The organism is Pseudomonas sp. OTU750018 (genome assembly GCF_011636575.1).
In the GTDB taxonomy this organism is placed as follows: Bacteria; Pseudomonadota; Gammaproteobacteria; order Pseudomonadales; family Pseudomonadaceae; genus Aquipseudomonas; species Aquipseudomonas peli.
This window is the reverse complement of the sequence record NZ_JAAPAU010000001.1, coordinates 449695-563256: the sequence shown is the minus strand read 5'-3', so window position 1 is coordinate 563256 and position 113562 is coordinate 449695. Positions and strand designations below refer to the sequence as shown.

General features: G+C 59.3%; 109 protein-coding genes (2 of these 109 cut by a window edge). 80 read left to right on the top strand and 29 right to left on the bottom strand.

The features are described from left to right. The 19 genes from uppS to ispD form a co-directional block, all read left to right on the top strand. Window positions 1-371 carry the 3' end of a polyprenyl diphosphate synthase gene (gene uppS / locus HCI85_RS02795; RefSeq protein WP_090248390.1) on the top strand. Its footprint begins 385 nt before the window's first position, so only the last 371 of its 756 coding nucleotides appear in the window; its start codon lies beyond the left edge, outside the window; its stop codon occupies window positions 369-371. Continuing rightward, entirely contained in the window at window positions 371-1186 is an 816-nt protein-coding gene (locus tag HCI85_RS02790; RefSeq protein WP_167141705.1) for a phosphatidate cytidylyltransferase, read from the top strand. Before uppS ends, HCI85_RS02790 begins: the two co-directional genes overlap by 1 nt. Further along, a complete protein-coding gene (gene ispC, locus HCI85_RS02785) occupies window positions 1183-2367 on the top strand; it encodes a 1-deoxy-D-xylulose-5-phosphate reductoisomerase (protein WP_167141703.1) in 1185 nt (394 codons plus the stop codon). The genes HCI85_RS02790 and ispC overlap by 4 nt, the downstream gene beginning before the upstream one ends. A 21-nt stretch (window positions 2368-2388) precedes the next feature. Further along, a complete protein-coding gene (rseP, locus tag HCI85_RS02780; RefSeq protein ID WP_167141701.1) occupies window positions 2389-3741 on the top strand; it encodes a sigma E protease regulator RseP in 1353 nt (450 codons plus the stop codon). Window positions 3742-3830: 89 nt separating this feature from the next. Further along, window positions 3831-6179: an outer membrane protein assembly factor BamA gene (bamA, locus tag HCI85_RS02775; RefSeq protein ID WP_167141699.1), complete on the top strand. Its 2349-nt coding sequence runs from the start codon at window positions 3831-3833 to the stop codon at window positions 6177-6179. Window positions 6180-6222: 43 nt separating this feature from the next. Continuing rightward, window positions 6223-6726: an OmpH family outer membrane protein gene (locus HCI85_RS02770; protein WP_090248384.1), complete on the top strand. Its 504-nt coding sequence runs from the start codon at window positions 6223-6225 to the stop codon at window positions 6724-6726. Beyond that, entirely contained in the window at window positions 6726-7787 is a 1062-nt protein-coding gene (lpxD, locus tag HCI85_RS02765; protein ID WP_167144221.1) for a UDP-3-O-(3-hydroxymyristoyl)glucosamine N-acyltransferase, read from the top strand. Before HCI85_RS02770 ends, lpxD begins: the two co-directional genes overlap by 1 nt. A gap of 48 nt (window positions 7788-7835) precedes the next feature. Beyond that, window positions 7836-8276 (top strand): 3-hydroxyacyl-ACP dehydratase FabZ, encoded by a 441-nt coding sequence (fabZ, locus tag HCI85_RS02760; RefSeq protein ID WP_160015687.1) that lies wholly within the window; start codon window positions 7836-7838, stop codon window positions 8274-8276. After that, complete coding sequence (gene lpxA, locus HCI85_RS02755; RefSeq protein WP_167141698.1) at window positions 8273-9049, top strand: acyl-ACP--UDP-N-acetylglucosamine O-acyltransferase; 777 nt, start codon at window positions 8273-8275, stop codon at window positions 9047-9049. The genes fabZ and lpxA overlap by 4 nt, the downstream gene beginning before the upstream one ends. A gap of 3 nt (window positions 9050-9052) precedes the next feature. Continuing rightward, complete coding sequence (lpxB, locus tag HCI85_RS02750; protein ID WP_167141696.1) at window positions 9053-10186, top strand: lipid-A-disaccharide synthase; 1134 nt, start codon at window positions 9053-9055, stop codon at window positions 10184-10186. Further along, on the top strand, window positions 10186-10782 hold the full coding sequence (gene rnhB / locus HCI85_RS02745) for a ribonuclease HII (RefSeq protein WP_167141694.1): 597 nt from the start codon (window positions 10186-10188) through the stop codon (window positions 10780-10782). Before lpxB ends, rnhB begins: the two co-directional genes overlap by 1 nt. A 111-nt stretch (window positions 10783-10893) precedes the next feature. After that, window positions 10894-14415 carry a DNA polymerase III subunit alpha gene (gene dnaE / locus HCI85_RS02740; protein ID WP_167141691.1) on the top strand — a complete coding sequence of 1174 codons (3522 nt, stop codon included), beginning with the start codon at window positions 10894-10896 and terminating at the stop codon, window positions 14413-14415. A gap of 168 nt (window positions 14416-14583) precedes the next feature. Beyond that, complete coding sequence (locus tag HCI85_RS02735) at window positions 14584-15534, top strand: acetyl-CoA carboxylase carboxyltransferase subunit alpha (protein ID WP_090248373.1); 951 nt, start codon at window positions 14584-14586, stop codon at window positions 15532-15534. Window positions 15535-15594: 60 nt separating this feature from the next. After that, window positions 15595-16911 carry a tRNA lysidine(34) synthetase TilS gene (gene tilS, locus HCI85_RS02730; RefSeq protein ID WP_167141689.1) on the top strand — a complete coding sequence of 439 codons (1317 nt, stop codon included), beginning with the start codon at window positions 15595-15597 and terminating at the stop codon, window positions 16909-16911. Window positions 16912-17079: 168 nt separating this feature from the next. Further along, window positions 17080-18711: a CTP synthase gene (locus tag HCI85_RS02725; RefSeq protein ID WP_160085125.1), complete on the top strand. Its 1632-nt coding sequence runs from the start codon at window positions 17080-17082 to the stop codon at window positions 18709-18711. Window positions 18712-18715: 4 nt separating this feature from the next. Further along, a complete protein-coding gene (gene kdsA, locus HCI85_RS02720) occupies window positions 18716-19561 on the top strand; it encodes a 3-deoxy-8-phosphooctulonate synthase (protein WP_167141687.1) in 846 nt (281 codons plus the stop codon). Between the two features lie 146 nt (window positions 19562-19707). After that, window positions 19708-20997, top strand: coding sequence for a phosphopyruvate hydratase (gene eno / locus HCI85_RS02715; protein ID WP_167141685.1), 1290 nt, complete (start codon window positions 19708-19710; stop codon window positions 20995-20997). A 65-nt stretch (window positions 20998-21062) separates the two neighbouring features. After that, window positions 21063-21344, top strand: coding sequence for a cell division protein FtsB (gene ftsB, locus HCI85_RS02710; protein ID WP_090248365.1), 282 nt, complete (start codon window positions 21063-21065; stop codon window positions 21342-21344). Beyond that, entirely contained in the window at window positions 21341-22051 is a 711-nt protein-coding gene (ispD, locus tag HCI85_RS02705) for a 2-C-methyl-D-erythritol 4-phosphate cytidylyltransferase (protein WP_167141683.1), read from the top strand. Before ftsB ends, ispD begins: the two co-directional genes overlap by 4 nt. On the opposite strand, the gene HCI85_RS02700 is transcribed toward ispD, so the two are convergent. Further along, window positions 22048-22935 (bottom strand): LysR family transcriptional regulator, encoded by an 888-nt coding sequence (locus tag HCI85_RS02700; protein ID WP_167141681.1) that lies wholly within the window; start codon window positions 22933-22935, stop codon window positions 22048-22050. The genes ispD and HCI85_RS02700 overlap by 4 nt on opposite strands. Window positions 22936-23060: 125 nt before the next feature. On the opposite strand from HCI85_RS02700, the gene HCI85_RS02695 reads away from it, so the two are divergent. The 9 genes from HCI85_RS02695 to rpoS all read left to right on the top strand — a co-directional run bounded on the left by HCI85_RS02695 (window position 23061) and on the right by rpoS (window position 31090). After that, the gene (locus HCI85_RS02695; protein WP_167141679.1) at window positions 23061-24173 is read left to right on the top strand and encodes an S-(hydroxymethyl)glutathione dehydrogenase/class III alcohol dehydrogenase; all 1113 of its coding nucleotides are present in this window, start codon (window positions 23061-23063) and stop codon (window positions 24171-24173) included. Window positions 24174-24213: 40 nt separating this feature from the next. Next, window positions 24214-25059, top strand: coding sequence for an S-formylglutathione hydrolase (fghA, locus tag HCI85_RS02690; protein WP_167141676.1), 846 nt, complete (start codon window positions 24214-24216; stop codon window positions 25057-25059). A 100-nt stretch (window positions 25060-25159) separates the two neighbouring features. Continuing rightward, a complete protein-coding gene (gene ispF / locus HCI85_RS02685; RefSeq protein ID WP_167141674.1) occupies window positions 25160-25633 on the top strand; it encodes a 2-C-methyl-D-erythritol 2,4-cyclodiphosphate synthase in 474 nt (157 codons plus the stop codon). Continuing rightward, on the top strand, window positions 25630-26688 hold the full coding sequence (gene truD, locus HCI85_RS02680; protein WP_167141672.1) for a tRNA pseudouridine(13) synthase TruD: 1059 nt from the start codon (window positions 25630-25632) through the stop codon (window positions 26686-26688). Before ispF ends, truD begins: the two co-directional genes overlap by 4 nt. Then, the gene (gene surE / locus HCI85_RS02675; RefSeq protein WP_167141670.1) at window positions 26676-27425 is read left to right on the top strand and encodes a 5'/3'-nucleotidase SurE; all 750 of its coding nucleotides are present in this window, start codon (window positions 26676-26678) and stop codon (window positions 27423-27425) included. Before truD ends, surE begins: the two co-directional genes overlap by 13 nt. A gap of 41 nt (window positions 27426-27466) precedes the next feature. Beyond that, window positions 27467-28102 (top strand): protein-L-isoaspartate(D-aspartate) O-methyltransferase, encoded by a 636-nt coding sequence (locus HCI85_RS02670; protein ID WP_167144219.1) that lies wholly within the window; start codon window positions 27467-27469, stop codon window positions 28100-28102. A gap of 22 nt (window positions 28103-28124) precedes the next feature. After that, window positions 28125-29063: a DUF368 domain-containing protein gene (locus HCI85_RS02665; RefSeq protein WP_167141668.1), complete on the top strand. Its 939-nt coding sequence runs from the start codon at window positions 28125-28127 to the stop codon at window positions 29061-29063. A gap of 56 nt (window positions 29064-29119) precedes the next feature. Beyond that, a complete protein-coding gene (locus tag HCI85_RS02660) occupies window positions 29120-29974 on the top strand; it encodes a peptidoglycan DD-metalloendopeptidase family protein (RefSeq protein WP_241693715.1) in 855 nt (284 codons plus the stop codon). A 105-nt stretch (window positions 29975-30079) separates the two neighbouring features. Then, on the top strand, window positions 30080-31090 hold the full coding sequence (gene rpoS / locus HCI85_RS02655; protein ID WP_167141665.1) for an RNA polymerase sigma factor RpoS: 1011 nt from the start codon (window positions 30080-30082) through the stop codon (window positions 31088-31090). A 571-nt stretch (window positions 31091-31661) separates the two neighbouring features. On the opposite strand, the gene fdxA is transcribed toward rpoS, so the two are convergent. Next, the gene (gene fdxA / locus HCI85_RS02650) at window positions 31662-31985 is read right to left on the bottom strand and encodes a ferredoxin FdxA (RefSeq protein WP_090248347.1); all 324 of its coding nucleotides are present in this window, start codon (window positions 31983-31985) and stop codon (window positions 31662-31664) included. Window positions 31986-32123: 138 nt separating this feature from the next. After that, window positions 32124-34697 carry a DNA mismatch repair protein MutS gene (gene mutS / locus HCI85_RS02645; RefSeq protein ID WP_167141663.1) on the bottom strand — a complete coding sequence of 858 codons (2574 nt, stop codon included), beginning with the start codon at window positions 34695-34697 and terminating at the stop codon, window positions 32124-32126. A gap of 78 nt (window positions 34698-34775) precedes the next feature. Between mutS and HCI85_RS02640 the strand changes: the two genes are divergently transcribed. The 3 genes from HCI85_RS02640 (at window position 34776) to recX (ending at window position 36898) form a co-directional block, all read left to right on the top strand. Then, window positions 34776-35288: a CinA family protein gene (locus HCI85_RS02640; protein WP_167141661.1), complete on the top strand. Its 513-nt coding sequence runs from the start codon at window positions 34776-34778 to the stop codon at window positions 35286-35288. Between the two features lie 90 nt (window positions 35289-35378). Further along, complete coding sequence (gene recA / locus HCI85_RS02635; protein WP_160085113.1) at window positions 35379-36422, top strand: recombinase RecA; 1044 nt, start codon at window positions 35379-35381, stop codon at window positions 36420-36422. An 11-nt stretch (window positions 36423-36433) separates the two neighbouring features. Beyond that, window positions 36434-36898 carry a recombination regulator RecX gene (recX, locus tag HCI85_RS02630; protein ID WP_167141659.1) on the top strand — a complete coding sequence of 155 codons (465 nt, stop codon included), beginning with the start codon at window positions 36434-36436 and terminating at the stop codon, window positions 36896-36898. Window positions 36899-37095: 197 nt separating this feature from the next. On the opposite strand, the gene HCI85_RS02625 is transcribed toward recX, so the two are convergent. Both HCI85_RS02625 and HCI85_RS02620 read right to left on the bottom strand, forming a co-directional pair. Further along, entirely contained in the window at window positions 37096-38175 is a 1080-nt protein-coding gene (locus HCI85_RS02625) for an LOG family protein (RefSeq protein WP_167141656.1), read from the bottom strand. A 132-nt stretch (window positions 38176-38307) separates the two neighbouring features. After that, the gene (locus tag HCI85_RS02620) at window positions 38308-39711 is read right to left on the bottom strand and encodes an MBL fold metallo-hydrolase RNA specificity domain-containing protein (protein WP_167141654.1); all 1404 of its coding nucleotides are present in this window, start codon (window positions 39709-39711) and stop codon (window positions 38308-38310) included. Between the two features lie 129 nt (window positions 39712-39840). On the opposite strand from HCI85_RS02620, the gene HCI85_RS02615 reads away from it, so the two are divergent. Together HCI85_RS02615 and HCI85_RS02610 are read left to right on the top strand one after the other, a co-directional pair. Next, complete coding sequence (locus HCI85_RS02615) at window positions 39841-42243, top strand: xylulose 5-phosphate 3-epimerase (RefSeq protein WP_167141652.1); 2403 nt, start codon at window positions 39841-39843, stop codon at window positions 42241-42243. Between the two features lie 36 nt (window positions 42244-42279). After that, window positions 42280-42480 carry a hypothetical protein gene (locus HCI85_RS02610; protein WP_167141650.1) on the top strand — a complete coding sequence of 67 codons (201 nt, stop codon included), beginning with the start codon at window positions 42280-42282 and terminating at the stop codon, window positions 42478-42480. A gap of 3 nt (window positions 42481-42483) precedes the next feature. On the opposite strand, the gene HCI85_RS02605 is transcribed toward HCI85_RS02610, so the two are convergent. Next, the gene (locus tag HCI85_RS02605) at window positions 42484-42882 is read right to left on the bottom strand and encodes a quorum-sensing-regulated virulence factor family protein (RefSeq protein WP_167141649.1); all 399 of its coding nucleotides are present in this window, start codon (window positions 42880-42882) and stop codon (window positions 42484-42486) included. Between the two features lie 218 nt (window positions 42883-43100). On the opposite strand from HCI85_RS02605, the gene HCI85_RS02600 reads away from it, so the two are divergent. Beyond that, window positions 43101-43811, top strand: coding sequence for a tRNA-uridine aminocarboxypropyltransferase (locus HCI85_RS02600; protein WP_090248332.1), 711 nt, complete (start codon window positions 43101-43103; stop codon window positions 43809-43811). 3 nt (window positions 43812-43814) lie between these two features. Here the strand turns inward: HCI85_RS02600 and HCI85_RS02595 are convergent, their stop codons facing one another. After that, window positions 43815-44702 carry a DMT family transporter gene (locus HCI85_RS02595; protein ID WP_167141646.1) on the bottom strand — a complete coding sequence of 296 codons (888 nt, stop codon included), beginning with the start codon at window positions 44700-44702 and terminating at the stop codon, window positions 43815-43817. Window positions 44703-44900: 198 nt separating this feature from the next. Between HCI85_RS02595 and erdR the strand changes: the two genes are divergently transcribed. Beyond that, complete coding sequence (gene erdR / locus HCI85_RS02590; protein ID WP_167141644.1) at window positions 44901-45560, top strand: response regulator transcription factor ErdR; 660 nt, start codon at window positions 44901-44903, stop codon at window positions 45558-45560. 67 nt (window positions 45561-45627) lie between these two features. Next, window positions 45628-45993 carry a diacylglycerol kinase gene (locus HCI85_RS02585; protein ID WP_090387581.1) on the top strand — a complete coding sequence of 122 codons (366 nt, stop codon included), beginning with the start codon at window positions 45628-45630 and terminating at the stop codon, window positions 45991-45993. Between the two features lie 9 nt (window positions 45994-46002). Here HCI85_RS02585 and HCI85_RS02580 read toward each other — a convergent pair whose 3' ends face one another. Then, window positions 46003-46929, bottom strand: a complete 927-nt coding sequence (locus HCI85_RS02580; protein ID WP_090248326.1) for a LysR family transcriptional regulator — start codon at window positions 46927-46929, stop codon at window positions 46003-46005. Between the two features lie 121 nt (window positions 46930-47050). On the opposite strand from HCI85_RS02580, the gene fpr reads away from it, so the two are divergent. Beyond that, window positions 47051-47830 carry a ferredoxin-NADP reductase gene (fpr, locus tag HCI85_RS02575; protein WP_090248324.1) on the top strand — a complete coding sequence of 260 codons (780 nt, stop codon included), beginning with the start codon at window positions 47051-47053 and terminating at the stop codon, window positions 47828-47830. Window positions 47831-47877: 47 nt separating this feature from the next. Here the strand turns inward: fpr and HCI85_RS02570 are convergent, their stop codons facing one another. The 11 genes from HCI85_RS02570 to HCI85_RS02520 form a co-directional block, all read right to left on the bottom strand. Beyond that, window positions 47878-49212 carry a GGDEF domain-containing protein gene (locus HCI85_RS02570; RefSeq protein WP_167141641.1) on the bottom strand — a complete coding sequence of 445 codons (1335 nt, stop codon included), beginning with the start codon at window positions 49210-49212 and terminating at the stop codon, window positions 47878-47880. Window positions 49213-49407: 195 nt separating this feature from the next. Then, entirely contained in the window at window positions 49408-49821 is a 414-nt protein-coding gene (locus tag HCI85_RS02565; RefSeq protein ID WP_167141639.1) for a VOC family protein, read from the bottom strand. 93 nt (window positions 49822-49914) lie between these two features. Further along, the gene (gene tsaA / locus HCI85_RS02560; protein WP_167141637.1) at window positions 49915-50610 is read right to left on the bottom strand and encodes a tRNA (N6-threonylcarbamoyladenosine(37)-N6)-methyltransferase TrmO; all 696 of its coding nucleotides are present in this window, start codon (window positions 50608-50610) and stop codon (window positions 49915-49917) included. A gap of 39 nt (window positions 50611-50649) precedes the next feature. Further along, entirely contained in the window at window positions 50650-51420 is a 771-nt protein-coding gene (locus HCI85_RS02555) for an SDR family oxidoreductase (RefSeq protein WP_167141635.1), read from the bottom strand. 314 nt (window positions 51421-51734) lie between these two features. After that, entirely contained in the window at window positions 51735-52196 is a 462-nt protein-coding gene (locus tag HCI85_RS02550; protein ID WP_167141633.1) for a DUF1456 family protein, read from the bottom strand. A gap of 47 nt (window positions 52197-52243) precedes the next feature. After that, window positions 52244-52954: an rRNA pseudouridine synthase gene (locus HCI85_RS02545; RefSeq protein ID WP_090251120.1), complete on the bottom strand. Its 711-nt coding sequence runs from the start codon at window positions 52952-52954 to the stop codon at window positions 52244-52246. 187 nt (window positions 52955-53141) lie between these two features. Continuing rightward, window positions 53142-53843: an ABC transporter ATP-binding protein gene (locus HCI85_RS02540; RefSeq protein ID WP_090248318.1), complete on the bottom strand. Its 702-nt coding sequence runs from the start codon at window positions 53841-53843 to the stop codon at window positions 53142-53144. Next, window positions 53843-54610 carry a high-affinity branched-chain amino acid ABC transporter ATP-binding protein LivG gene (livG, locus tag HCI85_RS02535; RefSeq protein WP_090248317.1) on the bottom strand — a complete coding sequence of 256 codons (768 nt, stop codon included), beginning with the start codon at window positions 54608-54610 and terminating at the stop codon, window positions 53843-53845. The genes HCI85_RS02540 and livG overlap by 1 nt, the downstream gene beginning before the upstream one ends. After that, on the bottom strand, window positions 54607-55875 hold the full coding sequence (locus HCI85_RS02530; protein WP_178093306.1) for a high-affinity branched-chain amino acid ABC transporter permease LivM: 1269 nt from the start codon (window positions 55873-55875) through the stop codon (window positions 54607-54609). The genes livG and HCI85_RS02530 overlap by 4 nt, the downstream gene beginning before the upstream one ends. Beyond that, window positions 55872-56795: a high-affinity branched-chain amino acid ABC transporter permease LivH gene (livH, locus tag HCI85_RS02525; protein ID WP_090248315.1), complete on the bottom strand. Its 924-nt coding sequence runs from the start codon at window positions 56793-56795 to the stop codon at window positions 55872-55874. The genes HCI85_RS02530 and livH overlap by 4 nt, the downstream gene beginning before the upstream one ends. 117 nt (window positions 56796-56912) lie before the next feature. Next, the gene (locus HCI85_RS02520) at window positions 56913-58034 is read right to left on the bottom strand and encodes a branched-chain amino acid ABC transporter substrate-binding protein (protein WP_167141631.1); all 1122 of its coding nucleotides are present in this window, start codon (window positions 58032-58034) and stop codon (window positions 56913-56915) included. Window positions 58035-58343: 309 nt separating this feature from the next. Here HCI85_RS02520 and HCI85_RS02515 point away from each other — a divergent pair, with 309 nt between their 5' ends. The 4 genes from HCI85_RS02515 (at window position 58344) to HCI85_RS02500 (ending at window position 60865) form a co-directional block, all read left to right on the top strand. Beyond that, entirely contained in the window at window positions 58344-58661 is a 318-nt protein-coding gene (locus tag HCI85_RS02515) for a DUF2288 domain-containing protein (protein WP_167141629.1), read from the top strand. 75 nt (window positions 58662-58736) lie between these two features. Then, the gene (locus HCI85_RS02510) at window positions 58737-59105 is read left to right on the top strand and encodes a DUF5064 family protein (protein WP_167141627.1); all 369 of its coding nucleotides are present in this window, start codon (window positions 58737-58739) and stop codon (window positions 59103-59105) included. 84 nt (window positions 59106-59189) lie between these two features. Then, window positions 59190-60080, top strand: coding sequence for an NAD(P)-dependent oxidoreductase (locus HCI85_RS02505; protein WP_167141625.1), 891 nt, complete (start codon window positions 59190-59192; stop codon window positions 60078-60080). Next, a complete protein-coding gene (locus HCI85_RS02500) occupies window positions 60077-60865 on the top strand; it encodes a hydroxypyruvate isomerase family protein (RefSeq protein WP_167141623.1) in 789 nt (262 codons plus the stop codon). The genes HCI85_RS02505 and HCI85_RS02500 overlap by 4 nt, the downstream gene beginning before the upstream one ends. Window positions 60866-60917: 52 nt before the next feature. On the opposite strand, the gene HCI85_RS02495 is transcribed toward HCI85_RS02500, so the two are convergent. Next, a complete protein-coding gene (locus HCI85_RS02495; RefSeq protein ID WP_167141620.1) occupies window positions 60918-63122 on the bottom strand; it encodes a hypothetical protein in 2205 nt (734 codons plus the stop codon). A gap of 309 nt (window positions 63123-63431) precedes the next feature. Here HCI85_RS02495 and HCI85_RS02490 point away from each other — a divergent pair, with 309 nt between their 5' ends. Then, window positions 63432-64763: a spinster family MFS transporter gene (locus HCI85_RS02490; RefSeq protein ID WP_167141618.1), complete on the top strand. Its 1332-nt coding sequence runs from the start codon at window positions 63432-63434 to the stop codon at window positions 64761-64763. Between the two features lie 51 nt (window positions 64764-64814). Here HCI85_RS02490 and rapA read toward each other — a convergent pair whose 3' ends face one another. Beyond that, window positions 64815-67658 carry an RNA polymerase-associated protein RapA gene (gene rapA, locus HCI85_RS02485; protein WP_167141616.1) on the bottom strand — a complete coding sequence of 948 codons (2844 nt, stop codon included), beginning with the start codon at window positions 67656-67658 and terminating at the stop codon, window positions 64815-64817. 174 nt (window positions 67659-67832) lie between these two features. Here rapA and HCI85_RS02480 point away from each other — a divergent pair, with 174 nt between their 5' ends. The 4 genes from HCI85_RS02480 (at window position 67833) to ccoM (ending at window position 69207) form a co-directional block, all read left to right on the top strand. Beyond that, complete coding sequence (locus HCI85_RS02480; protein WP_090248302.1) at window positions 67833-68132, top strand: aspartate-semialdehyde dehydrogenase; 300 nt, start codon at window positions 67833-67835, stop codon at window positions 68130-68132. Window positions 68133-68173: 41 nt separating this feature from the next. Next, on the top strand, window positions 68174-68776 hold the full coding sequence (locus HCI85_RS02475; RefSeq protein ID WP_167141614.1) for an alpha-ketoglutarate-dependent dioxygenase AlkB family protein: 603 nt from the start codon (window positions 68174-68176) through the stop codon (window positions 68774-68776). Next, window positions 68773-68934: a hypothetical protein gene (locus HCI85_RS02470; protein ID WP_090248299.1), complete on the top strand. Its 162-nt coding sequence runs from the start codon at window positions 68773-68775 to the stop codon at window positions 68932-68934. The genes HCI85_RS02475 and HCI85_RS02470 overlap by 4 nt, the downstream gene beginning before the upstream one ends. 156 nt (window positions 68935-69090) lie before the next feature. Next, the gene (gene ccoM, locus HCI85_RS21150) at window positions 69091-69207 is read left to right on the top strand and encodes a cytochrome c oxidase subunit CcoM (protein WP_275941110.1); all 117 of its coding nucleotides are present in this window, start codon (window positions 69091-69093) and stop codon (window positions 69205-69207) included. A 92-nt stretch (window positions 69208-69299) separates the two neighbouring features. On the opposite strand, the gene HCI85_RS02465 is transcribed toward ccoM, so the two are convergent. Both HCI85_RS02465 and HCI85_RS02460 read right to left on the bottom strand, forming a co-directional pair. Then, on the bottom strand, window positions 69300-71231 hold the full coding sequence (locus HCI85_RS02465) for a sensor histidine kinase (RefSeq protein WP_167141611.1): 1932 nt from the start codon (window positions 71229-71231) through the stop codon (window positions 69300-69302). After that, window positions 71224-71910: a response regulator gene (locus tag HCI85_RS02460; protein ID WP_167141609.1), complete on the bottom strand. Its 687-nt coding sequence runs from the start codon at window positions 71908-71910 to the stop codon at window positions 71224-71226. The genes HCI85_RS02465 and HCI85_RS02460 overlap by 8 nt, the downstream gene beginning before the upstream one ends. Before the next feature lie 255 nt (window positions 71911-72165). On the opposite strand from HCI85_RS02460, the gene HCI85_RS02455 reads away from it, so the two are divergent. From HCI85_RS02455 to HCI85_RS02395, 13 genes are all read left to right on the top strand, one after another. Beyond that, the gene (locus tag HCI85_RS02455; RefSeq protein ID WP_167141607.1) at window positions 72166-72423 is read left to right on the top strand and encodes a Flp family type IVb pilin; all 258 of its coding nucleotides are present in this window, start codon (window positions 72166-72168) and stop codon (window positions 72421-72423) included. A 51-nt stretch (window positions 72424-72474) separates the two neighbouring features. Beyond that, entirely contained in the window at window positions 72475-74418 is a 1944-nt protein-coding gene (locus HCI85_RS02450) for a hypothetical protein (RefSeq protein ID WP_167141605.1), read from the top strand. A 2-nt stretch (window positions 74419-74420) separates the two neighbouring features. Continuing rightward, window positions 74421-75332 (top strand): hypothetical protein, encoded by a 912-nt coding sequence (locus HCI85_RS02445; RefSeq protein WP_167141603.1) that lies wholly within the window; start codon window positions 74421-74423, stop codon window positions 75330-75332. A 4-nt stretch (window positions 75333-75336) separates the two neighbouring features. Next, window positions 75337-76002: a hypothetical protein gene (locus HCI85_RS02440; RefSeq protein ID WP_167141601.1), complete on the top strand. Its 666-nt coding sequence runs from the start codon at window positions 75337-75339 to the stop codon at window positions 76000-76002. Beyond that, a complete protein-coding gene (locus HCI85_RS02435; RefSeq protein WP_167141599.1) occupies window positions 76002-77027 on the top strand; it encodes a hypothetical protein in 1026 nt (341 codons plus the stop codon). The genes HCI85_RS02440 and HCI85_RS02435 overlap by 1 nt, the downstream gene beginning before the upstream one ends. Window positions 77028-77140: 113 nt before the next feature. After that, window positions 77141-79192: a Flp pilus assembly protein CpaB gene (gene cpaB / locus HCI85_RS02430; protein ID WP_167141597.1), complete on the top strand. Its 2052-nt coding sequence runs from the start codon at window positions 77141-77143 to the stop codon at window positions 79190-79192. Between the two features lie 106 nt (window positions 79193-79298). Further along, on the top strand, window positions 79299-80750 hold the full coding sequence (locus tag HCI85_RS02425) for a type II and III secretion system protein family protein (RefSeq protein ID WP_167141595.1): 1452 nt from the start codon (window positions 79299-79301) through the stop codon (window positions 80748-80750). Between the two features lie 9 nt (window positions 80751-80759). After that, window positions 80760-82397 carry an ATPase, T2SS/T4P/T4SS family gene (locus HCI85_RS21075; RefSeq protein WP_167141593.1) on the top strand — a complete coding sequence of 546 codons (1638 nt, stop codon included), beginning with the start codon at window positions 80760-80762 and terminating at the stop codon, window positions 82395-82397. Next, the gene (locus HCI85_RS02415) at window positions 82398-83255 is read left to right on the top strand and encodes a type II secretion system F family protein (RefSeq protein WP_160085080.1); all 858 of its coding nucleotides are present in this window, start codon (window positions 82398-82400) and stop codon (window positions 83253-83255) included. Between the two features lie 2 nt (window positions 83256-83257). Further along, window positions 83258-84136 (top strand): type II secretion system F family protein, encoded by an 879-nt coding sequence (locus HCI85_RS02410; protein WP_167141591.1) that lies wholly within the window; start codon window positions 83258-83260, stop codon window positions 84134-84136. Further along, complete coding sequence (locus HCI85_RS02405; protein WP_167141589.1) at window positions 84136-84489, top strand: DUF192 domain-containing protein; 354 nt, start codon at window positions 84136-84138, stop codon at window positions 84487-84489. The genes HCI85_RS02410 and HCI85_RS02405 overlap by 1 nt, the downstream gene beginning before the upstream one ends. After that, the gene (locus HCI85_RS02400) at window positions 84477-84929 is read left to right on the top strand and encodes a tetratricopeptide repeat protein (protein ID WP_167141586.1); all 453 of its coding nucleotides are present in this window, start codon (window positions 84477-84479) and stop codon (window positions 84927-84929) included. The genes HCI85_RS02405 and HCI85_RS02400 overlap by 13 nt, the downstream gene beginning before the upstream one ends. Continuing rightward, complete coding sequence (locus HCI85_RS02395; RefSeq protein ID WP_167141585.1) at window positions 84901-85626, top strand: TadE/TadG family type IV pilus assembly protein; 726 nt, start codon at window positions 84901-84903, stop codon at window positions 85624-85626. The genes HCI85_RS02400 and HCI85_RS02395 overlap by 29 nt, the downstream gene beginning before the upstream one ends. Before the next feature lie 9 nt (window positions 85627-85635). Here HCI85_RS02395 and glpD read toward each other — a convergent pair whose 3' ends face one another. Together glpD and HCI85_RS02385 are read right to left on the bottom strand one after the other, a co-directional pair. Continuing rightward, window positions 85636-87177, bottom strand: a complete 1542-nt coding sequence (glpD, locus tag HCI85_RS02390; RefSeq protein ID WP_167141583.1) for a glycerol-3-phosphate dehydrogenase — start codon at window positions 87175-87177, stop codon at window positions 85636-85638. Window positions 87178-87343: 166 nt separating this feature from the next. Continuing rightward, complete coding sequence (locus HCI85_RS02385; protein WP_090248296.1) at window positions 87344-88102, bottom strand: DeoR family transcriptional regulator; 759 nt, start codon at window positions 88100-88102, stop codon at window positions 87344-87346. A 168-nt stretch (window positions 88103-88270) separates the two neighbouring features. Between HCI85_RS02385 and ybaK the strand changes: the two genes are divergently transcribed. From ybaK to HCI85_RS02365, 4 genes are all read left to right on the top strand, one after another. Then, complete coding sequence (gene ybaK / locus HCI85_RS02380) at window positions 88271-88741, top strand: Cys-tRNA(Pro) deacylase (protein ID WP_167141581.1); 471 nt, start codon at window positions 88271-88273, stop codon at window positions 88739-88741. Between the two features lie 37 nt (window positions 88742-88778). Further along, the gene (gene glpK / locus HCI85_RS02375) at window positions 88779-90266 is read left to right on the top strand and encodes a glycerol kinase GlpK (RefSeq protein ID WP_167141578.1); all 1488 of its coding nucleotides are present in this window, start codon (window positions 88779-88781) and stop codon (window positions 90264-90266) included. A gap of 45 nt (window positions 90267-90311) precedes the next feature. Further along, window positions 90312-91088 carry a substrate-binding periplasmic protein gene (locus tag HCI85_RS02370; RefSeq protein ID WP_167141576.1) on the top strand — a complete coding sequence of 259 codons (777 nt, stop codon included), beginning with the start codon at window positions 90312-90314 and terminating at the stop codon, window positions 91086-91088. Between the two features lie 132 nt (window positions 91089-91220). After that, window positions 91221-92021, top strand: a complete 801-nt coding sequence (locus tag HCI85_RS02365; protein WP_167141574.1) for a PhzF family phenazine biosynthesis protein — start codon at window positions 91221-91223, stop codon at window positions 92019-92021. A gap of 1 nt (window position 92022) precedes the next feature. Here HCI85_RS02365 and HCI85_RS02360 read toward each other — a convergent pair whose 3' ends face one another. Both HCI85_RS02360 and argF read right to left on the bottom strand, forming a co-directional pair. Further along, window positions 92023-93129 carry an ABC transporter ATP-binding protein gene (locus tag HCI85_RS02360; protein WP_090248289.1) on the bottom strand — a complete coding sequence of 369 codons (1107 nt, stop codon included), beginning with the start codon at window positions 93127-93129 and terminating at the stop codon, window positions 92023-92025. Next, the gene (gene argF, locus HCI85_RS02355; RefSeq protein ID WP_167141572.1) at window positions 93126-94046 is read right to left on the bottom strand and encodes an ornithine carbamoyltransferase; all 921 of its coding nucleotides are present in this window, start codon (window positions 94044-94046) and stop codon (window positions 93126-93128) included. The genes HCI85_RS02360 and argF overlap by 4 nt, the downstream gene beginning before the upstream one ends. 308 nt (window positions 94047-94354) lie before the next feature. Here argF and HCI85_RS02350 point away from each other — a divergent pair, with 308 nt between their 5' ends. Next, a complete protein-coding gene (locus tag HCI85_RS02350; RefSeq protein WP_167141570.1) occupies window positions 94355-96463 on the top strand; it encodes a molybdopterin oxidoreductase family protein in 2109 nt (702 codons plus the stop codon). 120 nt (window positions 96464-96583) lie between these two features. Beyond that, the gene (gene grxD / locus HCI85_RS02345) at window positions 96584-96910 is read left to right on the top strand and encodes a Grx4 family monothiol glutaredoxin (protein WP_090248284.1); all 327 of its coding nucleotides are present in this window, start codon (window positions 96584-96586) and stop codon (window positions 96908-96910) included. A 70-nt stretch (window positions 96911-96980) separates the two neighbouring features. On the opposite strand, the gene bfr is transcribed toward grxD, so the two are convergent. Next, window positions 96981-97451: a bacterioferritin gene (bfr, locus tag HCI85_RS02340; protein ID WP_090248283.1), complete on the bottom strand. Its 471-nt coding sequence runs from the start codon at window positions 97449-97451 to the stop codon at window positions 96981-96983. Window positions 97452-97647: 196 nt separating this feature from the next. Further along, window positions 97648-97866, bottom strand: a complete 219-nt coding sequence (locus HCI85_RS02335) for a bacterioferritin-associated ferredoxin (protein ID WP_160085067.1) — start codon at window positions 97864-97866, stop codon at window positions 97648-97650. Window positions 97867-98244: 378 nt separating this feature from the next. On the opposite strand from HCI85_RS02335, the gene flgB reads away from it, so the two are divergent. From flgB to HCI85_RS02260, 15 genes are all read left to right on the top strand, one after another. Continuing rightward, window positions 98245-98652, top strand: coding sequence for a flagellar basal body rod protein FlgB (flgB, locus tag HCI85_RS02330; protein ID WP_167141568.1), 408 nt, complete (start codon window positions 98245-98247; stop codon window positions 98650-98652). A 15-nt stretch (window positions 98653-98667) separates the two neighbouring features. Then, window positions 98668-99111, top strand: coding sequence for a flagellar basal body rod protein FlgC (gene flgC, locus HCI85_RS02325; RefSeq protein ID WP_090248278.1), 444 nt, complete (start codon window positions 98668-98670; stop codon window positions 99109-99111). A 25-nt stretch (window positions 99112-99136) separates the two neighbouring features. Beyond that, a complete protein-coding gene (flgD, locus tag HCI85_RS02320) occupies window positions 99137-99805 on the top strand; it encodes a flagellar hook assembly protein FlgD (RefSeq protein ID WP_160085065.1) in 669 nt (222 codons plus the stop codon). A 54-nt stretch (window positions 99806-99859) separates the two neighbouring features. Next, window positions 99860-101176 (top strand): flagellar hook protein FlgE, encoded by a 1317-nt coding sequence (flgE, locus tag HCI85_RS02315; protein WP_167141566.1) that lies wholly within the window; start codon window positions 99860-99862, stop codon window positions 101174-101176. A gap of 206 nt (window positions 101177-101382) precedes the next feature. Further along, window positions 101383-102123, top strand: coding sequence for a flagellar basal body rod protein FlgF (locus tag HCI85_RS02310; protein ID WP_160085063.1), 741 nt, complete (start codon window positions 101383-101385; stop codon window positions 102121-102123). 46 nt (window positions 102124-102169) lie between these two features. Beyond that, window positions 102170-102955 carry a flagellar basal-body rod protein FlgG gene (gene flgG / locus HCI85_RS02305; protein ID WP_090248273.1) on the top strand — a complete coding sequence of 262 codons (786 nt, stop codon included), beginning with the start codon at window positions 102170-102172 and terminating at the stop codon, window positions 102953-102955. A 120-nt stretch (window positions 102956-103075) separates the two neighbouring features. Further along, window positions 103076-103816 carry a flagellar basal body L-ring protein FlgH gene (gene flgH / locus HCI85_RS02300; RefSeq protein ID WP_160085062.1) on the top strand — a complete coding sequence of 247 codons (741 nt, stop codon included), beginning with the start codon at window positions 103076-103078 and terminating at the stop codon, window positions 103814-103816. Between the two features lie 11 nt (window positions 103817-103827). After that, window positions 103828-104931 (top strand): flagellar basal body P-ring protein FlgI, encoded by a 1104-nt coding sequence (locus tag HCI85_RS02295; protein ID WP_090251112.1) that lies wholly within the window; start codon window positions 103828-103830, stop codon window positions 104929-104931. A gap of 13 nt (window positions 104932-104944) precedes the next feature. After that, window positions 104945-106117 (top strand): flagellar assembly peptidoglycan hydrolase FlgJ, encoded by a 1173-nt coding sequence (gene flgJ, locus HCI85_RS02290; RefSeq protein ID WP_167141564.1) that lies wholly within the window; start codon window positions 104945-104947, stop codon window positions 106115-106117. A 6-nt stretch (window positions 106118-106123) separates the two neighbouring features. Next, window positions 106124-108163: a flagellar hook-associated protein FlgK gene (flgK, locus tag HCI85_RS02285; RefSeq protein WP_167141562.1), complete on the top strand. Its 2040-nt coding sequence runs from the start codon at window positions 106124-106126 to the stop codon at window positions 108161-108163. 30 nt (window positions 108164-108193) lie between these two features. Beyond that, window positions 108194-109873 (top strand): flagellar hook-associated protein 3, encoded by a 1680-nt coding sequence (locus HCI85_RS02280; RefSeq protein ID WP_160085059.1) that lies wholly within the window; start codon window positions 108194-108196, stop codon window positions 109871-109873. A gap of 339 nt (window positions 109874-110212) precedes the next feature. Further along, window positions 110213-110983, top strand: coding sequence for a glucose-1-phosphate cytidylyltransferase (gene rfbF, locus HCI85_RS02275; protein WP_167141560.1), 771 nt, complete (start codon window positions 110213-110215; stop codon window positions 110981-110983). Then, complete coding sequence (gene rfbG / locus HCI85_RS02270) at window positions 110974-112038, top strand: CDP-glucose 4,6-dehydratase (protein WP_167141558.1); 1065 nt, start codon at window positions 110974-110976, stop codon at window positions 112036-112038. The genes rfbF and rfbG overlap by 10 nt, the downstream gene beginning before the upstream one ends. Next, window positions 112035-113360, top strand: coding sequence for a lipopolysaccharide biosynthesis protein RfbH (rfbH, locus tag HCI85_RS02265; protein WP_167141556.1), 1326 nt, complete (start codon window positions 112035-112037; stop codon window positions 113358-113360). The genes rfbG and rfbH overlap by 4 nt, the downstream gene beginning before the upstream one ends. Further along, a protein-coding gene (locus tag HCI85_RS02260) for a sugar phosphate nucleotidyltransferase (protein ID WP_167141554.1) crosses the window boundary here: on the top strand, window positions 113360-113562 show its beginning. The gene runs 490 nt beyond the window's last position; only the first 203 of its 693 coding nucleotides appear in the window; its start codon is at window positions 113360-113362; its stop codon lies beyond the right edge, outside the window. The genes rfbH and HCI85_RS02260 overlap by 1 nt, the downstream gene beginning before the upstream one ends.

Genomic DNA, 113562 nt, shown 5'->3' with positions numbered 1-113562 from the left:
ACAAACGCTTTGTCCTGCAGGTGGCGGCCAACTATGGCGGTCAGTGGGATATCGCTCAGGCGGCGCAGCGTTTAGCCCGTGAAGTTCAAGGCGGTCATTTGCGTGCCGAGGACATCACTCCCGAATTGCTGCAGAGCTGCCTGGTAACCGGCGATTTGCCGCTGCCGGATCTGTGCATTCGCACCGGTGGCGAACACCGCATCAGTAATTTCCTGCTCTGGCAGCTGGCTTACACCGAGCTGTATTTCTCCGACCTGTTTTGGCCGGATTTCAAACACGACGCCATGCGCAAAGCCTTGGCCGATTTTGCTAGCCGCCAGCGTCGCTTTGGGAAAACCAGCGATCAGGTGGCTGCTGAGGCCCGTAGCTGATGCTCAAACAACGAATTATCACGGCGCTGGTGCTGTTGCCATTCGCCCTGGGTGGCTTCTTTCTGCTCAATGGCGCGCTGTTTGCGCTGTTTATCGGCGCAGTGGTCAGCCTGGGTGCCTGGGAATGGGCGCGTCTGGCAGGTTTTACTGCGCAGGTGCAGCGAGTGGCCTACGCCGCGCTGGTGGCCGCGCTGTTGTTCGGTTTGTATTTGCTGCCCGCCTTGGCGCCTTGGGTGTTGTTGCTTGGGGTTGTCTGGTGGGGCGTGGCGACCTTTCTGGTGTTGGGTTATCCAGCCAGCAGCCGTTACTGGACGCAGGCTCCGGTGAGATTACTGATCGGCTTGCTGATTCTGCTGCCAGCCTGGCAGGGCCTGGTGCTGTTCAAGCAGTGGCCTGAAGCGAATTGGCTGATTCTGGCGGTGATGGTGCTGGTATGGGGCGCGGATATCGGTGCCTATTTCGCCGGTCGGCGCTTCGGCAAGCGTAAGCTGGCCCCGCAGGTCAGCCCCGGTAAAAGCTGGGAAGGGGTGTTTGGCGGTCTGTTGGCTACTTTGCTGATCTGTGTGGGTGTGGCAATTTACCGTGACTGGTCGTTTGCCAGTCTGTTGCTGGGCTTGATCGGTACCGCCGTGGTGGTGTTGATCTCGGTTGTCGGCGACCTGACCGAAAGCATGTTCAAGCGCCAATCCGGGGTTAAGGACAGCAGTAATCTGCTGCCTGGCCACGGCGGCGTGCTAGATCGTATCGACAGCCTGACGGCGGCAATCCCGGTGTTCGCTGCGTTGTTGTGGCTGGCGGGTTGGGGCGCGCTGTGAGTCATCCGCAGCAGATTACCGTGCTGGGGGCGACCGGCTCGATCGGTCTGAGCACCCTTGATGTCATCGCTCGCCATCCAGAGCGTTATCAAGTATTCGCGTTGTCCGGTTTCAGTCGTCTGACTGAGCTGGAGGCGTTGTGCATGATCTACCGTCCACGCTTTGCTGTGGTGCCGCAGGCTCTGGATGCCCGCCACCTGCAAGACGGTCTGCGTGCAGCTGGTCTAGCTACTCACGTGCTGCATGGCCCGGAGGGGTTGTGTGAAGTGGCAGCGCATCCTGAAGTGGATGCGGTGATGGCTGCTATCGTCGGTGCGGCAGGCTTGCCGCCGACCCTGGCCGCCGTTGAGGCTGGCAAGAAGGTGCTGCTGGCAAATAAAGAAGCCCTGGTGATGTCGGGCGCGCTGTTTATGCAGGCTGTGCGCAAAAGCGGCGCTGTGCTGTTGCCCATCGATAGTGAGCACAATGCGATTTTTCAGTGCCTGCCGGGTGACTACTCCCGCGGCCTTCAGCAGGTTGGCGTGCGGCGTATTCTGCTGACCGCCTCGGGCGGGCCCTTTCGCGAAATGCCGCTGGAACAGTTGCATGCGGTCACCCCCGAGCAGGCGTGCGCTCACCCCAACTGGTCGATGGGGCGCAAAATCTCGGTCGACTCGGCGAGCATGATGAACAAAGGCCTGGAGCTGATCGAGGCCTGCTGGTTGTTTGATGCTACCCCGGCGCAGATTGAAGTGGTGGTGCATCCGCAGAGCGTGATCCATTCGCTGGTCGATTATGTCGACGGTTCGGTGCTGGCCCAATTGGGCAATCCGGATATGCGTACGCCGATCAGTCATGCTCTGGCCTGGCCAGAGCGAATCGACTCGGGTGTTGCGCCGCTGGATCTGTTCGCCATTGCTCGGTTGGACTTCCAGGCGCCTGACGAACAGCGCTTTCCTTGTCTGCGCCTGGCGCGTGATGCTGCGCAAGCCGGCGGTACCGCGCCAGCCATGCTCAATGCGGCCAATGAAGTGGCGGTTGCGGCCTTTCTTGAGCGACGCATCCGCTTTCCCGAGATCGCGAGTATCATCGAAGACGTTTTGCTCGCTGAGCCCGCCCTGGCGGTTGAGAGCCTGGATACGGTGCTGGCTGCAGATGGTCGGGCCCGCTATCTGGCCGAACAATGGCTGAGTCGGCGCTGATCACCGACGCGGAGAAGTTTGATGAGTGCGCTTTATATGTTGGTCGGTACCCTGGTTGCACTGGGTGTGCTAGTAACCATCCACGAATATGGGCACTTCTGGGTCGCCCGCCGATGTGGCGTCAAGGTACTGCGGTTTTCCGTCGGTTTTGGCAGCCCGCTGCTGCGTTGGCATGACCGCCAGGGCACTGAGTTTGTCGTGGCCGCCATCCCGCTGGGCGGTTATGTGAAGATGCTCGATGAACGCGAAGGCGATGTGCCGCCGGAGCTGCTTGATCAGTCGTTCAATCGCAAGTCAGTCCAGCAGCGTATTGCCATCGTGGCGGCTGGTCCGGTGGCGAACTTCCTCCTAGCGCTACTGTTCTTCTGGGTTGTGGCGATGCTGGGCAGCCAGCAGGTGCGCCCGGTTATTGGCGCGGTCGAAGCGGGCAGTCTGGCAGATATCGCTGGTTTGCAGGTCGGGCAGGAGATTGTTGCGGTTGACGGCGAGCCCACCACCGGCTGGGCTGCGGTAAATCTGCAGCTGGTTAGTCGGCTGGGTGAGAGTGGTCGGCTGGATCTCGCGGTACGCGAGCCGGGTTCCTCGGTCGACAGTCCTCGGCAGATCGTCCTTGATAACTGGCTGCGCGGTGCCGATGAGCCAGATCCCATCTCCTCATTGGGTATTCGTCCTTGGCGTCCGGCTCTGCCGCCGGTCCTGGCGCAGCTTGATCCTGAAGGTCCGGCATTTGCTGCGGGCTTGCAGGTTGGCGATCGCCTGCTTGCGCTCGACGGTCAGTCTTTGGCCGATTGGCAGCAGCTGGTGGATCAAGTACGTGGCTTACCGGGTAAAAAGATTAGTTTACGGGTAGAGCGCCAAGGTCAGCAGCTGGATGTGCCGTTGACTCTGGCTGCTCGCGGTGAAGGTGAGGCGCTCAGTGGTTACCTGGGTGCTGGTGTTGCGGGTGGCGAATGGCCGCCTGAGATGTTGCGCGAAGTCAGCTATGGCCCATTAGAAGCCATCGCCGAAGGTGCCAAAAATACCTGGACAATGAGCGTTCTGACCCTTAATTCACTGAAGAAAATGCTGTTTGGCGAGCTCTCGGTAAAAAACTTGAGCGGGCCGATAACCATTGCTAAAGTGGCGGGCGCTTCTGCTGAGTCAGGTTTGAGTGATTTTCTTAAATTTCTCGCCTACTTAAGCATTAGTCTGGGGGTTCTTAATTTGTTGCCTATCCCCGTGCTGGATGGGGGGCATCTGCTTTTTTATCTGGTCGAGTGGGTGCGTGGTCGCCCGCTGTCGGAACGGATACAGGGTTGGGGGATGCAGATCGGCATCAGTTTGGTCATCGGGGTGATGCTACTGGCCCTGGTAAACGACTTGGGTCGCCTGTAACCACTGCTGAATTACGCTCTCGGTACGAACAATACGTGTCGCACTAAGCGGCAGATTTTTTATTGTCAGTTGGAATAAGAAAGGACTTCATGAAACGTCTGCTGCTACCTGCGGTGCTTGCCGCACTGATGATCACCGAAGTTCACGCCGAGTCCTTCACCATCTCCGATATCCGGGTCACCGGTCTGCAGCGCGTTTCCGCGGGTAGCGTATTCGGTGCCCTGCCACTTAATGTGGGCGCGCAAGCCGATGACCGTTCGCTGGTTGAGGCGACCCGCGAACTGTTCAAAACCGGCTTTTTCCAAGACATTCAGCTCGGTCGCGATGGCGACGTACTGGTTGTGACCGTGGTTGAGCGTCCGTCGATTTCCAGTATCGAAATCGAAGGCAACAAGGCCATCACCAGCGAAGACTTGCTCAAAGGTCTCAATCAGTCCGGTCTGTCGGAAGGTGAGATTTTCCAGCGCGCAACCCTTGAAGGTGTGCGTAATGAGCTGCAGCGTCAATACGTTGCGCAGGGCCGCTATTCCGCCGAAATCGAAGCCGAAGTGATTCCGCAGCCGCGCAACCGCGTAGCGCTAAAGATCAATATCAATGAAGGCTCCGTTGCTGCAATTCAGCATATCAATGTGGTGGGTAACTCAGTCTTTGCTGATGAGGACCTGATTGACCTGTTTGAGCTGAAGACCACCAACTGGCTGTCCTTCTTTAAAAACGATGACAAGTACGCCCGTGAAAAACTTTCCGGCGACTTGGAGCGCCTGCGTTCCTATTACTTGGATCGCGGCTATATCAATATGGATATCAGCTCGACTCAGGTATCCATTACCCCGGACAAAAAACACGTCTATGTCACCGTCAATGTCGACGAAGGCGAGAAGTACACCGTACGTGAGGTCAAACTAAGCGGTGAACTGAAGGTTCCGGAAGAAGACGTGCGGGCCCTGCTGCTGGTTCAGGAAGGTCAGGTTTTCTCGCGGAAAGTGATGACCACCACATCCGAACTGATCACCCGCCGTCTGGGTAATGAAGGTTATACCTTTGCCAACGTTAACGGCGTACCAGAAGCCCATGATGACGGCACTGTGTCGATTACCTTTGTGGTTGACCCGGGCAAACGAGCTTACGTTAATCGCATCAACTTCCGCGGTAACACCAAGTCGGAAGACGAAGTGCTGCGCCGTGAAATGCGTCAGATGGAAGGTGGTTGGGCTTCGACGTACCTGATCGATCAGTCCAAGACCCGTCTTGAGCGTCTGGGCTACTTCAAGGAAGTTAACGTCGAAACTCCACAGGTGCCAGGCACCGATGACCAGGTTGACGTTAACTACAGCGTGGAAGAGCAGGCTTCTGGCTCCATCACCGCCAGCGTTGGTTTTGCCCAGAACGCCGGTCTGATTCTCGGTGGCTCGATTACCCAGAACAACTTCCTGGGTACGGGTAACAAGGTCAGCGTCGGCTTGACTCGCAGCGAGTATCAGAGCAACTACAACTTTGGTTTTGTTGACCCCTACTGGACGCCAGATGGCGTTAGCTTGGGCTACAACGCCTTCTTCCGTGAAACCGATTACGACGAACTGAACACCGATGTATCTAGCTACTCGGTGGATAGCTACGGCGTCGGCGCCAGTATCGGCTATCCAATCAGTGATACTTCGCGCCTGACCTATGGTCTGACCGTGCAGAACGACAGCATCGGTACTGGTGTTTATACAGTTGATGAGATTTTCAACTTTATCGAGGAAGAGGGTGACAGCTACCTGAACCTCAAGGCGTCGATTGGCTGGTCTGAATCCACTCTGAACCGTGGCGTGCTGGCTAATCGCGGTCACTCGCAAAGTCTGGTATTCGAAACCACGGTGCCGGGCAGTGACCTGTCGTTCTTTAAGGTGGATTACCGCGGTCAGGTCTTCAAGCCACTGAGCGACACCTATACCCTGCGTCTGCATAGCCAGCTGGGTTATGGCGAGAGCTATGGCTCTACTTCCGATCTGCCGTTCTACGAGCACTACTACGCGGGTGGTTTCAACTCGGTACGTGGTTTCAAAGACAGCAGCCTTGGGCCGCGTAGTACGCCGAGCCGTGGTACTAACCCTGGTACAGCCTTCGACCCTGATCAAGACCCACTGCCCTTTGGTGGCAACGTACTGATTCAAGGTGGTGCTGAGCTGCTGTTCCCCATGCCGTTCGTCAAGGACCAGCGTTCCCTGCGTACTGCACTGTTTTGGGATGTGGGTAACGTCTTCGACACCAATTGCGGCAAGTCGCAGGAAGAGTGCGGCAGCATCGATCCAGGCAACTTGGCCAGCTCTGTGGGGGTTGGTTTGACGTGGATCACAGCCCTGGGCCCGTTGAGCTTCAGCTTGGCCATGCCAATCATCAAACCGGATGATGCTGATACGCAGATTTTCCAGTTCTCTCTCGGTCAGACGTTCTAAGCGTCGGATTTTTGAATACCAACAGTTTTGTAGGAGTTGCACCGTGCGTAAGTTGACTCAACTGGTTTTGTTAAGCGTTGCCCTGCTGGCAACCCCGGCTTTTGCCGAGATGAAAGTAGCGGTACTGAACTACCAAATGGCCTTGCTTGAATCTGACGCAGCCAAGCGTTACGCCGTGGATGCCGAGAAGAAATTTGGCCCGCAGCTGAACAAGCTGAAAACTCTGGAAAGCGACGCCAAGCGCATTCAGGACCGTCTAGTTAAAGACGGTGAAAAAATGCAGACCGCTGAGCGTGAGCGCCTGGAGCTTGAATTCAAGCAAAAAGCTCGTGACTTCCAGTTCCAGTCCAAAGAACTGAATGAGTCTAAGGCCGTGGCTGATCGTGAAATGCTGAAAAAGCTCAAGCCGAACCTGGACAAGGCCGTGGAAGAAGTGATCAAGACCGGTAACTTCGACCTGGTGCTGGAGCGCGGTGCGGTGATTGATGTCAAACCTCAGTTCGACATCACCCGCCAGGTTATTGAGCGCATGAATCAGCTGCGCTGATCATGAGTGCAACGGTTTATACCCTTGGCCAGTTGGCCGATCGTCTGGGCGCCACCTTGCGTGGCGCCTCGGACAAGCCGATCAGCGGCTTGGCTACCTTGCAGGAAGCCGGCGCTGATCAGCTGAGTTTTCTCGCCAATGCGCAATACCGTAAGTTTCTCTCGGGCTGCCAGGCTGGCGCGGTGCTGTTGGCCGCCGCAGATGCTGAAGGCTATGCCGGCAATGCCTTGGTCGTTGCTAATCCTTACCTGGCGTATGCCGAGCTTTCCCATCTATTTGACCGTAAGCCCCAGGCTATGCCTGGCGTGCACCCCACTGCAGTGGTGGCTGCGGATGCTCACGTTGATGCGAGTGCCAGTATCGGCGCCTATACGGTGATCGAAAGTGGCGCGCAAATCGCTGCCGGTGTAACCGTCTGCGCGCAGTGCGTTATCGGTGCGCGCTCGGTGATTGGCGAGGGTGGTTGGTTGGCTCCGCGAGTGACGCTGTATCACGACGTGAGCATTGGCAAACGGGTGGTTATTCAATCTGGCGCGGTGATCGGCGGTGAGGGCTTCGGCTTTGCCAACGAGAAGGGCGTGTGGCAAAAGATCGCGCAGATCGGTGGGGTGACTATCGGTGATGACGTCGAGATAGGTGCCAATACCACCGTTGACCGTGGCGCACTCTCAGATACGCTGATTGGTAATGGAGTGAAGCTGGATAACCAGATCATGATCGCGCACAACGTGCAGATCGGCGACAACACGGCTATGGCCGGTTGCGCGGGTATTTCCGGCAGCACCAAGATCGGCAAGAACTGCATGATCGCAGGCGGAGTGGGCATGGTTGGACATATCGAGGTGTGCGACAACGTGTTCGTCACCGGTATGACCATGGTCACTCGCTCGATAACCGAGCCGGGCTCCTATTCGTCGGGCACTGCCATGCAGCCAGCGGCTGAATGGCGCAAGAGCGCGGCACGGATTCGTCAGTTGGATGACATGGCGCGACGCCTGCAACAGTTGGAAAAGCAGCTGGCCGCCGTGACCCCAGCTGCCGACACTTCATCTGATGCCTGAGCCGGTGTTTGCCGGCTTCTCTTTTTTCTCTTACAGGCTTCTCTGCACATGATGGACATCAACCAGATTCGCGAATACTTGCCGCACCGCTATCCGTTCCTTTTGGTGGACCGGGTGGCTGAGCTGGATATTGAAGGCAAGCGAATTCGCGCCTACAAGAATGTCAGCATCAATGAGCCGTTCTTTAACGGGCATTTTCCTGAGCACCCGATCATGCCGGGTGTTTTGATCATCGAAGCCATGGCTCAGGCCGCCGGCATTCTTGGCTTCAAGATGATGGATCTGAAGCCCTCCGATGGCACACTGTATTACTTTGTCGGCTCCGACAAGCTACGCTTTCGCCAGCCAGTGGTGCCGGGTGATCAACTGATCCTCGAAGCCCGCTACCTGAGCAGCAAGCGCAGCATCTGGAAGTTCGAGTGCAAAGCTAGCGTCGACGGCAAGGAAGTCTGCTCGGCAGAAATCATCTGTGCGGAACGCAAGCTATGAGTTTGATTGACCCTCGCGCCATCATCGATCCCAGCGCCAAGTTGGCTGACGACGTCGTCGTCGGCCCTTGGTCGATAGTTGGGGGCGATGTAGAAATTGGCGAGGGTACAGTGATCGGCCCCCATGTGATCCTCAAGGGGCCGACGCGGATCGGTAAGCACAACCGCATCTATCAGTTCTCCTCGGTGGGTGAAGACACCCCCGATCTCAAGTACCAGGGTGAGGCGACTCGACTGGTAATTGGCGACCACAACGTGATCCGCGAGGGTGTCACCATCCACCGCGGCACCGTGCAGGATCGCAGTGAAACCACCCTTGGCGACCACAACCTGATCATGGCTTATGCCCACATCGGCCATGACAGCGTGATCGGTAACCATTGCATCTTGGTCAACAACACTGCGTTGGCCGGGCATGTGTGGGTCGATGACTGGGCGATTCTCTCCGGCTACACCCTGGTCCATCAGTTCTGCCGTATCGGTGCGCACAGCTTTTCCGGCATGGGCACGGCGATTGGCAAGGATGTACCGGCGTTTGTCACTGTGTTTGGCAATCCTGCCGAAGCGCGCAGCATGAACTTCGAAGGTATGCGCCGTCGTGGTTTCAGCGCTGAGGCGATTGCCGCCTTGCGCCGTGCCTACAAGATCGTCTATCGCCAGGGCCTTACGGTTGAGCAGGCGATGGCCGAGCTGGCCGAGTCGTCCGCAGAGTTCCCCGAAGTCGCGATCTTCCGCGACTCCATTCAGGCTTCAAGCCGCGGCATTACCCGATAATTTATGACTGACCTGATGCGTGTCGCGCTGGTCGCCGGCGAGGCGTCTGGCGATATTCTCGGTGCGGGCCTGATGCAGGCCCTCAAAGCCCAATACCCACAGATCGAATTTATCGGTGTCGGTGGCCCGCTGATGCAGGTCCAGGGGCTGAATTCCTATTTTCCGATGGAGCGCTTGTCGGTGATGGGCTTGGTCGAGGTACTTGGCCGCCTTCCCGAACTGCTGTCACGGCGCAAGCGGCTGATCAACACCTTGATCGAGGCCAAGCCGGACGTGTTTATCGGCATCGATGCGCCGGATTTCAACCTGACCCTGGAGCTCAAGCTGCGTCAGGCTGGCATCAAGACTGTGCATTACGTCAGCCCGTCTGTGTGGGCCTGGCGGCAGAAACGCGTTTTGAAGATTCGCGAGGCCTGCGACCTGATGCTGACCTTGTTTCCGTTCGAGGCGCAGTTCTATCAGGACCATCAGGTGCCGGTGCGTTTTGTCGGCCACCCGCTGGCCGATACCATTCCGCAGCAGGCGGATCGCGCTGCGGCCCGTGATGCGCTGAATCTATCTCATGATCAGCCGGTGGTTGCCCTGATGCCGGGCAGCCGTGGCGGCGAAGTGTCGCGCCTGGGCAGCCTGTTTCTCGATGCCGCCGTGCGGTTGCGCACTTTGCGCCCCGGTATCCAGTTTGTCCTGCCCTGTTCCAGCCCGGAGCGCCGTGCGCAGCTTGAGCAGATGCTGGTTGGCCTTGATCTGCCGCTGACCTTGCTCAATGGCCGTTCCCATGAGGCGCTGGCGGCCTGTGATGCGGTGTTGATCGCCTCCGGTACGGCGACCCTTGAGGCCTTGTTGTACAAGCGGCCGATGGTGGTGGCATACAAGGTTGCGCCACTGACCTATCGCATCCTCAGGCGCCTGGTCACCAGTGCCTATATCTCCCTGCCGAATCTGCTGGCTGAGCGTTTGCTGGTACCTGAGATGATTCAGGACGCTGCCACGCCTGAAGCATTGGCTCACTTGCTGGCGCCATTGCTGGATGGCGGCGAGGTCCAGACCGAAGGCTTTGATGTGATTCACCGGGCGCTGCGACGTGACGCCTCGGTGCAAGCGGCCCAGGCTGTGCTGCAGCTGACAGGGCGCGGCTGATGCAACTCGGGCTGGATTTCACTCTGGTGCAGGAACTGGTGGCCGGCGTCGATGAAGTCGGCCGTGGCCCGCTCTGCGGCGCTGTGGTGACGGCAGCGGTGATTCTCGATCCGGCGCGGCCTATTCTCGGCCTGAACGATTCGAAAAAGCTGACCGAGGCGCGTCGGGAAAAACTCTTCGACGAGATTCGTGAAAAAGCCCTGGCCTGGTGCATCGCTCGTGCCGAGGTGGAAGAGATCGACCAGCTGAATATCCTGCAGGCCACCATGCTGGCCATGCAGCGCGCGGTCGAGGGCTTGAGCGTCACGCCCAAGCTGGCGCTGATCGATGGCAATCGCTGCCCGAAACTGCAGGTGCCCAGCGCTGCGGTGATCAAGGGCGATAGCCAGGTGCCGGCGATTGCTGCGGCGTCGATCCTGGCCAAGGTCAGTCGTGATCGCGAGATGCAGCTGCTTGATCAGCAATACCCCGGTTACGGTATCGCCGGGCACAAAGGCTATCCCACCCCGGTACACCTGGAAGCGCTACGGCGCCTGGGGCCGACCCCTATTCACCGGCGCTCTTTTGGCCCGGTACGTGCGTTGTTGGACGACTGACACAACGCTGGCGAAATTCCCTCGTTATCCTGTGCCCGGTAGCGCTTGTCGCGCGCTGCTGCGGTTGTACAATCCCTGCCTTGTCGTTTTTGCGTTTTGTATAGGACTGCCATGACCGCTTCGTTTGTCCACCTGCGTTTGCACACCGAGTTTTCCCTGGTCGATGGGCTGGTGCGGGTCAAGCCACTGATCAAATCGGTGGCGGCAGCCGGAATGCCGGCGGTAGCGGTTACCGATATGAGCAATATGTGCTCGTTGGTGAAGTTCTATAAGGCGGCCATGGGCGGCGGGATCAAGCCGATCTGCGGCGCCGACATCTGGCTGGCCAGTGCCGATGAAGATGGCCCGCTCAGCCGCATGACCCTGCTGGCGATGAATGCCAAGGGTTATCGCAATCTCACCGAACTGGTCTCGCGCGGCTGGAGCGAAGGGCAGAGCAATGACCTGGTGATCATCCAGCGTGATTGGGTCAAGGAAGCGGCCGAAGGCTTGATTGCCTTGTCCGGCGCGAAGGAAGGCGAAGTCGGCCATGCCTTGCTTGATGGCGAGCCGGCGGCGGCTGAAGCCGTACTGCGTGAGTGGATGGAGGTGTTTCCCGAGCGCTTCTACCTGGAGGTGCAGCGCACCAACCGGGTCAATGATGAAGAGCATCTGCATGCCGCCGTCGCCTTGGCCGACAGGGTCGGCGCGCCACTGGTAGCGACCAACGATGTGCGCTTTATCAAGCAGGACGATTTCGCCGCCCACGAAACCCGCGTGTGCATCGGCGAAGGCCGCAGCCTGGATGACCCGCGCCGTCTGCGCACCTATTCCGATCAGCAGTACCTGAAAAGCCCGGAGGAAATGGCCGAGCTGTTCAGTGATCTGCCGGAAGCGCTGGAAAACACCATCGAGATCGCCAAGCGCTGCAATATCGAAGTGCAGCTGGGCAAGTACTTCCTGCCGGATTTCCCGGTGCCCGCCGGCCTGACCATGGACGAATACTTTCGCCAGGTCTCGTTCGAGGGCCTGGAAGAGCGCCTGGCTGTGCTCTGGCCAAAGGAAACCACGCCCAATTACGAAGAGAAACGTCAGGTCTATATCGATCGGCTGAATTTCGAGCTGGATATCATCATCCAGATGGGCTTCCCCGGTTACTTCCTGATCGTAATGGACTTTATCAAGTGGGCGAAGAACAACGGCGTCCCGGTGGGCCCTGGCCGTGGGTCGGGTGCCGGTTCGCTGGTGGCCTACGTACAGAAGATCACCGACCTCGACCCGCTGGCCTATGACCTGCTGTTTGAACGTTTCCTCAACCCGGAACGGGTTTCCATGCCCGACTTCGACGTCGACTTCTGCATGGACGGCCGCGACCGGGTAATCGATTACGTGGCCGAGAAATACGGCCGCAACGCCGTGAGCCAGATCATCACCTTCGGCACCATGGCGGCCAAGGCTGTGGTGCGCGACGTGGCGCGGGCCCAGGGCAAGTCCTACGGCTTGGCCGACCGCCTGTCGAAGATGATTCCTTTCGAAGTCGGCATGACCCTGGAAAAAGCCTACGAGATGGAAGAGCCGCTGCGCGACTTCCTCAAGGTCGACGAAGACGCCCGGGAAATCTGGGAAATGTCGCTCAAGCTCGAAGGCATCTGTCGTGGCACCGGCAAGCACGCTGGTGGTGTGGTGATCGCGCCAACCAAGCTCACCGACTTCTCGCCGATTGCCTGCGATGACGAAGGCGGCGGACTGGTCACCCAGTTCGATAAGGATGATGTGGAATCCGCCGGCCTGGTGAAGTTCGACTTCCTCGGCCTGCGTACCCTGACGATCATCAAGTGGGCGATGGAAACCATCAACCGCGAGCAGGCCAAGAAGGGCTTGCCGGATCTGAACATCGACTTTATCCCGCTGGACGACAAACCGACGTTCAGCATGCTGCAGAAAGCCGAGACCACCGCGGTGTTCCAGCTTGAATCACGCGGCATGAAGGAGCTGATCAAAAAGCTCAAGCCGGACTGTCTGGAAGACATGATCGCTCTGGTGGCCCTGTTCCGTCCGGGGCCGTTGCAGTCGGGCATGGTGGACGACTTTATCAACCGTAAACACGGTCGTGAGCCGATTTCCTACCCGCATCAGGACTACCAGTACGCGGGTCTGGAGCCGGTGCTGAAACCGACCTACGGCATCATCCTGTACCAGGAACAGGTGATGCAGATCGCCCAGGTCATGGCCGGCTACACCCTCGGTGGTGCGGATATGCTGCGCCGCGCCATGGGTAAGAAAAAACCCGAAGAGATGGCCAAGCAGCGCGGTGGCTTTATCGAAGGCTGCGCCAGCAACGGGATCGATGCGAACCTGGCGGGTAACATCTTCGATCTGGTGGAAAAGTTCGCTGGTTACGGCTTCAACAAATCCCACTCCGCTGCCTATGGCTTGCTTTCGTATCAGACGGCCTGGCTCAAGGCGCACCACTCGGCTGCCTTTATGGCGGCAGTGTTGTCGGCGGATATGCACAACACCGACAAGGTGGTCACCCTGATCGAGGAATGCCGCAGCATGAAGCTGCGCCTCGATGCGCCGGACGTGAACATCTCCGAGTTCAAATTCACTGTTAACAACGAAGGCTGGATTGTCTACGGCCTGGGCGCGATCAAGGGCGTCGGCGAGGGGCCGGTGGAGGCCATCGTCGAGGCGCGTCAGGACGGACCGTTCAAGGATCTGTTCGACTTCTGTTCGCGGGTCGACCTCAAACGCATCAACAAACGCACCCTCGAAGCGCTGATTCGCAGCGGTGCACTGGACCGTCTCGGTCCGCACTTCCATGAAGAGCTGAAAGCCTATAAGGCCAATATCGACCGTAATCGTGCGGTGTTGCTCGGTGCAATGGAGGAGGCCGTGCAGGCCGCCGAACAGACCGCGCGCAGCGCCGAGAGCGGGCATATGGACCTGTTCGGCGGAGTGTTTGCCGATGCCGAGGCGGATGTTTACCTCAACCATCTGCGCGCCCGTGAACTGACGCTGAAAGAGCGCCTCAAAGGTGAGAAAGACACCCTGGGCCTGTACCTGACCGGTCACCCGATTGATGAGTACGAAGGTGAGGTGCGGCGGTTTGCGCGCCAGCGCATCGTCGACCTGAAAGCCGCGCGCGGCGATCAGACGATTGCCGGCCTGGTGGTCAACCTGCGGGTGATGAAGAACAAGAAGGGCGACAAGATGGGCTTTATCACCCTCGATGACCGTTCCGGACGGATCGAGGCTTCCCTGTTTGCCGAAGCCTTCAATAGCGCACAAGCCTTACTGCAGACCGATGCTCTGGTAGTGGTCGAGGGTGAGGTGAGTAATGACGATTTCTCCGGTGGCCTGCGTCTGCGCGCCAAACGGGTGATGAGTCTGGAAGAAGCGCGAACCGGTCTGGCCGATAGCTTGCGTCTGAAGGTCGCCAGCAGCGCCTTGCAGGGTGATCGTCTGCGTTGGTTAGCCGACTTGTGTGGCCGTCATCGCGGTGCGTGCCCGATCACCGTCGACTACAGCGGCAGTGACGCCAAGGCGCAATTGCAGTTTGGCGAAGGCTGGCGCATTGAGCCGGCTGACAGTCTGATTCAGGCATTGCGTGACCAGTTCGGCCGCGACAACGTCTTTTTGCACTACCGCTGATTTGCGAGGCTCAGGCTTCGCCGGTCGGTCGTGATACCCAGTGGGTTCTGTATTGAAGGCTTTCGTACAGAACCGGGTGTCGACCTGAATGCGCCTGCTGCTATAAGGTAGGGCGCGATAACGGATACAGCTCCCGGCCACTTGGCCGTCGACGCAAGACGGATGACTATGAACCCGAATTTTCTCGATTTCGAACAGCCGATCGCCGACCTGCAAGCCAAGATCGAAGAGCTTCGCCTGGTCGGTAACGACAACTCGTTGAACATCAACGATGAAATCGCCCGCCTGCAGGACAAGAGCAGCTCGCTGACCGAAAGCATTTTCGGCAACCTGAGCAGCTGGCAGATCGCCCAGCTGGCGCGCCACCCACGCCGTCCCTACACCCTGGATTACCTGCAGCACATCTTTACCGAGTTCGATGAGCTGCATGGCGACCGCCACTTCTCCGACGACGCGGCACTGGTGGGCGGCGTTGCCCGTCTGGATGGTGAGCCGGTGATGGTTATCGGTCACCAAAAAGGCCGTGAGATTCGCGAGAAGGTGCGCCGCAACTTCGGCATGCCGCGTCCGGAGGGCTACCGCAAGGCGTGCCGCCTGATGGAAATGGCCGAACGTTTCAAGATGCCGATCCTGACCTTTATCGACACCCCGGGTGCCTACCCAGGCATCGACGCCGAAGAGCGCAACCAGAGCGAAGCCATCGCCTGGAACCTGCGTGTTATGGCGCGCCTGAAAACCCCGATCATCGCCACTGTAATCGGTGAGGGTGGTTCTGGTGGTGCCTTGGCGATTGGTGTGTGCGATCAGCTGAACATGCTGCAGTACTCCACCTACTCGGTGATCTCGCCGGAAGGTTGCGCCTCGATTCTGTGGAAAACCGCAGAAAAAGCCCCTGATGCCGCCGAGGCCATGGGCATTACGGCCGAGCGCCTGAAAGGCCTGGGCATTGTTGACCAGGTAATCGGTGAACCACTCGGTGGCGCCCACAGCGATCCGGCTGCTGCGGCCGAATCTGTGCGTCAGGCTTTACTGACGCAGCTGGCAATGCTCAAGACCTTCGATACCGACGCGCTGCTCAAGCGTCGTTATGAGCGTCTGATGAGCTACGGAATTGCCTGATTGCTCGGCAGCTGCGCATACAACGGGCCTTCGGGCCCGTTGTTGTTTTAAGCTTGGCAGATGACTCCTGTGCATATTCGTTTGCGTGATGCCCTGCAGCCCTGGCGTAGTGCCTCGGGCTGGTGTGTAGCCTTGTCCGGCGGGCTGGATTCCACGGTGCTGCTGCACCTGCTGGCCAGCCTCGCGCAACGCGAGGCATTGCCGCCTCTTTCCGCTATCCATATTCATCACGGTCTGCAGGCTGCGGCCGATGCCTGGCCGGCCCATTGCCGCGAGCTGTGCGCGGCTTTGTCCGTACCGCTACAGGTTGAATATGTTCAGGTCCTGCCTGGGGCGAGTCTGGAGCGTGCGGCGCGCGAGGCTCGTTACGCTGCTTTTGCGGCGCGCCTGGGGGCTGGTGAGGTACTGCTTACCGCTCAGCATCGCGATGATCAGGCGGAGACTCTGTTATTTCGCCTGTTACGCGGTGCCGGCGTGCAGGGTTTGTCGGCCATGCCGGTGAGTCGTGCATTGGGAGTGGGGCAGCTGGTTCGGCCGCTACTCAACTGCTCGCGCGATGAGCTGTTGGCTTATGCCTGTGAGCACAAGCTGGCCTGGATCGAAGATCCGTCAAATGCGGATGAGCGCTTCTCGCGCAATTACCTGCGCCGTCAGGTGTTGCCTGTGTTGCTCAGTCGCTGGCCGCAAGCCGCTACCAATATGGCTCGTAGCGCCGCGCACTTGAGTGAGGCCGCGCAGTTGCTCGATGAATTGGCGCAGCAGGATATAGCCGCCGCGCGGGTGTCAGCCGAGTTTGCCTGGCTGCGGTTACCAAATCTGGCACTGCCTACGCTGCGCAGTCTGAGTGAGCCGCGTCAGCGCAATGCCCTGCGTTACTGGCTCCGCCCGCTGACGGCGATGCCGGATAGCGAACATTGGGCCGGCTGGCAGGCGCTGCGCGATGCAGCGCCGGATGCTGCGCCAGTCTGGAAGTTGGCAGCTGGGGAGCTGCGCCGCAGTGATGAGCGGCTGTGGTGGTTGGCCGGCGACTGGCTGCGCTCTCCAGTACCGGTCAATGTGACGGTTCAAGACAATCAGCAGTTGGTATTGCCCGCCAATGGCAGTGTGCGAATTGATGGTCAGCTGCCTGCAGGCAACTGGCAGTTGGGCTATCGCCAGCCCGGTGACCAGATATTGTTACCTGGGCGCGGAAACCGCGACCTCAAGCGTTTATTCAATGAGTTGCGCGTACCGGCTTTTGTCCGTGATCGCCTGCCGTTGCTGCGTCTGGATAACCAGCTGGTGGCAATCGCCAATCTGCCAGGTATGCAGGGCGCCGCTGATGGCAGCTGGCAATTGCATTGGCAGCCACCGACGAATGATCAAGGTTTGAGCTGATAAGCCCTTTCCGGTAGACTACGCTCCCGTCTTACTACAGCTTTTGTTGACTCCCTTTGGGAATCGGCAGGGCTAGCTAATTGCGGTGTATTGCAATTGGCCGCTTCGGTATTCCTTCGCTTTCCCCGGCGGCATTGACCGCTTAAACGCAGACTTCTAGGGTTTTTCATGACGCGCTACATATTCGTCACGGGTGGTGTTGTTTCTTCATTGGGGAAAGGCATCGCCTCGGCTTCATTGGCGGCTATCCTGGAGGCGCGGGGCCTGAAGGTCACCATGCTCAAGCTGGATCCCTATATCAACGTCGATCCGGGCACCATGAGCCCGTTCCAGCACGGTGAGGTGTTCGTCACCCACGACGGCGCTGAGACCGACCTTGACCTGGGCCACTATGAGCGGTTTATCCGCACCACCATGACCCAGAACAACAACTTCACCACAGGCCGCGTCTACGAAGACGTGCTGCGCCGCGAGCGCCGTGGTGATTACCTGGGCGCGACCATTCAGGTCATCCCGCACATCACTGACGAGATCAAGCGCCGCATCATCAAGGGTGCTGGCGACGCTGACGTGGCCATGGTTGAAATCGGCGGCACGGTCGGCGACATCGAGTCGCAGCCGTTCCTTGAGGCGATTCGCCAGCTACGTGTGGAAGTAGGTGCCAAGCGCGCCATGCTGATGCACCTGACTCTGGTGCCGTATATCGCCACCGCTGGCGAAACCAAGACCAAGCCGACTCAGCATTCGGTGAAAGAGCTGCGCTCCATCGGCCTGCAGCCAGACGTGCTGATCTGCCGCTCCGACCACCCGATCGATATTTCCTCGCGCCGCAAGATCGCGCTGTTCACCAACGTTGAAGAGCGTGCGGTGATTTCCCTGGAAGACGTCGACACCATCTACAAGATCCCTGGTGTTCTGCATGCCCAGGGCCTGGATGATTTCGTCGTCGAGCGCTTTGGCCTGGAATGCAACGGTGCCGACCTGTCCGAGTGGGACCGCGTGGTCGATGCCAAGCTGAATCCGGAGCACGAAGTCACTATCGCCATGGTCGGCAAGTACATGGAACTGTTGGATGCTTATAAATCGCTGATCGAAGCGATGAGCCATGCCGGCATCCAGAACCGCACCAAGGTTAACCTGCGCTATATCGATTCCGAAGACATCGAGAACAAAGGCACTGCGCTGCTTGAAGGCGTGGATGCCATTCTGGTGCCGGGTGGTTTCGGCCTGCGCGGCGTGGAAGGCAAGATCAAGACCGTGCAGTACGCCCGCGAGAACAAGATTCCCTACCTTGGCATCTGCCTCGGCATGCAGGTGGCGGTGATCGAGTTCGCCCGCAACGTTCTGGGCTGGACTGATGCCAATTCCACCGAATTCGACACCGTAAGCACGCATCCAGTGGTCGGTCTGATCACCGAATGGCAGGATGCGACCGGCGTGACCGAGCAGCGTACCGATGCTTCCGATCTTGGCGGCACCATGCGCCTGGGCGCACAGGACTGCCAGCTGCTGTCCGGCTCGCAAGTGCATGCTTGCTACGGTAAGGATGTAATTGTCGAGCGTCACCGTCATCGCTATGAAGTGAACAACAACCTGCTGCCGCAGTTGATTGAAGCCGGCCTTAAGGTCACCGGCCGCTCGGGCGACGGCGCTTTGGTTGAAGTGGTAGAAGCGCCGGATCATCCATGGTTCGTTGCTTGCCAGTTCCACCCAGAGTTCACTTCGACTCCTCGTGATGGCCATCCGCTGTTCAGTGGCTTTGTCACTGCAGCGCTGACGCAAAAAGCCAAGAAGGCCTAGGGATATGGCGCAGAAAATCATCAAGGTTGGCGACATTGAAATCGCCAACGACAAGCCGTTTGTGTTGTTTGGTGGGATCAACGTCATTGAATCCCGCGATTTGGCCATGCGCGCCTGCGAGGAGTACGTGCGGGTCACCGAGAAGCTCGACATCCCTTACGTGTTCAAAGCCAGCTTCGACAAGGCCAATCGCTCATCTGTGACTTCATTCCGTGGCCCAGGCCTGGAAGAGGGCATGAAGGTCTTCGAGGAAATCAAAAAGACCTTCGGCGTGCCGGTGATCACCGACGTGCATGAGCCGCATCAGGCGCAGCCTGTGGCCGATGTCTGCGACATTATCCAGTTGCCGGCGTTTCTTTCGCGGCAGACCGATCTGGTAGTGGCCATGGCCAAGACCGGCGCGGTGATCAATATCAAGAAAGCCCAGTTCCTTGCGCCCCAGGAGATGAAGCACATTCTGGCTAAGTGCGAAGAGGCCGGTAATGACCAATTGATTCTCTGCGAGCGTGGTTCCAGCTTCGGGTACAACAACCTGGTGGTGGATATGCTCGGCTTCGGCATCATGAAGCAGATGAACTATCCGGTGTTTTTCGACGTGACCCACGCCCTGCAGATGCCAGGTGGTCGCGCTGATTCAGCCGGTGGTCGCCGTGCTCAGGTCACTGATCTGGCCAAGGCGGGCATGAGTCAGGGCCTGGCCGGTCTGTTCCTCGAAGCCCATCCGGACCCGGACAATGCCAAATGCGACGGCCCTTGCGCCCTGCGTCTGGACAAGCTGGAGCCGTTCCTCACCCAGCTCAAGCAGCTGGATGATTTGATCAAGAGTTTTGCGCCGATTGAGACTGCCTGAAACGGCAAATCTCCGGTAAAGTGCTGCATTGTATACAATCTGGCTAAATAGTCGGTGCATGTTGTGCGCTGGGTTAACCTTCAACGTGCAATGAGTGTGCAACTCGGTACTACCCTTTTCGTCAATTTTTTGGAGTGCTACACGCAATGGCAAAGATCGTCGACATCAAAGGCCGTGAGGTTCTCGATTCCCGTGGTAACCCTACTGTGGAAGCCGATGTAATTCTCGAAGGCGGTATCATGGGCAGCGCCTGCGCGCCGTCCGGTGCCTCCACCGGTTCGCGTGAAGCGCTGGAATTGCGTGATGGCGACAAGAGCCGTTACCTGGGCAAGGGCGTGCTGAAGGCCGTGGCCAACATCAATGGCCCGATCCGCGACCTGCTGCTGGGTAAAGATGCAACTGACCAGAAAGCCCTCGACCTGGCGATGATTGCCCTCGACGGTACCGAGAACAAAGCCACCCTGGGCGCTAACGCCATCCTCGCCGTATCCCTGGCCGCTGCCAAGGCTGCCGCTCAGGCCAAGGGCGTGCCGCTGTACGCACACATCGCCGACCTGAATGGCACTCCGGGCGTGTACTCGATGCCCGTGCCGATGATGAATATCATCAATGGCGGCGAGCATGCCGATAACAACGTCGATATCCAGGAATTCATGGTTCAGCCGGTTGGCGCGAAAACCTTCGCCGACGCACTGCGCATGGGCACCGAAATTTTCCACCACCTCAAAGCCGTGCTGAAGGCCCGTGGTCTGAGCACTTCGGTTGGTGACGAAGGCGGTTTTGCGCCGAACCTGGCGTCCAACGAAGACGCACTGGCTGCTATCGCCGAAGCCGTTGCCAATGCCGGTTATACATTGGGCGACGATGTCACCCTGGCGCTGGACTGCGCTTCAAGCGAGTTCTTCAAGGACGGCAAGTACGACCTCGCTGGCGAAGGTAAAGTCTTCAATGCCGAAGGTTTCGCCGACTACCTGGCCGGTCTGTCCGAACGTTACCCGATCATCTCCATCGAAGACGGCATGGACGAGTCCGACTGGGCTGGCTGGAAAGTGCTGACTGACAAGATCGGCAGCAAAGTACAGCTGGTGGGCGACGACCTGTTTGTAACCAACACCAAGATACTCAAGCGCGGTATCGACGAGTCGATCGGTAACTCGATCCTGATCAAGTTCAACCAGATCGGTACCCTGACCGAGACGCTGGAAGCCATCCAGATGGCCAAGGCTGCCGGTTACACCGCCGTGATCTCGCACCGTTCGGGTGAAACCGAAGACAGCACCATCGCTGACCTGGCAGTCGGTACTGCTGCTGGCCAGATCAAGACCGGCTCGCTGTGCCGCTCGGACCGCGTGTCCAAGTACAACCAACTGCTGCGTATCGAAGAGCAGCTGGCTGGCAAAGCACCTTACAAAGGCCGCGCCGAGTTCCGTGGTTGAACCCAGGCATGGTAAAAGAGGGGCGGCGCGAGTCGCCCCTTTTTCGTTCGGAAGCTTTTTACGCTATGCGCAATAACTTTTACTGGGTATTTATCGTGCTGATTGCCGTGTTGGCAGGTCTGCAGTATCGCCTGTGGGTCGGCGATGGCAGCCTGGCGCAGGTGGCCCAGTTGCAGCAGCAGATCGCCGATCAACAGGGCGAAAACCAGCAGTTGCAAGAGCGCAACCGGATTCTCGAAGCAGAAGTGCTGGAGCTGAAAAGCGGTATGGAAACCGTCGAAGAGCGTGCGCGGCACGAGCTGGGCATGCTCAAAGAGGGCGAAACCCTCTATCAGTTGGCTGAATGAATACCTCTGATTTACCTCCTTTCTGGGCGTTGATCCCCGCTGCTGGCATTGGCAGCCGGATGCGCGCCGACCGGCCCAAGCAGTACCTGCAGCTGGCCGGCAAAAGCATTATCGAACACACCCTGGCGTGCTTTCTCGATCATCCGCAGCTGCGTGCAGTGGTTGTCAGCCTGGCGGCGGACGATCCCTACTGGCCGGCCCTGAGCTGCGCGCATGATCCACGCATCCATCGCGCCGATGGCGGTGCCGAACGCGCTGATTCGGTGCTCAATGGCTTGCTGCGTTTGAGTGAACTTGGCGCTCAGGAGCAGGATTGGGTGCTGGTGCACGATGCAGCGCGGCCTAACCTGGCACGTAGCGATCTCGATCTGCTGCTCAGCGAACTGGCCGATGATCCGGTAGGCGGCCTGTTGGCCGTGCCGGCGCGCGATACGCTCAAGCGTGCAGGCGCCGATGGTCGGGTGCAGGCTACGGTGGATCGTTCGACCATCTGGCAGGCCTTTACCCCGCAGATGTTCCGTCTCGGCGAATTGCAACATGCGCTGGCCGATGCGCTGATTGCCGGAGTGGCCATTACCGACGAGGCCTCGGCCATCGAATGGGCTGGACAGGCACCGCGCCTGATCGAAGGCCGTTCGGACAACCTCAAGGTCACTCGTCCTGAAGATCTGCGCAGCTTGGCCAGCCTTTGGCACCTGAAAAGCTAGCGATACTCGCTGCGTTGCGCTAACCCCTGTTTAAGAAACTCCACCAGCTGACGCACCTTGGGTGACAGGTGGCGTTGCTGTGGATAGAGCGCCCACACTGCAGTGTCCGGCGGTTGCTGGTTATCAAGCAACGAGACCAGCGCGCCGCTGCGCAAATGTTCCAGCACGTAGTAGTCCGGTAGCTGACACAGGCCAAGGCCGCGCAATGCGGCTTCCAGCACCGCCTGGCCACTGTTGCAGCGCCAGTTGCCCTGCACCCGCAGGCTGGAGTCGCGGCCATTGGCCTGAAAGCTCCAGAGATCCGAACTGCCGATCAGGCAGTTGTGCCGTGCCAGCTCTGACAACGAGTGCGGCCTGCCATAGCGCTGCAGGTACTCGGGGGCGGCGCACAGATACATCTGCCTTGGTGCCAGGCGGGTGGCCACCAGGCGTGAGTCCTGCAGGCGGCCCAGGCGGATGGCCAGATCGAGGCCGTCATGCAGCAGGTCAAGGGTACGGTTGCTTAGCTCGATTTCCACCCGCAATTGCGAATGCTGCAGCATAAAGTCGGTGACCAGCGGCACGATAAAACGCTCGCCGTAGGCCACCGCGCAGGTCATACGCAGCAGGCCTTTGGGCTCGCTGCCTAGATCGCCTACGGCGCGCAGGGCTTCTTCGCGGGCATCCTGCAGGCGCTGGCAGTGCTGTAAAAACGTCTGCCCGGCCTCGGTCAGCGCCACACGGCGGGTGCTGCGGTAGAACAGGCGGGTTTGCAGGCGCTCTTCCAGGCGGGCGATTTGTCGGCTGACCTGGGATGACGACAGGCTCAGGCGTTCGGCGGCGGCGGTGAACTGGCCGCACTCGGCTACGGCGACAAATTCATCGAGGCCTTCCCAGCGATTCATGGTGGATATCCTTGGTACGGTTTGATTGTCCCTGTATAGCAAGAATGTTTTGTTTTTTGGCGGATTATCTATCCGCATCACTGATCTACACTCTGCGCCACCGTTGAATCCGCTGGAGAGCGATCATGATCAAGTCCCGTGCTGCCGTAGCCTTTGCCCCCAATCAGCCGCTGCAAATCGTCGAAGTCGACGTGGCGCCGCCCAAGGCCGGTGAAGTGCTGGTGCGTATTGTCGCCACTGGCGTGTGCCACACCGATGCTTACACCCTGTCGGGCGAAGATTCCGAAGGGGTGTTCCCGGCGATTCTTGGTCACGAAGGCGGCGGCATCGTTGAGGCGATCGGTGAGGGCGTGACCTCGGTCAAGGTGGGTGATCACGTGATTCCGCTGTACACCGCCGAATGCCGCGCCTGCAAATTCTGCAAATCCGGCAAAACCAATCTGTGTAGCTCGGTACGCGCCACTCAGGGCAAGGGTCTGATGCCGGACGGCACCAGCCGCTTCAGCTACAACGGCGAGCCGATCTACCACTACATGGGCTGTTCGACCTTCTCCGAATACACCGTGTTGCCGGAAGTCTCCCTGGCGGTGATTCCCAAGGAAGCGCCGCTGGAGAAGGTCTGCCTGCTCGGTTGTGGCGTGACCACCGGTATCGGTGCCGTGCTCAACACCGCCAAGGTGGAGGAGGGCGCCACCGTGGCGATCTTCGGCCTTGGTGGTATCGGTCTCGCGGCAATCATCGGCGCGAAGATGGCCAAGGCTTCGCGCATCATCGCCATCGACATCAACCCGGCCAAGTTCGAGGTAGCCCTTGAGCTGGGCGCGACTGATTTCGTTAACCCGAAAGATTTCGCCAAGCCAATTCAGGAGGTCATCGTCGAGATGACCGACGGCGGCGTGGACTATTCCTTCGAATGCGTCGGCAATGTGCAACTGATGCGCGCGGCGCTGGAATGCGCGCACAAGGGTTGGGGCGAGTCGGTGATCATAGGTGTGGCCGGTGCCGGCCAGGAAATCAGTACCCGTCCGTTCCAGCTGGTGACCGGCCGCGTCTGGCGCGGTTCGGCCTTCGGCGGCGTCAAGGGCCGTACCGAGCTGCCGAGCTATGTGGAAAAGGCGCAGAAAGGCGAAATCCCGCTGGACACCTTTATCACCCACAACATGCCGCTGGAAGACATCAACAAGGCCTTTGACTTGATGCATGAAGGCAAGAGCATCCGCACCGTTATCCACTTCTGATTGCGTCGGGCGGCTTTCACGGCCGCCCAATGGAGGCCCTATGACCTTGGAAAATATTTCCTGCCAGAAGAGTGCCGGCGGCTGGCATAAGCGTTACCGGCATCGTTCAGCGGTGCTGGGCTGCGACATGGTGTTTGCCGTGTACCTGCCGCCGCAGGCAGAGCAGGGCGGCAAGCTGCCGGTGCTGTATTGGCTGAGCGGGCTGACCTGTACCGATGAGAACTTTATGCAGAAGGCCGGCGCGCACAAGTTGGCGGCCGAGCTGGGGATGATCATCGTCGCGCCGGATACCAGCCCGCGCGGCGCCGATGTGCCGGATGATCCGGACAAAGCCTGGGACTTCGGCCTCGGCGCCGGTTTCTACCTGAACGCCACCCAGGAACCCTGGGCGCGGCATTACCGCATGTACGACTATGTGGTGCAGGAGCTGCCGGCGCTGATCGAGGCGAATTTCCCGGTATCCGACAAGCGCGGCATCAGCGGCCACTCCATGGGCGGGCATGGTGCGTTGGTCTGTGCGCTGCGTAATCCGGGGCGCTATCAGTCGCTGTCGGCCTTTGCGCCGATCAGCAACCCGAGCAACTGTCCCTGGGGTGAGAAGGCGTTCTCGCGCTATCTCGGCGATGAACGTTCGCGCTGGCGCGAATGGGATGCCTGCGCCTTGCTCGCGGATGCACCGGAAAAACTGCCGATTCTGGTGGATCAAGGCGATCGTGATGATTTCCTGGAAAACCAGCTTAAGCCGGATGCTCTCAAAGCTGCGGCGCAGGCCGCTGGCCATCCGCTGACCCTGCGTCTGCAGCCGGGCTACGACCACAGCTACTACTTTATCGCCAGCTTTATCGATGACCATCTGCGTCATCACGCCAAGGCGCTGCTGAGCTGAACCGGCGCTGGCGGACGACGTTCGGTTCGCCAGCTAGCCGGCTCCTATAGGCAGCTTTCAGTTAGAATCACGCCCTGACTTTTTCAGGGCGTTGTTTCTTATGCGTATTGGCCACGGCTACGATGTGCACCGCTTTACCGAGGGCTCCTTTATTACCCTGGGCGGCGTGCAGATTTCCCATAAGTTCGGCCTGCTGGCCCATTCCGATGGCGACGTGCTGCTGCATGCCTTGAGCGATGCCTTGCTCGGCGCGGCCGCGCTGGGCGATATTGGTAAACACTTCCCGGATACCGATCCGACCTTCAAGGATGCGGACAGTCGCGTGCTGCTGCGCCATGTGCTCGGCCTTGTTCATGCCAAGGGCTGGCAGGTCGGCAATGTCGACGCCACCATCGTTGCCCAGGCGCCAAAGATGGCGCCGCATATCGAGACCATGCGTGCGCGGATTGCCGAAGACCTGCAGGTGAGTCTGGATCAGGTCAACGTCAAGGCCACCACCACCGAGAAACTCGGCTTTACCGGGCGTGAAGAAGGTATCGCCGTGCATGCCGTCGCGCTGTTGGTCGCCCGATGAACGAACTCGAACTGCTGGGCCCGCGCGCTCATGGCGCGCCATGCGGTACGGCGGTGCTCAAGGCCGTGGCGGAAGATTTTCAGGTCGATGAAGTGCTGGATATTCCCCTGGCCGGTGAAGGTGAACACCTCTGGCTGTGGGTGGAAAAGCGCGAGCTGAATACCGAGGAGGCGGCCAAGCGCATCGCCCGCGCCGCTGGCGTGCCGCTGAAACTGATCAGCTATGCCGGCCTCAAGGATCGCCAGGCCCTGACCCGTCAGTGGTTCAGCCTGCACCTGCCGGGCAAAGTCGATCCCGATTTGAGCGCAGCCGAAGATGCCAGTCTGAGCATCCTCAAGCAGGTGCGGCATAGCCGTAAGCTGCAGCGCGGTGCTCATGCGGCCAACGGTTTTACCCTACGTCTGACTCAGTTGGTTGCCGATCACGAGGCGCTGGACAAGCGCCTGACGCAAATCGCCGCCCAGGGCATTCCCAACTATTACGGCTTGCAGCGCTTCGGTCATGAAGGCGGTAATGTCGCCCATGCCCGGCATTTTGCGGCGAACAAGAGCCTGCCGGAGAAACGCAATGTGCGTTCGCGAGTGCTCTCGGCGGCGCGCAGCTATCTGTTCAATCAGGTGCTGGCCGAGCGGGTCGCCGCCGGCACTTGGAATCAGGCGCTGCTCGGTGACCTGCTGGCCTTTACCGACAGCCGCAGCTTCTTTGCTGCCGGCGAGGCGGAGTGCAGCGATCCGCGCCTGGCGATTCTCGATCTGCATCCGACGGGCCCGTTGTGGGGCGCAGGCGTCTCTAGCGCCGGCGGTTTGGCGCAGGCGCTGGAGCAGGATCTGGCTGGACGCGAAAACGTTCTGGTCGACTGGTTGGCAGAAGCGGACATGACGCACGAACGGCGTATCCTGCGCCTCCCCATTGGCGGCCTGTCGTGGCATTATCCTGAGCCTGACATTCTGCAACTGGAATTCGTCCTGCCGGCTGGATGCTTCGCCACCGTCTTGGTGCGTGAGCTCGTCGATCTGTTGCCTGCAGGGCAGACGGACAACCCATGCGTATTCTGATTTCCAATGATGACGGCGTTGCTGCGCCAGGCCTTGCTGCGCTGCATGCGGCGCTGGCCGACTATGCCGAGTGCACGGTGATTGCCCCTGATCAGGACAAGAGCGGTGCGAGCAGCTCGCTGACTCTCGACCGCCCCCTGCACCCGACCACCTTGCCCAATGGCTATATCAGCCTGAACGGCACACCGACCGATTGTGTGCACCTGGGTCTTAACGGCCTGTTGCCGCATGTGGCGGACCTGGTGGTGTCAGGCATCAACCTGGGCGCCAATCTCGGCGATGACGTGCTGTATTCCGGCACCGTCGCTGCGGCCCTAGAAGGGCGCTTTCTGGCCCGCCCGGCGTTTGCTTTCTCCCTGCTTTCGCGCATGCCGGACAACCTGGCCACCGCAGCCTATTTCGCCCGCAAGCTGGTCGAGGCGCATGAGCAGCTCGATCTGCCGCCACGCACCGTACTCAATGTGAATATCCCCAACCTGCCGCTGGAGCATATCCGCGGTATTCAGCTGACCCGCCTGGGTCATCGCGCCCGCGCTGCGGCGCCGGTGAAGGTGGTCAACCCGCGTGGTAAAGAGGGTTACTGGATCTCGGTGGCCGGTGATGCCGAAGATGGCGGCCCCGGCACGGATTTCCATGCGGTGATGCAAGGGTATGTCTCGGTCACCCCACTGCAGCTGGACCGTACTTTTGCTGATGGCTTCAACAGCCTGCAGCCCTGGTTGGAGGGGCTGCTGTGATCCGCCGGGAACAGGACGAGCTGCAGCATCGCGGCATCGGCATGACCTCACAGCGTACCCGCGAGCGGCTGATTCAGCGGCTGTACGAGGAAGGGCTGTCCAACGCCCATGTGCTGGAAACCATTCGCCGGACGCCGCGTCATCTGTTTGTCGATGAGGCTCTGGCCCATCGCGCCTATGAAGACACCGCCCTGCCAATCGGCAACAACCAGACCATCTCGCAGCCCTATATGGTCGCGCGCATGAGCGAGCTGCTGCTGGCGGCCGGTCCGCTGGACAAGGTGCTGGAGATCGGCACCGGCTCAGGCTATCAGACCGCGATTCTGGCGCAGCTGGTGGAGCGGGTGTTTAGCGTCGAGCGCATTCAGAGCCTGCAGGAAAAAGCCAAGGAGCGTCTGGCTCAGCTCAATTTACGCAATGTGGTATTTCGCTGGGGCGACGGCTGGGAAGGTTGGAACGCACTGGGCCCGTACAACGGCATCATCGTCACCGCAGCGGCGGCCAATGTGCCGCAGGCATTGCTCGATCAGCTGGCTCCGGGCGGGCGTCTGGTGATTCCCGTCGGTGCAGGCGATGTGCAGGAATTGTTGCTGATTGTCCGTGAAGAAGACGGCTTCTCCCGGCATGTGCTGGATGCGGTGCGCTTTGTGCCCCTGCTCAATGGGCCCCTGGCCTGATTCATTGTTTACGGATGAACTCATGAAGAAGTATTTCCTGCTCTACGCCAAAGGCATTGCCATGGGCGCTGCCGACGTAGTGCCCGGCGTATCCGGCGGTACTGTGGCTTTTATTACCGGTATCTATGACGAGCTGCTGCGCTCGATTGCCAGCGTGCCGGTAGCGTTAGGGCTATTTCTGCGCGGGCGTATCGTCGAGGCCTGGAAGGCTGCCAATGCGACATTTTTGCTGGTGCTGCTGCTGGGCATCATGACCAGTGTCCTGAGCCTCGCGCGCTTGATCACCTACCTGCTGGATGAGCAGCCGATCCCGGTCTGGTCGTTCTTCTTCGGTTTGATTCTGGTCTCCACGCACCTAGTGGTACGCGAAGTCCAGCGTTGGAACTGGACGCGCGTTGTCAGTCTGGTACTAGGAGCGGCATTCGCCTACTGGATTACCGTAGCGTCGCCGCTGCAGTGGGGGCATGACCCACTGAGCCTTTTCTTCGCGGGCGCTATTGCCATCTGCGCGATGATTCTGCCGGGCATCTCCGGCAGCTTTATTCTGGTGTTGCTGGGGCTGTACAGCTTCGTGCTGACCGCGGTGAAAGGGCTGGATATTACCGTGCTGCTGATTTTTGCCAGCGGTTGCCTGGTGGGAATTGTCAGCTTTGCCGGGATTCTGCGTTGGCTGCTGGCGCGCTGGCGTGACCTGACGCTGGCGTTTCTCACCGGGCTGATGATCGGTTCGCTGAACAAAATCTGGCCCTGGAAGGAAACCTTGACCTGGCGTACCGATAGCCATGGTGAACAGGTGCCGTTACTGCAAGCCAATCTCTGGCCTGCGCAGTTTGCCGAGATCAGCGGCCAGGACCCGCAGTTGCTCTTGGCGATTGCCCTGGCCATTGCCGGCATCCTGCTGGTGCTGGGCTTGGAGTGGTTGGCTGGGCGCAGTCCGCAAAGCGCTGGTGATAACCCATAATTGCGGCACAATGCATACCAGCAAGATGTAAGCAGTTTTACCCGAGGGAGATGCAGGTGAGTTTCACAGCCATTCAATTGCCGATTCGCGCCAGCAGTGCTCGTACCCTGTTGAGTGGCCTTGTCCTCAGTGCGCTGCTCAGTGCCTGTGCGAGCCCGCCACCGGGTGGCGTCAAGGTGGTTGACCGTGCCCATGGCGGCGCCAGTCAGGCACCGCAGCGTCAGCCGGTCAGCAGTGGCCAGTATCAGGTGCAACGTGGCGATACGCTGTACTCGATTGCTTTCCGCTTCGGCTGGGATTGGAAGGCGCTGGCTGCACGCAATGGCATTGCGCCGCCTTACCTGATCCGGGTTGGCCAGATCATTCGCTTTGATGGCCAGCCTGCCAGTCGCCCGCCCTTGGTAGCTACGGCTCCCGTGGTTAGCACTCCGTCCGGTCGCCCGAGCACACCCATTCAGGCCCGGCCCGTGCAGACCCAGCCGCCAACTCCAGTGAAAACCACCCCGGCCGTCACTGCGTTACCACCTACGCAGCGCTCTGCATCGGGCTGGCTGTGGCCTTCCAATGGGGCAGTTATCGGACGGTTTTCCTCAAACGGCAGTTTGAATAAAGGCATTGATATCGCCGGAGAATTGGGCCAGCCTGTTTTAGCTGCGTCTGATGGTTCAGTGGTCTACGCCGGGAGTGGTTTACGGGGCTACGGCGAATTAGTGATCATCAAACATAGCGATACCTACGTAAGCGCCTACGGCCACAACCGCAGGCTGTTGGTGCAGGAGGGGCAAAAGGTCAAAGCCGGGCAGAAAATTGCCGAAATGGGTTCCACAGGAACCGACCGGGTGAAACTTCACTTTGAAGTACGCCGCCAAGGTAAACCTGTCGACCCGCTGCAATACCTGCCGCGACGTTGATCTAGCGCTAGCCTGTCTCCACCACGTGGGAGGGACAGGCTTTGGTGTAACCAGGGATTTGGTCGCGCTAGGGCTTGCTGTCGAACTCAGCAAGGAATAACAAAAATGGCTCTCAATAAAAAAGAAGCGCCGGAGTTTGACGTCGATGATGAAGTGCTCCTGATGGAGCCCGCTATTGTCCTTGACGATGATTCAGACGAAGAAGCGCTACCGCCACTTTCCCGCAGCAAAGCAAAAGCATCCACAGCTAGCAGCAAGCAGCATAAATACATCGATTACACCCGCGCGCTCGACGCCACCCAGCTGTACCTCAACGAAATCGGCTTTTCCCCTCTCCTGACCCCTGAAGAAGAAGTGTTCTTTGCGCGCCTGGCGCAGAAGGGCGACCCTGCTGGCCGCAAGCGCATGATCGAAAGCAACCTGCGCCTGGTCGTGAAAATCGCTCGTCGTTACGTCAATCGGGGCTTGTCCCTACTGGATCTGATTGAAGAGGGCAACCTCGGTCTGATCCGCGCGGTGGAGAAATTCGACCCCGAGCGTGGTTTCCGTTTCTCGACTTATGCCACCTGGTGGATCCGTCAGACCATCGAGCGGGCGATCATGAATCAGACCCGCACCATTCGTTTACCTATTCATGTGGTCAAAGAGCTCAACGTCTACCTACGTGCTGCTCGCGAATTGACCCAGAAGCTCGACCACGAGCCTTCGGCAGAAGAAATTGCCAACCTGCTGGAAAAACCGGTGGGTGAAGTTAAACGCATGCTCGGCCTGAATGAGCGTGTGTCCTCGGTGGACGTTTCACTGGGCCAGGATTCGGATAAAACCCTGCTCGATACCCTGACCGATGATCGTCCGACCGATCCCTGCGAGTTGCTGCAGGATGATGATCTGTCACAGAGCATCGATCAGTGGCTGTCCGAACTGACTGACAAGCAGCGTGAGGTGGTGATTCGCCGCTTCGGCCTACGCGGCCATGAAAGCTGCACCCTGGAAGAGGTTGGCCAGGAAATCGGCCTGACCCGCGAGCGCGTTCGGCAGATTCAGGTCGAAGCACTCAAGCGTCTGCGGGAAATTCTGGAGAAGAACGGTCTGTCGAGCGATTCACTGTTCCAGTGAAGTGAGCTTGATGTGTTAACACTCAACCCGGCCCTGGCCGGGTTTTTTGTACCTGTGTTCCATGCTAGCCACTCTCTAGTGAGTGTCATGGATGACGCCAGAAGCTATTCCTGGCGAGTTTTGTGAGTACTTGTGTAAGCCATTGCTTACAGGGTTCGTAAGCCATTGGTGCGCAAGGCAGCCGGTGAAGTGCTCTTTTTTGTTTTAAGTTATTGTTTTTAAACAATATTTAATTTTATTGGCGAAGGCTAAAGACCATTTGGATGGAGTTTTAAGCGCTTGTTAGGAAGGCAGAAATCGCTAGTATTACACCTGTGCTCAGGGACAAGCACAGGTTGTCAGTAAGATAATCAGGACATCGCAAGACGCGATTCATCAGGATGATGAGCTGGGAAATACAGGGACTAGGGACAAAAGAGTGGGCGACGCGAGTCGCCCCTTTTTTTGCCCGCGTTTTCTGTGCCCATCATTTGCAGATCACTCTGCGGGCCTTGCTTCAGGTTATTTCTGGCCTGCAGAGAAGTAAAAACCCGCGAAAGGCGGGTTTTTGTGTAGCCAGCGCAGCTAAGTACTAGCGTTCCAGATACTGCAGCTTGTCCTTCACGCCATCCCACTCTTCAGCGTCCGGCAGGGACTCTTTCTTCTCGGTGATATTTGGCCAGACTTCGGCCAGATCAGCGTTCAGTTCGATGTATTCCTGCTGATCTTCCGGCACCTCATCTTCGGAGAAGATGGCTTGTGCAGGACACTCAGGCTCGCAGAGTGCGCAATCGATGCACTCGTCCGGGTGGATCACCAGGAAGTTCGGGCCTTCGTAGAAGCAGTCCACCGGGCAGACTTCTACGCAGTCGGTGTATTTGCATTTGACGCAGTTGTCGGTAACGACGAAGGTCATTTCTGATTCTCTCCTCGGGCGCCAGCCTGCCCCGTTCTATGCGGGTTTCAGCAGGCTAGGGGTAATGGCCACGGCTCAGGCTTTAAGTCGGGCAGTCATAAAAATGCGCGCGATTCTAACAGTTCGCACGCAATAACGTTAGAAGCGTGTCTTCCATGTATATAACAGTTCCAGCGCTTTACGCGGAGTCAGATCATCCGGGTTGATCTTGCGTAATTCCTCCTGCAGCGGATGCGGCAGGCTGGCGAACATATCGCTTTGCATCGGTGCGGCCGCCTGGCCAGGCTGCGTAGGCGGTAGTTCGTGGGGCAGGCTGGTGGTTTCCAGGCGCGCCAGGTGCTCGCGGGCGCGCAGGATTACCTCATTCGGCACGCCCGCCAGTTGCGCCACGGCCAGGCCATAGCTTTGGCTGGCGGGGCCAGGCAATACGTGGTGGAGGAACACGATGCGCTCATTGTGCTCGGTGGCATTCAAATGCACGTTGGCCACGATTGGCTGGCTTTCCGGCAGCACGGTCAGCTCGAAATAGTGGGTGGCAAACAGTGTATAAGCGCGCAGCTTGGCCAGTTGTTCGGCAGCCGCCCAGGCCAGCGACAGACCGTCGAAGGTGCTGGTGCCGCGGCCGACTTCGTCCATCAACACCAGGCTGCGTTCACTGGCGTTATGCAGTATGTTGGCGGTTTCACTCATCTCCACCATAAAGGTTGAGCGGCCACCGGCCAGGTCATCACTCGAACCGATGCGAGTAAAGATGCGGTCAACCAAGGACAGCTCGCAGCTTTTCGCCGGCACGAAGCTGCCGATATGCGCGAGCAGCACGATCAGCGCGGTCTGGCGCATATAGGTGGATTTACCACCCATGTTCGGCCCGGTGATGATCAGCATGCGCGTGTCATCGTCCAGGCTCAGGTCGTTGGCCACAAAGGGTGTGGTCAGTACCTGCTCGACCACCGGGTGACGACCCTGGTCGATGCGCATGCACTGCTCGTCAACAAAGCGTGGGCGATTGAGATCCAGATTCAGCGCGCGCTCAGCCAGGTTGCTCAATACGTCCAGCTCGGCCAGGGCCGCTGCGCTGTCTTGCAGCGGGCCAAGGTGGCTGATCAGGCGTTCGAGCAGCTCGTCATAGAGCATTTTCTCGCGGGCCAGGGCGCGGCTCTTGGCCGACAGCGCCTTGTCTTCGAACTCCTTGAGCTCGGGAGTGATAAAGCGCTCGGCGCCTTTCAGGGTCTGCCGGCGGATATAGTCGGCCGGAGCCGATTCGGCCTGCTTGCTGGGCAGCTCGATAAAGTAGCCGTGCACGCGGTTGTAACCGACCTTGAGGTTGGCCAGGCCGGTGCGGGCCTTCTCGCGGGTTTCCAGATCCATCAGATACTGGCCGGCGTTTTCGCTGAGCGATTGCAGCTCGTCCAGTTCGGCGTCGTAGCCGGTCTTGAGCACGCCGCCGTCGCGAATTACCGCCGGTGGATTGTCATTGATGGCGCGGACCAGCAGTTCGGCCAGTTCCGGGTAGGTGCTGACTACGCCTGCCAGCTCGGCGAGGTGCGGCGCTTCCAGATTGGTCATGGCCATCTGCAGCGTGGGCAGGGCGGCGAGGGCGTCGCGCAGGCGCGCCAGGTCACGGGGGCGCGCATTGCGCAGCCCGATTCGCGCCAGAATGCGCTCCAGATCGCCGATTTCCTTCAGCTGCGGCTGCAGGGTCTCAAATCGGTAGCGTTCCAGCAGGCAGGCAATCGATTCTTGGCGCGCTTCCAGAATGGACTGGTCACGCAGAGGGCGGTTCAACCAGCGGCTAAGCAGGCGACTGCCCATAGCGGTCTGGCAACGGTCGACCACCGATTGCAGGGTATTCTCGCGCCCGCCAGCGAGGTTGATATCCAGCTCCAGATTGCGTCGGCTGGCGCCGTCGAGAATCACCGTGTCGTCGAGGCGCTCGTGACGCAGGCTGCGTAGGTGTGGTAGGGCAGTGCGCTGGGTTTCCTTGGCGTAAGCCAGCAGACAACCAGCAGCGCCGATGGCCAGGGTCAGACTCTCGCAGCCGAAGCCTTTCAGATCCTGGGTGGCGAACTGTTGGCACAGGCTCTTATGAGCTGTGTCGCGTTCAAAGTCCCAAGGCGCGCGACGGCGTACGCCGCGACGTTTTTCCGCCGGCAAGCCTTGCGGCCAGTCATCGGGAATCAGCAGTTCAACTGGATTCAGGCGTTCCAGCTCGGCCAGCAGGTTTTCCCAGCCGTTGATCTCCAGCACGCTGAAGCGGCCGCTGGTGATATCCAGTACGGCCAAGCCAAACAGGCGCTCATCACCTAGCACCGCTGCCAACAGGTTGTCGCGGCGCTCGTCGAGCAGCGCCTCGTCGCTGACGGTGCCGGGGGTGATGATCCGCACCACCTGGCGTTCCACCGGGCCTTTGCTGGTAGCCGGGTCGCCGATCTGCTCGCAGATCACCACCGACTCGCCCAGCTTGACCAGCTTGGCCAGGTAGCCCTCCAGCGAGTGGTAGGGAATCCCGCACATGGGAATCGCCTGCCCGGCGGATTGGCCGCGAGCAGTCAGGGTGATATCCAGCAGCTTGGCAGCCTTTTTCGCGTCCTCGTAGAAGATCTCGTAGAAGTCGCCCATGCGGTAAAACATCAGCTGTTCCGGGTGCTGATTTTTCAGCTTCCAGTACTGCTGCATCATCGGCGTGTGAGAACTGAGGTCGCTTTGGCTCATCGTTTTAACTGTCCGGCTGAATCGCAAAAGCGCCTAGTGTACGGTATCGACCTGGCTGGCTTTAACCCCGGAGTGCAGATGACTGCTAATGAAAATGCCCTGACCCAACTGGCTGCCGAGCTGGGCGGGCAGCTGATTGCCGCCAAAGCTCAGGTGACGACAGCCGAATCCTGCACCGGCGGCGGTATTGCCGAGGCGATTACCCGGATTCCCGGTAGCTCGGCTTGGTTTGAAGCCGGTTATGTCACTTACTCCAACGCGCAGAAAACCAAGCAGCTGAGTGTGCCCGAGATGCTGTTCGCTACGGTTGGCGCGGTGAGTCAGGAAGTGGTCGAGACCATGGTGCGGGGGGCACAAGCCAATAGTGGAGCGCGCTTTGCGGTGGCGGTCAGCGGTGTCGCGGGGCCGGATGGCGGTTCGCCAGAGAAACCGGTGGGCACGGTCTGGCTGGCCTGGGGCGATGGTGAGCAGCTATTCAGTGCGCGCCGGCAGTTTGCCGGGGATCGCAGCGAAGTTCGCCGACAAACGGTCGAGGCCGCGCTGGCTGGGCTGTTGCGCCTGCTTGCGCAAGAAAATCCAAACGCGGGGTAGGCGGGCGACTTGCCCTGTGGAATAATACTGTCTACTTATACAGTTGTTGGTGGCCGCTAGCTGGCCCTTCTTGATTACGTGAGGACTTAAATGGACGAGAATAAGAAGCGCGCCTTGGCGGCAGCCCTGGGCCAGATTGAAAAGCAATTCGGCAAAGGTGCAGTGATGCGCATGGGCGATCACGATCGCCAGGCGATTCCGGCCATCTCCACCGGTTCGCTGGGTCTGGATATCGCGCTGGGCATTGGCGGCCTGCCGAAAGGCCGAATCGTTGAAATCTACGGCCCAGAGTCCTCGGGTAAAACCACCCTGACCCTGTCGGTGATCGCCGAAGCGCAAAAGCTCGGCGCCACCTGCGCCTTCGTCGATGCTGAGCATGCACTCGACCCGGACTATGCCGGCAAACTCGGCGTCAATGTCGATGACCTGCTGGTGTCGCAGCCGGATACCGGCGAACAGGCCCTGGAAATCACCGATATGCTGGTACGCTCCAACGCTGTTGACGTGATCATCGTCGACTCCGTGGCGGCCCTGGTGCCGAAGGCGGAAATCGAAGGTGAAATGGGCGATATGCACGTCGGCCTGCAGGCCCGCCTGATGAGCCAGGCGCTGCGCAAGATCACGGGCAATATCAAGAACGCCAACTGCCTGGTGATCTTCATTAACCAGATCCGTATGAAGATCGGCGTGATGTTCGGCAGTCCGGAAACCACCACCGGTGGTAACGCCCTGAAGTTCTATGCTTCGGTTCGCCTGGACATCCGCCGTACTGGCGCGGTGAAGGAAGGCGATGAAGTGGTCGGTAGCGAAACCCGCGTCAAAGTGGTGAAGAACAAGGTCGCGCCGCCGTTCCGTCAGGCCGAGTTCCAGATTCTTTACGGCAAGGGCATCTACCGCAACGGCGAGATCATCGATCTCGGCGTGCAGCTCGGTCTGCTGGAAAAATCCGGCGCTTGGTACAGCTACCAGGGCAACAAGATCGGTCAGGGCAAGGCCAACTCGGCCAAGTACCTGGAAGACAACCCGGAAGTGGCACGCACCATCGAAGGCTTGATTCGCGAGAAGTTGCTGGTGGTCAGCCCTACGGTCAAGGCCAACTCCACGGCCGATGACCTGGCTGACGCCGACGCCTGATTTGTCTGCCTATGTCCGTTGCTCTGGATAACCCCGTCGCGGTGCGGCGGGCGGCTATGGATCTGCTGGCGCGCCGCGAACATGGTCGAGTCGAGTTGACCCGCAAGTTGCGCAGTCGTGGAGCGGCGGATGAGTTGATCGAAGCCGCTCTCGATCGCCTGGCTGAAGAAGGCTTGCTGTCTGAGGCGCGTTACCTGGAAGCCTTTGTCAGCTACCGCGCGCGCGCCGGCTACGGGCCGTTGCGCATTCGTGAAGAGCTGACCCAGCGTGGCCTGGCCCGTAGTGATGTCGAGCAGGCCTTGCGCGACAGTGGTATCGATTGGCGTGAACATCTGCAGGAAACCTGGCAACGCAAGTTTGCCGGTGAGCTGCCCTGTGATGCCCGCGAGCGTGCCCAGCAGGGACGCTTTCTTAGCTATCGGGGTTATCCGCCTGAGCTGATTGGGCGGCTGCTACGCGGTGTACTGGACGACTAAGCCGCAGCTGGCTGTTGTTCGGGCTGCCTGTATCAGTACTTCTGTTTACCCATTACTTACTTTCACACGCCGATGATGCTGCAGTACTGGAAGCCAATGCTTCCCGTACTGAAATGCGTGTGGCTGATCTTTTCTTGTTAGCCAGCTGAGCCACGACTACCGATAGCCCGCAAGCAGGCTATCGGTTGGGCGATACATCAGTGGTTTTCCGCCCAGTTGTGCGACTGATTGACCAGGTCCAGCAGTTCGCGCAAGCGGCCGTGGTTGCGTCCGTTAAAGGCGAAAGCCAGGCGCGTCATGTGGCACAGCTCCGGTTCGTCCTGCTCGGAGTCGCAGCGCGCTTGCTGCTGGAAGTCGCCGTGCATGCACAGGTCGCGGAACTCATCGTTCAGCTGCTGCATGGCCGCTTCGCTCAGCGCATGGTTGAGGCGAATAACGTAGCGTTCCTTGATCCAGCGGCTGGAGTGATAGTTGCGGTAGAACTGGGCTATTTCCTCGGCGGCCTCTTCGGCGCTGTGCACCAGGCGCATCAGGCGCATATCGCTGGGCAGGATATAGCCGTTGTCCTGCAGTTGTTCCTGCAAAAACGTCAGGGCGCTGGTCCAGAAAGTACCGCCAGGCTGGTCGAGTAACACCACCGGTACCAGTGGGCTTTTCCCGGTCTGGATCAGGGTCAGCACTTCCAGTGCTTCGTCCAGGGTGCCGAAACCACCTGGGCAAAGCACTAGGCCGTCGGCCTCCTTGACGAAGAACAGTTTGCGCAGAAAGAAGAAGTGGAACGACAGCAGGTTATTGCTGCCTTGCACGGTGGCATTGGCGCCTTGCTCGAAGGGTAGGGTGATATTGAAGCCCAGGCTGTTTTCCAGCCCGGCACCTTCATGGGCGGCCGCCATAATGCCGCCACCGGCGCCGGTAATGACCATCAGGTTGTGCTTGGCCAGGGTAGCGCCCAGGTCGCGGGCCAGGCTGTAAACCGGGTGGTTGGGCGGGGTGCGTGCCGAGCCGAAGACGGTCACCTTGCGCCGCCGTTTGAACTGTTCCAGTGTGCTGAAGGCATGCTCCATTTCGCGTAGGGTCTGCAGCATGATCTTGGCATCCCAGCGGTTGCGGTCGGCCTGGGCCATGCGCACAACCGTGCCGAGCATGGCCTGGTAGAGCTTGGTATTGGGGCTGTCGGGCGGTGCTGCGAGGATGCCCAGTTCTTCCACTCGGGTGGTCAGGTCGACGCCACTGGTCTGAAAATGCCGGGACAGAAAATCGTCCGATTCATCGGGCATACAACTTCTCCTTCTGGTTGCCGGCCGAGCAGCTTATTGCTGTGTCGGCCTTGTCCTGAGTATGGCTGTTGGCTGCCGGTTTGTGTGACGCATGCCCATGCGTGACAACCGACAGCCCATGCCAGGACTGCATCAGAGGGCGATTTGCTCGCCTGGTTCAGGGATGTTGGCGATCCAGTTCAGACGCTCGCGCAAGGCCAGTTGCAGGGCCTGCATCTTCTCCAGTTCGCCATGCACCAGGTACAGCTCGGGGTGGTGCTCGAAGTGGCTGACCCAGTCGAGCAGCTGTGATTGCCCGGCATGCGCGGAGAAGCCGCCGAGGGTGTGCACCTTGGCTTTTACCGCGATGCGCTGATGGAGGATTTTCACGTTCTCGGCGCCGTCGACGATATTGCGTCCCAGCGTGCCCTTGGCCTGGAAACCGGGAAAGATCAGGTGGCAATTCTCGCGCCAGAGGTTGTGCTTGAAGTGATGGACAATGCGCCCGCCGGTGCACATACCGCTGCCGGCGATGATGATTGCGCCGCTCTGTATCCGGTTTATCGCCATCGATTCTTCCGGGCTCGGCGTGCAGCGCAGGATTGGTAGCCAGTCTTCGATGCGTTTGCTGCCGCGGGCCTGAAAGGCAGCGCGGTCTTCGGCGGCAAACTGGTCCTGAAAACGCGAGTAGATGGCGTTGGCGCGGATTGCCATGGGGCTGTCTAGAAACACTGCCTGCTGCGGCAGTCGCCCTTCGTGATAGAAGCGCCCGAGGTAGTAGATCAGGTCCTGGGTGCGACCGACGGCGAAGGACGGGATCAGCACGTTGCCGCCATCGCGATGGGCCTGCTGCAGAATCTCCGCCAGCTCCTCCAGAGTGTCCTCGCTGCAGCGGTGATCGCGATCGCCGTAGGTCGATTCCAGCAGCACCACATCGGCTTTTCTCAGCGTGCTGGGATCTTGCATCAAGGGCGAGCAGGTGTTGCCCAGGTCGCCGGAGAACACCAGGCGGCGGGTCAGGTGATGGTCCTGTACTTCGAGTTCGACAATCGCCGAACCGAGGATATGTCCGGCATCGTGAAAGGTCACTTGCACGCCCTTGGCCACTTCGCGGCTTTCGCCATACATAATTGGCCGGCGTTGGCTCAGCGCCTGTTCGGCGTCGGCGGTTGTGTAGAGCGGGCTGATTGGCGCCTTGCCCATCCGCGCGCGCCATTTGTTTTCCCACTCCGCGTCTTTCTCCTGCAGAAAAGCCGCATCGAGCAGCATCAATTCCATCAGCTCACAGGTCGCATCAGTGGCGAAGATCGGCCCGCGATAGCCGGCGGCTGTGAGTTTCGGCAGCAGGCCGGTGTGGTCGATGTGCGCATGAGAAATCACCACGGCGTCCAGGCTGTGAGGGTCAAAGGCAAACGGCGCGCGGTTGCCGTCTTCCTCTTCGCGACGGCCCTGACGCATGCCGCAGTCGAGTAATACCCGTGCCCCGTCGCGGCTTTCGATCAGGTAGCAGGAACCGGTGACTTGTTGAATTGCGCCGAGGAAGTTGAGCAGGGCCATGGCTAATCCTTGAACAAGTTGAATGGGTGGCGCTTAAGGCTGTCCCATCAGGTAACCGGGGGTTTTGATACAGGTCAGCATCTGCCCGTATCCCGCGCTCTAAGCTGACTAAAACTATCGGAGCCGCATATGACCCAGCTATTTCCCAGCGCCAGCGAGTTGGCCGAGCATGCCCGCCTTGAGCCAACCTTCGCCGCCTGGCAGCGCGGTTATGGTCCTTTGCAGCACAGTCCGCAGACCTGCGCTGCGGTCTACCGCATGGCCCACCAGCTTGTGCAGGCCGGCGTGCAGGCGGATCTGCCGAGCGTCTACCGTCACTTTCACGCGCTGGATCGGCTGACAGCGGCAGGGTTGTGGCTGGTGGTGCATATGACCTATGCCCAGCGCGTACGCCTCGATGGCGTGGCGTTGGCTGCAGAGGACTTCAAGGTGTCGTCCGAAGGGCATACCGGAGGTGCGCTGAATATGGTGCCGGCCTATGCCGGCTACCTGGCGTTGAATAACCTGACCGGGGAAACCCGTGGCTGGCTGATGGGCCAGGGCCACTGTGTGGCAGCCATCGAGGCGCTCAACCTGCTAACGGCCAATCAGCACCCGGAACAGACCGAGCGTTACTCCTGTGACGAGGCCGGGATGAGCCAGCTAGTGGCGGACTTCTACAGCTATGCACAGAACGCCGCCGGCCAGGTCAGCGCGCCGCTGGGCAGCCACGTCAATCCGCATACGGCGGGCGGCATTGCCGAGGGTGGTTATCTGGGCTTTGCCGAGCTGCAATATGCTCATCTGCCGTTACCCGGCGAGAAGCTGGTGGCCTTCCTCTCCGATGGTGCGGCCGAAGAGCAACGCGGCAGTGACTGGATGCCACGCTGGTGGCGCGCCGAGGACTGCGGCGTGGCGTTGCCGCTGATGATTGCCAATGGTCGGCGCATCGAGCAACGCACCGAGCTGGCGACGCCCGCCGGGCTGGATAGCTTTCGTGAGCATCTGCGTCATTGCGGTTTTGATCCTGTGAGTTTTGATGGCCGCGACCCGGCGGCTTTTGTCTGCGCGTTGTGGAACATGGAGCAGCGTATGAGTCGCCGCGTGCAGGAGCTGCGCGATGGCGTGCTGAACTATCCGCTGCCCATGCCTTACGGCATTGCCGAAACGCTCAAGGGTTTCGGTTTCTACGGCGCTGGCAGCAATGCGGCGCACAACCTGCCGTTGCCGGCCAACCCGCATACCGATAGCGGCGCCCGTGAACTGTTCAATCAGCATGCGGCGCAGCTTTGGGTCGCGCCGGAAGAGCTGAGCGCCGCCTGCGCATTGTTTGCGGATCGAGGCTCCCGCCCCCTGGAGCGCGATAACCCGCTGGCGCTGCGTCATCCAGCGCTGCCAAAACTGCCCGAGCTGCAGTATCAGGACGGCGCCTGTTCGCCGATGCTGGCCCTGGATCGTTTCTTTGTCGGTCTAGTGCAAGCCAACCCGCAGTTGCGTCCGCGTGTTGGTAACCCCGATGAACTGGCCAGCAATCGCCTGGGCGGCGTCCTCAAGGCGCTCAAGCACCGGGTGACCGCGCCGGAGAGCGAACAGGAAGCGCTGGATGGCGCCATCATCACTGCGCTCAATGAAGAAGCCGTGGTGTCTGCCTGCCTGGCCAACCAGGGTGGCCTGAATCTGGTGGCCAGCTATGAGGCCTTCTGCGTGAAGATGCTCGGCGCGGTGCGCCAGCGGATCATTTTTGCTCGGCAGCAAAAAGAGGCGGGGCGCGCTGCAGGTTGGCTCGGCTGGCCGCTAGTGGCCACCTCGCACACCTGGGAGAACGGCAAGAATCAGCAATCGCACCAGGACACCACCTTCTGTGAGGCCTTGCTCGGTGAGATGAGCGATATGGTGCGGGTGGTATTTCCAGCCGACCACAATTCGGTATTGGCGCTGCTGCCAGGCATCTACCAGGCGCGTGGTCAGATCGCTTGCATGGTGATTGCCAAACGTGAGCGGCCTTGTGCATTCACTCGCGAACAGGCCGAGCAGCTGGCGCAGGATGGCGCTGTTGTGCTGGCTGAGAAGCAAGGCGAGCAGCCTTTGCTGCTGATCGCCACCGGCAGTTATCAGTTGGCAGAAATGCAGCGCGCGGCCGTTCGTCTGAGCGCGGTCGGATGCGCCTGGCGTCTGGTTTACTTGCAAGAGCCGGGGCGTTTTCGTGCGGCTCGCGATACCTGGGAACAGGCGGTGATTGTTGATGCCGAGCGGGTTGAGCGGTTATTCCCGGCTGCCAGCATAAAGCGTGTGCTGCTCACCCATATGCGCCCGGAAGTTGCCCGTGGGCATCTGTGGCCGCTGCTGGGTGAGGCTCGACACAGCCGTGTGCTGGGCTACCGTAATCGAGGTGGCACCCTGGATGAAGCCGGTATGTTGTTCGCCAACCAGGCGAGCTGGGCGCATGTGCTGGAGGCCGCTGCCGCGTTGCTGGAAAAACCGCTTGGCGATTTGCTCAGTGCCGAGGAGCAAGCAGCCGTGCAAGGGCGGGGAGAACCACACTGTCTGCGTTAGTGCAGGCCAGTGGGTGCGGGAAAAGGAGGGGCAGGTATGCCTAAATTGACTTTGGATCTTGATGCGGATTTGTACCGCTTGTTAGAGCAGGCAGCACAGCAGAACCAGATAAGCCTGGAAGAAGAGTGTTTGCATCGTCTTGAGGACGGCGTTAGGCGTTCGCGCTATATGCATGCCTTGTTAGCCGATCTGCGCGCCGATGATGAGCAGCGGCGCGCGGAGCAAGCGGATAGCTGAGGCTTACAGGCCGCAGTCGGCTTTGCTGAAACGCTCGGTGGTCACTGGGCGGTTGCTTTTGTATTCGCTGAATTCATAACGAAGCGCCGCGCCGCGGGCCAATAACTGGCGATACCCGGTGTTGCGGCACACGCTGTTAGCCAGTTGTGCGCGAACCACATCCGGGTTGCCACGCATTTGTGCCGCATGCTCGCTGCGTACGCTGAGGTGGTTGACCAGCTCACTGCCATCAACGGTATAACCTTGATCAAGAATGTCTTCATTGATTGCCCGTGGCGTGCCTACGCTGCTCTCGCGCGCGACTTTTTCCAGGGTTTTGCTCAGCTCAAAGTCTTTCAGGGTAGCGGCATGGACAAACAGGGGCAGACTCACTGCCAGGGTCAGGCTGATCAAGCGCAGCATGGGGTTCTCCAAAGTCGATTCGCACCTTCTGACCGGCGTTGCCGGGCAGAGGTTCAGTGGCGCCTATCTTACTCGTCTGTCGACACTTACGCAGTTACCACGGTAGGCCACGTAAGACGCACGGTTGAATACGCCTGAGCAGGCTTTGATAGACTGCCGCGCTTGCTGACCCCAGGATGACTCATGCCGTTTCTTCTTATCTGTCAGGTCTACGCCTGATGAGCCACGCTGTCTCGCGTTTACGCGCTGCGCGGATTGCCCGCAGTGCTAAACCTTTTTTGGCCCGTGGTAGCCGCTCAGTGCGTTGTGACGAGTGCCGTTTGGTGATGACCCATTGCCTGTGTGCCTGGCGTCCGCGCATTGCCGCTACGTCAGCGGTATGTCTGTTGATGCACGATGTCGAGGCGCTCAAACCGAGCAATACCGGCTGGCTGATTGCCGATGTGCTGGCTGATACGTCGGCATTCGGCTGGTCACGTGTCGAGGTTGATGCCGAGTTGCCGGCGTTGCTGAACGATCCGCAGTGGCAGCCTTATCTGGTGTTTCCGGGTGAATACGTGGCCGCCGAACGGGTGGTCAGCGAAGTTCAACCCGCGCCCGGTAAGCGGCCTTTGTTTGTGCTGCTGGATGCCACTTGGAGCGAGGCGCGCAAGATGTTTCGCAAAAGCCCCTACCTCGACAGCTTACCTGTACTCAGCCTGCAGGCTGAGCAGCTGTCACGCTACAAGCTGCGACGCTCCAAGCGCGATGACCATTTCTGCACGGCCGAGGTCGCGGCACTGTGCCTAGAGTTGGCAGGCGACCAGCGCGCGGCGGATGGTTTGAATGCTTACCTGGATGTTTTTAGTCAGCACTACCTGGCTGCCAAGGCACCGCGTGCGGTGCCATTGGATGATCCGTTGCACGAACGCCTGCGCGCGTTTCTCTAGCGGCTAGTGGGCCAGCTTCTTGGGCCATAACTGCGCCAACAGCATGCCGGCAAACATCAGTGCGCAGCCGAAGTAGCCACGCAGTTCCAGTGATTCACCGAGTAGCCAGGCCCCTGCAATGGCGGCGAATACCGCCTCCAGTGAGAGGATGATGGCCGCATGCGAGGCGATGGCGTCTTTCTGCGCCACCACCTGCAAGGTAAAACCAATGGCCACGCCGAAGATGCCGCCATAGAGAATCGCCGGTCCCGCGGCGATGATCGCGTCCAGCTGAATTTCCTCGAAGATTACTGCTAACATCAGGCTGATTACCGCGCAGGTGATGAACTGCACCAGCGCCAGGCGCAGCGGGTCATGGCGCCCGGCAAAGAAGCCTACCAGCAGTACATGCACGCCCCACACGAACGCTCCGGCCAGTTGCAACCAATCGCCGGAGGCCACGGTAAAGCCCTCGCCGACGCTGAGCAGGAACATACCGACCACTGCCAGGCAGGCGCCCAGCCAGATGCCCAGGCCGGTCTTATGGCCGATAAACAGCCCCAGCAACGGCACGATGATCACGTATAGCCCGGTGATAAAGCCGGAGTTGGTTACGCTGGTAAACAGCAGGCCAACCTGCTGCAGGTTGATCCCCAGAGCCAGGGCCAAGCCCATCAGCACCCCGCCACGCAGCAGCTGGCGGTTCAGTGGTGCGACTGTCGCGCTGTTGCTGCGACCTTCCAGCAGGCGTAGTACTGGCAGCAGAATCAGTGCTGCCAAGCCAAAACGCAGGCCGCTGTAGAGAAACGGGCCTACGGAGTCCATGCCCAGGCGCTGAGCAACAAACGCCGAGCCCCAGATCATGGCTGTCAGCAGCATTAACAGGTCGGCGCGCAGGGCGTGGCTTCGCATTTCAGGCTCTCGTCGGCAAAGCTGCGAACTGTGCCGCAAAGCGTCGTGCTTGACCACCCCGTCAGTGCTGGGCATGCTTGGTCGCTTTTCTGCGTTTTCAGGCTTGGTTGCGCCGCAACCCTGCGGCCTGTGCGCATTATTGACCGTGCCCTGGACAGTACCCTGGCGGGTACCCACATAACAAAAACAGGATTCACCATGGCCGCTTTTGAAATCCTCATTGCCGACGATCACCCCCTGTTTCGCAGTGCCTTGCAACAAGCGTTAACCCTGGGGTTGGGGCCCGATGTACGGCTGGTCGAAGCCGCCAGCATTGCCGAGTTGGAAGCCTGCCTGGCACAGAAGACCGACTGGGATCTGGTTCTGCTTGATCTCAATATGCCCGGCGCTTATGGCTTCTCCGGCTTGGTGTTGCTCCGTGGGCAGTACCCGCATATTCCGGTGGTGATGATCTCCGCTCAGGAAGAGCCGTCCATCGTTGCGCGCTCGCGGGAGTTCGGCGCCAGTGGCTTTATCCCCAAATCCAGTCCGTTGGAGACGATCCAGCAGGCAGTTCGCCTGGTGCTGGATGGCGAGGTCTGGTGGCCACAGCAGACTCAGGAAGCGATTGCCTTGTCGGCTGAAGCCAAAGCCGCCAGTGCAGGCCTGGCCAGCCTAACGCCGCAGCAATTCCGCGTGCTGACCATGGTCTGTGATGGCTTGCTGAATAAGCAGATCGCCTATGAGCTCAGCGTATCTGAGGCCACGGTGAAGGCCCATGTGACGGCGATCTTCCGTAAACTGGGCGTGCGTACTCGGACTCAAGCGGCCTTGCTGCTGCAACAGCTGGAGTCGATTCCTTCACAAACGGACGGTTAAGCGTCCGTTAATCTTTGCCTGGCAGGCTTGCCGCGCTGTTTTCTTCCTCTCGTTGTGATGACCCTCAATGTCTCCATTCAAAGGCCAGACCGGCCTTAAACGTGTACTCAATGCTACTGGTTACTCGCTGGCCGGCCTGCGCGCCGCTTTTACCGGTGAAGCTGCGTTTCGCCAACTGCTGCTGATCAACCTGATACTTGTGCCTTTGGCGTTCTACCTGGATGTCAGCCGCGTTGAACGCGCCTTGATGGTCGCGGTGTGTCTGCTGGCGCTGATCGTCGAACTGCTCAACTCGGCAGTGGAGGCAGCCATCGACCGTATTTCCCTGGAGCTGCACCCACTGTCGAAAAATGCCAAGGACATGGGCAGTGCCGCGCAGTTCACCGCCCTCAGCCTGATTGCCCTGGTGTGGGCGATTATCCTGCTCGGTTAATCCGCCGTTTCAGGCAATCGTTGGCAGGACGATCTGGTCGCTGCGCGTCACGCCGGCGGTCAGGGCGCGGCATAGCTCGATGAACTCACGCATGGCGGCGGTCTGGTACTTCTGTTTGTGCCAGATAAAGTAGAACTGCCGGCGCAGATCCAGCTCGGGGGTTTCCACCGCCACCAGGCTGCCGCGGCGAAAGGCATCGCGCAGTGCCAGGCGGGAAATGCAGCCAATCCCTAGGCCTGATTCCACCGCACGTTTGATCGCCTCGGTGTGTTCCAGCTCAAGGCGAATATTCAGGCTGCTGGGGTGATGGCGCATGGCTTGGTCAAAGGTCAGGCGCGTACCGGAGCCTTGTTCACGCAGAATCCACGCCTCGCGCGTTAGCTCGTCGAGGCTCGCTTCACCGCGCTGCGCCAGCGCATGTTGCGGCGCGCAGAACACCACCAGCTCATCTTCAACCCAGGGCTGCACCTCGATATCCGGGTGCTGGCAGTCACCTTCGATCATGCCCATATCCAGTTCGTAGTGGGCAATCTGTTGCACCACATAGGCGGTGTTGTGTACCTGCAGCTTGACCCGGCACTCCGGGTGGCGCTGCATAAAACTGCCGATCAGCAGGGTGGCCAGGTAGTTGCCGACGGTGAGCGTGGCGCCAACATTCAGCGAGCCGTAGCCGCTCTTACCGCCCAGCAGGCGTTCGATTTCTTTGGCCTGATCGAGGAATGCGACTGCTTGTGGCAGCAGTTGTAGGCCTAGTGCGTTGAGGCCCAGGCGTTTACCGGCGCGGTCGAACAGCTGGCAGTCGGACTGACGCTCCAGTTCGCTGAGCGAAGTACTGGTGGCTGATTGCGACAGGGCCAGGGAATCGGCCGCGCGCGACACGCTTTCATGCTGAGCCACGGCGACGAAGACTTGCAATTGTCTGAGGGTAAATCGCATATCTATATAACCGATAACCTATATCTTGATAATCAAGTTAACAGATATTCTGCCGCTCATTACAATGCCGTGCAATTGCGCACAGGCGCGCAGGCGACATTACCTTTGCGGAGCTCCGAACATGAGCAATCTTAACGCCGAGCGCATTCTTAGCGTTCACCATTGGAACGACACGCTGTTCAGCTTCAAGTGCACCCGTGATCCGGGTCTGCGTTTCGAGAATGGTCAGTTCGTGATGATCGGCTTGCAGCAGGAAACCGGCCGTCCGCTGATGCGCGCCTATTCGATTGCCAGCCCGAACTGGGAAGAGCATCTGGAGTTCTTCAGCATCAAGGTGCCGGATGGCCCGCTGACCTCGCAGTTGCAGCACCTCAAGGAAGGCGATGAGATCATCATCAGCAAGAAACCCACCGGGACCCTGGTACTGGATGACCTCAAGCCGGGCAAGCACCTGTACCTGCTCAGCACGGGCACTGGCTTGGCACCGTTTATGAGTGTTATTCAGGATCCGGAAACCTATGAGCGTTTCGAGAAGGTGATTCTGGTTCACGGCGTGCGCTATGTGAATGAAGTGGCCTACCGTGAATTCATCACCGAGCACCTGCCGAAGAATGAATTCTTCGGCGATGCGCTGAAGGACAAGCTCATTTACTACCCGACGGTGACCCGTGAACCTTTCGAGAACCAGGGCCGTCTGACCGACCTGATGCGCAGTGGCAAGTTGTTCCAAGACATTGGTCTGCCACCGATCAATCCACAGGACGACCGCGCGATGATCTGCGGCAGTCCGAGCATGCTGGATGAAACCAGCGAAGTGCTCAACGAGTTCGGCCTGACCGTTTCGCCACGTATGCGTGAGCCGGGTGATTACCTGATTGAGCGTGCCTTCGTCGAGAAGTAAGCCTGCCGTTATCAAAAGCCCGCTCATGGCGGGCTTTTTTATGCGCGCTATTCCAGCGCTAAGGCGCTGTGCGCACGGTTGCCGCCTTTCTGCTTGGCTTGGTACATGGCGTTGTCGGCATGTTGCAGCAGTTGCTGCTCGTCTTGGGCGTGCTGGGGGTAAAGGGCGATGCCGATGCTGGGCAGGACGGTCTGGCTCTGGCCACACACTTCAAAGGGTTGATTGAGGCTCTGGCGGATTTTCTCGGCTACCACGCTGGCGTGATCGGTCGAGTGAAAGTCTTCTAGCAACACGACGAACTCATCCCCGGCAAAGCGCGCCACCGTATCGGACTCGCGCAGGCACAGCTGGATACGTTGAGCGACGCCTTGCAGCAGTTGATCGCCCGCGGCATGACCGAAGCTGTCGTTGACCTGCTTGAACTTGTCCAGGTCAAGGAACAACAGCGCGACCTGCGACTGCTCGCGACGTGCGCGGGCCAAGGCTGTGTGCAGACGGTCGCGTAGGAGTTCGCGATTGGGCAGTCGGGTGAGTTGGTCGTATTGCGCCATAAACTGCAGCCGGCTGAGCATTTGCTGGCGCTCAATGGCCGCAGCCACTTGGGTCGAGACGAATTGCAGTAATTCCTGATCACGTTCGCTGTAGCGGGTGGAGGCGCTGCTTTGCACCAGCAGTGCGCCGATGATGCCTCTGTGTGAGTGCAGCGGCACGCCCAGCCAGCTGTGTGGCGATTCAGGATGCGGCTGGCTTGCATTGGGCAACAGCAAAGTGTTGCCGCTGCGAATGACCTGAGCACTCAACGTGACGGCATTCAGCGGCGAATCAGTCAGCGGAATGGGCAGGGGTTCGGCAGGGTAGGGGAAGCTCAATTCGTCGTTTTGTTCGTCATACAGGGCGACGGAAAAGCTCAGGGTTGGCAACAGTTCGCCAATAATCTGGTGCACCTGCTGAAAGAGGCCAAGCAGGTCCTTGGCCGAATGAGCGGCTTCGGAAATGCCATAAAGCGCGGTCTGCAGGGCTTCGCTGCGCTTACGCTCGGTGATGTCGTGGGCCACGGCGATGCGCACCTGATCATCTTCCGACCAGCGTGCTGACCAGAGGATATGCACGCTACTGCCATCCTTGCGCAGGTAACGGTTTTCAAACTGTGGTTTATGCACCCCGGCCATTACTTCCTTCGCCGCCAACAGGGTTTTGGCGCGGTCTTCGGGGTGGACCATTTCGATCATCACCTGGCCGATCATCTCGTCTGCGCTGTAGCCGAAAATGCGCTGGCAGGCCGCACTGACAAAAACAAAGCGGCCGCGTTTGTCGACCACGCAGATGGCGTCGAGCAGCAGATCGACAAGGTTTTCGGTCGGCGCGTAGGTGCTGGCTTTCATGCGTTCACAGTGTGTCGATGTGTGATGACGGTTTATCGGGCCGCTTACTGGCGCTTTGGCAGCATGCCCCTTGCACTCACCATACCCGCAAGGCGTTGAACAGTGCACGTCTGTTTGTCGCCTGCAGGGCTTTGCCGATCACTGCTGACGGGCGTCTACTCAGTGTAGAACGCCGTATCGACGGCGTACTGCCTGTTATTGCGCGTGGCTGAAGCGCTGCCCGGAGACGGCCGGATGGTAGATCGGCTGCACCTTGTTACCGGCGGGGTCGAGCAAGTGGAAGCTGTGCGCGCCGTCGCCATGGGCGAAAGGGCGGTCAAGCAAGGTCACGCTGTGTGCCTTGAAGTAGGCGTACCAGGCGTGCAGCTCATCGATGCTGTCGACGATAAAGCCGTAGTGATCCACTGCCTGCTCGCCGCTGCTGGGCACAGAAGCGCGACCCAGGGAGAGGTTGTCATTACCACAGGTCAGGTAGACCAGGTCCGGATTGGCGCGGTGCAGCACCTGCATGCCGATAATATCCACATAAAAGCGTTCGCAGGCTTCCAGGTTAGGGACCAGCAGGGCGATATGGCGCAAGCCATTGAGGCGACCGGGGCGTTCGAGCATGATGAGCATCCTATTTTGTATACATTTATCTAATAAATATAAGACAAAATAGCTGCTTGGCCTATCTGCGCGAACGGGGTAGCGCGAACTAGATCAGCCGGCGGGCACGACTTCCAGCACGCAAATGTTGCCAGGCTGCGGGTAGTGCCAGTGCACATCGACATCCCAGAAACGCACGCCATAACGGCGCTCGGGACTGGGCTGCTGGTAGGCCGGGCGTGGGTCCTGGGCCAGGCATTGTTCGATCAACTCGACCAGCGGTTCATTCAGGCGCTGCCCATGTTGGTTTGCCTGGATCAGTGCACTGTCCTGCCAGCTGACGTCGATCAGCGCCGGCGCGCTGTCGGCGATGCGGTTGTAGGCACCCGCGACGCTGTCGGCGTACGGCACGTAGGGTTTGATATCCAGCACCGGGGTGCCGTCGAGCAGGTCGATACCGGACAGCCACAGTTTGCCGGCTTCGACCTTGTCCAGTTTGACCACCGACTGGCCGATGCCATTGGGCCGGTGGGTGGCGCGGGTGCTGAATACGCCGACCGATTGATTGCCGCCCAGGCGCGGCGGGCGCACCTTGAGCCGCGGCTTGTCTTCCAGCGACTGGTGAAACAGAAACAGCAGCCAGACATGGCTGACCTGCTCCAATCCCTGCACTGCATCGCCGTTATCGAAGGGCGTGACCAGCTCCAGCACGCCACGGGCAGCCGGGGCCAATTGCGGCTGACGGGGAATGGCGAACTTCTCCTTGAAGCAGGAGCGGACAAAACCTATGGGGGAAACGGAGTAGGGCATGGCGACGTGATCGAGTGAAAACGCCGCCATAGTACCTGACTAGAGGTGAAAACCGCCGTCGATGGGGATGATCGCGCCGGTCATGTAGGCCCCAGCCGTGCTGGCCAGGCTGATCGCCAGGGCGGCCATTTCCTCTTCGCGGCCCCAGCGTTGCATCGGGATCAGTGCGGTGTCTTCGGCCATGGCGGCCTCGTCGGTGGCGATATGCTGAGTCATCTTGCTCGGGAAGCGTCCCGGCGCGATTACGTTGACGTTGATATGTTGGCCGACCAGTTCGCGGGCCAACATGCGCGACAGCTGATGCAGTGCCGCCTTGCTCGGGCCATAGGCGTAGGCGTCTTCGCCGTGGGAGGTGATGCCGGCGACCGAGCCGATATTGATCACTCGCGCCGGATTAGCCGCGCTGCCTGACTTGCGCAGTAGCGGCAGCAATTGCTGGATGCAGCTGAACACCGAGGTCACATTGAGCTGCATGACCTTTTCCCAGCCCTTGGCCGGATAGCTTTCTAGTGGTGCGCCCCAAGTGGTGCCGGCGTTATTGACCAGGATATCCAGGCTGCCGATTGTGCCGGTCAATTGCTCGGCCAACACATGCACGCCTTCTTCGCTGGCCAGGTTGGCAGCGATGCCGTGGCAGGTGCCAAAGGCTGATAGTTCGGCAGCGGTTTGTGCGCAGGCTTCGCCGTCACGGGCGCAAACGTAGACCGTGGCGCCGGCTTCGACAAAGGCTTTGGCGATCATTTTGCCGATGCCGCGGGTGCCACCGGTAACCAGGGCGGTGCGGCCTTGCAGGCTGAAGTAGGGGTGCATGGCGAATCCTTTTAACGGATGAGTGCCACTACCCTAATCATCTGACCGCGCCATGGCAGTCATCATTGCCCGTGGAAATACGCTGCCATGCGGGCAGGCATGGCAGCGCGGACTTAGAATCTGTTTACGATCTCGCGAGCTAGAGCCAGACAAGGCAAAAACAGCCGAGAAACGCAGCGAAGTGCAGTAACAGCCGCAGGCTGACCCGAAGGGTGAGCGCAGCGAATCAAGCGGAGTTTACGAGCTGTAAATGAGCATTCCGAGGCTGTTTTTAACGCCGGATGGCCGACGCGCAGCAGATCGTAAATAGGTTCTTAGCCGCGAACGCGCAGGGTGAGGCCCTTAAGGAAGTTGCGCAGAAACTGATCGCCGCAGGTGCGGTAGTTGCTGTGGCCGACCTTACGGAACAGTGCGCTCATCTCTGGTTTGGAAACCGGGCAGTCGACGCTGTTCATGATCGTGTGCATGTCGTCTTCCTTCAGCTCGAAGGCCACGCGCAGTTTCTTCAACACCATGTTGTTGGTAACGGGCAGCTCCAGCGGCTGAGCGGGGCGGCTGTCATCCTTGCCGCGCTTGAAGAACACCAGACCGTCGAGGAAATGTGCCATCAGCTCGTCGTCGCAGGGGGTAAAGCCTTCTTCGTCTTCCTTCTTGAGCATGGCCGCGAGGTCGCTAGGGGCAACCTGTTTGCCGCTGAGCTTAATGATGTCGACCATCTGCGCGTCGCTGATGTCGAGGGTGTAGCGCAGGCTGCGCAGTACGTCGTTGTTAAGCATGGAAAGGTCCTGAAAAGGCGGCGGCCAAGGCAGCCGTTAAAAAATGATTAGAAGCGTTCTTTGCCGGCCAGGTAGCGCCATTGCCCAGGCTGAACCTTGGCCATCGACACACCGCCGATACGGATGCGCTTCATACCCAGCACTTTGAGGTCGACGCTGTTGCACATGAACACGATCTGTCCGGGCAGCGGGTTCTTCAAAGCGAAGCGTAGGCGGGTTTCGTTCTGCCAGCTGACCTTGCAGGGTGGCAAGGCCACGCCATTAAAAGTCAGGCCGTGTGCCAGGCGTTTGAGCTGACTGGCACTCAGGGTGCCGACGACTTCGACCACATATTCCTGCTCCAGTTTGCTCAGGTCTTCCTTGAGCTTGCGCTCGATGCGCCAATCCTGGGTCAGTACATGCAGGCCATCTGCTCCAGCTTGCAGCGGTGCACAGTTGATCAGGCGGGCGAAATGGCCTTTTAACGGGCGAATCCCCGAACTGTCTTCCGGCCAGTGATTGGCCGAGCTGATGCCTTCCACTGCGCGTTCCGGGTTATGCCCATTGGGCACATTCAGCAGCAAGGTGACCGGCTCGATCGGCGCCAGGACGGCATTAGGCAGCAGTTCCACGCGCTGTTCAGCGACTTTGAACTGGGGCTCTTCTACGACCACACCATCCACCGTGACCCAGCCGCCTTCGATGTAGAGTTCGGCCTCGCGGCGCGAACAGCCAATCACTTCGATCAGGCGTTTGGACAGGCGAATGGGGTCGGTCATAAAAGCGGTCATCGGCAAAAAAAGGGCCGCCATTGTAACCGGACAGGCCCCCGGTGCACGGAACATCGGGCGAACGGCGGCGATAAAAGCTGTTGTCAGTATTGAGGCAGAGACAGGCAGGCAGGGTTGGCTTTGTCTTCGGCAATAAAAAACCGCTCCGAAGAGCGGTTTTTCAGCGAGGTAGCGCTTAACCGCCCAGATAGGCGTCGCGTACCTTTGGATCGTTCAGCAGTTGTTCACCGCTGCCTTGCATGACGATCCGGCCGTTCTCCAGGACATAGCCACGGTCGGCTAGCTTGAGCGCCTGGTTGGCGTTCTGCTCGACCAGGAACACCGTTACACCGTCCTTGCGCAGCTGTTCGATGATGTCGAAGATCTGCTGGATGATGATCGGTGCCAGACCCAGCGACGGCTCGTCGAGCAGCAGCAGTTTGGGCTTACTCATCAGCGCGCGGCCGATGGCGAGCATCTGCTGCTCACCGCCGGACATGGTGCCGGCGCGCTGGGCAAAGCGTTCCTTCAGGCGCGGGAACAGGTGCAGGACCTTGTCCAGCTGTTCCTGATTGTCGGCTTTGCTGCCGAAGAAGCCGCCCATCACCAGGTTTTCTTCCACGGTCAGGCGGGAAAACACCCGGCGACCTTCCGGCACTACGGCAATGCTCTTGCGCATGATGCTCGGAGTGTCCTGGCCGATCAGCTCTTCACCCTGGTAGCGGATGCTGCCACTGCTCGCCTGGGGCGAGCCGCAGAGAGTCATCAGCAGGGTCGACTTGCCGGCACCGTTGGCGCCGATCAGGGTGACAATCTCACCCTGACGGACTTCGACGTTGACGTCATGCAGCGCCTGGATTTTGCCGTAGAAGGTGGAAACGTTCTCGAAATACAGCATCACGCTTCCCCCAGGTAGGCTTTGATCACGTCCGGGTTGGCGCGGATCTGTTCCGGCGTGCCGTCCGCCAGGGGCGTGCCCTGGTTGATCACGTAGATGTGGTCGGAAATGCTCATGACCAGCTTCATGTCGTGCTCAATCAGCAGCACGGTGACGTTGTGCTGGTCGCTGAGCACGCGGATCAGCGCCTTGAGGTCGTCGGTCTCGCGCGGGTTGAGGCCAGCGGCTGGCTCGTCGAGCATCAGGATGCTCGGGCGGGTCATCATGCAGCGGGCGATTTCCAGGCGACGTTGCTGACCGTAGGCCAGGGTGCCGGCCGTGCGGTTGGCAAACTCAGTCAGGTTGACCTGCTCCAGCCAGTGCGCGGCGAACTCCATGGCTTCGCGTTCGCTCTTGCGAAACGCCGGGGTCTTCAGCAGGCCCGCCAGGTAGTTGGTGTTGAGGTGGCGGTGCTGAGCGACCAGCAGGTTTTCCACCGCCGTCATGTCCTTGAACAGACGCACGTTCTGGAACGTGCGCACCACGCCTTTGCGGGCGATCTTGTGACCGGGCAGGCCTTCGATCTGCTCGCCATTGAGGCGGATGCTGCCGCTGGTAGGCTGATAGAAGCCGGTCAGGCAGTTGAATACGGTGGTCTTGCCGGCGCCGTTCGGGCCGATCATCGACACAACCTGTTTTTCCTTGACCTGCAGGTTCACCCCGTTGACGGCCAGTAGGCCGCCGAAGCGCATGGACAGGCCGCTTACTTCCAGGATCGGGCGGCTCATTGCTTCAGCTCCAGGTGCGGACGTTGCATGGGCAGCAGGCCCTGCGGACGCCAAATCATCATCAATACCATCAGCGCGCCGAACATCAGCATGCGGTATTCGTTGAATTCACGTGCCAGCTCCGGCAGTAGAATCATCACGATGGCCGCCAGAATGATGCCCAGCTGCGAGCCCATACCGCCCAGTACGACGATAGCGAGAATGATCGCCGATTCGATAAAGGTGAACGACTGTGGGCTAACCAAGCCCTGACGCGCGGCGAAGAAGCTACCGGCGAAACCGGCGAAGCACGCACCGATGGTGAAGGCCGAGAGCTTGATCGCGGTAGGGTTCATACCCAGGGCGCGGCAGGCAATTTCGTCTTCACGCAGCGCTTCCCACGCGCGGCCGATTGGCATGCGCAGCAGGCGGTTGATCACGAACAGGGTCAACAGCACCAGCAGCAGGGCGATCAGGTAGAGGAAGATCACCTTGTTGATCGAGTTGTAAGCCACCCCGAAGTATTCGTGGAATGTCTGCATGCCTTCAGCGGCCTTGCGGTCGAACGACAGGCCAAACAACGTTGGCTTGGGGATCGAGCCGATGCCGTTGGGGCCACCGGTCAGCCAGGTCATGTTGTTCAGCAGGATGCGGATGATCTCGCCAAAACCCAGGGTGACGATGGCCAGGTAGTCGCCGCGCAGACGCAGCACCGGGAACCCCAGGATAAAGCCGAAGAACGCCGCCATCAGGCCGGCAATCGGCAGGCAGATCCAGAAGCTCAGGCCGAAGTAGAACGACAGCAGCGCGTAGCTGTAAGCGCCTACGGCGTAGAAGGCCACGTAGCCGAGGTCGAGCAGGCCGGCCAGACCGACCACGATGTTCAGGCCGAGGCCGAGCATCACGTAGATCAGGATCAGCGTGGCGATATCCACCGCACCGCGCGAGCCGAAGAACGGCCAGGCCAGCGCAACGACGATCAGGCCAAGAACGATCCAGCGCTGGGTCGAGGGCAGGGTGAGGAACTCGCTGGCTTTGCCCGGCATGCTGGGCAGCTTGGGTGCATTGCTCCAGGCGGCGCTCAGGTGGTTGCGGAACAGTTGCCAGAAGAACATGGCAATCGAGCAGCCGAAGATGGTCCACAGCACGGCTGGGCTGGCGCCTTGCACTTCGAGCTTGATGCCGACTGTGGAGAGCTTCAGACCGATAACCGGGTAGGCCACGGCCAGCACCAGCAAGGCGCTGAAGATCGCGGTTCTGAGGTTTTGGGTAATGGAGGTCTTCATACTTTTTCAACCTCCGGACGGCCGAGAATACCGGTTGGGCGGAACAGCAGCACCAGTACCAGCAGGCTGAACGCCACCACGTCCTTGTACTGGTCGCCGAAGATATCGGCACCAAAAGCTTCGGCCACACCCAGCAGCAGGCCACCGAGTACCGCTCCGGGAATGCTGCCGATACCGCCGAGTACCGCTGCGGTGAAGGCCTTGATCCCAGCGAGGAAGCCCAGGTGTGGGTTGATCACGCCGTATTGCATGCCCAGCAGCACGGCGGCGATGGCCGCCAGTGCGGCGCCGATGACGAAGGTCAGGGCAATGATGTTGTTGGTGTTGATGCCCAGCAGGTTGGCCATCTTGATGTCTTCAGCGCAGGCGCGGCAGGCGCGGCCCAGGCGTGAACGGGAGATAAACAGCGTCAGGCCGACCATGACAAAGAAGGTGACGACGAAGATCAGTACCTGCATATAGGAAATCACCACGCCATTCATGGCGCTTTCGCCGAAGACGAAGTTGCCTGGTAGCAGGTTGGGGATCGATTTGTCCTTGGAGTCCTGCGCCAGGAGCACCTGGTTCTGCAGGAAGATCGACATGCCGATAGCGGAGATCAGCGGAATCAGACGGTTGCCGCCGCGCAGAGGGCGGTAGGCGACCCGTTCGATGCTATAGCCATAGGCGCTGGCGACAATGATGCTGGCGGCAAAGGCCGCAATCATCACGATGGGTAAACTGTCCAGGCCATACATGGCCAGGCCGGCGACCACAATGAAGGCTACGTACGAGCCAATCATGTAAACCTCGCCGTGGGCGAAGTTGATCATGCCGATAATGCCGTAAACCATGGTGTAGCCGATGGCGATCAAGGCATAGGTGCTGCCAACGGTCAGACCGTTAACCAGCTGTTGCAGGTAGTGATAAAGATCAGGCATTGCCTAACTCCTGGGTTGTCACGCAAGGCAGCGCTTTTGGCGCAGCATGCAACCGGAATTCTTCTAATAAACAAAACCCACTGCCGAAGCAGTGGGTTTTGGGTTCAGGCTAAGAGCTTACTTGGCTTCGGACTTGGTGCCGTCCTGGTGCCATTCGTAGACGACGAAGCTGAAGTCTTTCAGATCGCCCTTCTCGTCGAAGGCCAGGGTGCCAGTTGGGGTGTCGAAGCTGTTGGCGCGCAGGGCTGCTGCCACTTTAGCGGTGTCGGTGTCGCCAGCCTTGGTGATGCCTTCGGCGATCACTTGTACCGCGGCGTAAGCCGGGAACACGAACGGACCGCTGGAGTCTTCGTTTTTGGCTTTGAACGCATCAACCAGCGCCTTGTTGCGTGGGTCCTGGTCGAACGACTTCGGCAGGGTAACCAGCAGGCCTTCGGAAGCTGGGCCAGCGATGGCCGAGATTTCCTTGTTGCCTACGCCTTCTGGGCCCATGAACTTGGCGCTCAGACCTTTTTCAGCCGACTGACGCAGCAGCAGGCCCAGCTCTGGGTGGTAGCCACCGTAGTAGATGAAGTCCACACCGGCTTGCTTGAGCTTGGCGATCATTGCGGAGAAGTCTTTGTCGCCGGCGTTGATGCCTTCGAACATAACGACTTTGGTGCCTTTGCTTTCCAGAGTCTGCTTGACCGCGGTAGCAATGCCTTCACCGTACTGCTGCTTGTCGTGGATCACGGCAACCGCTTTCGGCTTGACGTGGTCAGCGATGTAGTTGCCAGCGGTTGGGCCTTGCAGGCTGTCCAGACCGATGGTGCGGAACACCAGTTCGTAACCACGAGCGGTGATGTCCGGGCTGGTGGAAGCCGCGGTGACCATCAGGATGCCTTCGTCTTCGTAGATGTCGGACGCTGGCTGGGTGGAGCTGGAGCACAGGTGGCCAACTACGAATTTAACTTCGTCGTTGACGATTTTGTTAGCAACGGCAACGGCTTGCTTTGGATCGCAGGCGTCGTCATAAACCACGCCTTCGAGCATTGCGCCGTTCACCCCGCCGGCCTTGTTGATCTGCTCGATAGCCATTTTGGCACCGATGAACTGCATTTCACCGTATTGCGCGACGGCGCCGGTGACTGGGCCTGCCAGGCCAATCTTGATGGTGTCAGCCGCTACCGAGTAGCTGGCAACGCCAGCCATGGCCATGGCGGCAAACAGTTTGGAAATCTGCTTAGTAGCCTTGTTCATAGTGCTCCACTCTTATTGGTTTTGATTGTTGTAGTTCTGGCGGCCAAAGCTGCAGAACCGGGTTGTTCCCCCGGTCATCCCCCCGGCAACTGTACCGGTGCAGTGTAGAGCGCGGCTTTGCGGCTTGAAAAGCGGCTTGCTGGGGGCAAAACCCTGAGGTGTCGCTTTAACGCAATAAACGTATAGAAAAACGGCGTGTCTTGATCGCCGTTGGCAACGTCGCGAACAGCGTTGCGAATTTGCCAGCGGGCTGGTCGACGCTATCATGGCGGCCGATTAAAAAAGCGGTCACCAATGACAGGGCAATCCATGACAGAACAACCTAGCACCCTCTATGCCAAGCTGCTTGGTGAAACTGCAGCTATTACCTGGCAGGAGCTGCAACCTTTCTTCGCCCGTGGCGCCTTGCTGCTGGTCGACGGCACTCAGGATCTGATCGAAGTGGCGCAGGCTGTGGCGCAGAACGATCAGGAAAAAGTCGCCGCCTGGCTGGCCGCAGGTATCTTGAGTAAGGCTGACGACAGCCGCGCCGAAGACCTGCTAACCCGCGATCCAGAGCTGTGGGCGGTGGTAGTGGCGCCCTGGGTGCTGGCGCAGGAACGCATTGAGCGCACGCCGCTGCACTGATCTGGCGCGCATATCACGCTTTATCCAGAGCAACTATGCTGGCAGCACCATGGACTGATTTCAGGAGCTGCCAGCATGTTTGAACCCGGACATTTGCATCGCGCCAATACCGTGGCCACGACTGAGGCGCCGCTGTTTAGTGTCGACTTGCATTACGAAGTACGCCAGGACCCGACCGAGGGCCCGATGTTGCACATGCGCATGCATGGTCAGGTGGAGGGTAAAGCGTTTGAGGAAATCTTCGAACTGCACCGCGATACCGCCTTCAACTTCGCCAGCGTGGCCACGCGCCTGGCGCACAAGCATGGCTTGCCGACCAACAGCAGCCTGATCATGCGCAGCCACGCCGAGTACGACCTGATGTTCGAAGACATCCGCGCCAAGCTCGGCGCGCATAGCGGTGAGCCGGTCAACCTCGATCATCTGGAAAAAGACGGCCTGTAGGTCGCTGCTCGGGCGTTGACTGGCGGGACAGGTTCCGCAGTCACTAGGTTAAGATGGCGACCATCAATGAGTCGGAGTCTGCCTATGTCCACCTCCCTTCCTGCTTTGGCATTTGCTGGTATTGGCCTGATGGGCCTGCCTATGACCCAGCGCTTGTTGGCCGCTGGTTATCCGCTGAGCGTGTGGAACCGTTCCCCTGATAAGTGCGCGCCACTGCAAGCGTTTGGGGCACAGGTGATGACCAGTCCGGCGCAACTCTGTGCTCGGGCCGATATCGTCATGCTTTGCCTGGCTGATACTGAGGTGGTGCGCGAGGTGGTGTTTGGCCCTGGCGGCCTTGCGGAAATGGCCAAGCCCGGACAGGTGTTGGTGGACTTCTCTAGTCTGGAACCGGCCGCCACCCGTGAGATGGCAGCTGAGTTGCACGCCCGTTGCGGCATGCACTGGGTCGATGCGCCCGTGTCTGGCGGTACGCCGGGTGCGGCCAATGGCACGCTGGCAATCATGGCCGGAGGGCGGGTTGAGGACATTGAACGCGTTAGGCCGATTCTCGCGCACCTGGGGCAACGCCTGACGCGCATGGGCGATGTCGGTGCGGGCCAGGTAACCAAGGTGTGCAACCAGATGATCGTCGCCTGTAACGCGTTGGTGATCGCCGAAGTAGTGGCCCTGGCCGAGCAGGCAGGGGTTGATGCCAGCTTGATTGCACCGGCGCTGGCCGGCGGTTTTGCCGATTCCAAACCGCTGCAGATTCTCGCGCCGCAGATGGCCGAGAGTCAGTTCGAGCCGGTTAAATGGCATGTGCGCACTTTGCTCAAGGATCTCGACACGGCGGTCAAACTGTCGCAGCAGGTCGGCTCGGCTACACCGCTCAGCGGTCTGGCCGCGCAGCTGATGCGCCAACACGGCAGCCAGGGCAATCTGGAGCGTGACCCGGCGACGCTGGTGCAGCTGTACCGAGGGCCACAGTCATGAAGATCGCGGCCAACCTGTCGCTGCTGTTTACTGAGCTGCCGCTTATCGAACGAGTGGTGGCTGCCTCTGCAGCAGGCTTTGATGGCGTGGAAATCCAGTTTCCCTATGAGTTACCGGCTATTCGCCTGAAAGAGGCGTTGGAGGCTGCGGGCATGCCGCTGCGGCTGATCAACCTGCCCGCCGGTGACCTGATGAGCGGCGGCCCCGGCTTGACCGCTGTGCCTTCGCGACAGGCCGAATTTGATGCCGCGTTGCAGCAGGCCTTGAGCTACGCCGCGATGGTGCGTCCGGCGTTGGTCAATGTATTGCCGGGTCGCCTGGCTGAGGGCGTTGAGCCTGAGCAGGCGTTGGCCTGTTTGATCGCCAACCTGCGCAAGACCGCCGAAGCTTTTCAGCTATTGGGCATTGGCGTGGTGGTAGAAGCGATCAACCCGCTGGATATGCCCGGCTTTCTGATCAACACCCCGGCGCAACTGGATGAGTTGCTCAAGGCTGTGGGCCATCCCAACCTGGCGGCGCAGTATGACCTTTACCATATGGCGCGGCAGGGCCTGGATATAAAGGCTGGCATCGCGTTGTTGGCAGGGCGTATCGGCCATGTGCAGTTTGCCGATTACCCCGGTCGTGGCGCGCCTGGCACAGGCGAGTTGCAGTTCGCGCCGCTGCTGACGGCTTTGCGTGGCAGTGGTTATCAGGGCTGGCTGGCAGCTGAGTATCGACCGGGAGAGGCGGGCACCCAGGCCAGTCTGGGCTGGCTGAGTGAATGGCGAGCAATGCTTGCCTGAATGATGCGCCTGTTTTTCGCAGCGACGGCAGCGAAAAACAGGCGCTTCGGCCTTACTCTTGCGGACCTTCTTGGTACTTGTTGAGCGAGATAACCCGAGTCTTGCCGATGCGGTGACGGTAGATCTCGCGCAGGTACTTGATCGCCTTTTTCACGCTTTCACGGGACAGGCGGATATCGTTGATCGAGACAAACTTGTCCTGGTCGTGGATCAGCTCGCGGTACTTCTTCTCATACATCGGCTTGATCGCGTACCAGTTGGTGTCGAGGATTTTCGCCGGGTTCTCGTACTCGTTAAGCATGGCGTCGACCCGCACTTCGTCGAACTCCTCGCTCATGATGAAATCGAGAATGGCGTTGTCCAGGCTTTCATCGAAACGATGCGGGTCGCGGGCGAAGCAGCGCTTGATAAAGGCCACGATCAGCGTCAGGAAGTCGTCCGACAGGCAAGGACTCTTGGCGATCAAGGTGGTCAGCGACAGGTTGGCCGACGCGCCGATGACCAATGCATAGCGCTTCAATGTGGTGTTAGGGAACAAGCTATTGAGGTGGGTCTTCAGCCGGTTCAGGTCCATGTAGGACAGCTTGTAGTCTTTCGGCAGTGAAACGATCGACACCACGGAGGAGCAGTTCTTGAAGAAATGCAGGTCGCTGAGTTTGGCGGCGTTGTAATCGGACTTCTTGTACTCATCCAGCGCTTCGCGATACCGCTTGGACTCGATCGGCAGCAGGCTGATGCCCTCAATGGCCTGGGTGACCTTGTTGAAGTGCGGCAGGTCGATGGAGCGGAAGAACAGGTCGTCGATATTCAGGCGTGACGGTTCTTTGTCCAGTACGCGGAATTTGTCCAGTGCGGCGGTGCTTTGTTCAGGCACCACTGATTCGGCATACGCCACCGCCACAGGGCCGGCCAAGCTCATAAACAGGTCGTTGGCATCCAGACGAATGGTTTCGCCGATGTCGATGCCCGCGCGGCGGAAGTAGTTCTGGTCGTAGTCGGTGGTCACCGCCTGGGCGGTGAGGATGTTGAAGATTTGCTGCGAGATGTACTGGTTGGCGTGACGCTCCATGGCGTTGACGTCGATGTTCTGGATATTGCCGTCATCACTTTCCTCGGCGTAGCGCATGATGTCGTTGGAGATCAGCATCATCGCGTTCCAGGGGCGGATGCGGCGCATCACGCTTTCTTCGCTGTTCTCTTCATTGTCGAAGTTGTAGGAGAAGTCCCACTCCTCGGCGAGGTACTTGCACAGCAGGCGACCGGCGTTAATGTGCAGGGCTTCGGACATCTCGCTGCGTTGGTCGGAGATGTTCGGCAGGATGCAGATGCCGCTGGTGAAGATCGGCTCGAAGACAAAGCTGTGGTCGCGGTTTTCCGGGGTTTCGTCGAAGCTCTTGGTGTCGAAGGTCTTGCTCATGTAGGCGAATTGCTGGGCCAGGCCAAACTCTGAGGCCATGCCCGAACCGGTGCCGCCGCCGGCGCTGAAAATGTAGAAGTACAGGCGCGACTGGTTGGCCTTGATGCCGCAAGAGTCGATCAGGTAGCTGTGAATAAACTTCCAGTCTTCATTGGTAAAGCGCTGGGTATCTTTGTTGAGGATGATCTTGGCCAGGTACTGCCCGAGGATCGGCGCGTTACCGGCGCCGCCGGCATGCACCTCAGAGAGGTCCATGATCTTCATCTTGCTGTAGTCGCTGAGGAAACCGCTGGTTTCGCCCTTGCGCGAGAAGCGGATGCGCCCCTCGATGTCCTTGTCCAGATCGCCGAGCATGACCAGTGGCTCGATCAGAAATACTGGCTTGCTGTCCTTGCTCGGTGCCCGCAGCAGGTTGCTGCGAATCCAGCGGGTCGGGCGGAAGTCCTGTTCGGCAACGGTTTTTTCTTCGCTTTTGAATTCGCTCAGGTAGAACTGCCGAGCGTTGTAGACCAATGAGGCGACATCTAGGGCGATGTTCGAGCCGCAGCGGCCAAGGCCAATCAGGCACACCGATGGGAAATGCTGTACCCGTCGGTCGTTCTCTTCGTCATGTGGCGCTGGAGGAAAGACCAGGCTGCGCAGGCCGTCGAGGTTGTCGAGGATGCGATCAATGTCGCGCTCGGTGAAATACATGTATTGCTCACCGCTGCTGTCGATGCGCACCGGTACCAGCGGTGCGGGGGGCGGCAACGGTTCAAGCGGGGCCAGCAGCGTATCAGCCAAGCCTGCCAGTGTGGCTTCGGTCGCAGGTGGGGTCACAGCGTCTTTTTTTGTTTTCATTTGGAGACAGTCCGGCGGCTAACGAGGGTGGAGCGGCAAATGGCCACATTTCGCTCAACAGGCTTGTTTGTAGCATGAAAAATGGAAAATCTCGCGGTTTCACATGGTTTTACTTAGGCATATTCGGAGTTTTTCCGATGCGCTTTGTGACCTGGGTGCTTGCTCGGGCGCCCATTACCCGGCATACACACCACAAATAGTCACAGACAGCATAGTCGCAAGGCTCTAGATTGCGCCTTCACGTGCTGGATACAGCGGTTGGCCAAGCGTCACCGACTTGCTTCAATAACAACAATAGAGATGGATTCCATGCAGCAGCAGTCCCTTCAAGCGACGAATGCCTGGCGCATTCTGTTCCTGCTTTTTCTCGCCAACCTGTTCAACTTCTTCGACCGCACCATTCCGGCGATCATTATTGAGCCCATCCGCATGGAGTGGAATCTCAGTGACTTGCAGCTAGGCTTGATCGGTACCGCCTTTACCATCGTCTATGCGATTGCCGGCATCCCGCTTGGGCGCATGGCCGATACCGGTGCGCGGCGCAAGATCATGGGGTGGGGCTTGGCGGTCTGGAGTGGCCTGACGGCGGTCAACGGTCTGGCCTGGAACTTCTGGAGCTTCCTGCTGATTCGCATGGGCGTCGGCATTGGTGAGGCCAGTTATGCACCGGCGGCCAACTCGCTGATCGGCGATCTGTTCCCAGCGCACAAACGTGCGCGGGCCATGGGCATCTTTATGCTCGGCCTGCCCATTGGCCTGTTGCTGGCGTTTTTCACCATTGGTGCGATGGTCAAAGCGTTCGACAGCTGGCGCGCCCCCTTCTTTATCGCCGCTGTGCCGGGACTGATCCTCGCGCTGTTTATGTTCTTTATTAGAGAACCCAAGCGCGGCGCGGCCGAACTGGTGCAATCGCGCACCACGCCGGTGGAAAAACCCCTGCGCAAGGTCATGGCGATCCGCACCTTCTGGTGGCTGGTGATGGCTGGCCTGGCCTTCAACTTCGCCACCTATGCCTGCAACTCGTTCATGGTGCCGATGCTACAACGCTACTTCCTGATGCCGCTGGAGCAGGCCGCGATGGCCACCGGGGTAATCGTTGGGTTAACCGGCTTGGTCGGTCTGACCCTGGGCGGCTGGCTGGCAGACAAGATTCACCAGCGCTGGCAGACCGGGCGGCTGCTGTTTGCCGCACTGAGCATGTTGATTGCCTCTGTCGCCACGGGCTACGCCCTGCTGGCCGGGCAAATTGAGATCGCTGTGTTCGTGGCGCTGTTCAGCATTGGCTGGCTGTTTGCCTACAACTTCTACACCTGTGTTTACACCGCGATTCAGGATGTGATCGAGCCCCGTCTGCGTGCCACTGCCATGGCGCTGTTCTTCGCCGGCCTGTATTTGCTTGGTGGCGGCCTTGGCCCATTGGCCGTGGGCATGCTGTCGGATCACTACTCCCATGCAGCTATGCTCGCCGCTGGGGCCAGTGAAATGAACGAAACCTTCAAGGCGGTAGGCCTGCATAACGCCATGTATCTGATTCCCGTGGCCTTGATGCTGACCATGGTGGCGCTGTTGCAAGCCTCGCGCTGTTTCGTCGCCGATGCGGCCAAGATGCAGCAGGGTATGACTGAGGCGGTGCCTGCCTGACCCAAAAAACAAAAGGCCCGCATCTGCGGGCCTTTTGTTTTCTCGGCGAAATTAACCGGCAACCAAGACGCGTATGGCTTCCAGGCGCAACGCCGCCTTGTCGAGCATGGCCAGGCCTTGCTCGCGCAGCTGGCGCAGGGCGTTGAGTTCGCTGTCACGTACGCTCGGGTTGACCGCTTGCAGGGCGATCAGGCGAGCCAGCTCTTCATCGGTTTCAGCGGCCAGGCGGCGCTTGGCTTCGTCGACGCGCTCGCTATGGCGTGGCGCCACCTTGCTTTCGCCGGCGTTGATCAGCGGGTTGAGGCTGTCGCGCTGGGCCTGAACAAACTTGTTGGCGCTGGCGCGCGGCACAGGCTCCAGCTGCTCGTTGAGCTTCTCGAAGGATACCTTGCTGGCCAGGTCATTGCCGTTGGCATCGAGCAGGCAGCGCAGGGCGATCGGCGGCAGGTAGCGGCCCAGTTGCAGGGTGCGAGGCGCTACCACTTCGCTGACATAGAGCAGTTCCAGCAGCACGGTGCCGGGTTTCAGTGCCTTGTTCTTGATCAGCGCCACACCGGTGTTGCCCATCGAGCCGGAGCGCACCAGGTCCATGCCGCCTTGCACCATCGGGTGTTCCCAGGTGAGGAACTGCATGTCCTCACGGGCCAGGGCCAGGTCGCGGTCGTAGGTGATGGTCACGCCTTCGTCGTCGCCGAGGGGGAAGCTGGCATCCAGCATTTTCTCGCTGGGACGCAGGATCAGCGCGTTTTCGGAATGGTCTTCACTGTCGATGCCGAAGGCGTCGAACAACTGCTCCATATAGATCGGCAGGGCGAACTGGTCGTCCTGCTCGAGAATCGCTTCAACCAATGCCTCACCTTCGCCAGCACCGCCGGAGTTGAGCTCCAGCAGGCGGTCGCGACCGGCGTGAAGCTCACCTTCCAGGCGAATGCGCTCCGTCTTGGCTTCATCGACCAGGGCCTGCCATTCACCGTCATCGCCGCTTTCCAGCAACGGCAGCAAACGGCTGCCGAACTGGTGCTGCAGGGCGTTACCGGTCGGGCAGGTGGCGAGGAAGGCGTTCAGTGCCTGGTGATACCACTGGAATAGGCGTTCTTGCGGGCTGTTTTCCAGGTAAGGCACATGCAGCTGGATACGGTGCTTCTGACCGATCCGGTCGAGGCGGCCGATGCGCTGCTCAAGCAAGTCCGGGTGAGCCGGCAGGTCGAACAGCACCAGGTGGTGGGCAAACTGGAAGTTACGACCTTCCGAGCCGATTTCCGAGCAGATCAGCACCTGGGCACCGAACTCTTCGTCGGCAAAATAGGCCGCTGCGCGGTCGCGCTCCAGGATGCTCATGCCTTCATGGAACACCGTCGCCGGGATGCCTTTGCGCACGCGCAGGGCGTCTTCCAGGTCCATGGCGGTCTCGGCATGGGCACAGATCACCAGCACCTTGAATTTTTTGAGCATCTTAAGGGTGTCGATCAGCCACTCGACGCGCGGGTCGAATTTCCACCAACGCTGCTCTTCATCGACATCCGGCTGTGCCTGGTAGCTGACTTCCGGGTACAGGTCAGCGTGCTCGCCAATCGGCAGCTCCATGTACTCGTCAGGGCTGGCCAGCGGGTAGGGGTGCACTTCACGGTCCGGAAAACCCTGCACGGCGGCGCGGGTGTTACGGAACAGCAGGCGACCGGTGCCATGGCGATCCAGCAACTCGCGCACCAGGCGCGCCGAGGCTTCGCTGTCCCCGGCATTGACGGCGGCCAGCAGCTCTTCGCCGCCGGCGCCGAGGAAATCGTGAATGGTCTTGTGCGCGGCATCCGACAAGCGCCCCTGGTCGAGCAGTTCCTGCACGGCTTCGGCAATCGGCTTGTAGTGCTCACTCTCGGCGCGGAAGGCGGCCAGATCATGGAAGCGGTTCGGGTCGAGCAGGCGCAGGCGGGCAAAGTGGCTGTCCTGACCGAGCTGTTCCGGGGTCGCGGTGAGCAGCAGCACGCCCGGGATGACTTGAGCCAGCTGTTCGACCAGGGCGTACTCGGGGCTAGCGTGTTCCGGATGCCAAACCAGGTGGTGCGCTTCATCGACCACCATAAGGTCCCAGCCGGCGGCAAACAGCGCGTCCTGGGCCTTTTCGTCCTCGCACAGCCATTCCAGCGCGACCAAGGCCAGCTGGCAGTCTTCAAACGGGTTACTGGCATCGCTTTCGATAAAGCGCTCTTCATCGAATAGGGCAACATCCAGGTTGAAGCGTCGGCGCATTTCCACCAGCCACTGGTGCTGGAGGTTTTCCGGTACCAGGATCAGCACCCGGCTGGCGCGCCCGGAGAGCAGCTGACGGTGAATCACCAGGCCGGCTTCGATGGTCTTGCCCAGGCCCACTTCGTCGGCCAGCAATACGCGCGGGGCGATGCGGTCGGCGACTTCGCGGGCGATGTGCAGCTGGTGCGCAATCGGTTGCGCGCGCACGCCGCCCAGGCCCCAGAGGCTGGATTGCAATTGGCGGCTGGTGTAATCGAGGGTGTGGTAGCGCAGGGCGAACCAGGGCAGCGGGTCGATTTGCCCGGCAAACAGACGATCACTGGCCAGGCGGAACTGGATAAAGTTCGACAACTGGGTTTCCGGCAGGGTAACGCTTTCATGCTGCGCGTTGAGGCCGTGATAGACCAGCAGGCCATCGATGTCGTCGACTTCCTGTACGGTCAGTTTCCAGCCTTCGAAGTGGGTGATTTCATCGCCCGGCGAAAAGCGTACGCGGGTCAACGGCGCATTGCGCAGGGCGTACTGGCGGGTTTCGCCAGTGGCCGGGTAGAGCACGGTAAGCATGCGGCCGTCCTGCATCAGAACGGTTCCCAGCCCCAGCTCCGCTTCGCTGTCACTGATCCAGCGTTGCCCCGGTTCATACTGCGCCATGCTTGTCTCCCGCGTGAAAAAGCCGACTATGTTAACGCAGCGTCGGGCCATGGCCAAAGGCGCATTGCTACGCATCGGGCACTTTGTGTGATTAGGTTGATCAAAAGTGTAGCGAGGCAAGGCTCAAGTCGCGGCTTGGCTGGCCGACAGTCTGACCAAAGGAGGGCTAAATAGATGCTGCCGCCGATCCCCCACAGTCTGGTTCCGGTTACCGTCCAGCAGGATGTGGTCAAGCCGCGCCCGGAAATCCCGCCGGTTACAGCCTCTGCTGAAAGCTCCAAGGAAAGTGGCGTGAGCCTGGATAAACGCCATCCGCAGGAAGCGGAAATGCTGTTGCGCGAAGAGCAGCGCCGTCGCCAGCGCCGTCATGGCTACACCCCGGAAGAACTGGCCGAAGGTGAAGTGGCCGAGGCGGATGAAGCGGTGGTCAGTGAACTGCCACGTCAGGGTTTGTGGGTGGATGTGGAAGTCTGAGCTGGGCACACTAGGTGTTCCGCCTGTTCGAGTTTTGTTCCGTGGATCTATTTGCCGACAGCCCGTTGCAGTTGCCTGATGCTGACTTGCAGTTGCACGCGAGCTGGCTTGATGCAGCCACCGCCGATCATTGGCTGGCCGAGTTGAGTGCGCAGACGCCCTGGCAGCAGCCGCAGGTGCAGATATATGGGCGGCAACTGCTGGTGCCGCGATTGGTGGCTTGGTACGGTGACGACGAGGCCAGTTATCGCTATTCCGGGTTGACCCATCAGCCGTTGCCCTGGACGCCGCTGCTGGCGCAGATTCGTGCGCAGGTGGAGCGGGCAGTGGGGCAACCACTGAATGGCGTGTTGCTCAATTATTACCGTGATGGGCAGGACTCCATGGGCTGGCACAGTGATGATGAGGCCGAGTTGGGTGCCAACCCGCTAATCGCCTCGCTGAATCTGGGTGGCACCCGGCGCTTTGATCTGCGCCGTAAAGGGCAGAGCTGCATTGAGCACTCATTGCCGCTGCAGCATGGTTCGCTGCTGGTCATGCGCGGGCCAACCCAGCATCATTGGCAGCATCAAGTGGCGAAGACGCGCAGCGCCTGCGCGCCACGTCTTAACCTGACCTTTCGTTTGATCAAGCCGAGACCATGAGCAAAGACGACAAGCTGATTGATTTCGCCGCTGAGCGCGACAAGCGCATCCATGACCTGCGCGACAAGAAACTCAATGAAATGCGCGATGCCTTCGAACAGGCCCTGCCGCTGCCCAAAGGCAAGAAAAAGCCCAAGGGCAAACCGAAAAAGCCTTGAGGCGGCTCCTTCACAGGCTGATTTGTTGATCTGGATCAGCTAAGTACAGCCTCATCCTGTCAGTGCTCGCCGCTTGTTGATCTGGATCAATAGCGCCCCAGCAGCCCCTGTTAATTTGAAGCCATACCCACACAGGCTTCATAGCAGGAGGCAACCATGTTTATCGATGTCGTAGTTCTCGCCGGTATCGGCACCGTCGGTCTGATGGTCGCCTTCTTCGCCGGTGTCGGTTATTTCATCTGGCAGGATTCGCACAAGCGCAAGCAGGGCTGATTCTGCTGTCAGGGGCACGCAAGGCAATTTGGGCGACTTCGGTCGCCCTTTTTTATGGCTGTTTCTCAACGCCAGTTAACAGGGCTTATATTTTATTGCAGGCATTCGCTTGTATGGCTATTTCGCTCAGTAGCGACGATAGGCAGCGTTAATGTGACAGTTACGCCAGTCGTGGTGGAGTGCCAGAGAACTTCAGCGCCTATTGAAGCAGCGCGACGCTGTTGATTCTTAAGCCCTTTACCGTTAATTAGCGCGGACTGTTCTGCGCTAAAACCCTGGCCGTTATCTATGATGATGACTCTGACATGAGTCGAATCAGAAGATGTGGTGATGCGAATTTCCGTGGCATTGGTGTGTTTGATAATGTTGGAGAATGTCTCTTGAAGAATGCGCAAGATATGCAGCGCATTGCGCGGGTCAAGCCAGTCAAGTGCGGGAACATTTTTAATATCCCAGCGCAAGCGAATCCCGGCACTTTCCAGTCGCGGTGTTAAGCGGAATCTTAATGTGGCCATCAACAGTAATAAGTCGGCCTCTACGGGTTCCATCGAGTCAATAGTCAGTTTCAGGTCTTCAATGCAGTTTTTCAGGACGTCGGTCAGTGAAGATGCATCAAGATGACCTTTTTCAGCCTCAAGCAATGCAATGATCAGTGATGAGCCCATGCCGTCGTGCATATCTTGCATGAGACGTTGGCGTTCTTTGCTGAGTGTCTGGCGATGTTCTATTACGCGTAGGCGTTGATGGCTTTTCTTTAACTCATCTTCGCGCTCTTGTAGGCGAGAGGCCAAACTGGCATTGGTAATTTTGACGGTGTCATTGGCCTTGAGAAAACGTCGAAAAATAATATGCATTACAATCAGGAAGGCGCCAATATTGCTGTAAGGCCCCAAGTAAATAGATTCGATGCTTAAATAGTTATTTTGCAGTAGCCAGTCATGGCAGCCCAGCAACATGCCGGCTATTGCCCAGCCGCTTAACAGCAAACCATCATTGCAGCGTGCCTGCCATGACTGATAGGCGCCAACGCCGGCCACTAAAGAGCCTGTAATAATTAGCGCGCAGTAGATCAGTGGTGACAGGGCATAGGCATTCAGTAGCCCGGACAGCAGCGGCAGCGTAAGCGCGCCGGCCAAAAGCGTAACCAGGGTTACAAGCGTACTCAGCCATCCGGTTGGGCGATGGTGTAGGCTGCGTAGGAAGAAGTGAGTAACCAGTACCATCCAGAACAGCGCGTTGATTGTTAGCCAGCTGAACCAGGGCTCCGGTATGGGCAGTTCAGTTTCACCCACGTAATAGTGCAGGGTGCGAATAAATGAGGCTGTTGAAATAAAGAAAAACAGCAAGTTCGAGTATTCCTGGCGCGATTTGCACCAGACAAAAAATGAGAATAAGCCGACGGCTAAGAATACCACGCTGCTGGTATACGGCAGCTGAACCTGTAGCAAATAGCGAATTCGGTAGCGCCAGTTCAGGCTGCTGCTTTCTTGAACCCATATCGATGAAATACCACCGCCCGAATCGCTTGGGCGTTGGATGCGCAAGAGAATAACGCGTGGACGTGGGGTGTTGGCTGTTGCGTTTAAAGAAATACTAAGGGGGATATTCCAGCCATTCCAGTACACACCGCTATGCGACATATAAATAAGCTGGCCGTCTGCGTAGATGGCCAAGTTGCCGTCGGTTTTCCAACGTGGAATGTAAAGTTGTTGTTGTGATTCTGATGCTGAGGCGGGCAGTTGCAGGCGATACCAGGTTTCTATCGTCGGTGTTTTAGCGTTTTCATGCTCGGCTGAAGTGGGCAGCAATTGCCGGGTCAGGGCGTGCGGCAATGTAACCGTGGTCCAATTGTCAGGCAGCAGTTTCTCATCAACCCGTTGGGGGGGGGCGCTAAAACCCTGACTGGGGATGTTTAATAGTTGCGCGCTGGTAATGTGTAAGGATTCTGTTGCAGCCACTGCCGGAATACAGAGCGTTAGCAGTGCAGTTGTCAGCAATACGATCCCTGGCCATTGCTTAAGCACCTAGCAACCCTTGGCTGCGCGCTTCATAGATGGCTTCTGTTTTCGAGCTCACTTCAAGCTTCTTATAAATTCGCCGTACAAAGGTCAGCACCGTATGGCGTGATACGCCCATCAGCCCGGCAATCTCATCCGAATTAAAGCCTTTGGTGATGTACTCCAGCACCTGCTGTTCTCGGGCGGACAAGCGCGCGCGGGCAGCGTTGGCTGCGGTGGGTGCCAGGGGCTGTGTCGTGTCTGGTTGGCGAAAGCGCATGAGGATCTGCCGGGCGATCAGCGGGCTGATCGGGCTGCCGCCTTGGTGCAGGCTGCGGATTTCCGCGGCAATGCTGGCGGTGGTGCTGTCTTTAAGCAGATAGCCCGTTGCGCCGGCCTCAAGCGACTGCATCACATGCATCTCATCGCCAAAGGCGGTGCTGACCATGATGTTGCACTCGGGCCATTTGGCATGGGCGGCACGGATAACATCAATGCCCGAGCCGTCCGGCAGGCCTAGATCAACCAACAGAACATCCGCCGGCGCATGGTCGAGGATGTTTAAGCCTTCAATGCGCGTGCTCAACACGGCCACCAATTGCATATCGGTTGCTGTGGTGAAGGTTTGCCGCAGTGCTTGCTGAAAGGTTACATCGTCCTCAACCAGGATCACTCGAATCGGCATGCTGTCATTTTCGCTGCGCATCTTGATCCTGAATGAGACGAGTTCATTGCTGCGATAGTAGCGCAGCTCTACAGGCGGTATTGCCTTTACGGCTCAAGGCGGCAGCTTTATCTGTAGCTATAAGTGGGGACATACGGTGCGGGTTGCTCTCGCTTAGCATCGGTATACGAGAACGGTGCCTATGGCAGGGCGCCGGTCATCACCGCCCAGGTCAGTGAGTGGTTACGCCAGCAACCCTCCACCAAAACACACTCGGCCCAGACCAGAGGAAGCACCATGTCCATTAAGTTGCGCGCCCGCCAGTTGGGCCAAGGCATGACCGAGTACATCATCATCGTGGCCCTGATCGCGATCTCGGCCATCGTGGTTTACAACCTGTTCGGCAGCACCGTGCGCGAGCAGGTCGGTGACATGGCGGCGGAGTTGGGCGGTGGCGAAGCCACGCAAGCGGCCGCCACAACGGGTGGTGAAGCGCAGACAGCCGCCGGCGCCAAGCACAACCTGAGCAGCTTCAAGCAAGACGAACCCAAGTAATAAGCGCCAGAACTCCCGGTTGTGAGCAGGCACCGGCAGTCGGGACAGGCCATGGTCTTTGGCCTGTTCTTCATCGGCATCGCGCTGATCGGCCTGATCCTGATGTACAACCGCGGCGTACTGACCCGCGACCGCGTGCAGGTCGAGAACGCCGCCGATGCAGCCGCCTATTCGCAAGCCAAGCTGTTTGCCCGCCACCAGAACCTGATCGCCTACACCAACCGCGCCATCGTCGCCAATGAGATGTCGGTTGGTCAGGTGGTGGCGTTGATGTCCTGGTCCAAGCGCTACGCCAACATCCCGCGTTGGGTGAACACCTTTCCGCTCTACCAGATCCCTATCGCACCAGCGCCCAAGCCGACCGTCGGTGATGTGCTGTCCACCATCACGCTGCCCTATCAGGTACTCGGTACGGTCACCGGTACCGTGGCCAAGCCGCTGCTCGGTATTTACCCCGACGTGATCTCCAGCTTCAACCTGGTGATGGGCTTCTTCCAAAAGATCTTTGCGGTTGCCACCCTGGAGGCGCAGTTCACGGCACCGTTAACAATTGTCGATCGCCACGAGATGCCGGGTACCAACGACGACCTGAAAGTCGTCACCCTCAGCCATCTGTTATTGGCGCAGAACTTTATCCTGACGTACTTCGCCAGCGACCTGAATCTGAGCAGCTTGGCCAGCCAGGCAAAAAGTGCCAGCACGGCTGCCGGCGGCAGTGCGACCTCAGCCGATGACTTTGTCGCCGACTTTCTTGGCAGCCTTGCGCCCTCGACCATGCTGGTCAACACCGCGCCGGAAAAGTACGACAACAGCAACGCCCAGAATGCCGACAACAGCGCCGCACGCACGGCAGGCCGCCAGTACGCGGCGATTATGAACAGCAATCGTAACGACTGGCTGGATGCGCGCACCTTCGATGCAACCGTCAGCTTTTCTCCGCCGGAGCTGCCGATTTACCTCGGCTTTATCACCATAAGGTTGGGTTTGGGCGTTGAGGTGGGCGTGTTCAACAATGGCGGCACCGCCTATGTCTATAACCCGAAGAGCACTGCCGCGGGCGGCAAAGGTATCCCGCATTACGGCTGGACGTCTGTCGACTTCAGCTCCATCGGTTTCAAGCTGCAAGTGTCCCTGCAAATTGAAGCCTGCCTGCCGTTTGTAGGCTGCATCGAAATCCTCGACACCGACTTCCCCATTGAAATGGGCTTGCCGCTCAGCGCTGGCACGCACCAGCTGGTGGCCAAGGCTGGCGATCAGTTTTTGATTGGTTCGCAGTGGGGCAGCCCCACGCAAAACACCCCTGCCGGAAACCCGCGACCCTACGGCGAAGCCATGCAAACCGTGCATTCGGCAACCTGGATCTATGGCAATGCACTGGGCGTGTTCGGTGCCAATCAGGCGGAAGACGTCAGCACCGGCTATGGCGGCGCGCCGTCTTTTTTCAGCCTCGGTCGCGACTATCAGGGCCGTGGCACCAGTAACGAATTTACCGTGGCGGTGGCCAAACCACTGGGCAGCCTGCGCACCAGTGACAACCCGGCCAGCCTGGGCCTGGATACCGGCAAGTTTGCCCTCGACACCCAGGGCGTAACCGACAACGCGCTGTCGTCGCTGTGGGGCGGCCCTGACAACATGATGACCATCGCCTCGGCAGAGTCCTATTTCGCCCCGCCGCCCGGCCGGGTGGAAACCCCCAACCAGTTCAGCCCCTTCTGGGATGCTCGCCTGCGCGAGCCGAGCCGCGTGGTGCAAATGATTGCCGCCGGGCAGATCGACCTGATGGCCGTGCTGGGCCTGCAGCCTGGCGCCAGCACCTCGGCCATTGTCGGCGCAGTGCTCGACATCGGCCTGAAAAAACTGATCGAGCCAGGCAAGGATCGGGTCATCGGCAAGCTGCCCTCGGTTATCAGTGGCCCGGTCAAGCCGGTGCTCGACAAGTTCGTCGACACGGTTACCACCTCCGCCAGCGGCGCCGTCTCCGGGCTGGTGAAATGACCGTGGCCACCCATACATCTTCAACCCGCATGCGCGGCCAGGCCATGGCGGAATTCGTGGTCATGGTCGCGGGCGGCGTATTGCTGTTGTTCGTGCTGGTGCCGGTGGTGGCCAAGCTGGCCGACATGGCTTACACCGCCCAGCAGGTGGCGCGCTATGTGGCCTGGGAACGTACCGTTTGGTTCGACATCAACAAGACACCGGGCGAGACCGACGACGGTGATACCGCCCAGCGCGGCAATGAAGCGGTACTGAAAAGTGCAGAAAAGCGCCTGATGTCCTACTCGGCGGCGATCCAGCCTTTCACCGCTGCCGACATCGACGGCAACGTCAGCACCAGCAGCAACCACACGCTATGGCGCTGGACCCACGGCGGCGGGGCCAAGCCGATGACGGCCAGCGGCAGCATGCCGAGCACCTCCAGCTTGAGTGCAGAGGACACGCCGTCCTACAGCTACGACGTTATCGACATTTACAACGACGCCATGGGCGGCGTGATGAAAGTGCTGAGCTTTTTGAAAATCGCCAAGGATGACGACTTTCTGCAAGTCGCCCACGAGACCGAGAACTTCTACAACCCTAACATCGTCATTCCCGTGGCCATGGCCGGCAGCCGCTTAGGCAGCCAGCCGTTGTTTGGCGGCGCCCTGGACAAACAGCTGAACATTCGCGCCCAGTCTGCGGTGCTCGCCGACGGCTGGAACGCCCAGGGCGATGCGCACTTCAAGGAACGTGCCGACGACTTCGCCGTGGGCACCATGCTCAGCAACCCACTGATCGAAGCCATTATCTCGACCATCGGCATCTTTGAACCCTCGTTCAAGGATGTCGAGTTTGACTATGTCGGCATCGAGCCCATCCCCGATAAGCCGGCCAAATGCACCAGCAGCACTGGGTTCTGCTACTTCGAATAAGCCTATGAAAATCATCCCGCTGCTCTTCCTCACCTCGTTACTGGCCGCCAATTGGGCGCAGGCCGAGTGTGATTACGACGATTTCCCGCTGATGCCGGACATGCTGGTTGCCAGTATTGGCAGCAACATTCAGTGGAACCAGACGCCCATGGCCGGGCGCAGTTTTCGCGTGCCTGCCGACCTGGCGGCCGTCAAAGACTTTTACGCCGAGGCCTGGGCCGACGAGGTCGACTTCTCGGCGTTCAACGGCTGGGAGCAGATCCTGCACATTAATCAACAGTGCATGATGATGATTCAGGTAAAGCGCCAGAACGACCGCTACAGCTACGGCCAATTGGTCATCACCAACCCCCCGGCAAACGCTGGCGCGACGCCAGTGCTCGGCGATGGCATGCCGGTGCCGCCCGGCGCCCAGGTGATCAGTGACATGCGCAGCGATGACGACATTCGCCAAGGTCGCATGGTGCTGTTGCTCAATGAAGAAGACATGAACACCACCGCCCAGTGGTACGAAACCGAACTCAAGCAGCAAGGCTGGAGCCTGGAGCAGCGCAGCCAACAGGCCAACGGCGTGGTGCTCAGCTACAGCCGCGAGCGTGAACTGATGACGGTTGGCTTGTTACGCCATCAGGACAAGACCCAAGTGTTGGTCAACCGGATGGATCGCTGATGAAGCCCCAGCGCGGACAATCCATGACCGAGTACCTGGTGGTGCTCGGCGTTACCGGCGCGGCGTTGCTGCTGGCGGGCAACGATGTCGAGCGCCTGTTCGACAACGTGCGCAGCAGCTACAAAACCTACTCCAGCGAGATGAACAAGGTTCAGCTGTACAACAACGAAGCCGTGCGTTTCCTCGACCCCAGCCCGGATGATGGCTTCGATGACGGCCAGCCTGAGTCACCGCCGCCGACCGAGCCGCAACAGCCTGCGAACGACAAACTCGCAGCACTGGACGAGGTGTATGACGCCAACGGCGTTTATGTGGGGCGCCTGGAAAATAAAAAGCTAATCGACAGCGATGGTAAGGAAATTGGCAGGGACGACAGTGTAGAGCTCGCCAAAATCAACCTGGTCGATCTCAATGGCCAGGCTCTGTATCCCGGCTTCAGCACTCGCCAGGTTTACGTCGACAGCACTGGCAAGCCACTGGTGCTGCAAGCACTGGCCAACGCCAGTGGTGAGGTGCTGGGGTTCGCGTACCTGAAGGGCAACAAGTACTACAACGCCTCCACCGGCAGCGCGTTGAGCAAACAACCTCAGGGGCTGACGCCCATCGCTACCCGTGACGTGCTGAAGTACTTCGAGGGTAAAACCTACGTCGCCAGCTACGAGGCCAACGGCCTGGTGTATGAAAGGGGCGATGCGCTGGGTATGGCCAGCAGTGCATTCACCAGTCCGCGCAAAGTAATTGGCGAGCTGGTCAGTCTCTACCTCACCCCTGCGACCGAAGCCGCCTGGAGCAAGCATTCGCTGTGCATCGTGCGCCCCTATGGCTGGGTCGCCGAGCAGGTCAATCCGCTGCCGGCAGCAGGCGCAACCGTGGTCATTGGCTCCAATGTGTACACCCAGTTCAGCGCACCCGACGCCCAAGTCAGCTACGTAGACAGCGCGGCGGACGCCTGCAAGGCACGCTTCTCTGTGCTGCAAACCAAGGACCCTGTTATCGGGACACAGTGGTCGCTGCGGCACAACTGATGCGCACCCGCGAGCCACGCCAGACACGCTGCAAACGCATAGAAAAACCATAAGAGACACCGATTAAACATTGCGCGCTTGCGCTGACTGCACTTTTTGCACTGGGGAGCACCATGTCATCTGTATCAGGAAATAAACTGCTGATCATCGCGGTGGCGTGTGGCGTGCTCGCAGGGGCCATGGGCTGGATGTACCTGAAATCCAAGGAAGCCCAGTACCGTGATGCCTATCGGCCGCCGGTTGAAGCCAAGGTCACGGTGGTTGTGCCACGGGCGGACATCGGCAAGGCCCAAGTGCTGACCCCGGAGCTGGTCGCCACCCTGGATGTGCCCAAGGACTACCTGGCATCCAATGTCGTTCTGGCCGAGGACTGGCCCAAGCTTGAAGGCCGCATGACGGTTGCGCCGCTGCAACGCGGTCGGCCCATCAGTTGGGATGCCGTGGAGCAGGAACGCGTCTCGCGCTTCTCGGAGAACGTCGAGCTGGGCAAGCGGGTCAAGACGGTCAAAATCAGCAAGATCAATTCCTTTGACGGCATGCTGCGCCCCGGCGACCACATCGACCTGCTGGGCAGTTTTGCCGCCGGCGACATCGGCCTGCAAAAGCAGCCCAACTATGCCGATGATGTGGTGATCAACATCCTCGAAGACATCATCGTGCTGGCCGCCGGCCGCGAAGATGCCAGCGGCCACAAGTACGAGAACTACTACGACCAGAGCACGCCCGACGGCTTCAACATGAACTTTTCCACCCTGTCGCTGATGCTCACGCCGGCTCAGGTGGCACGGGTTGAACTGGCGGAAAAGTCCGGGGAAATGGTCGCCGTCCTGCGTCACCCCAAAGACACCAGCATGGCCACACTCGGTCAAGTTACCGTCGCCAACCTGCTGGACCCGCCACCGCAGGAGCTGATCGACGTGGTGGTGGATGCCGACGGCAACCTGATCGGTCGTATCGTCGGCGATAACATTGTCGGCGCCGATGGCCGCATCCTCGGCAAGATTGTCGACGGCCATGCGGTGGGCTTCGACGGCAACGTGATTGGCAACATCGTTCGCGGCCTGAATGGCGATGACCCGCTGTTGCGCATGCATGAACGTGCCACGGTGGTGCGCGACGAGCAGGGCAATGTGCTCGGTCGTGTGGTCGACGGCAAGGTCATCGATGCCAGCGGCAACGCCATTGGTAACGTCGTTGATGGCAAGGCGGTCGGCGTGGATGGCAAGTCGCTGGGCAAGGTCGAAGCCAACGTCGTGCTCGACAGCCAGGGCCGCGTGGTCGACATGAGCCGCTCGCGGGTACAGAACCACGCAGCGCCCGCCCAGCAGGAGCGCCAGGTCGTGCGGGATGCGGCTGGCAATATTCTTGGCTGGGTGGATGGCGACAAGATCATCGATGCCCAAGGCAAGGTGATCGGCAGCTATCGCGACGGCAAAGCCTACGACCTCGACGGCAAGCTGCTCGGCAGTATCAGCACCATGGTGCAAGACGCCCAAGGCAAGATCGTCGGCGAGATGGGCCAAGTGGCGCGCGATGCCGACGGCAAGATCATCGGTCGCGTGGTCGACGGCCAACTGCTCGATGCCGACGGCAAAGTCCTCGGCATCGTCAAGGACGGCCAGGTGCTGAGCCGCGACGGCAAGGTGCTCGGCCAGGTCGAGAACATTCAGCTCGACAGCAATGGTCGCCCTGTTGAGGGCAACGTGCGCGTGGCCCGCGATGCCAGCGGCAAGGTGCTCGGCACCCTGGTGGGCGACGACATTATCGATGCCCAGGGCCGCAAGGTCGGCAGCGTCAAAAATGGCGAAGTCCGTGATCTGGCCGGGCAGGTGGTGGCGGGTGCCCAGGTGGCGGTTCAGGGCGATGCCAAAGTCGTGGTGCGCGATGCCGAGGGCAACATCATCGGCACCTTGCGCGGCGACACCGTATTCGGCGCCGACGGCAAGGCCACGGGGAAACTGCTCAACGGCAAGCTCGTCGATGGCAATGGCAACGTGCTGGTCAGCGGCCTGACGGTGGCCGCCGAACAGGCCGCCAACCTGCCCAGCGAACAGTCGGGCAAAGCGCGCAACAAGCGCCTGGAGCCCACCCGCATGATCCAGTTCATTCCCGGCGGTACAGGCACCGCTGGCGTTATTCCCGTGCAGACCCTGCGCCTTGAATAACCCTCACCACCGCGCGCGGGCTGTGCCTGCGTCGACTCACTTAATTGCACACGCTGGGGCGACAATGAAAAGGCTACGAGTGTTATCGATAGTGTGCGGTGCCGCCATGGCCCTGCAGGTTCAGGCCGACGAGATTCCCGCGTCGATGGTGCTGTACGACGGCGATGTGCATGTGATCTTGGCCCCCGGTGTGGAGCGCGTGGCCGTCGGCAACGTGGAGATCATCAGCGCTACCATGCTGAAAAACGAAGAGGTGGTGATTACCGCAGAAACACCGGGGGAAACCACGGTGCAATTGTGGTTTGCCGATGACCAGCGCCAGGAGGTCAGCGTGGTGGTGGCCAAGGCCAATGGCTACCGCCAGGTCGGCGAGCTGCGCGCTTTGCTGTCGGATATTCCGGGGCTGCGCATCCGCACCGTGGGTCGCCAGGTGGTGCTGGAGGGTCGCCTGAGCAGTGAGTACCTGGCACGGGTCAAGGAAGCCGCCAAGTTCTATGAGAACGTGCTGGTGCTGGCCGAAGAGCAGACCGGCGCCGCCACCAAGGCCGACTCGGCCCAGGTGCTGCAAGAGGTCAAGGCCATGCTCGGGCAGATTCCCGGCATTCAGATCAAAGCCGTCGGCCGGCAGATTGTTATCGACGGCGATCTGGATGCCATCGACATCACCCGCATCGAGCTGCTCAAGGCACGCTACCCGGACCTGCTGGTGCTGGCTCAGCCGATGTCCAAGTTCCTCGCGCCGATGATCTACTTCGATGTGCGCATCACTGAGTTCGCCAAGGACGATGTGGAGGAGCTGGGCGTCAACTGGAGCACCAGCATCAATGGCCCGACGTTCGCCTTTAACGCCGACGGTGGCACCAACAACCTCTACCGTGGCCAGTTCCCCAGCGCCTCCGGCACCTTCGACGACCTTAATGATGCGGTTGGCGATGTCGGTTCCCATGCCTATTGGGGCGTGGCCAGTGAGATCACTTCGCGGATCAACCTGCTGGAGAAAAACGGCTCGGCCCTGACCCTGGCCTCGCCACGGCTCAGCGCCCGCAGTGGCGGCAAGGCAGAGCTCACCGTCGGCGGTCAGGTGCCGGTGGTGACCAGCAGCATCAACGGCCCCTCGGTGGAGTACAAGGACTTCGGCATCCTGCTCAATATCGAGCCGCAACTGTACGGCGGCGAAACCATCGCCACCAACGTCAAGGCGGAAATCAGCCAGCTGGACAAAGCCAACCAGGTCGGCGAATACCCAGCCTTCAAAACCCGCCGCACCGAGAACGAAGTGCAGCTCAAAGTGGGGGAGACCCTGGTGCTCTCCGGCCTGGTGACCGAGGACAGCCAATCAACCATTGAAGGCATCAAGTGGTTGATGAACATTCCTTACATCGGCGCTCTGTTTCGCAATAAAAGCTTCAAAGGCAATCGCACTGAATTGGTGATTTTTATCACCCCGCGCCTGCTCACCGAAGGCGCCGACTCGCCGAACGTCAAAGAGCTCGCCCGCGAGAAACAGATGATCGAGAAGTACGCCAAAACCGTTGGCAATCTCGAACTGATTGATTGAGGGCTGAGCATGTTTGAAGTGGTGGTGACCTATAAAGGCGGCGAGCAGCTCGACACGCTCACCTGCACCTCGGCGCAATGCGAGGTGGGCAAGGCGCGAACCGGGCTGGTGCGCTTGCGCGGCTGGAAGGTGGCCCCCAATCACGCGCGCATAGAGCAATCGCTGGGCGGCCTGTTTGTGGAAAATATCAGCCGTGGCAACGAGCTGCTGGTGAACGGCAAACCGGTGGAGCGCTTCGGCCCGCTTAGCCCGGAAGACCTGATCGGCATCGGCGCCTACAACCTGCAAGTACGGGCCGTTGGGCAGGTCGAAACCGAGGCCGACACGCCGCTGCCACCGGATGCGGCGATCAGCAGCGGTGAGGACAACGCACCCTACATGGAGTGGTCGCAGTACGTGCAGGCGGAACTGTTCCGCGCCATGGACCTGCGGCGGATGAACCTCGACAGCATGGGCCCGCTGGAGGTGCGCAACAGCTTGTCCGAGTTGATCAACGGCATTACCGAGCAGATCGCCCACCGCCTGCCGGCCACGCTCAGTCGCGAGATTCTGCACAAGATCGTGATCAACGAAGCCGTGGGCTTGGGCCCGCTGGAAGACTTGCTGGCCGACCCCAGCGTGTCGGAAATCATGGTCAACCGTTACGACGATATTTACGTGGAGCGCTCGGGCCGCCTGGAGCGCACCGGCATAAGCTTCAGCTCCGACTCGGCCGTGCTGTCCACCATCGAACGGATCATTTCGCCGCTGGGGCGGCGCATCGATGAAAGCTCACCGATGGTCGATGCCCGCCTCAAAGATGGCTCGCGGGTCAACGCCATCATCCCGCCGCTGGCGCTGCGTGGGCCGTGCCTGACCATCCGTAAATTCTCGGAGAAGAAGCTCACCACCGATGACTTGCTGGGCTATGGCTCGATCAATGAACCCATGGTCGAATTTCTGCGTATCGCCGTGGAGCAGCGGATGAACATCGTGGTGTCTGGCGGCACCGGCTCGGGCAAAACCACGCTGCTGAACATTCTCTCCAACTTCATCCCGCTGGATGAACGCGTGGTGACCATCGAAGACGCGGCCGAGTTGAAGTTGGTGCAACCCCACGTGGTCTCCCTGGAGGCGCGCCCGGCCAACATGGAGGGTAAGGGCCAGGTGACCATTCGTGACCTGGTGCGCAACTGCCTGCGCATGCGCCCGGATCGCATCGTGGTCGGCGAGTGTCGCGGCGGGGAAGCCCTGGACATGCTGCAGGCAATGAACACCGGTCACGATGGCTCACTGACCACCGGCCACGCCAACTCGCCGCGCGACATGCTGCGCCGTCTGGAAGTGATGGTGCTGATGGCCGGTATGGATTTGCCCGTGCAAGCCATTCGCGAGCAAATCTCCTCGGCCGTGCAGCTGATCGTGCAGCAAACACGCTTTGGCGATGGCTCGCGGCGCATCATCAGCATCACCGAAGTCACCGGCATGGAGCAGAGCACGATTCTGCTCAACGAGATCTTTGCCTATCAGCAACAGGGCTTCGACGAGCACGGCCGGGTCAAGGGCCATTACCGAGCCACCGGACAGATCCCAGAGTTCTACGAGGCGCTGAGCAAGCGCGGCATTGGCGTGAACATGGACATCTTCCACACCCCGGAGCGCCTGTAAGTGGCCGCCGTGTGGCTGGTGCTGTGCGCGCTGCTGCTGGCCGTTTCGGTCTGCGCGCTGGCCTTGCTGATCAGCCGGCGGGTGGCCGACAACCTGGACCATTACCGCCGGCAGTTTTCCCGTCGCGCCGAGCTGGAAATGGCCGACATGTTTATTTTCACCAGCGGCCGGCAAGTGGTCATTCTCACCCTGGTGCTGCTGTTGCTGGTGCCGGTGCTGCTCGAACTGTTGTTCCAACTGCCGGTGGTCACGGCAGCGGGCATTGTCGTCACCCTGTTCACCCCGCACCTGATGTTCAATCACCTGCGCAAGGCACGGTTGAAGAAGTTCGAAGAGCAGCTGCCCGATGCTTTCATGCTGCTGTCCAGCAGCCTGCAATCCGGCGCCAGCCTGAACATGGCGCTGGAGAACGTGGTGCATCAGTCGCCAGCGCCGCTGAACCAGGAGTTCGGCCTGCTGATCAAGAACATCCGCCTCGGCGTCACCCTGGAAGAAGCGCTGATCAAGCTGGAAAAACGCCTGCCGTTGCCCTCATTCATCATGGCCAGTTCGGCCATTCGCATCAGCCGCGAAGTGGGCGGCAACCTGGTGGAAACCATCAACGGCATGGCCGCCATGCTGCGGCGGAAAAAAGTCATGGAGGGCAAGATCGACAGCCTCACCGCCCAGGGCCGTGCCCAGGGCACATTCATGGCCATGCTGCCGATCATGCTGGCCATCATCCTCAGCTTTATTGAGCCGGAAGCCATGCGCCAGCTCTACACCACCCGCAACGGCCTGATGGTGCTGGCGGTGATGGTGGTGATGGAAGTGCTGGGCTTTATGTTCATCAAAAAAATTACCCGGATTGACGCCTGATCATGAGCGAACTTCTTGTCCTGTTCAGCAGCGCCAGCCTGGGGGTGACCGTCACCTGCGTCCTGCTTGCGGTGTTGTCGTTGTTCACTCTGCTGCCCGCAGAAAACCGCACCTACATGGACCCGGTGCCGAGCTGGATACGCCCGGTTTGGCCGCTGGTGCGCCTGGTCAGTCACTTTGCCTGCAGCAACCTGCCGCCCAAACTGATGGACTGGCTGGACGTACGCATGCAGCGTACCGGGGCGCTTTATGTGCTCACGGCCGAAGACTTTCTCGCCCTGTGCATCACCATGGCGCTGCTGTTTCCGGTGCTGGCGATCCTGCCGATGGCCAGCGGCAAGAGCGGCATTCTCTGGTCGGTGGTGTTGCTGATGCTGCTGATGGGCGCCGCCTTGCCCGTCATGTGGATCAGCGACACACATAAACGCCGCGACCGCGACATCGTGCGCAACCTGCCGGTGTTTCTCGAATACCTGTCCATGTGCGTCGACGCCGGCCTGAACTTCCTCGGTGCCTTGCAGCAGGCCGTGGATAAAGGCCCGGATGGCGCCATGAAAAACGAGTTCCGCATCGTGCTGCGCGATATCCGTTCCGGCCTGCCACGCGCCGAAGCGCTGGCGCGCATGGAGCAACGCATTAACCTGAAGGATGTCACCACCTTCGTGCGCTCGGTGGTGCAGGCCGAGAAGATGGGCAGCAGCCTGCGCAACACCCTGCAGATACAGGCCCAGCAGCGCCTGGAAGAGCGCTTTCAGCGCGCCGAGAAAACCGCCATGCAGGCCCCCGTGAAGCTGATCATCCCGCTGATCATGTTCATCTTCCCGCTGACCTTCGTGATCTTGCTGTTCCCGATTGTGGTCAAGTTTATGGGGGAAACCTGATGCCTAAAGCCCTCGTCCTGCATGCGCATGGCCATCGCCCAGCGAGCCGCTTGCAGCTGCAACTCGCCCACACACCCTGGGCGCGGCTGCGCGGTTTGCTCGGCTACAAAACCCTGCCAGCCGGCCACGGCTTATGGCTGCGGCCGTGTAACTCCGTGCATTGCTGGTTTATGCGTTTTGCCATTGATGTGATCTACCTGGATGAGCAACAGCGGGTGCTGCATATCCGCGCCCAGCTGCGGCCCTGGCAACTGAGCCTGTGCTGGCCAGCCAACAGCGTTATCGAAATGGCCGCCGGCGAATGCCAGCGGCTGAACATTACAGCGGGGGACCAGATCCAATGCGTGGCTTAATCATCATCGCCCTGAGCGTTCTGTTGCAGGGCTGCGCCGGGCTTGGGCTTGGCAGCTCCAACGACCTGCTCGACCTTGAGCGCCAGGCGCAACAGGCCTACGCCAAAGGCAACTACCCACGTTCCAGCGAGTATTACGCCAAGCTGGCGACGCGCATGCCCACCGATGCCGACACCCGTTATCGCCTGGCCAATAGCCTGGCGCGCGAAGGCAATCATGGCCTGGCGATCCAGATCTACCGCGAAGCCTTGCTGCGTGACCCGCAGCACGCCGGCGCCTGGTACAACCTGATGCAACTACAAGCGCAAGAGCTAACGCTGACAGCCATGGAGGCACGGCGTTATCTGGACCGGAAAAACCCCAGAGCACAATCGGCCCTGAAACGCGCGGAGCAACTGATTGAGGTGTTTGATGAGCACGCCCCAGCCAGTACCGAGTAGCCGGTTGGATCGTGGGCAGGCCATGGTTGAGTTCCTGATCATCATTCCGGTGTTGATTCTGCTGATCTTCGGGGCGTTTCAAGCGACGTTGATCTACTCGGCGAAAAGCGAACTGAACTACGCGACATTCCAGGCGGCTCGCCTCGGTGCGGTGAACAACGCGCAGTACGAAAGCATGCGCCGTGGCCTGCTGCGTGGCATGTACCCCATGTTCTCGCAGTATCCGGAGGCCGAGCGGATGGACAAAACCGCCGAGGAGGTCGACAACTTCGTGCTGATCACCCGCATCAGCCCAGCGCTCAACAGCTTCAGCGCCTGGCAGGCGCCCCATGTCGGGTTGCTGAGCAGCGGCCAAACCGCTCAAGCCATCCCCAATGACAACCTGATGTACCGCTCGGCCCAGCAGAACCCAGTGTCGATTCAAGACGCCAACCTGCTGAAAATCCGCGTGCAGTATTGCGTGAAACTGATCGTGCCGATGGTCGAACACCTGCTCAGCAGCGCATCGAAATTCAATCAGCGCCAATCCGGCGGCAGCTTCAGCGAGAACTCCAGGCAATCATGGGATCAGTACGCGGCCATTTGTGGCCAGCGCAAGGGGTTTGTCCTGACGTCCGAGGCTACCGTGCGAATGCAGTCGGCAGCCGTCCATGACACGGAAAACTGCGGGGCGGGCAAGAAGATGCTCTGTCCCTGAAACAATCATTTACGCCGCGTGAGCATCTTCCGGGCTGCGCGGTGATTCGATGCGCAGGTAGCTGTTGAGTTTGGCTTGCTGCGCTGGGGTGGTGAACAGGCCGAGTTTGCTGCGGCGCCAGAGAATATCGTCTGCCTGCATGGCCCATTCTTCCTGGCACAGGTAGTCGACTTCGCGGGTGTACAGGCCACCGCCCAGGTGTTCGCCCAGGTCGCTGAGGTTGCTCACGCCTTTGAGCATCAACCAGCTGCGGCTGCCGTAGCTGCTGGCCCAGCGCCGCGCCAGTGAGGTGGGCAGCCAGCCAAAGCGGGCGCACAGGGCTTCAATCAGCGCGCTCTGACTGTCCATTTGTTCGGCGCCGGGCAGCAGGCTGCTGGCGGTCCAACTTGGACCCATCTTGGGGAAGAAGGGCGCCAGTTGCGCCAGCGCCGACTCGGCAAGCTTGCGGTAAGTGGTGAGCTTGCCGCCGAACACCGATAGTAACGGCGCTTCGCCGGGATGAGCGGAGAGCGATAGGGTGTAGTCACGGGTGACTGCCGATGGGTCGTCCGATTCGTCATCACACAGCGGCCGCACGCCGGCATAGGTGTGCAGGATGTCGCTGCGCTGCAGCTGCTTCTTGAAGTGGGCGTTGACCACGTTCAGCAGGTAGTCGGTTTCTTCCTCGCTGATCGCCACTTTGGCTGGGTCGCCCTGGTATTCGCGGTCTGTGGTGCCGATCAGGGTGAAACGCTCCTGATAGGGGATGGCAAAGACGATGCGGCGGTCCTCGTTTTGCAGGATGTAGGCCTGCTCGCCTTCGAACAACTGCGGCACCACGATATGGCTGCCTTGAATCAGGCGGATGCCGTAAGGCGATTCCTGTTTCAGATCCTCGCGGATAAACCGCGCGACCCAAGGGCCGGCAGCATTGACCAGAGCGCGGGCGCGGATTGAAAACAGGCTACCGTCGCTGCGTTCCAGGTGGATATGCCACAGGCCCTTGCTGCGCCGCGCACTGACGCAACGGGTGCGACTGTGCACGTGAGCGCCTTGCTCGCGGGCTGCCATGGCGTTGAGTACCACTAGGCGGGCGTCATCAACCCAGCAATCGGAATACTCGAAACCGCGGCTGATCTCGCTTTTCAACGGGCTGCCGGCGCCAAAGCGCAGGCTACGCGAGCCTGCCAGTTGCTCGCGCTTGCCCAGATGATCATAGAGAAACAGCCCGGCACGGATCATCCAGGCCGGGCGCAGGTGCGGGCGGTGGGGGAGGATAAAACGCATAGGTTTGACGATATGTGGGGCTTTGCTAAGCAGCACTTCCCGCTCGGCCAGTGCTTCGCGCACCAGGCGGAATTCATAGTGCTCCAGGTAGCGCAGGCCGCCATGGATCAGTTTGCTGCTGGCCGACGAGGTGTGTTGCGCCAGGTCGTCCTTTTCGCAAAGGAACACGGACAAACCGCGCCCGGCTGCATCGGCGGCAATCCCGACACCATTGATACCGCCGCCGATCACGGCAAGGTCATAGACTTCAGCGAGTGGAGTGTTGCTGGCGGGACGAGTAGGCATGGCGGCACCGAAAGTCAGTATTGAACTTTAAATGTTCACTTTCGAAAATATGCTAGTCGAATATGCACGGCTTCGCCACCCCGAAGTGCGCTTTCGCGCTCAGCGGTTGTGAGGAATTGGTAACGGGATATCGGCTAGGCAGGTGAGTGGGCGAGTGCTGGCGGTCTCACACCAGGTCGAGGTGTACTTTGTGCTCGGTGAGCAGGCGGTTTATGGCCGCGGACGGCGCGGCATCGGTGAACACCCGATCGACCAGGGCGACCGAGCCCAGACGCACGACTGCGTTGCGGCCGAACTTGCTGGAGTCGACGGCCAGAAATACCTGGCGCGCATTGCTGATAATAGCCTGGGAGACCCGCACTTCCTGGTAGTCGAAGTCGAGCAGACTGCCGTCTTCATCGATGCCACTGATGCCGACCAGGGCGAAATCGACCTTGAACTGCTGGATAAAATCCACCGCTGCTTGGCCGACGATGCCGCCGTCGCTGCGCACCGTACCGCCGGCCAACAGCACTTCGAAGTCGGCCTTGGCGCTGAGCTGGGCCGCTACATGCAGGTTGTTGGTGATGATCTTCAGGCCCTTGTGGCCGAGCAGCTCACGGGCAATGGCTTCGGTGGTGGTACCAATGTTGATGAAGAGCGAGGCGTGGTTGGGGATCTGTGCGGCAATGGCTGCTGCGATGCGTTGCTTTTCATCGCGCATCTGCCCGGCGCGCATGCTGTAGGCGGTGTTCTGCGTACTGGAGCTTTCACTGGCTGCTCCGCCATGGGTGCGGCGCAGCAGACCTTGCTCGGCAAGCTGATTGATGTCGCGGCGAATGGTCTGCGGGGTGACGGCAAACGCCTGGGCCAACTCGTCGATGCTGACATAGCCGCGTTCGCGGGCGAGTTCGAGAATGTCGTGTTGGCGTGGCGGCAGGGTCATGAAAACTCCTTGAAAGTGCGCGCCATTATAGGCTGCCGCGCGGATTTTATGGCCTACCGTCCGCAGCGGCCACCCTTCGGGCCGTCGCTACGCGACGTTAAAAACTGCTCCCGGCAGTTTTTTCGGCTAAGGTACGCCAACTTTGTCAGATTGTTTTCACATTCGAACATGACGCCTGCTATCGATCTGCTGAAAAAGGCTAAAACTGCGCACCAGGTGCACAGTTATCACCATGACCCCAAAGCCGCTTCCTATGGCCTGGAAGCGGCGGAAAAGCTCAACCTTGAGCCCGCTCAGGTATTCAAGACGCTGCTGGCCGCCAGTGAGAAAGGCGAGCTGCTGGTGGCGGTGGTGCCGGTGGCCGGCACGCTTGACCTGAAGGCCCTGGCGCAGGCAGCCGGGGTGAAGAAAGCCGATATGGCCGACCCCGCTGCTGCACAGCGTGCTACCGGTTACCTGCTCGGCGGCATCAGCCCGCTGGGGCAGAAGAAGCGCCTGCGTACCTTTATTGACGAATCGGCGCAGCACTTTCCGAATATCTACGTCAGCGCCGGGCGGCGCGGCCTGGAGGTGCAGCTGGAAGCTACTGTGCTGGCCCAGCTGACGCAGGCAATCTTTGCACCAATTGGTCGCGGCTAGCAGCCGCTCTACAGCCTATAAAAATAAGGAAATCTGCATGTCTCATTACCTGCTTGCCATCGACCAAGGCACCACCAGCAGCCGGGCAATTGTCTTCAGCGCCCAAGGGCTGCCCGTCGCGCGTGCTCAGCAGGAGTTCAAACAGTATTTCCCGCAGGATGGCTGGGTTGAACATGACGGCGAAGAGCTGTGGCTGAGTACTCTCAAGGTCTGCCGTGAGGCGCTCAAGCAGAGCGGTTTGAGTGCCAGTGATGTGGCGGCTATCGGCATCACCAATCAGCGTGAAACCACCTTGGTGTGGGATGCGCAGACCGGTACACCGATCCATCCGGCGATTGTCTGGCAAGACCGCCGTACTGCTGACTACTGCGCCGAGCTGAAAGATGCCGGGCATGAAGCCGCGGTAGCGGCCAAGACCGGGCTGCTGATTGACCCATATTTCTCGGCCACCAAGCTGCGCTGGATTCTGCATAGAGTGCCCGGTGCCCGTGAGCGCGCTGAACGCGGTGAGCTGCGCTTTGGTACCGTGGATTCCTTTTTGCTGTGGCGCCTGACCGGTGGTAAGTCGCACAAGACTGACGCCAGCAACGCCTCGCGCACCCTGTTGTTCAATATCCATACCCAGCAGTGGGATGAAGAGCTGCTCAAGCTATTCGAGATTCCCGCCAGCCTGCTGCCGGAGGTGCTCGATTGCGCCGCTGATTTCGGCATTACCGATGCCAATCTGCTCGGCGCTGCGATTCCGGTGCTGGGCATGGCCGGTGATCAGCAGGCGGCCCTGATCGGTCAAGCGTGCTTCGAGCCGGGCATGGTCAAAAGTACCTATGGCACCGGCTGTTTCATGATCCAGAACACCGGTAGTACGCCGGTGATCTCGAAAAACCGTCTACTCACCACGGTCGGTTATCGTCTCGATGGCCAGGTCACCTATGCGGTGGAAGGCAGTATTTTCGTCGCCGGCGCAGCTGTGCAGTGGCTGCGCGACGGTATCAAGCTGATCAGTCATGCCCGTGATACCGAGGCTATGGCCGAGCAGACCGGCGATGCCTGCGGCGTGTACCTGGTTCCAGCGTTTACCGGCCTTGGGGCACCGTACTGGGACCCGAAAGCCCGCGGCGCAATCTTTGGTTTGACCCGCGATACCGGAATCAAGGAAATCGTCACCGCCGGCTTGCAGTCAGTGTGCTATCAGACCCGTGATCTGCTTGAAGCCATGCGCCAGGATGGCGCGGCCGAACCGAGTGCACTGCGGGTCGATGGCGGCATGGTGGAGAATAACTGGGTCATGCAGTTTCTTGCCGACATCCTCGGGGTGCCGGTGGAGCGTCCGGAAGTCACGGAAACCACAGCGCTCGGCGTGGCCTACCTGGCCGGCCTGCAAGCCGGGCTATATAAGGATTTGGCGAGCATTGCCCGGCATTGGCACCGTCAGCAGCGGTTCGATCCGCGCATGGCGGACAGTCATCGCAGCAAACTCTATGACGGGTGGCTGGATGCGGTGAAAAGGGTGCGCAGCGAAGGCTGAGGATGGTAAAACTCGCTGCAAGCTTATTGGTCTCTGGAGCCCTGCATGTCGATATGCCGTCAGCTGGTTGCTCGTGGATTGTTGTTGACGCTGCTGGGCGTAGCCGGCTGGGCGCGGGCCGAGACGCTGGTGATCGCCGGGGACATCTGGTGCCCGGTGAATTGCCAGCCAGGCGCCGAGCGGCCAGGCATATTTGTTGAGCTGGCGCGGGAGATCTTTGCCGAAGCCGGTATCGAGGTGCAGTACCAGGCGCTGAACTGGGCGCGTACGCTGCAGCAGGTGCGCCGCGGCCAGCTGAATGCGGCCATCGGCGCGGGCGTTGAGGATGCGCCGGATTTTCTCTTTGGCTCTACCCCTGTTGCGTCGTCGCGTAGTTGCTTTTTTACCTTGCCGGATTCCACCTGGCATTTTAGCGGTACTGAATCACTCGCCGAGCAACGCCTGGGGGTCATCAATGACTACAGCTATGGCGATGAACTGAACACCTATATCGCCTTGCACCACGCTGACAGCGAGCGCATCCAGATTGCCGCCGGTGATACGGCACTAGCCTTGAACATCGGCAAGCTGATGCACGGCCGGGTGGATGTAGTGCTGGAAAACGCCTGGGTGATGCAGGCCATGCTGGCCAGTCAGGGGCAGGCGGGAGGCTTGCGTGAAGCCGGGTGCCGCGCTCCGGATGTGCCGATCTACCTGGCGTTCTCCCCGGCACTGGAAAGCAGTCCACGTTATGTCGCGTTGTTTGAGCAGGGTGTGCAGCGTTATCGGGCCAATGGTCGTTTGCAGGCTTTACTGGCGGCGTATGGGGTGCAGGGTCCCTGACCGTGGTTGGTGTCTGCTTGCCGAGCAAGGCTTGTGGGCGCGCTGTATGGCTGTAATTGGCCGCCGCTGTAGCGGTAATGTCGAGTCTGTTTTCGGCATGCTTTAACGCACGAAGAATCCGGAGTGCGTCCCATGCAGCTTGAATTTCACCAAGTCGATGCCTTTGCCTCGCAACCGTTTACCGGTAACCCAGCGATGGTCTATCGCTTGGATCGTTGGCTGGACGATGCCCTGATGCAGCAGATTGCCGGCGAGCACAACCTGGCGGAAACCGCCTTTGTAGTGAAAGAAGGCGCGGCCTGGCATATACGCTGGTTTACTCCTACGGCCGAAGTGCCGCTGTGCGGCCATGCCACCTTGGCCAGTGCCCATGTGCTGTTTGAGGTCTACGGTGAGCCAGGTGATGTACTTGATTTCACCTGCTTGTCGGGTGCGCTGCGGGTCAGTCGCGCAGGCAGCATGCTGGTGCTGGATTTCCCTGTGCGCCGCGCGCAACCGTGCGACTTACACGCAGACGTTGAGCGAGTGCTGGGGTTGCCGGTGGACAGTGTGTTGGCGTTGCATGAAGGGCAGGGGATTCAGGAACTGCTAGCGGTTCTGCCGAGCGAAGCGGCGGTGCGAGCGTATAAGCCCGATCTAGCCGCTGTGGCCACGCTGCCCGGACTGGGCTTGCTGATCAGCGCGCCTGGTGAGCAACATGACTTCGTCTCACGTTATTTCGCCCCGTCTATTGGTATCAATGAAGACCCGGTAACCGGCTCAACCCATTGCATCCTTACGCCCTTATGGGCTCAGCGTCTGGACAAGACCCAGCTGAGTGCGTTCCAGTGTTCGGCGCGCGGCGGCGAGTTGCACTGTGAGCTGGTTGGCGAGCGGGTAAAGATTGCCGGCCAGGCGTTGTTGATTGCCAGTGGCCGGTTACTGTTGGGGTAGGTCAGCTGTCGCTGCTGTAGCGACGCACGCCCGACTCACCCAGGTTGACCTGGGCGGCGATGCTGCCGGGGGCGGGGAATACCACCAGATGGTCGGCGGCGACGCGGATGCCGACCTGCTGGCCGGGCAGGTGATCGGCGTGGCTGGGGAAGATTGATTCCAGCTGGCTGCCTGTGGGCAGTTGCAGGCGATACAGGGTCGCTGCACCGAGGAAGGTCTTGCCGACGATCAGCGCCTTTTGCGTGCTGTCCGGGTCATACACGATATCGTCTGGACGCAGCAGCACATCGACCGCACTGCCGGTTGGCCAGTTGTAGGCACGGTTGCCACGAATCAGGCCCAGTTCGGTCTGTACCGAGTCCGGGCTGAGCAACTGGCCGCGAATAAAGTAGCCCTGGCCGATAAAGCTGGCGACAAACGGCGTCAGCGGTTCGTGGTAGAGGTTGAATGGGGTATCCCACTGCTCCAGCTTGCCTTCCTTGAACACGCCGACGTGATCGCTGACGGCAAAAGCTTCTTCCTGGTCATGGGTCACTAGAATCGCGCTGGTGCCACGGGCTTTGAGAATGTCGCGCACCTCATGGCTCAAGCGCCGGCGCAGCTCGCCATCCAGGTTGGAAAACGGCTCATCAAGCAGCAGCAGCTGTGGTTCCGGCGCCAGAGCACGGGCCAGGGCCACGCGTTGCTGTTGGCCGCCGGACAGCTCATGCGGGTAGCGTTTGCCGAGGTGACCAAGCTTGACCAGCTCCATCAGCTCCTGGGTAACCCGCTCGCAATTAGGTTGTTTGCGGATGCCGAAGCCTATGTTCTCCGCCACGCTCAGGTGCGGGAACAGTGCGTAATCCTGGAACACCATGCCAATCCGGCGTTTCTCCGGGGCCAAGGTAAAGCCAGCTTTGGAGATAACCTGATCGGCCAGCTGGATCTCGCCCTCCAGCACCGGCTCAAAACCGGCGATGGCGCGCAATGTCGTGGTCTTGCCGCAACCCGAAGGGCCGAGCAGGCAGCCGATATCGCCGGCATTCAGATGCAGATTGAGGTTCTGTACCACCGTGTGTCCGGGGTAGCCGCAGCTCAGGTCACGTAGGTTCAGTAGGGGCTGGTTCATGCGTGGTGGTACGCTGGTTCAACCAGAAATTCGAGCAGTGCCTTTTGTACATGCAGGCGGTTTTCCGCTTGATCCCAGGCGGCCGAGCGCGGGTCGTCGAGCAGGTCTTCGCTGATTTCCTCGCCACGGTGAGCCGGCAGGCAGTGCAGGAACAGCACGTCGTCGGCGGCTGCATCGAGCAGTGCACGGTTGACCTGGTAGGGCTGGAACAGCTTCAGGCGTTCGGCAGCTTCGTCTTCCTGGCCCATTGAGGCCCATACGTCGGTGCTTACCAAGTGTGCGCCGGCAACCGCTTCACGAGGGTCGCGCACGATTTGCACACGCTCGCCGGCAGCGGCAAGGAACGTGGCGTTTGGCTCATAGCCCTCGGGGCAGGCGACGCGCAGTTGGAAGTCGAACTGCATCGCCGCTTCTATATAGGAGTTGCACATGTTGTTGCCGTCGCCGATCCAGGCCACGGTCTTGCCTTTGATGCTGCCGCGATGCTCCTGATAGGTCTGCATGTCTGCCAGCAGTTGGCAGGGGTGCAGGTCATCGGACAGGCCGTTGATCACTGCGACCCGTGAGTTGGCGGCGAATTCGGTCAAGGTGCTGTGGGCGAAGGTGCGGATCATCACCGCATCAAGCATGCGCGACATGACGATGGCGGCATCGCCGATCGGCTCGCCACGGCCCAGCTGAGTGTCACGTGGGGAGAGGAAAATGGCCTGGCCGCCGAGCTGGATCATGCCGGCTTCGAACGACAGGCGGGTGCGGGTCGAGGCCTTCTCGAAGATCATGCCCAGTACGCGATTCTTCAGCGGCTCAAAGAGTACACCGCGGTTGCGCAAGTCCTTCAGCTCCATACCGCGGCGGATCAGGCTCACCAGTTCATCCGGTGTGCAATCCATCAGCGAGAGAAAGTGTCTTGCGCTCATCGTTAACTACCTTTTGACAGCTGGGCGCAGGTTCAATGGCCTAATTAAATAGAAGAAACGGCAGAACCTGCGGCTGGGGGGCCGCACTATGCGACGAAACGGGGAAGTCGCGATCTTATAAGCAAACGCCGATCAGGCGCAAATTGCCTGCACGGTCACAGCTACAGGGGCTGTGTAAAAGACCATCCATCGGTCGACCTGATGCCGGGCAATTCACGTAACGAACCCTGCTGGTGCAGAGGGCAGGCAGCCGCCATAGTCATGGTTTACGGTGCTGCGTGCATCGAATCAAAACAAGAGGCTCGGCCATGACCAAAACCCTCCACCACCGTGCATGCCATCTCTGTGAAGCCATTTGTGGCCTGACCATTGAGACCGAAGTGCAGGACGACGGCTCCACGCAGATCCGTTCGATCAAGGGCGATGCCCAGGACAGCTTCAGCCGTGGCCATATTTGCCCCAAGGCCGTGGCCCTGCAGGATATCCAGAGCGACCCTGACCGTCTGCGTCAGCCCATGCGCAGGGTGGGCAATGAGTGGCAAGCCATCGAATGGGATGACGCCTTTGAGTTGGTGGCCACGCGCCTGAGTGAGCTGCAGGCGCGGCACGGACAGAACACCGTGGCGGTGTATCAGGGCAATCCGAGTGTGCATAACTACGGCCTGATGACCCACAGCAACTACTTCCTTGGCCAGCTGAAAACCCGTAACCGCTATTCCGCCACCTCGGTCGATCAGCTGCCGCATCACCTGACCAGCCACCTGATGTACGGCCATGGCCTGCTGATTCCGATTCCGGACATCGACCATACCGACTTTATGTTGATCCTCGGCGGCAACCCGCTGGCGTCCAACGGCAGCATCATGACCGTACCGGATGTGGAAAAACGCTTGAAAGCCATCCAGAAGCGCGGCGGTAAATTGGTGGTGGTGGATCCACGGCGTAGCGAAACAGCAGCGATTGCCGACCAGCATGTGTTCGTGCGTCCGGGGCAAGATGCCGCGTTGCTGTTCGGTTTGCTCAATACCCTGTTTGAAGAAAGCCTCGGCCGTGCCAGTCACCTGGCAGTTGATGGGCTGGATGAGGTGCGTCAGGCGATTGCCGGTTTCACCGCCGAAAGCATGAGCGCCCAATGCGGCGTGCCGGCGCAAACGATCCGCCAGTTGGCGCGTGATTTTGCTGCTGCTGAATCGGCGGTGTGTTACGGGCGCATGGGCGTTTCGACCCAGGCCTTCGGCACCCTGTGTCAGTGGCTGGTGCAGTTGATCAACCTGGTCACTGGCAATCTGGACCGCGTCGGTGGCGTGCTTTGCACCGAGCCGGCCGTGGACCTGGTGGCCTCAACCTCCGGTGGGCATTTCAACCGCTGGCAGAGTCGCGTATCCGGCTTGCCGGAGTACGGCGGTGAGTTGCCGGTGTCGGCTTTGGCTGAGGAAATGCTCAATGAGGGCGAAGGGCAGGTGCGTGCGCTGGTCACAGTGGCGGGCAACCCGGTGCTGTCCACGCCCAATGGTCGTCAGCTGGAGCAAGCGTTGGATGGTTTGGAGTTCATGCTCAGCATCGACTTCTATATCAATGAAACCACCCGCTATGCCGACCTGATCCTCCCACCGACTGGGCCGCTGGAGCATGATCACTACGACACCACGTTCAATATGTTCGCGGTGCGCAATGTCACCCGCTTCAATGAGGCGGTGCTGGCCAAACCTGTCGGCGCGCTGCATGACTGGGAAATCTTCGTCGGTCTGGCCAAGGCCTTTGCCGCCAAGACGGGCGTGGAGCTGAAACCGACCATGGCTCCCGAGCAGATGATCGACATGGGTCTGCGGTTTGGTAGTTACGGCGACAAGTCGGAACATAAACTGTCGTTGGCTGCTCTGCGTGAGCACCCGCATGGGCTCGACCTAGGGGCGCTTAAACCCAATCTGAGCGGTCGTCTGAAAACCGCCAATAAGCAGATTCAAGCAGCACCTGCGGTGATCATGGCTGATCTGCAGCGCTTTGCCGCGCAGCCTGCTGCCAAGGCGGATGAGCTGCTGCTGATTGGTCGTCGGCATGTGCGCAGTAATAATTCTTGGATGCATAACTATCACCGCTTGGTGAAGGGTAAGCCGCGCCATCAGCTGCTGATGCATCCGGTGGATCTGAGCCAACGGGGGCTGACCGATGGCCAATTGGTGCGCGTGCGTTCGCGGGTAGGAGTCATTGAGGTAGAAGTGGCCGCCAGTGAAGACATGATGGCGGGTGTGGTCAGCCTGCCGCATGGCTGGGGGCATGCGCGCCCCGGCGTGCAGATGAGCATCGCCAGCGAGCAGCCAGGCGCCAGCGCCAATGACCTGACCGATGAGCGACAACTCGACGCCTTGTCCGGTAATGCAGCGCTGAACGGTGTGCCGGTGCAGGTTGAGGCGGCCTGATCAGGCGATATTCGGCATAAGTAAAGTGGCAGGGAAGGCCGAGCATCACGCTCGGCTTTTCGTTACAATGCCGCCACCGTGCCGACCCGTGAGTCGGGAAGTTAAGTCCTGAGGTGCCCAATGGATATCATCGAAACTATCAAAGAACAGATCGGCAATAACACCGTTCTGCTATACATGAAAGGCTCGCCGAACGCTCCACAGTGCGGCTTTTCCTCCAAAGCTGCGCAGGTTGTGATGGCCTGTGGCGAAAAATTCGCCTACGTCGACATCCTGCAAAACCCGGAAATCCGCGCCAACTTGCCGAAGTACGCCAACTGGCCAACCTTCCCGCAGCTGTGGGTGGGCGGTGAACTGGTCGGCGGCAGCGACATCCTCGCGGAAATGTTTGATAAGGGTGAGCTGCAGACCCTGATCAAGGACGCCGTGCAGAAAGCCAGCGCTTAATTCGGCTGCGCCATAAACAACAAACCCCGCCAAGTGCGGGGTTTGTTGTTTATGGCGCAGTGGTTTGCGCTTATTCGTCCATCTGCGACTGCAGGTAGTTCTGCAGGCCTACGGCTTCGATCAGGCTGAGTTGGGTTTCCAGCCAGTCGATGTGGTCTTCTTCCGAGCAGAGAATTTCTTCGAGCAGTTCACGGCTGGCGTAGTCGCCGATGCTTTCGCAGTAGGCAATCGCCGCTTTCAGGTCGATATGCGCTTTGTGTTCAATCTTCAGATCGCACTCGAGCATTTCCTTGGTGTTTTCACCGATCAGGATCTTGCCGAGGTCTTGCAGGTTTGGCAGGCCTTCGAGGAAAAGGATGCGCTTGATCAGCTTGTCCGCATGCTTCATCTCGTCGATGGACTCGTGATACTCATGCTCACCGAGTTTCTTCAGGCCCCAGTCTTCATACATGCGTGCGTGCAGGAAGTACTGGTTGATCGCGACCAGCTCGTTACCGAGGATCTTGTTCAGATGCTGGATGACCTTCTTGTCGCCTTTCATGTCTGCGTCTGCCTTGCAGGGGGAGTTAGCGTCAAATTCTGGGCCGATGGTTTTCGGCTGTCAAACCTAAGTATTTGAATTTAAAGTTAAAATTAATATGAATACGAATGCTTAAGTTCTGCGCTTGGGCGCTAAGGTGTTGAATTTTAGGCATAAAAAAACCGGACGCTATGTCCGGTTTTTTATAGCGCTAAATTCATGCGGCAACAAAGTTTGCCGGGTAGGCCATGGGCGCTTGGCTGCTTTGTACTTCGCTTAGGGTGTCGCGTACCACTTGTTTGGCCAGGCAAGCACATTTACCGCACTGGCTCGCAACACCCAGGGTGGCGCGCACGTCACGGTAGCTGCAGCAGCCTTCGTAGATGGCTTCGCGGATCTGACCGTCAGTAATACCTTCGCAGAGACACACGTACATGGTTAAGGCTCGTGGCAGGGCAGTGGCTAGTGCGAAGGATACTAATGTTAATGAGAATGCTTGTCAAAACTGTGTGTGGTTGATTGCGAATTGCCTGACGGACGGTGCAAGTGAGCGTCTGCCAGCGGGTGAGGTGATTTGCTTTGAGTCATCGCGGCCCGTGTCGCAGTTAGCTGTGAGTGATCGGGCGTGCGGCAATCGACCGAGATTCGTTGCCGTCTGCTTGCCCATAGGCGGAAAGCATTTGCCGCTTTGCCACGCCCGGCTTCTCATTTATCAATTAAGTAGTTGATAAATAAGTAAAAATTAATATGGCACAAGCATTGCTTATGGTCTTGCACGGAAAGGCGCACCACCCACCGGCAAAGGTTTTAGACCATGAGCATCAGTTTCGATCGGGCACTCGGCATCCATGAACAAGCACTGGGCTTTCGCGCTCAGCGCGCAGAAGTGTTGGCCAACAACATCGCCAACGCGGATACGCCGAACTACAAGGCGCGTGATCTGCAGTTTGCCAATGTGCTGGCGGAGCAGAGTGCAAAGAGCCAGCGCGGCCCGGTCAGCCTGAACCGTACGGATAGTCAGCATATTGCTGCCGAGGGGGTGGCCGGCGGTGATGCCAGCCTGGAGTACCGCATTCCTTTCAGCCCGTCGATTGATCAGAACACTGTCGACCTGCAGATCGAGCAATCCAACTACGCCGAGAACTCGGTGCAGTTCCAGGCCAGCTTCACTTTCCTCAATAGTAAGTTCAAAGGGCTGGTCAACGCCCTGCGCGGCGAATAACAGGAGCCTGATGCCATGTCACTAGCCAGTGTGTTCAACATTGCCGGAACCGGTATGAGCGCTCAGAGCACTCGCCTGAATACCATCGCCAGCAACATCGCCAACGCTGAATCGGTTTCTTCAAGCATTGATCAAACCTACCGCGCGCGCCATCCGGTATTCGCCACCATGTTCCAGTCCGCGCAGAACGGCGACCGTGGCTCGCTGTTTGCCGAGCAGGATGAAGCTGGCGTAGGCGTGCAGGTGCTGGGTGTGGTCGAAGATCAAAGCAGCCTGATGCCGCGCTATGAGCCGAATCATCCGGCGGCCGATGCCGGCGGTTATGTGTACTACCCCAACGTCAATGTGGTGGAGGAGATGGCTGACATGATCTCTGCCAGCCGGGCATTCCAGACCAATACCGAAATGATGAATACCGCCAAGCAGATGATGCAGCGCGTATTGACCCTGGGTCAGTAAGCCAGCGGATAAGGAGCGCAGACCGATGAGTACTGTTGGCGATGTGACTGGTTCGGCACTGGATCAATACCAGATCAAGAACGAAACCAAGACGAACAAAGACCTGGGCAAGAACGAGTTTCTTAACTTGCTGGTGGCCCAGTTGAATAACCAGAACCCGCTGGAGCCGCAAGGCAACGGCGAGTTTATCGCCCAGCTGGCGCAATTCAGTCAGGTGGAGGGGATCGAGAAGTTGAATACCAGCATGGGCTCGCTGCTCACGGGTTATCAGTCTTCTCAGGCGCTGCAGGCCTCTTCGCTGGTGGGGCGCAAGGTGATTATCCCAAGCGAAAAAGCCGTGGTTGATACCAGCGAGAGCTTTAAAGCCAGCCTGGTGCTGCCGGCGAGCAGCAGCAACGTCTACGTCAACATTTACGACAAGGCCGGTGCCGCGGTCGGGCGTGTGAACTTGGGTGAGCAGGCGGCCGGTAATGTCAGCTTTATCTGGGACGGCAAGGATGCCAGCGGCAATCTGTTGCCGCCTGGCACATACAAGTTCGAGGCGCAGGCTACCTACGCCGACGGCACTAAGGGGCTTTACACCATGCTGCCGGCTAACGTCGACAGTGTGACCCTGGGCGGCAAAGAGTTGATGTTGAACCTGGCTGGGCTCGGCAGCGTGCCAATGTCGCAAGTCCAGGTGATCGGTCAGTAATTAACAGGTTTTAGCCAGGTTATAGCCGCCGGCTGTCCGGCAAAGGAGTCTTCTATGGGTTTCAATATCGGTCTGAGCGGTCTGCGTGCCGCCACCAGCGACCTCAACGTGACCGGCAACAACATCGCCAACGCCGGTACTGCGGGCTTCAAGCAGTCACGTGCCGAGTTTGCCGATGTGTATGCCGCATCTGTGTTGGGTACTGGTTCGAACCCGCAGGGCAGTGGCGTGCTGTTGGCGGATGTGTCGCAGCTATTCAATCAGGGCAACATCAATTACACGCAGAATGCCCTGGATCTGGCGATCAATGGCAATGGTTTCTTTCAGACCAGCAACAACGGCGACGTCAGCTACACCCGTGCGGGTTACTTCGGTACAGACCGCGATGGCTTTATGGTGAATAACTTTGGCTATCGGCTGCAGGGCTATGCGGTGGATGCCAACGGCAATTTGCAGAATGGCATCGTGAATGACTTACGTATCGAGACGGCCAGTCAAGAGCCCCGTGCAACCGAGAAACTTGAGCAGGTGTTCAACCTCAACTCGACCAATAAGGTACCGACCACCGTCCCGTTCAACCCGTCGGACCCCACAACCTATAACTCGTCAACCTCAACCAATATTTACGACACTCAAGGTAACTCACACGTATTCACCCAGTACTTTCTCAAGACGGGCCCCAATACCTGGCAGATGAATGTACTGATCGATGGGCGTAATCCAGATGATCCGACGTTGACCACGCCGTCGTCCGTGAATTTGCAGTTCACCACTGCTGGGCAGCTGGATATTCCTGCGCTGATCGCCTCGACACCGACAGGTTTTGCGGTGGATGCAAATGGTGTGATTAACCTGACCACCTGGGTTCCTGCTGCGCCGGATACCTCTATTCCTCAGGTGTGGAGCAGTAACGGTGCTGATGCCAGTGCTGCGGGTGTAGCGATCGATATTCGCCCATCGACACAGTTCTCCAGCAACTTTGCGGTCAATCGGGTCAGTCAGGACGGCTACACCACCGGTCAACTGGCAGGGTTGGAGATCGATGATACGGGTGTGATCTTCGCGCGCTACACCAACGGCCAGTCAAAGGTGCAGGGGCAGGTGATTCTGGCCAACTTTGCCAACGTGCAAGGTCTGACGCCGGTGGGCAAAACTGCCTGGGTGCAGTCCTTCGAGTCTGGTGAGCCGGTACGCGGAACCCCGCGCAGCGGCACCCTGGGTGCTCTGCAGTCCGGTGCCTTGGAGGACTCCAACGTCGAACTGTCGGATCAGTTGGTCAACTTGATCGTGGCGCAGCGCAACTACCAGGCCAATGCCAAGACCATTGAGACCGAAAGTGCGGTGACCCAGACCATTATCAACCTGCGTTGATAGGTGTTGCCTGCGGCAGGCGCGTGCCTGTCGCGGGCGGCAAAAGTACGCCGCGCTGGCATTTAGAAGGCTCCTTTCGGAGCCTTTTTTATTTTATAAATTACATATAAATCAAGTGCTTATATTTATTTTTCGAGTGCTGGCACAACCATTGCTTTAAAGCTTGCATAGAGCAGCGGGGCGGCAAGCCCACTCGGAGAATAACCATGGACAAGATGCTGTACGTTTCCATGACTGGTGCCCACAACAACACCCTGGCCCAGCGTGCCCACGCCAACAACCTGGCGAACATCACCACCAATGGTTTCCGCCGGGATTTCGAGCAGGCGCGTTCCATGCCGATTTTTGGTGACAGTTATCCGTCGCGGGTTTACGCCATGAGCGAACGCCCGGGTACTGACTTCACTCCAGGCTCTTTGCAGGAAACGGGACGTGACCTGGACGTGGCGATTGGTGGCAAAGGTTGGTTAGCCGTGCAAGCACCTGACGGCAGCGAAGCCTACGTACGCACCGCCAGCTTGAATGTCGATGCCTTGGGCGTGTTGCGTACCGGCAATGGCTTGCCGGTGATGGGCAACGCCGGGCCGATTGCGGTGCCGCCAGAGCAGAAAATCGAAATCGGCAAGGACGGCACCATCAGCATTCGTGCCTTGGGTGAGGCGCCCAATGTGCTGGCCGAAGTAGACCGTCTGAAACTGGTCAACCCGGACCTCAAGCAGATGGAGAAGGGCACTGACGGCCTGATCCGCTTCAAGGGCCAAGGCCCGGTACAGGCGGACGCCAATATGGAGATTACCTCGGGCTTTCTCGAATCGAGCAACGTCAACGCCGTGGAAGAGATGACTGCGATCCTCTCGCTGTCCCGCCAATTCGAATTGCAAGTGAAGATGATGCGCACCGCCGAAGACAATTCGTCGGCCATGGCGCGCGTCTTGCAGATGACCTAATTATCAGCACGTGGCGTCGTTAAAACGGCGCCCGAGGAGAATCGATATGCTTCCGGCACTGTGGGTCAGCAAGACCGGTCTGTCCGCCCAGGACATGAACCTGACCACTATTTCCAACAACCTGGCCAACGTTTCAACCACGGGCTTCAAACGTGATCGCGCCGAGTTCGAGGACCTGCTGTACCAGATCCGTCGTCAGCCGGGTGGCCAATCCAGTCAGGACAGCCAACTGCCGTCCGGTCTGCAGCTGGGTACGGGTGTACGGGTGGTCGGCACGCAAAAGATCTTCACCGCCGGTAGCCTGCAAACCACTGAGCAGCCACTGGATATGGCGATCAATGGCCGGGGGTTCTTCCAGGTGCTGCTGCCGGACGGCACGGTGTCCTATAGCCGCGACGGTAGCTTTCACCTGAACTCCGATGGCCAGGTGGTGACGTCCAACGGTTATGCCTTGGAGCCTGCCATTGTGCTGCCCAACGAGGTGCGCACCTTTACTGTGGGTGAAGACGGCACTGTGTCAGTCACCACAGCCGGTAACCCGCAGCCACAGATCGTTGGCAACTTGCAGACCGCAGATTTCATCAACCCGGCGGGGCTGGAAGCCATCGGCAACAACCTGTTTCTGGAAACAGCTTCCAGCGGCGCGCCGCAAGTCGGTACACCGGGCCTGAACGGCCTGGGCACCACGCTGCAGAACACTCTGGAAAACTCCAACGTCAGCGTGGTTGAAGAGTTGGTGAACATGATCACCACGCAGCGTGCGTATGAAATGAACTCCAAGGTCATTTCCACCGCTGACCAGATGCTTGGCTTTATTTCGCAGAATCTCTGATAGGTAAGGCGGGTTAGTCGCTCCGCGACGGGCTCGGCTTTGGATATGGCAAGGAATGCTTGAACGGGTACTGGTGGCTCAGGTTGCGCACCACCCCAGGCAACGCATGAGGTAGTAGATATGAACCGGCTGATAATCATAAGTGCACTGCTTGGCCCTTTGGCTTTGAGCGGCTGCATGGCTCCCGCGCCTAAGCCGGATGATCCCTATTACGCGCCTGTGATGCCACGTACACCGCTGCCGGCTGCGCAGAACAACGGCTCGATCTATCAGGCCGGTTTTGAGAATGGTCTGTTCGGTGATCGCAAGGCTTACCGCGTGGGTGACATCATCACCATCACCCTGAATGAGCGCACCCAGGCCAGTAAGAACAGCAACAGCCAGATCAGCAAAGACAGCTCCGCCAATATCGGCGTGCCTAACCTGTTCGGTATGACGGTTTCTCCGCAGAATCCTTTGACCGCTATTGGTGGCCTTGGGCGTGTGGCCGAAGGGCTTGGTATGACTGCGGATAACCTGAGTTTGGGCTCAAGTTTTGATGCCGCACGCTCGGCGGATGGCTCTGGTGCGGCAGGGCAGAGCAATAGCTTAACCGGCTCGATTACCGTGTCAGTGGCCGAAGTGATGCCTAACGGCGTGTTACTGGTGCGCGGTGAAAAGTGGATGACCCTCAATACTGGCGATGAACTGGTGCGGATTGCCGGCCTGGTGCGCGCCGATGACATCGCCACCGACAACACCGTGTCCTCGACCCGTATTGCCGATGCACGCATCACCTACTCGGGCACTGGCGCCTTCGCTGATGCCAGCCAGCCGGGTTGGATGAGTCGTTTCTTTATTAGCCCAATGTGGCCGTTCTGAGGATGGCCACCATGACGCTTCCTAAATACCTAGTGGTGATTGCGGCCATGCTGATGGCGTCGCTGGCGCAGGCCGAGCGCTTGAAAGACCTGGCCAGCATCCAGGGCGTGCGTTCTAACCAGCTGATCGGCTACGGCCTGGTGGTCGGCCTTAATGGCAGCGGCGACCAGACCACCCAGACGCCGTTTACGGTCCAGACCTTCAACAACATGATGGCGCAGTTCGGCATCAAGGTGCCGCAGGGTGGCAACGTGCAGTTGAAGAACGTGGCTGCAGTGTCGATCCATGCTGACCTGCCGGCGTTCGCCAAGCCCGGGCAGACCATCGACATCACCGTGTCCTCCATCGGTAACGCCAAAAGCCTGCGTGGCGGCAGCCTGTTGATGACGCCGCTGAAGGGGATCGACGGCAACGTTTACGCCATTGCTCAGGGCAATCTGGTGGTCGGTGGGTTCGACGCCGAAGGCGGCGATGGTTCGCGGATTACCGTCAACGTACCGTCAGCGGGGCGCATTCCCGGTGGGGCAACGGTCGAGCGCCCGGTGCCTAGCGGTTTCGATCAGGGCAACACCCTGACCCTCAACCTCAATCGTCCGGATTTCACCACCGCGAAGAATATCGTCGACCATATCAACGAACTGCTTGGCCCAGGTGTGGCGCAGGCAGTGGATGGTGGATCGATTCGCGTCAGTGCGCCACTTGATCCGGGTCAGCGGGTGGACTACCTGTCGATTCTGGAAAACCTTGAAGTTGAAATCGGCCAGGCCGTGGCCAAAGTCATCATCAATTCTCGTACCGGCACCATCGTGATTGGCCAGAACGTGCGCGTACAACCTGCTGCTGTGACCCATGGCAGCCTGACTGTGACCATTACCGAAGACCCGATTGTCAGCCAGCCGGATGCCTTGTCGGGCGGCCAGACGGCAGTAGTGCCGCGTTCGAAGGTGAATGCCGAAGAAGAAGCCAAACCGATGTTCAAGTTCGGCCCGGGGACCACGCTGGATGAAATCGTCCGTGCGGTGAATCAGGTGGGCGCTTCGCCTTCCGACCTAATGGCCATCCTGGAGGCGCTGAAACAAGCCGGCGCTCTGCAGGCTGATCTGATCGTGATTTAAGGGAGCGCACGCGATGGACTCTCGCCTTTCAGCCGGTTTGCTCGGCGGCACCAGCACTGTCGACAGTGGTGCCTATAACGATCTCAATCGCCTCAACCAATTCAAGGTTGGCGGTGACAGCGAAAAAAACATCAAGAAGGTGGCTCAGGAGTTCGAGTCGCTATTTCTTAATGAAATGCTCAAGGCCATGCGTTCGGCCAACGAAGTGTTCGGTGAAGGCAACTTCATGAACAGCAGCGAGAGCAAAACCTATCAGGACATGCACGATCAACAGCTGTCGGTGACCCTTTCCAACCACCAGAACGGCATCGGTCTGGCCGATGTGCTGGTGCGGCAAATGTCGAAGATCAAGGATGCGAGCAGCCGTCCTAACCCGTTTGCCCAGGTGGATGAGCCGGTGCCGAGCGCACCCAGCAAGCCCTTGGCCAAGGTCGACAGTGCGCGCGACGACACCTCATTGATCAACCAGCGGCGCCTGTCTCTGCCGGGCAAGCTGACGGACCGTCTGCTGGCGGGCATCGTGCCTTCGGCCACGGCCGCCGAAGGTCAGCCGTTGGCACAGAATGACTGGATTCCGGCCAAGGCTTTTGCCGCCCCCGCCGATACCGCGCTGGGGCTCAACGGCACGGATGCGATCACCGGCCGGCGCATTGCTCAACCACCGCTGGCGCCGGGCAAAGCCGCGTTCGGTTCGAAGGATGAGTTTATTGCTGCCATGTTGCCGATGGCCGAGAAGGCCGCCGAGAAGATTGGCGTCGATCCGCGTTACCTGGTGGCTCAGGCCGCACTGGAAACCGGTTGGGGCAAATCGATCATTCGTCAGCAGGACGGTACCAGCAGTCACAACCTGTTTGGCATCAAAACCCATAACACCTGGGAAGGCGACTCGGCGAGGGTGCTAACCACTGAATTCAAGGGTGGCAAAGCCGTCAAGGAAGCCGCCTCGTTTCGCGCCTATGACTCCTTCGAGCACAGCTTTAACGATTTTGTGAGTTTCCTGCAGGGCAATGGCCGCTACGAGAAAGCCCTGGCCAGCACTGACAAGCCTGAACAGTTCGCCCGAGAGCTGCAGAAAGCTGGTTACGCCACGGACCCGCAATACGCCCGCAAGATTGCTCAGATAGCGCGGCAGATGCAGACCTATCAAACAGTCGCGGCAGTCGGTACGCCGTCCACCAACGGATGATGAAAGATGGCTGACTTACTCAATATTGGCCTGTCCGGTCTTGCCGCGAACAAGACTTCGCTGGCAGTCACTGGTCACAACATCACCAACGTCAACACTCCAGGTTTCTCGCGCCAGGAGACTGTCCAGGCCACGCGTATTCCGCAGTTCAGCGGTGCCGGCTATATCGGCTCGGGCACCACGCTGGTCGATGTACGGCGCATCTATAACGAATTTCTCAATACCCAGGTACGTAGCAGCACGGCGCTTAACAGCGATACCCAGAGCTACCTGGGGCAGATCAATCAGCTCGACTCATTGCTGGCTGGCAGCACCACCGGCGTCAATCCTGGGTTGCAGAAGGTGTTTGCCGCGCTGCAAACCGCAGCCGAAGACCCAGCTAACATCCCGGCGCGGCAGCTGGCGCTGTCTGAAGCTGAGGGCTTGGCCAAGCGCTTCAATACTGTGTACGACCGCTTAAACGAGCAGAATGCCTTTATCAACAAACAACTCTCGGCAGTGACGGATCAGGTCAATCAGTTGGCCACCTCAATCGCCGGGTACAACGAGGCCATCGCGGTGGCCGCCTCCAATGGTCAGCAACCCAACGACTTGTTGGATGCCCGTGAAGAAGCCGTACGCAAGCTGTCGACCTTTATTGGCGTGACGGTGGTTGCGCAAGATGACAACAGCTACAACCTGTTTGTCGGCTCCGGTCAGCCGCTGGTAGTGGGCAGTACGGCATCGCGCCTGGAAGTTGTACCGGGCTTGTCTGACCCGCTGCGCAGTGAAGTTCAGTTCGTCAGTGGTAACTCACGCCAGGGCATTACCTCGCTGATCACTGGCGGCGAGATGGGCGGGCTGATTCGCTACCGTGAGGATGTACTGGACACCACGCTGAACTCGGTTGGACGCCTGGCCTTATCCGTTACTGATCAGGTCAACCGCCAATTGGGTCAGGGCCTGGACCTCAACGGTCAGTTTGGCAATGGGCTGTTTCGCGAGCTGAATGACCCAGAATTGATTGGTCAGCGCAGTCTCGCGCGTATCGGTAATAGCGATACCACGGCCAACCTGAATGTACTTATTGAAGACACCACCCAGCTGACCACCAGCGACTATGAGGTGGAGTTCACCAGCGCCACGGATTACACCGTGCGACGCGTCAGTGATGGCACCAGCTTTGGTCCCTTCGACATTACCGTAGTGCCAGCGGCGGAGTTTGATGGCGTGTCGTTGAACGTCGCCAGTGGCACCTTTGCTGCCGGTGATCGCTTTCGGGTGATGCCGACGCGCAACGCCGGTGAGTCCATCCGTGCCGATATGAAACGGCCTGAAGAGTTGGCTTTTGCCGCGCCGCTGAAATCGCAAACCAGTCCGGCAAATATCGGCACTGGGGTAATCAGCCAGCCCACGCTGCTGACTGAAATCGACATCTATGACCCAGTGGCTCAAACCAACCTGGAAACCAGCCTGCGCAATGCGCCGCCGCTGCGTATTGTCATGGGTGCCGGTGGCGGGGCTACCCAGGGCTATGACGTCGTTGATATCAATGGCAACGTGATTGATACCGGGGTAATCGTGCCGGGGCAGAACAACAAGATCACGATTACCGTGCCCGCGACCGCTGGCCCACCCGCCGTCCCGGTGCCCTTTGACTATGAAGTAGCCATCAGTGGCCGGCCGCAAGGGGGCGACAATTTTTCGGTTTCCTTCAACACCAATGGGGTGTCTGATAACCGTAATGCCCTGAAGCTGATTGATCTGCAAAATCGCACGACCATTGGGATCAACCCATTGGCTCCAGCAACCACTGGATCAAGCTTTACCGATGCTTACGGCGATCTGGTGGAGCGGGTGGGCACCCTGACCAGTCAGGCTCGGGTTGATGGTGAAGCCACTGGCGCCATTCTCAAACAGGCCACCGATAACCGCGATTCGATTTCAGCCGTCAATCTGGATGAAGAAGCGGCCAAATTGATTCAGTTTGAGCAGTACTACCAGGCCTCAGCGCAGATCATTCAAGTTGCCCGTAGCCTGTTCGATACACTGATTAATACGTTCTGACGCGCCGTCTAGAACTTCGAGGTTAGTTTTATGGTGATGCGCATCTCTTCGATTCAGGCCTTCAATAACGGCGTCAACGGCCTTGGGCGCAACTATTCCAATGTGATCCGGACCCAGGAACAGATCAGCAGCGGGAACCGTATTCTTACCCCGGCCGATGACCCGGTTGCCTCGGTGCGTTTGCTACAGCTCGAACAGCAGCAGGCGGTATTGGGTCAGTACAAGGAAAACCTCACGGCGGCGAAGAACAGTCTGACTCAGGAAGAAACCACGATCACCTCGGTGGTGAACGTGTTGCAGCGTATCCGTGAGCTTGCAGTGCAGGCCGGTGGCGGCGCACTGTCAGGTAATGACCGTCGCTCGATCGCCAAAGAGCTGAGCGAGCGCGAGGGTGAGCTGCTCAACCTGATGAACAGTCGTAACGCGCGTGGTGAGTATTTGTTCAGCGGTTTTCTTGGCAAAACCGAACCCTTTCTGCGTAACCCAGACGGCACGTATTCCTATCAGGGTGATGAGGGCCAGCGCAGCCTGCAGGTGGCCGGCTCGAGCAACGTGGCAATCAACGATAACGGCAAGCGCCTCTTTGAAGATGTGGCTAATGCGAATCGGATTATCAATGGGCTTGGCGTGAATAACGCTGCGTTACCAACGCCGCCGTTACCGGCCACCACTATTCCAGCGCTGCCGGCGGCAGATCAGCGGGTGTTTATCTCCCCAGGACTGGTGCAGGACAATCAAGCCTTCAACAGTAACTTTCGCGCTGGCGAGCCCTATTCGCTGGCGTTTGTCAGCGGTACTGAATTTCGCATCTATGACAGTGCTGGTGCGGACGTCACATCTGAGGTGCCCGGCGGTGGCGTGATTGACCCCCTGATCAATAGTGGTAACACCATCAATTTTCGTGGCATGCGTTTCCAGTTAGACGTGGTCCTGCAGCCTGGGGATAATGAGCTCGACCTGGACAACCTGTTGGCTGATACCGCCACACCGGGGACCCCAGGTATCAATACCCACAGTTTTACCCTGCAGTCCGCGCCCACGGACTTTTCAGTTAATCGCTCATCCACCAACAACTCGGCTGCCATTGTTGCTCCAGCAGGGATCAGCAACCAGGCAACCTTTGACAGCCAGTTTCCGACATCCGGGGTTGTCATCCGGTTTACCGACGACACCAATTACGAGGTCTACTCCCAGCCAGTGGGGCCTGGCAGTCCGGTATTAACGACTGGTGCCGTGGCGGGGCCTTATCCGGCAACCTTCAGCGTGTTCGGTGCTGATTTCACCTTGTCCGCTCCGGCAGCGGTCGCTGGCGGTGACGAATTCGGCGTGCAGCCGCAGTTTCAAGAACAGCGCAGCATTCTCAACACCATTAGCCGCCTGCGTCAGGCACTCGAGTCTTCCCCTACATCGCCAGCGGGTAACCTCGGTGTGCGCAACGAAGTGGCAATTGCCCTGACTAACTTGGACAACGGCATGGGCAGGGTGCTGGAGGTGCAGACTGAAATCGGTGCGCGGATGAACCTCATCGAAACCACCGAAATTGATAACGAAGATGTCACTCTTGTAAACAAATCCGTGCAGGCTGATCTGCGTGAGCTGGACTATGCCGAGGCATTGTCTCGCTTGTCATTTCAAACGATCGTGTTGGAGGCTGCGCAGCAGAGCTATGTGAAGATCGCGGGGTTAAATTTATTTAATCAGTTGCGCTAGCGCTCCCCTGGTGCAGTGGCCTTAATGGGCTCTGGAGCCATGTTGCAGGTTCTAATATGTTGATTGCTTTACGCGAAACCCCAGCTTGCTGGGGTTTCGCGTTTCTGGTGTGTGGGAAGGTGGCTGTTTAGCCTGTCTGGACTATTGCGCTGAAGGATTGTGATCAGGTGTTTTGACCTAGCCAGTAGGTTGCTACTGTTTAATCAAACATAGTTGGCCAAGGTTTTGCTTAATCAGTAGTAGAGTGGGTAATGTGCTGTTTTATTGGCACTTTCCAATACGGCCTGTATTTATGGCCTAAAGGTATTTTTCAGTGATGCCCTGTTTGAGGTTTGAATAATGAAGGCAGTGATTTTGGCTGGTGGGTTGGGCACTCGCATCAGTGAGGAGTCCCACCTCAAGCCAAAGCCCATGATCGAAATTGGTGGCAAGCCGATCATTTGGCACATCATGAAAATCTACTCCCACTATGGCATCAATGATTTCGTTATTTGCCTGGGCTACAAGGGCTATGTAATCAAGGAATATTTTGCCAACTACTTCCTGCACATGTCGGATGTCACTTTTGACATGGGCGAAAACCGTATGCACATCCATCAGCGTCACGCTGAACCGTGGCGCGTAACGCTGGTTGATACGGGTGAATCAACCGGTACAGGCGGTCGTCTTAAGCGTGTACGCGATTACCTGGGTGATGAGGCCTTTTGCTTTACCTACGGTGATGGGGTCTCAGATATCGACATCCCAGCACTGATCGCTTTCCACAAACAGCATGGCAAATTGGCCACTGTTACCGCAGTACAGCCACCAGGTCGCTACGGTGCACTTGATGTCCAAGGGCAGGTGGTCAGTGGGTTTCAGGAGAAGCCGCTGGGTGATGGTGGTTGGATAAACGGCGGTTTTTTTGTACTGGAGCCGGCGGTCATCGACTATATCGAGGATGACGCCACGACCTGGGAGTTTGAACCCATGCGTGCGCTGGCCAGCGAAGGACAGCTGATGAGTCACCTGCATCGTGGTTTCTGGCAGCCGATGGACACTCTGCGTGATCGGGTGTTCTTGGAAGATCGCTGGAAAAGCGGTGAGGCGGAGTGGCAGCTATGGCGGTGAGCCCGGACTTCTGGAGAGGGCGTAAAGTCCTGCTGACTGGGCATACCGGCTTCAAGGGTGGCTGGCTGGCACTGTGGTTGCGTCAGCTCGGGGCTGATCTGCGTGGTTTTGCCTTGCCCGCGGCTACCACACCGTCGCTGTGGCAGGTGGCGCAACTGGATCAGCAGATCACGGGTGAGTTTGCGGATATTCGTGATGCCGCCAGGTTGAGTGATGCGTTGCTGGAGTTTCAGCCTGAACTGGTTCTGCACTTGGCTGCGCAACCCTTGGTACGTGAGTCTTACCGAGCGCCAGCGGAGACTTATGCCACCAATGTCATGGGTACGCTCAACCTGCTGGAGGCCATTCGCTCTACTGATTCTGTACGCGCTGTTGTGGTGGTGACCACTGACAAATGTTACGAGAATCGCGAGTGGCCATGGCCTTATCGGGAGCAAGATGCTCTCGGAGGTTTTGATCCGTATAGCAGCAGCAAGGCATGTGTTGAAGTGCTGTGCGCCAGTTACCGAAACTCCTTCCTTAGGGCCTCAGGTGTTGCCTTGGCAACTACTCGTGCGGGCAATGTCCTGGGTGGTGGTGACTGGTCTGCGGAGCGCTTGATCCCCGATATCTTCAGCGCTTGGCAGCAAGGTCGAGAAGTGATTTTGCGCTACCCCCATGCGACTCGCCCCTGGCAGCACGTGCTTGATCCATTAATGGGGTATTTACAACTGGCGCAAGGACTGCTGACTGATCCTGAACGTCATGCTGCTGCTTGGAACTTTGGACCAGACAGTGCCGGGCTCGCGACAGTGGAGGCGGTCGTGAGGCGTCTTGCGGAGCTCTGGCCGGGTGAGGCTCGTTGGTCTGCCTCTGCCGATGCCCAGCCGCATGAGGCGGGGTTACTGGCGCTGGACTCCAGCAAGGCCAGACAATCGCTGGGATGGGCTCCGCGTTGGTCACTGGATACGACGCTGAAGCGCACACTGGACTGGCAGTTGGCCTGGCAAAACGGGCGTGACATGGCATGCGTTACCCGCGAACAGATCGCGGCTCACCAAGGCGAAATTCAATGAGTGACAGCACCGCGCAACAGCTGCGCCAACAGATTGCCGAGTTGGTCGGACGCTATGCCGAACTGCAGATGGCGCCTAAGCCATTTGTGGTGGGGCAGAACTCGGTGCCGCCATCGGGAAAAGTGATTGGCGCGGGTGAGTTGCAGTCAATGACCGAGGCTGTGCTCGATGGATGGCTGACCACCGGGCGCTTCAATGAGGCGTTCGAGAAGCGTCTGGCCAAGTACCTTGGACGCCGTTGCGTCCTCACCACCAACTCAGGTTCATCAGCCAATCTGTTGGCATTTTCCGCATTGACCTCGCCGCGTCTCGGTGATCGGGCGATCAAGCCTGGTGACGAAGTGATTGGTGTAGCGGCTGGCTTTCCGACTACCGTCAATCCGATCTTGCAATTCGGTGCGGTACCGGTTTTTGTGGATGTTGAATTGCCGACCTACAACATCGATCCGGCGAAGATCGAAGCGGCAATCAGCCCGAAAACCAAGGCCATCATGTTGGCCCACACGCTGGGTAATCCCTTCGATCTCAGTGTGGTTCGCGCCCTGTGTGATAAGTACGGCCTGTGGTTGATCGAGGACTGCTGCGATGCTCTGGGGTCGACCTATCAAGGGCATATGGTCGGTACGTTCGGTGATATCGGTACCCTCAGTTTTTATCCGGCGCACCACATCACCATGGGTGAGGGCGGTGCTGTATTTACCAACAACCCGGCGCTTAAACGCATTATCGAATCCTTTCGTGACTGGGGGCGTGATTGCTATTGCGCGCCAGGTGAGGACAACACCTGTGGCAAGCGGTTTTGCTGGCAGTTGGGCGATTTACCAGAGGGTTATGACCACAAGTACACCTACTCACACTTGGGCTACAACCTGAAGATCACCGATATGCAGGCTGCCTGTGCGTTGGCGCAGATGGACCGCGTTGATGACTTCATCGTTGCCCGCAAGCGTAATTTCACTTGGCTCAGTGAGCGCCTGGCCGGCTGTCAGGATTTTCTAATGCTGCCGCAGGCCACGCCTGGTAGTGACCCTTCCTGGTTTGGCTACCCCATGACCTTGCGTGATGGTTGCGGTATCCGTCGGGTTGAGTTGCTGCGTTATCTGGATGCGCAAGGTGTCGGTACACGGCTGCTGTTTGCCGGTAACCTGGTGCGCCAGCCCTATATGCAAGGCCGCAATTTCAGGGTCTCAGGTGAGTTGTCGGTAACCGATAAAGTGATGCACGACACCTTCTGGATCGGTGTGTGGCCTGGGCTCGGCGAGGAACATTTGGAGCACGCTGCGCGTTGTCTAGAGACTTTCTTCGGCTTGAGGGCGGGCTGATGAATGCCTATATCCTCTGCGGTGGCTTTGGCACCCGCCTGCGCAGTGTGATCAACGACACGCAGAAGGCCGTGGTGGATATTCACGGTCGTCCATTCCTGGCTCTGGTGCTGGCGCAATTGTGTGAGGCCGGTGTCAGTCGCGGTGTGCTCTGCGCGCATTATCGTGCTGATCAACTGGCCGCATTGTTGCCCTCGTTAGA

Coding starts and splice junctions, on each gene's coding strand:
- HCI85_RS02620 (WP_167141654.1), bottom strand. CDS start 39,711: ATGGCCCTGCTCAACTTCCTCGGCGCAATTCAACAAGTCACCGGTTCC.
- HCI85_RS02400 (WP_167141586.1), top strand. CDS start 84,477: ATGCGTGGCTTAATCATCATCGCCCTGAGCGTTCTGTTGCAGGGCTGC.
- fdxA (WP_090248347.1), bottom strand. CDS start 31,985: ATGACCTTCGTCGTTACCGACAACTGCGTCAAATGCAAATACACCGAC.
- HCI85_RS02530 (WP_178093306.1), bottom strand. CDS start 55,875: ATGAAGACCTCCATTACCCAAAACCTCAGAACCGCGATCTTCAGCGCC.
- lpxA (WP_167141698.1), top strand. CDS start 8,273: ATGAGTTTGATTGACCCTCGCGCCATCATCGATCCCAGCGCCAAGTTG.
- HCI85_RS02725 (WP_160085125.1), top strand. CDS start 17,080: ATGACGCGCTACATATTCGTCACGGGTGGTGTTGTTTCTTCATTGGGG.
- HCI85_RS02405 (WP_167141589.1), top strand. CDS start 84,136: ATGCCTAAAGCCCTCGTCCTGCATGCGCATGGCCATCGCCCAGCGAGC.
- kdsA (WP_167141687.1), top strand. CDS start 18,716: ATGGCGCAGAAAATCATCAAGGTTGGCGACATTGAAATCGCCAACGAC.
- glpD (WP_167141583.1), bottom strand. CDS start 87,177: ATGCCTACTCGTCCCGCCAGCAACACTCCACTCGCTGAAGTCTATGAC.
- HCI85_RS02360 (WP_090248289.1), bottom strand. CDS start 93,129: ATGAACCAGCCCCTACTGAACCTACGTGACCTGAGCTGCGGCTACCCC.
- HCI85_RS02570 (WP_167141641.1), bottom strand. CDS start 49,212: ATGAAAGCCAGCACCTACGCGCCGACCGAAAACCTTGTCGATCTGCTG.
- HCI85_RS02370 (WP_167141576.1), top strand. CDS start 90,312: ATGTCGATATGCCGTCAGCTGGTTGCTCGTGGATTGTTGTTGACGCTG.
- HCI85_RS02735 (WP_090248373.1), top strand. CDS start 14,584: ATGAACCCGAATTTTCTCGATTTCGAACAGCCGATCGCCGACCTGCAA.
- flgK (WP_167141562.1), top strand. CDS start 106,124: ATGGCTGACTTACTCAATATTGGCCTGTCCGGTCTTGCCGCGAACAAG.
- HCI85_RS02460 (WP_167141609.1), bottom strand. CDS start 71,910: ATGCGCAGCGAAAATGACAGCATGCCGATTCGAGTGATCCTGGTTGAG.
- argF (WP_167141572.1), bottom strand. CDS start 94,046: ATGAGCGCAAGACACTTTCTCTCGCTGATGGATTGCACACCGGATGAA.
- HCI85_RS02615 (WP_167141652.1), top strand. CDS start 39,841: ATGACCCAGCTATTTCCCAGCGCCAGCGAGTTGGCCGAGCATGCCCGC.
- eno (WP_167141685.1), top strand. CDS start 19,708: ATGGCAAAGATCGTCGACATCAAAGGCCGTGAGGTTCTCGATTCCCGT.
- HCI85_RS02440 (WP_167141601.1), top strand. CDS start 75,337: ATGAAAATCATCCCGCTGCTCTTCCTCACCTCGTTACTGGCCGCCAAT.
- HCI85_RS02510 (WP_167141627.1), top strand. CDS start 58,737: ATGTTTGAACCCGGACATTTGCATCGCGCCAATACCGTGGCCACGACT.
- HCI85_RS02490 (WP_167141618.1), top strand. CDS start 63,432: ATGCAGCAGCAGTCCCTTCAAGCGACGAATGCCTGGCGCATTCTGTTC.
- HCI85_RS02295 (WP_090251112.1), top strand. CDS start 103,828: ATGACGCTTCCTAAATACCTAGTGGTGATTGCGGCCATGCTGATGGCG.
- ccoM (WP_275941110.1), top strand. CDS start 69,091: ATGTTTATCGATGTCGTAGTTCTCGCCGGTATCGGCACCGTCGGTCTG.
- flgG (WP_090248273.1), top strand. CDS start 102,170: ATGCTTCCGGCACTGTGGGTCAGCAAGACCGGTCTGTCCGCCCAGGAC.
- HCI85_RS02540 (WP_090248318.1), bottom strand. CDS start 53,843: ATGCTGTATTTCGAGAACGTTTCCACCTTCTACGGCAAAATCCAGGCG.
- bamA (WP_167141699.1), top strand. CDS start 3,831: ATGAAACGTCTGCTGCTACCTGCGGTGCTTGCCGCACTGATGATCACC.
- HCI85_RS02350 (WP_167141570.1), top strand. CDS start 94,355: ATGACCAAAACCCTCCACCACCGTGCATGCCATCTCTGTGAAGCCATT.
- rseP (WP_167141701.1), top strand. CDS start 2,389: ATGAGTGCGCTTTATATGTTGGTCGGTACCCTGGTTGCACTGGGTGTG.
- flgJ (WP_167141564.1), top strand. CDS start 104,945: ATGGACTCTCGCCTTTCAGCCGGTTTGCTCGGCGGCACCAGCACTGTC.
- HCI85_RS02580 (WP_090248326.1), bottom strand. CDS start 46,929: ATGCGATTTACCCTCAGACAATTGCAAGTCTTCGTCGCCGTGGCTCAG.
- HCI85_RS02585 (WP_090387581.1), top strand. CDS start 45,628: ATGTCTCCATTCAAAGGCCAGACCGGCCTTAAACGTGTACTCAATGCT.
- fpr (WP_090248324.1), top strand. CDS start 47,051: ATGAGCAATCTTAACGCCGAGCGCATTCTTAGCGTTCACCATTGGAAC.
- HCI85_RS02600 (WP_090248332.1), top strand. CDS start 43,101: ATGAGCCACGCTGTCTCGCGTTTACGCGCTGCGCGGATTGCCCGCAGT.
- HCI85_RS02545 (WP_090251120.1), bottom strand. CDS start 52,954: ATGACCGACCCCATTCGCCTGTCCAAACGCCTGATCGAAGTGATTGGC.
- HCI85_RS02640 (WP_167141661.1), top strand. CDS start 34,776: ATGACTGCTAATGAAAATGCCCTGACCCAACTGGCTGCCGAGCTGGGC.
- ybaK (WP_167141581.1), top strand. CDS start 88,271: ATGACGCCTGCTATCGATCTGCTGAAAAAGGCTAAAACTGCGCACCAG.
- HCI85_RS02435 (WP_167141599.1), top strand. CDS start 76,002: ATGAAGCCCCAGCGCGGACAATCCATGACCGAGTACCTGGTGGTGCTC.
- HCI85_RS02410 (WP_167141591.1), top strand. CDS start 83,258: ATGAGCGAACTTCTTGTCCTGTTCAGCAGCGCCAGCCTGGGGGTGACC.
- livH (WP_090248315.1), bottom strand. CDS start 56,795: ATGCCTGATCTTTATCACTACCTGCAACAGCTGGTTAACGGTCTGACC.
- lpxB (WP_167141696.1), top strand. CDS start 9,053: ATGACTGACCTGATGCGTGTCGCGCTGGTCGCCGGCGAGGCGTCTGGC.
- HCI85_RS02550 (WP_167141633.1), bottom strand. CDS start 52,196: ATGCTTAACAACGACGTACTGCGCAGCCTGCGCTACACCCTCGACATC.
- rnhB (WP_167141694.1), top strand. CDS start 10,186: ATGCAACTCGGGCTGGATTTCACTCTGGTGCAGGAACTGGTGGCCGGC.
- HCI85_RS02700 (WP_167141681.1), bottom strand. CDS start 22,935: ATGAATCGCTGGGAAGGCCTCGATGAATTTGTCGCCGTAGCCGAGTGC.
- HCI85_RS02790 (WP_167141705.1), top strand. CDS start 371: ATGCTCAAACAACGAATTATCACGGCGCTGGTGCTGTTGCCATTCGCC.
- HCI85_RS02670 (WP_167144219.1), top strand. CDS start 27,467: ATGACCTCACAGCGTACCCGCGAGCGGCTGATTCAGCGGCTGTACGAG.
- flgH (WP_160085062.1), top strand. CDS start 103,076: ATGAACCGGCTGATAATCATAAGTGCACTGCTTGGCCCTTTGGCTTTG.
- HCI85_RS02495 (WP_167141620.1), bottom strand. CDS start 63,122: ATGAAAACAAAAAAAGACGCTGTGACCCCACCTGCGACCGAAGCCACA.
- rpoS (WP_167141665.1), top strand. CDS start 30,080: ATGGCTCTCAATAAAAAAGAAGCGCCGGAGTTTGACGTCGATGATGAA.
- rfbF (WP_167141560.1), top strand. CDS start 110,213: ATGAAGGCAGTGATTTTGGCTGGTGGGTTGGGCACTCGCATCAGTGAG.
- tilS (WP_167141689.1), top strand. CDS start 15,595: ATGACTCCTGTGCATATTCGTTTGCGTGATGCCCTGCAGCCCTGGCGT.
- flgE (WP_167141566.1), top strand. CDS start 99,860: ATGGGTTTCAATATCGGTCTGAGCGGTCTGCGTGCCGCCACCAGCGAC.
- HCI85_RS02335 (WP_160085067.1), bottom strand. CDS start 97,866: ATGTACGTGTGTCTCTGCGAAGGTATTACTGACGGTCAGATCCGCGAA.
- HCI85_RS21075 (WP_167141593.1), top strand. CDS start 80,760: ATGTTTGAAGTGGTGGTGACCTATAAAGGCGGCGAGCAGCTCGACACG.
- flgB (WP_167141568.1), top strand. CDS start 98,245: ATGAGCATCAGTTTCGATCGGGCACTCGGCATCCATGAACAAGCACTG.
- glpK (WP_167141578.1), top strand. CDS start 88,779: ATGTCTCATTACCTGCTTGCCATCGACCAAGGCACCACCAGCAGCCGG.
- fghA (WP_167141676.1), top strand. CDS start 24,214: ATGACCTTGGAAAATATTTCCTGCCAGAAGAGTGCCGGCGGCTGGCAT.
- truD (WP_167141672.1), top strand. CDS start 25,630: ATGAACGAACTCGAACTGCTGGGCCCGCGCGCTCATGGCGCGCCATGC.
- bfr (WP_090248283.1), bottom strand. CDS start 97,451: ATGAAAGGCGACAAGAAGGTCATCCAGCATCTGAACAAGATCCTCGGT.
- HCI85_RS02665 (WP_167141668.1), top strand. CDS start 28,125: ATGAAGAAGTATTTCCTGCTCTACGCCAAAGGCATTGCCATGGGCGCT.
- recA (WP_160085113.1), top strand. CDS start 35,379: ATGGACGAGAATAAGAAGCGCGCCTTGGCGGCAGCCCTGGGCCAGATT.
- HCI85_RS02610 (WP_167141650.1), top strand. CDS start 42,280: ATGCCTAAATTGACTTTGGATCTTGATGCGGATTTGTACCGCTTGTTA.
- recX (WP_167141659.1), top strand. CDS start 36,434: ATGTCCGTTGCTCTGGATAACCCCGTCGCGGTGCGGCGGGCGGCTATG.
- HCI85_RS02450 (WP_167141605.1), top strand. CDS start 72,475: ATGGTCTTTGGCCTGTTCTTCATCGGCATCGCGCTGATCGGCCTGATC.
- fabZ (WP_160015687.1), top strand. CDS start 7,836: ATGATGGACATCAACCAGATTCGCGAATACTTGCCGCACCGCTATCCG.
- cpaB (WP_167141597.1), top strand. CDS start 77,141: ATGTCATCTGTATCAGGAAATAAACTGCTGATCATCGCGGTGGCGTGT.
- ftsB (WP_090248365.1), top strand. CDS start 21,063: ATGCGCAATAACTTTTACTGGGTATTTATCGTGCTGATTGCCGTGTTG.
- HCI85_RS02470 (WP_090248299.1), top strand. CDS start 68,773: ATGAGCAAAGACGACAAGCTGATTGATTTCGCCGCTGAGCGCGACAAG.
- HCI85_RS02520 (WP_167141631.1), bottom strand. CDS start 58,034: ATGAACAAGGCTACTAAGCAGATTTCCAAACTGTTTGCCGCCATGGCC.
- HCI85_RS02595 (WP_167141646.1), bottom strand. CDS start 44,702: ATGCGAAGCCACGCCCTGCGCGCCGACCTGTTAATGCTGCTGACAGCC.
- HCI85_RS02480 (WP_090248302.1), top strand. CDS start 67,833: ATGCTGCCGCCGATCCCCCACAGTCTGGTTCCGGTTACCGTCCAGCAG.
- HCI85_RS02385 (WP_090248296.1), bottom strand. CDS start 88,102: ATGACCCTGCCGCCACGCCAACACGACATTCTCGAACTCGCCCGCGAA.
- HCI85_RS02500 (WP_167141623.1), top strand. CDS start 60,077: ATGAAGATCGCGGCCAACCTGTCGCTGCTGTTTACTGAGCTGCCGCTT.
- HCI85_RS02425 (WP_167141595.1), top strand. CDS start 79,299: ATGGCCCTGCAGGTTCAGGCCGACGAGATTCCCGCGTCGATGGTGCTG.
- flgD (WP_160085065.1), top strand. CDS start 99,137: ATGAGTACTGTTGGCGATGTGACTGGTTCGGCACTGGATCAATACCAG.
- HCI85_RS02395 (WP_167141585.1), top strand. CDS start 84,901: ATGAGCACGCCCCAGCCAGTACCGAGTAGCCGGTTGGATCGTGGGCAG.
- HCI85_RS02280 (WP_160085059.1), top strand. CDS start 108,194: ATGGTGATGCGCATCTCTTCGATTCAGGCCTTCAATAACGGCGTCAAC.
- tsaA (WP_167141637.1), bottom strand. CDS start 50,610: ATGCCCTACTCCGTTTCCCCCATAGGTTTTGTCCGCTCCTGCTTCAAG.
- ispD (WP_167141683.1), top strand. CDS start 21,341: ATGAATACCTCTGATTTACCTCCTTTCTGGGCGTTGATCCCCGCTGCT.
- grxD (WP_090248284.1), top strand. CDS start 96,584: ATGGATATCATCGAAACTATCAAAGAACAGATCGGCAATAACACCGTT.
- rfbG (WP_167141558.1), top strand. CDS start 110,974: ATGGCGGTGAGCCCGGACTTCTGGAGAGGGCGTAAAGTCCTGCTGACT.
- rapA (WP_167141616.1), bottom strand. CDS start 67,658: ATGGCGCAGTATGAACCGGGGCAACGCTGGATCAGTGACAGCGAAGCG.
- HCI85_RS02565 (WP_167141639.1), bottom strand. CDS start 49,821: ATGCTCGAACGCCCCGGTCGCCTCAATGGCTTGCGCCATATCGCCCTG.
- flgC (WP_090248278.1), top strand. CDS start 98,668: ATGTCACTAGCCAGTGTGTTCAACATTGCCGGAACCGGTATGAGCGCT.
- HCI85_RS02310 (WP_160085063.1), top strand. CDS start 101,383: ATGGACAAGATGCTGTACGTTTCCATGACTGGTGCCCACAACAACACC.
- HCI85_RS02365 (WP_167141574.1), top strand. CDS start 91,221: ATGCAGCTTGAATTTCACCAAGTCGATGCCTTTGCCTCGCAACCGTTT.
- livG (WP_090248317.1), bottom strand. CDS start 54,610: ATGAGCCGCCCGATCCTGGAAGTAAGCGGCCTGTCCATGCGCTTCGGC.
- HCI85_RS02515 (WP_167141629.1), top strand. CDS start 58,344: ATGACAGAACAACCTAGCACCCTCTATGCCAAGCTGCTTGGTGAAACT.
- HCI85_RS02605 (WP_167141649.1), bottom strand. CDS start 42,882: ATGCTGCGCTTGATCAGCCTGACCCTGGCAGTGAGTCTGCCCCTGTTT.
- HCI85_RS02455 (WP_167141607.1), top strand. CDS start 72,166: ATGTCCATTAAGTTGCGCGCCCGCCAGTTGGGCCAAGGCATGACCGAG.
- HCI85_RS02625 (WP_167141656.1), bottom strand. CDS start 38,175: ATGCCCGATGAATCGGACGATTTTCTGTCCCGGCATTTTCAGACCAGT.
- HCI85_RS02695 (WP_167141679.1), top strand. CDS start 23,061: ATGATCAAGTCCCGTGCTGCCGTAGCCTTTGCCCCCAATCAGCCGCTG.
- rfbH (WP_167141556.1), top strand. CDS start 112,035: ATGAGTGACAGCACCGCGCAACAGCTGCGCCAACAGATTGCCGAGTTG.
- ispF (WP_167141674.1), top strand. CDS start 25,160: ATGCGTATTGGCCACGGCTACGATGTGCACCGCTTTACCGAGGGCTCC.
- dnaE (WP_167141691.1), top strand. CDS start 10,894: ATGACCGCTTCGTTTGTCCACCTGCGTTTGCACACCGAGTTTTCCCTG.
- mutS (WP_167141663.1), bottom strand. CDS start 34,697: ATGAGCCAAAGCGACCTCAGTTCTCACACGCCGATGATGCAGCAGTAC.
- erdR (WP_167141644.1), top strand. CDS start 44,901: ATGGCCGCTTTTGAAATCCTCATTGCCGACGATCACCCCCTGTTTCGC.
- surE (WP_167141670.1), top strand. CDS start 26,676: ATGCGTATTCTGATTTCCAATGATGACGGCGTTGCTGCGCCAGGCCTT.
- HCI85_RS02555 (WP_167141635.1), bottom strand. CDS start 51,420: ATGCACCCCTACTTCAGCCTGCAAGGCCGCACCGCCCTGGTTACCGGT.
- HCI85_RS02505 (WP_167141625.1), top strand. CDS start 59,190: ATGTCCACCTCCCTTCCTGCTTTGGCATTTGCTGGTATTGGCCTGATG.